The organism is Rhizobium sp. RCC_161_2, assembly GCF_041355235.1.
Taxonomy (GTDB): domain Bacteria; phylum Pseudomonadota; class Alphaproteobacteria; order Rhizobiales; family Rhizobiaceae; genus Rhizobium.
This window is the reverse complement of the sequence record NZ_JBFUPL010000005.1, coordinates 389,274-479,776: the sequence shown is the minus strand read 5'-3', so window position 1 is coordinate 479,776 and position 90,503 is coordinate 389,274. Positions and strand designations below refer to the sequence as shown.

Genomic DNA, 90,503 nt, shown 5'->3' with positions numbered 1-90,503 from the left:
GCGGGGTGGAGCAGCCCGGTAGCTCGTCAGGCTCATAACCTGAAGGCCGCAGGTTCAAATCCTGCCCCCGCAACCAAACTTCAAACATCCCCAGCAATACATAAACACCCGCCCCGCCAGGCTCTTGACGTCTAATGCGGTCATGATCAGGAATGTTATCCCTGACGCGAAGACTTCATCCTCGCTGCCGATGCCAGCTCCTCCTGCCTCACGACCAGAACTTCAAAGCCGAAGGGCCTCAAATCCAGCCCGTCGTCTATCATTCCAGCGCCAGAACGCAGCATTGCTCCGGTATCGGAACGAGCACTGCCTCGCTTCCCACAGCCATCGGTTCCGTCAAAGCCCCGTTGGCGACGATATCGCCGGCTGACGTCGTGCATTGATATTGGTAGGCGCGGCCCAGATAGGTTCTTGTTCCCAGACCTGCGGGCAGGCCATCGCCCTCGCGGCGAACCGCAAGGCCGTCGGCGCGGCAGGCGAGGATGAAGTCGTCGGGGATCTCTCCGTAATCGTCCTGCGAGAGTGCGATTCTGGCGCCGCCCTTGGCTTCTGCGGTCACGGCTGCGCCGCTGCGTTCGACGGCCCGCATCGTTAACAGGTTCTCGAAGCCGACAAAGCGGGCGACGAAGGCATTGGCCGGCTTCTGATAGAGGACTTCCGGCGTATCGAGCTGCATGATGCGGCCGGCATTCATGATGGCGACGCGGTCCGAGATCGAGAAGGCTTCTTCCTGATCGTGGGTCACGTAGAGCGATGTCGTGCCGTTGGCGCGCTGCAGCTGGCGGATCTCGACGCGCATGTCGATCCGGAGCTTGGCGTCGAGATTGGAGAGCGGTTCGTCGAACATCAGGAGCGGCGGCTCGATGACGAGGGCGCGGGCCAGTGCCACGCGCTGCTTCTGGCCGCCGGACAGTGCAGACGGAAGCCGATCGCCAAAGCTGGAGAGCCCGACGCGTTCCAGCATTTCCCCCGCCTTCTTTGAACGCGCCGCAGCGGCAATGCCCCGCTGCTTCAAGCCGAAGGCAACGTTTTCGAGGACGGTCAGGTGCGGGAAGAGGGCGTAGTTCTGGAACACCAGGCCGATATTGCGGGCATGCGCCGGAAGCCGTGTCAGGTCTTGATCGCCAAGACGGATCGTGCCGCTTGTCGGCTGCAGGAAACCGGCGACGAGGCGCAGCGTCGTCGTCTTGCCGCAGCCGCTGGAGCCGAGTAGCGAAACGAGTTCGCCAGCAGCGATCGAAAGCGACAGGTCCTGCAGCACGGCGGTGTTGCCGTAATGGGCGGTGATGGTCTCAATAGAAAGCGATACGGTCACGAGCGGCTACTTTGTCAGGAAGGTGAGGCCCAGCGTCGCTTCGACGATCGCCATGACGCCGACGGTGACGAGCATGAGAAGCACGGACACCGAGGCGATCGTTGGATCGAAGAACTGTTCCATATGGGCAAGGATCTGGATGGGAAGCGTGGATATGCCCGGTCCGGTCAGGAAGACCGAGACGGAGACGTCATTGATCGACGTGATGAAGGCGAGGATGAAGGCGGCGATGACGCCGGCGCGGATATTCGGCAAGACGACCGTCATGAAGGTCTTCACAGGCGGGCAGCCGAGGCTGATCGCCGCTTCTTCGATGGAGAAATCGAAGCTGGCGAGGCTGGCGCTCACCACTCGCACGGAATAGGGCAGGACAAGCAGGGCGTGCCCGATCAACAGGCTTGCGAAAATCGGCAGATCAAGACCGATGGTGATCGACTTCATCAGCGAGAAACCGAAGACGATTTCCGGCACCAGGATCGGCAGGATGAAGAGCGTCGAAAGCCAGCTTGGCAGCTCCAGCCGGTAGCGGCTGATGGCATAGGCGGCGGGAATACCCATCATCAGCGAGAGACCTGTGCCCAGAAAGGCCAGTTCGAAACTGGTGATGGCCGTCGTGAGGAATGCCTCAATCTCGAAGATGTTCCAGAACCAGCGCAGCGTCAGACCCTGCGGCGGGAAAGTCAGATAGCTGGTGTCGCTGAAGGCCGAGCCGATGATGATGACGAGCGGCGCCAATAGGAAGAAGAACACGCAGACGGTAAAGGCGATCAGCAGAGGGTGGACGCGCTGTATCATGATCACACCGCCATCGGGTTGAGGCGGCGGGCGATGCGGCTCATGATCAGGACGATACCAATCGTGACAACGACCATGATTGCGGCGATGGTCGAGGCGCCGACCCAGTCGAAGGTCACCATGGCGCGCTGGTAGAGGAATGTGCCCATCGTCATTTGCTTTTCGCCGCCGAGAAGCTGCGGGGTGGCGTAGGAGGTGAAGCTGCCGGTGAAGACCAGCACGGCACCGACGATAAGGCCGGGGGTGGCAAGCGGCAGGATGACCTGGCGGAAGGTCGCGGCTGGCGTCGCGCCGAGCGAAGTGGCAGCCTGGATCAGGTCCTGCGGAATGCCTTCGAGAACGCCGACGAGGGTGAGGATCATCAGCGGCACGAAGAGATAGACCATGGCGACGATGACCGAACCCTCTGTATAAAGCATCGAAAGCGGCTCACTGATGACGCTGACCGACAGCAGCATCGTGTTGAGGATGCCGTTCTTGCCGAGAATGATCAGCCAGGCGAAGGAGCGCACGACCACGCCGGTCAGGAGCGGAAAGACGGCGGCGATGATCATCATGCTCTTTGCCCGGCCCGGCATCTGGGCGATGACATAGGCGGCGATGAAGCCGACGAACAGGGAGATTACCGTGGTGATGAGAGCGATCTCGATCGTTCGATAGAGCACGGTGCGGCGAAAGCCGCTATTGAAGAAGGCGACATAGGGCGAGAATAGCCCCTTCGGCTCCATGAAGGTCGCGGCGATCGTGATGACCACCGGGACGACCAGGAAGAGCACGACGGCGACCATCGCCGGCGCCGTCAAACCCCATTTTGCAAGATGCTTCATCCGTTAAATTCCGCTGGGCAGGCCATTACATGCCGAAGATTTCATTCCAGCGATCGATCCAGTCCGACTGGGCGGCGTTCAGCTTGGCATAGTCGATGCGGCCGAGCTTGGCGATCATGTCGGCGCCATAGGTCCAGAGTTTCGCCTGATCCGGCGTCAGCACGACCTTGGTGGAGACCGGCGCATCGACACCCTGCTCGGCTTCCGCCTGCTGGACATCCTTCGACAGAATGAAGTTGATGAATTGATGCGCCAGCTCAACATTCTCCGAACCCTTCGGAATATTGACGGTGTTAAGCGTCGCCATGTCGCCTTCCTTGAGGCTGGCCCAGGTCATTGTCGGAACGGCGGCCTGCATCGAGGCCAGCGTGAAGTCCTGCGCCAGCGCCACCTTGGCCTCGCCGGTGGAGATCAGGTTCACCAGCTCGGAGCCGGTATTGTAGTTCTTGACGACGTTCGGCTTCAGCGCGGCGATTGCCTCGAAGGCCTTGTCGGTATCCTCATAGGCATCGGCGCCGGCGTGCTTGCCGGCTTCCAGAACCGTCAGCGGGCCGGCAGTCGTGGTGATCCCCGGCAGCGTCACGGCGGATTTCAGATCGTCGCGCCAGAGATCGCTCCAGGAGGTGATTGGCGGGTTGACCTTCGCCTTGTCGTAGACGATGCCGACGCGGCCGATTGTATAGGCCGGGCCGTAATTGCCCTGTGGCGCCTTGGCCAGATCGTAGAGGTCGGCGATGTTCGGAAGCTTGGCGCGGTCGACTTCCTGAAAGAGCCCCTGCTGGATGCCGATCTGCGAATAGCTGTCGGTCAAATAAATCACGTCGACGCCCTTCCCGCCTCGAAGCTTCAGCTTGTTGAGGCGATCGGCATTGTTGCCGGTTTCGAAGACGACATCGCAGCCACAGATCTTCTTGAAAGGCTCGATGATGTTGGCCTTCATCTTCTCGCCATTATAACCCCACCAGGAAATGGTCAGCGTCGTCGCCTGGGCGTAAGCCGGCAGCGCGACGGTCGTCGCCGCGATGAGGGCAAGGCCCGCGACGCGGGGCAGGGTGAGGCCTTTCATGGTCGAAATCCTTATCGTCAGTGAAATCGGGTGGGGTGTCTGGCTGGCGGAATACTATTTTTCGAGCATAGGCTTTACAAGCCTAACAATTGAGCAAAACGACGTTTTCTGTAAATCTTCGTCGCGCGCGGGATGAGCGGCGAGATCTCACCTATGCCCGTTTGCAAATCGCTGAGATGATTCAGCTTTTGCGCAATTTTGGCCATGCGCTTTACACATTCTGTCGTCGGTTCTACGGTCGCGCCACCGAATTTCTCGCAGGCATTCTTCCGATGGCATCCTTGCCCACAAATCTTCCCGACGATCTGCTTATCAACGCGGCCGACGAGGTGCTGATCCGACAGGATCTGACACTCACCGCGCTTGGTCGGCGTCCTGCTGACAGGTTGCTAAGGGTCGGCCGGCTTCTGGATGTCCATAGCCGCACCTGGCTTGAGGACCAGGAGATCGTGATCAAGGGACGGCGGATCGCCTATGTCGGCCCTGCCGGCAGCTACACGGGAGAGGTTGGCGAGCGTGTGTGGGAACCAAATCTCGCTGCCGTTCCCGGCTTCGGCGAGGCGCACAAGCATATTGAGAGCTCGCATCTGACCCCGGAATGGGAGGCGGCGCTGGTCATGCCGCATGGCGTCACCTGGACCTGCGAGGCAAGCCACGAGTTTTCCAACGTCAATGGTCCGCGCAATCTGGAATTCTGGCTGGAGGCGCGCCGGCGCGGATCGCCGATGAAGATCTTTCCGCTGCCCGGCTCCGCCGTGCCGCCGACCGCCTATGAATGGGGCGGGGGTCATTTCGGCTATGACGAGCAGAAGGCGTTTCTTTCCGAGAGCCTGATGGTTGCCGGTCTAGACGAGGTGATGGACTGGCCCTCGGTCAGCAATCCGGAGAATCCGGCTTACGATCGTCTCTGGGGCATGATCCGCGCTACTTTCGAGCAGCGCGGCGTTGTCGAAGGCCATGGTGCCGGACTGCGCGATCTCGCCTCGATCAATGCCTTTGCAGCTGCGGGCCTCGCTTCGGATCATGAAGGCTGGTTCCTGGAGGAGATTTGGGAGAAGCTGACCCACGGCCTTTTCATCGAGCTCCGGCCGCATTCGCTGCCCGAGGTGATCAAGGGGTTGATCAAGAAGGGCCTTTCCGACTGGTCGCAAATCGCCTTCGTAACGGATGACCGCAGCGCCTCGGATACGCTGAAGATGGGGGCGACGGATTACAATGTCCGGCTTGCCGTCGAAAACGGGCTGGCGCCGGAAATCGCCATTCAATGCGTGACGATCAACCCGGCGCGGCACATGCGGCTGACGCCCTGGGTCGGCTCGATCGCGCCCGGCCGTTTCGCCGATATCGTGCTTCTGGATGATGTCGAGACACTGTCAATCGCCAAGGTCTGGGCGGATGGCCGCCCGGCTTCGGAGGGTAAGAGCTTTGTCGGCGTCCGCCCCGAAATCGACTGGCCGGATTGGGCGACGAAGACGGTGAAGATCAACAGGACCGTTGCCCCGGAAGATTTCCGGATCGCGGCTCCTTCGAATGCGCCGACGGCAAAGGCAGCACTCTTGCGTCCCTTCCATTGGGCCGATGATTTCATCACCATGGACTTGCCGGTTGCGGATGGCGCGGTCCAACGGGACCATGACCGCAACGTCACCAAATTTGCGATCGTCGATCGCTTCTCCGGCGAGGCCAAGGTCGCCCGGATGTTCTGGCTCGGCACCGGGCCGCGCACGCCCGATACGGCGCTCGGCGCTACGCTCGGACATGACAAGCATAATATCTGGGTCGTCGGTTCCTCCGACGCGGCAATGGCGATGGTCGCCAATGCGCTCGCCGAACAGCAGGGCGGCTGGGTGCTGGTCTCCGGCGGCAAGGTCGTCGCCCGCGTTCACTATGAGGTCGGCGGCTTGATGACGGCGCGCTCGGCGCAAGAACTGGATGCGGAAATGCAGGCGCTTCATAAGGCTGGCGCCGAAATCGACTGGATGTACGAGCCCACCTTCTCGCCGCGCTGGTGGCCGGGCTTCCCGGAACGCCTCTCCTTCGCGACACTCACCTGCGCGCCCTGGCGCTGGGTTCTGGTCGCACCCTCCGAAAGGGCGCCCGAGGGCTTCGTCAATGTCGCGACCGGCGAGACGCATCCTATCGTCTGGTGATGGATATCCACTCTTTTGCAATGGAATATCCTGTGCGAAGGATTGAGTTCGGAGGCGAGCTTCAGGCCCGTTTCCGCTGTCGTTGCCGCTGATGGCTTGACGCTCGGGGACTATCCCGCAATTATCCATTTGGTTACTAACGCCGCGCCCTGAGTCGACATGTCGACCCGGAAACGCGCCTGTCGATGCACGCTCCGCCCGGTACGTGCTTATGTTCATATCGAGGAACCAAGCGGAGGAGGCTTTGGTGACCGTTGACGACACCAAAACCCCGCGAATGACGCTAGCATTCTCCACATTGGGATGCGCGGAGTTGGAACTGGATGAGGTGCTTGCCCTGGCGGCACGCCATGGCCTCGATGCGATCGAAATCCGTGCGCTTGGCGGCACGATCGATCTGTCGGCCTATTTCACCGAACGGTTCGGTACGCCGGCGGGCCTGGCCCGGGCTCTCGATCGTTCCCCCGTTGGCGTCTGCGCACTCAACACATCGCTGCGTCTTGTCGGCGCCACGCCGGAGGCGAAGGAGGCGTTCCTGCGCTATCTTCCCTGGGCGGAAGCGGCGGGCATCAAGTCGCTGCGCGTTTTCGATGGCGGAACCACCGGCGACGCAGGCGAGCTTGCCGAGGCTTTATCGACGCTGGACTGGTGGCGCGAGACGGCCCGCCGTGAGGGCTTTGCGGCCGATATGGTGGTCGAGACGCATGATGTCCTGGTGTGGCCAGAGACTATTGGCCGTTTTCTGGAGGCGGCACCCGATTGCGCCCTGATCTGGGATACCCATCACACATGGCGCAAGGGCGGGCAGGATCCGGTGGAGACCTGGAAGCAGGTGCGCCACAACACGCGCCACCTCCACGTCAAGGACAGCGTCTCGCAACCGAGCGAGAAGCTCCTCTATAGCTATGCGCTTCCGGGCACTGGCGAGTTTCCAATGGCGTCGCTGCTCTCCGTGCTCGCCGCCGATCACTATGACGGCGTCATGAGCCTGGAATGGGAGCGCCTGTGGCATACGCAGCTTCCACCGCTGGATCTGGCGCTTCAGGAGGCGCGGAAGAGAGGCTGGTGGCCACGGTCCAACCCGGACCACAGGCTTTCAAGTGGTTCTGCGCGGTAAGTTCCCGCGTCACCGCGTCTTGCTTGTCCTGCGGCCAGACCATGCGCCTGAAGCGCGAAAGGCGTTACGACGGCCAATTTCTCGGCAATTGAATCAATAACAAGGAAAACTCGCTATAATTGAATGTTTGCAAGAGTTGCTTTATTAGTGTATTAGCATAAAGTAACGCTAAATATTAAAGACGTTATCCGTCTTGGGTTGATTGTCGTTTTCAGTGCAGTATTTCCGGCTCGTTGCAGGGGAACCCCATGGGGGTTAAAGGGTGTCTGGGAGATGAAAAAGACGGATATTGGGCGCCACGAATCCAATGCTCCGCAAGCGCTTGCGTCGTTTCCAGGCGCGGGGTTTTCCTATCGAATTTCTGTGCTTTGCCGATTCTTCAGCCATCGGAGGCTTGATGTCCGCTAGGAGAAAGCAGGCTGAGGGCGACAACAACGCCATGATTTTAAAGGCGATTTCCGATGGCGGCCTGAGCTTTGCCGTGCAGAATATCCATAAGATCGAGAATATCGAGGAAATCCTCTACGCCGAGAGCCTAGCGCGCGTGACTGATGCCGAGGGCGTCGTTCACACGGCGGGCAGCTTCATGCCGCAATTGGACGACGGGTTCGATCTCGACCAGAGGATCCTGGACATGGTTCTATCCGCTCTTGCGGCGGATACGACGCTCATACTTGGCTGCAACCTGACCGCGGCCAATCTCTCCGCCTCCGATCGATTCGCCGATATCTTCGGCCGAATCACCCATAATCCCGAGCTTACATCGCGGCTCGTCGTCGAAATTACTGAAACGCATCCGCTCGTCGGCGCCGCCATCGAACGGTTGAAGATGATCCGCGCGCTCGGTTGCCGCATCGCGATCGATGATTTCGGCGTCGGCTTCGCGACGCCGGCAAACCTGCTGCAGGTCTCGGCTGATATCGTCAAGATCGATGCGTCCTTCGTTCGCGACAACAGGCCAGGTCGCGATGGACGAGACAGCCTGTATCATATGGTCGGTTTTGCTTCCTGCATCGCACCGGTGGTGGTGGTTGAGGGCATCGAGACGGAGGCGCAGTTCGAGACGGCGCGCGCCGCAGGGGCGACACATGCGCAGGGCTTCCTGCTGTCACAGCCGGCCTGGTTGCCACGGCTTCGGCAGGAGAAGAGCAAATTTAGCTTGCGAGGGGTGGAATGATGAAGCGGCCTTCCTTCGCCCGGGATTATGGTTTTTCCACCACGATGATGGCGCATGATGTCCCGGCGCGGGCGCGGCTCGACGTATTGTTCGAGGAATTGCGGGAACTGTTCTCCGGTGTCGGCAACACCTTGCCGGTTGCGCTGGTGAGCGGCGATGACCCGCATATCGCTATTCGCGCTGGATCGGGCAATATCTCCGCACGGGTGACGATCGACGCCGAAAACGGTCTTTACGTTTTTTGCGAGCTTGACCGCGCCGCCGGCATCGTTCTGGCAACAGCAAGCGAGGAGCGGCTGATCGATGAGATCGTCGCGCACCTCTCGGCCGGCGACGACGACCTTGTGCCGCGCACGATCGACAGCGCCGTCGGCATTCTCGTCGGCCAGACCATGGAGGATGTCGAGCGCAAGCTCATCCTTCAGACGCTACGCCATTGCAGCGGTAACCTCACCCACGCCGCCTTCATGCTCGGCATCTCCCTCACGACGCTCTGCCAAAAGCTGGCCATCTATTTTCCGGATACAGCCAAGGACGTTCCCCAGGGCGCAACCGGTATTGCGCGCAAGGCGGAAGAAGGGGACCGGCGATGAGCTTGGGCATTCTCAATATCAAGAACGATCGCAGCACGCAGACGAAAGTATTGGTGATGACATGACGCAATCACACGAGGCGAAGCACGCCGGACCAAACGAGATTCGGGAAACGATCATGGACGCTTTCAGCAGCAAAAGAGACCTTGCCCAACTTCAAGCGGATAGCCTGTCCGATGGCTGTGTCAGGATTGTTTCGGCCTATGTCAGCCACAACACCGTCCCTATCGGCAGTCTTTCCAAGCTGATCACGGATGTGCACGAGGCGCTGCAGGCCTTGGATGGGGCGACACCTTTGGTCGAGAGGAGCAAACCGGTGCCGGCCGTCGATCTCAAGAAATCCGTGACCAACGACTACATCATCTGCCTTGAGGACGGCAAACGCTTCAAGACGCTGAAGCGCCACTTACGCGTCCACTATGGCATGACGCCCGAGGAGTATCGTCAGAAATGGGGCCTTGCCCCGACCTATCCGATGGTGGCGCAGAATTATGCCAATCGTCGGTCGGAGCTGGCCAAGCTCTCAGGTCTTGGCGCCAACGGCAACAGGAAGGAAGCTGTCCGTTAGCGCAATTCCGGGAAAAGTGTGCCGCGGTTTTCCGTCCGGAATTGCGTTAAAATAACCGGATAGAGGGGTGAAGCGGTTCCGTGAAGCGCTGAACCGCTCTGCTGCGGGCTTTCGAAAGTCCAAACTGATTTTCGAAATGGATTGCGTGCTTTCCGTCGCATGTGACGCGGCGGCGGTCTCGATGCTGGTGGAAAGCAGTAAGGACAATGGCGCCCTGCGAGGGGCGCCATTGTCTTTTTTGCGTTGTTTCGCTGTTCAGATGCCGCCGAGGAGCGGTCGATCAGAAGACCTGACGGAGCACGATGAAGAGCGTGAAGGCAATCGCAATCGAGGCTGGCAGTGTCAGGATCCAGGCCATCAGCATGTTGCGGACGGTCGACCATTGCAGTCCGGAACCGTTGGCGGCCATGGTACCGGCGACGCCCGAGGACAGGACATGGGTGGTGGATACCGGCAGACCGAGATGATCGGCGGCACCGATCGTCAGCATGGCGACGACTTCCGCGGCGGCACCTTGACCATAAGTCAAATGGGTCTTGCCGATCTTTTCGCCAACGGTGACGACGATGCGCTTCCAGCCGACCATGGTGCCGAGGCCGAGCGCCAGCGCCACGGCGACCTTCACCCAGAGCGGGATGAACTTGGTCGCGTGGTCGACGGCGGCGTGATAGCTGGTGACGGCCTTCAGATCGTCGGCGCTCATCGGCAGCAGCTTCTGCTTGTCGATCAGCTTCAGCGATTCGCCGATCAGATAGATGTCGTTACGGACGTTGCCGACCAGACCGTTCGGCAGCTTTTCGACGCTCGGATAGGCGGCGATCTCGGCGCTGGTGGCGTGAATATAGGCCTGCAACGCCGGCGTTGTCGCATCCGTCCAGGTCTTGCTCTTGACGGCATCGCTGACGGCAGCTTTCGGATCGGCAGGCGCAGCCACACCGGGCTTCACATATTTGCCGAGCACCGTCTCGACCTGTGCTGAAGCCGCCTTATAGGCCTCGAGATAGTTGATGTCGGGCGTCTTGTTGAGAGCGAAGGCGGTCGGGACGAGACCGATGAGGATGAGCATGATCAGGCCCATGCCCTTCTGGCCGTCATTCGAGCCATGGGCAAAGCTGACGCCGGTGCAGGTAAAGATCAGCAGACCGCGGATCCATGCCGGAGGCGGCGCATTGCCCTTCGGTGCTTCATAAAGCGCCTTGTTGCGGATCAGCACTTTGGAGACCAGCAACAGCAGAGCGGCTGCGCCGAAGCCGATGATCGGCGACAGCAGCAACGACATGCCGACACTGCTGGCCTGCGACCAGTCGACGCCGCTGGTGGCGGAGCCGGCGGGCGCCAGGAACTGGTTGGCAAGGCCGACGCCGATGATCGAGCCGACGAGCGTGTGCGAGCTTGATGCCGGCAGGCCGAGATACCAGGTGCCGAGGTTCCAGACGATTGCGGCGATCAGCAGCGCGAAGACCATGGCAAGACCGGAACCGGAGCCGACCTGTAGGATCAGTTCGACTGGCAAAAGCGCCAGAATGCCGAAGGCGACAGCACCGGAAGAGGTCAGCACGCCAAGGAAGTTGAAGAAGCCGGACCAGATGACCGCAAATTCAGCCGGCAGCGAGCGTGTATAGATCACCGTCGCGACCGCATTTGCCGTATCGTGGAAACCATTGACGAATTCGAAGCCGAGGGCGATCAGCAGCGCCAGGCCGAGCAGAATCCACGGAACAGTCGCGGCTTCGGCCAGATCATTGCCGAGGGCATAGCCGACATAGCCAAGGCCGCCGAGCACCACCAGACCGAAGAGCGGCAGAAACCATTTGGCGGAACCGCTCGCGCCGTGAATAGGATGATTGGCATTGCCACCCTCCGCATTGCTTGACGTGACGTCGACCATCTCAGACACTCCCTATGGCGAATAACATTTCCCCTTTAAGCGCGGTTGATGAAGCTCTCGTGACGCATTCTGACATATTCCCGCGCTGGCTGGCCGCATGACCCGCGCAACTCATCGAATGCGTGTTTCCCGCTAAGCGCTAATATATGTGGAAGTTGCCACAACCTTACGTTCAGCATCCTGATTTCGCCGCGAAAACGCCTTGTTCGGTTCAGCCGGCGTTCAGCTCCCTGGGCTTTAAATCAGCGTGTAAGGGACTTGGATAGGGGTCTATCAAGATGAGATTATCTGTATTTGCCATCGCTGCCGTGCTCGGTGGGCTGGCCGTATCTTCGGCAGAAGCAATGCCCGTTCCCGCCGTAGGGGGCATCCCCGCCGTTGCCGGGACAGTGGCCGAGGCGCCCGTCGTCAAGGTCGATTATGCCTGCGGCCGCGGCTGGCGCCTGACGCGTTGGGGCGAATGCCGACCGAGACGCTGGGGGCCGCCGCGCGGCTACGGCTACTACAGGCCGGCACCGCCGCCGCCGTGGGGCTACTATGGCCACCGCCCGCATCGTGATCGATGGGAACGCGACGGCTGGCGCGAGCGCCGCCGGGATTGGTAAAAAACCAGATACCCCGCCGTCAAGTCGCGGCGGGGTATCGTCTATTCTGTCGCAAGCGGTTTTGTCCGCAAGGCACGCGCGGCCGACCACATGCCGACCGCGACTGCCAGCAGCGCCAGCAGGATCGTCGTCAGGCTTTTGGCGTGCAAGACAATGTCCGAAAGCCTTGGGCGGATGAGATCGGCGGTATTGAAACTTTCGCCGCTGAACCGGCAAAGAATAAGCGACAGATTGTTCCTGATGAGCGTTGCGTCGATCTCCGAGACCAGATCACCGGCGGCAACCATTTCGTCCTTCATAGTTCGCATCCGTAGCAACACCGCCTTGGCGGCGGCGAGGTAGGCGTGCGAACATTCGTTGAAGGGGCTTTCCTCGTCGCTGATAGCTCCCGGCATCACGCCCCAGAGGCAATAGCTGTGCTGGATCTGCGCAAAATTCAGCACACGACGGAAGGCTTCGTCTGTATCCGTTGCCGTCACGGCAAGCGCGACGATGCGACCATAATAGGGATCGATCACCGCCATTTCGCCATGCGTCAGGCTTGGAATCGGAATGCCGGCATGGCTCCCGGACGACCCACCGCCATGGGCCGCAACCGATATCGGCAAGGCCAGCGCCATCAAGCAGATGAGCCAAAGCAGTGCGCCACCGCCCGTTAGGCGTTTCCCGCGCACAAAACCATGCGCGGGATGCGTTGAGCGTATCATCTCAGGCCCGGCGCAGAGCCGTGCGGCCGTAGCGAACCTGTGGCAGATCGCGCTCAGCCCATGCCCCAAAGGCAAGGCCGAGTGTCGCCCACAGGATGGCGTGCATCCCGAGCGACGCGATCCGGAACTGCCAGAGAACGATGGCCGAGAACTGCTCCGGCACCTCGTTGATCGGCGGCAGCAGATACTGGATCAGCGCGATGAAGACGAAATAGCCGATGCCGGCAAGGATCGCGCCGTTCCATAGGCCGTAACGCGCGACAAGCCGGCGGCCGAACCCCACCGCGACGATCATGCCGACGATGGAAGCGACGATCATGATGAAGAACAGTTCGGTCCTGGCGCCGATCGTATCGGGGTTGCCGACGGCCGGCGGATTGGCCGGATATTTAAGGTCGGGCACCAGCGAAATCGCCACGAACGCCGCGATGGCGAGCAATGCGGCCGTGCCGCGCGCGCCGAGCGGGCTGATACGGCCATAGACGAAGGCGAAGACCAGGGCAAAGAGGCCGCCGACCGCCGTTGCGTAGATCAGGCTGCCGGTGAGAAGACCGAGGCCCGCCTGCGTGGCGCGGCTGACGATTTCCGGCTCGGCTGCTTCGCCTGCGGCAAGCGCCGCCTTTTCCTCAAAGCCGATTGCCCAATCGACGAGCGGTTCGCCGAAGATGCGGGCGTAGATAAAAATTAGAATACCAGCGAGCGCTCCGACCAGCATGCCGCGGAGCAAAAGACGTCCAACCATGTTCCTGATCCCTTAGTGGCAGGGGAAACCGAGCAGATGACGGGCGTCATGCACGAATTCGTGCACATACATACCCGAGATCAGCGATGTCGCGCCTTCTTCGGCGCCGACGAAATAGATCGCCAACAGCATCAAAAGACCGGCGAAAATCGCCCAGGGCAGGATTTGGCCGAGTGGGATCGGCGTCGGGATCGCGGATGGTGCGAATGCGGTGTCAGACATTTCATTCCCTCTTCAGAAAAGCGCGTTCCATTTGCGGAAGGGTTTTTTACGGGAAGGGTCTGGCTCTCTAGGGGCGGTATCCGCCCGTCGATTACAGTGGCGCGACCGCGCCGGGATTTCACCGGCTTCCACACCCGTAAGTCTGAGTTTATATCTGGCTGCAAAGACGATTGTCAATCAACGCGCTCGCTGCCCGCCAGGGTGGTTGCGGCGTATCCGCTCCGAGGAAATCCTATATCATGAAAGCGCATCTCAGCTGGGTTTGCCACGGGCCGACCGAGGCCAACCGCAACAGCCGTTTTCCGGCCGACGAACCGCTGGAGGCCAAGGCCGCACAGCAGGCCCGTATCCTTGCCGAACAGCTCGGAACGATCGATCGGGCCTGGACCAGTCCGGCTCTCAGGGCACACCAGACTGCCGCCGCCTTGGGGCTTGACGGCGCGACCGAGCCCTCCTTCCGGGAATGTGACTACGGTCGCTGGCAGGGCAAGAGCATCGCCGACCTCAATCACAGCGACCCGGAAGCCTTGGCGCTCTGGATGCTGGACCTGGATGCGGCACCGCATGGCGGCGAATCTCTGTCCGCCGTCTTTGCGCGTGTCGGCGGCTGGATGAAGGACCATATCGGCGACAGCGGCCACACGGTTGTCGTCACGCACGCCACCGTCATTCGCGCCGCCATTCTGCACGCGCTGCAGGCACCATCATCGGCCTTCTGGTCGATCGATGTCGAGCCGCTCGGCATCGTGGAGATGACCAGCGACGGTCGTCGCTGGCAGCTTCGTTTCCCGAATGTCGCAAGATAGTAATTCCAGGAAAAGTGGGCCGGCGGCTTCCGTCCGGAATTGCTTGGAAATAATCAGTTAGAGCGCTGAAGCGCTCTAACGATCACCGGCTCGCTTTGGCCCGCTGCCGTTCGAAACGGATGAGATAGCCGGCAAGGCCCAATGTCATCAGGGCAAGTCCGTACCAGGTGATGGCATAGACCAAGTGGCTGTTATGGAAGGCGATCTGCGTCAGACCGCCGACCGGCAGGTCGCCGGGATTTTTCGTATCGTCCGCATCGATGAAATAGGGTGCGACGTTCTGTAGGCCGCGCACGTCAGCGATCGCCGTGACATCGCGCGAATACCAGCGCTCTTCCGCCGGCACGTTGGAGCGCAGCAGCGTGCCCTTCGGCTCGTTGATCCGCAGCAGGCCGGTAACGGTGGTCTCGCCGCCGAGCTCTCCGGCCGGCCGGGTGTCCGGATTGCGCTTGGCGGTCGGCACGAAGCCGCGATTGATGACGATGACGGTTCCATCCGTCTCCCGCATCGGCGTCAGCACCCAATAGCCGGGCCCGAGCACGGTCGAGGCATAGACCTGCGTTTCCTTGTCGTTGAGGAAGGTGCCGGTCGCCTGGACGCGCTTGTATTCATAGCTGGCGGCATCGATGGCGGACCATTCCGCCGGGCCGGGGGCGGTGACCGGCGGCGCATGCACGCGGGCATCGACGCGGGCGATCAGGTCGAGCTTCCAGGACAGCCGCTGCACCTGCCAGGTGCCGAGCCCGATGAGCAGGGCGGTCAACAGCAGCAGCACGATCACCCAGATGGCGAGCTTCAGCGTCGAGCGCGGTTTTTCGGAGGATGTCGGGAGGGTGTCGGTCATGGCGCTGGTCTCCATCGGAGGCGCGAAACCCGGCGCGGATCGCAAGCCGGGAAGGAGCGGCGGATGTCCCAAGGACGCCCGCCGCTTTGTCATTACGGCATGTTGCGCATCATCTCGGGCGACATGACCATCATGTTGGCATTGAGATGGTGCATGACCCAGAGCGAGCCTGAAAGCGCGATGATCACCAGAACGATGGTGAAGATCAGCGCCATCATGTTCCATCCGCCTTCGGAGCGGGTGTTCATGTGCAGGAAGTAGATCATGTGCACGATGATCTGGATCGCGCCGAGGATCATGATGATCGCTGCGGTGACGGCCGGATCCGAGAGAACCTTGCCCATGACCAGCCAGAAGGGAATGGCGGTCAGGATGACGGAGAGCACGAAGCCCGTCATGTAGCTCTTGAAGGTGCCGTGCGCGGCTTCGTGGCCACCATGATGGTCATGGCCGTGGGCGTCGCCGGAATGATGCGAATGATTGGCGTTCGAGCTCATCCGAGAACTCCCATGAGGTAGACGAAGGAAAACACGCCGATCCAGACGACGTCGAGGAAGTGCCAGAACATCGACAGGCACATCAGGCGACGCTTGTTCTCGGGGATCAGGCCGTGCTTGGTGGTCTGTACCATCAGCGTGATCAGCCAGACGATACCGACGGTGACGTGCAGGCCGTGGGTGCCGACCAGCGTGAAGAAGGCCGACAGGAAGGCGCTGCGCTGCGGGCCGGCGCCTTCGAGGATCAGGTGATAGAACTCGTAGAGTTCGAAATAGATGAAGGCGGCGCCGAACAGGCCGGTGATCGCCAGCCACATCAGCGTTCCCGACTTGTTGTCCTTCTCCATCGCCAGCATGGCGAAACCATAGGTGATGGAGGAGAGCAGCAGCATCGTCGTGTTGAGGGCGACGAGCGGCAGTTCGAACAGGTCGGCCGGCGACGGGCCGGCCGCATAGTTGTGGCCGAGCACGGCGTAGGTCGCGAAGAGGACTGCGAAGATCAGGCAGTCGCTCATGATGTAGATCCAGAAGCCCAGCATGGTGCTGCCTTCCGGATGATGTTCCTCCGTCAGATAGAAAGCGGGTGTTTCGCCGTCCATGGGAGCGTGTGCGGTTTGGGTCGTCATAGGTTTACACCTGTCCTGCGAGCTGCTTCGTACGCTCGTTCTCGGTCTTCACCACCTCCTCGGCGGGAATGTGGTAGTCGCGCTTGTAGTTGAAGGTATGACCGATCGTAATGACGATCATCGCGGCGAAGGTGATGGCGGCGAGCCACCAGATGTACCAGATCATCCCGAATGCGAAGGCGATCGAGAGAACGCCGAGGATGATGCCCGTGCCGGTATTCTTCGGCATGTGGATCGGGATGAAGCCTTCGGTCGGCCTGACGTAGCCACGGCTCTTCATGTCGTACCAGGCATCATGATCGTAGACGATCGGCGTGAAGGCGAAGTTGTAGGCCGGCGGCGGCGACGAGGTGGACCATTCCAGCGTGCGTCCGTTCCAGGGGTCGCCGGTGTGGTCGCGAAGCTCTTCGCGCTTCATGAAGCTGACGGCGATCTGGATAAGGAAGCAGGCGATGCCGATCGCGATCAATCCCGCGCCGAAAGCCGCGATGATGAACCAGATCTGAAGTGACGGGTCTTCGAACTGGCTGACGCGGCGGGTGACGCCCATCAGGCCGAGGATATAGAGCGGCATGAAGGCGAACCAAAAACCGATCTGCCAGAACCAGAAGCTCATCTTGCCCCAGAAGGGATCGAGCTTGAAGCCGAAGGCCTTCGGGAACCAGTAGTTGACGCCTGCGAACATCCCGAACAGCACGCCGCCGATGATCACGTTATGGAAGTGGGCGATCAGGAACAGCGAATTGTGCAGCACGAAGTCGGCCGGCGGAACCGCGAGCATGACGCCGGTCATGCCGCCGATGGTGAAGGTCACCATGAAGCCGACGGTCCACAGCATCGGCACGTCGTAGCGGATGCGGCCGCGATACATGGTAAAGAGCCAGTTGAACAGCTTCGCGCCCGTCGGGATCGAGATGATCATCGTCGTGATGCCGAAGAAGGAGTTGACGCTGGCGCCCGAACCCATGGTGAAGAAGTGGTGCAGCCAGACGAGGTAGGAGAGGATCATGATCACGCAGGTAGCGTACACCATCGAGGCGTAGCCGAAGAGGCGCTTGCCGCTGAAGGTGGCGACGACTTCCGAGAACACGCCGAAAGCCGGCAGGATCAGGATGTAGACTTCCGGGTGGCCCCAGATCCAGATGAGGTTGACATACATCATCGGATTGCCGCCGAGGTCGTTCGTGAAGAAGTTCGTACCGGCGTAGCGGTCGAGGGTCAGCAGCGCGAGCGTGGCGGTCAGGATCGGGAAGCTGGCGACGATCAGGATGTTGGTGCAGAGCGACGTCCAGGTGAAGACCGGCATTTTCATGAAGGTCATGCCAGGCGCGCGCATCTTGATGATGGTGGCGACCAGATTGATCCCCGAAAGCGTCGTTCCGATACCCGCGACCTGCAGGCCCCAGATGTAATAATCGACGCCGACGTCGGGACTATAGGCGATGCCGGAAAGCGGCGGATAGGCCAGCCAACCGGTCTTGGCGAATTCGCCAACGAAGAGCGAGATCATGATGACAATCGCGCCGGCCGTCGTCATCCAGAACGAGAAGTTGTTCAGGAACGGGAAGGAGACGTCGCGCGCGCCGATTTGCAGCGGCACGACGAGGTTCATCAGACCGGTGACGAAGGGCATCGCCACGAAGAAGATCATGATGACGCCGTGGGCGGTGAAGATCTGGTCGTAGTGATGCGGCGGCAGGTAACCCTCGGAACCGTTGAAGGCGAGCGCCTGCTGCAGACGCATCAGCAGTGCGTCGGAAAAGCCGCGCAGCAGCATGATCAGCGCCAGGATGACATACATGATGCCGATCTTCTTGTGATCGATGCTGGTGAACCATTCCGTCCAGAGATAGCCCCAGAGGCGGAAATAGGTGAGCGCGCCCAGAAGAGCGATGCCGCCGATCGCGACGCCGATGAAGGTCACGACGAGGATCGGCTCGTGATAGGGAATAGCGTCGAGCGTCAGCCGACCGAAGATGAATTTATAGAGGTCCGGGTTGGAAAACATGGATTGCCTCTGTCCTTATAGATGTCTTGTTACTGAGCGCACGGAGATCAATGATCCTGGTGCTGCGCCGGCTGCGAGGAACCGGTCGACGAGTCCGAAGAGGAAGCGCCGCCCATGTTCATGCCCGGCATGGAATTGTCGCCATGCTGCATGGTGTGAGCGGCGGCATCGTCGGCCTTTACCGGTGTGGCGTCGACATGATCCGTGTCGCGATTGTCGTAGATCAGCCGCTCGCGGTTTTCCTGGCTTTCCTTGCCGGCGCCGCCCTTGGCGTCGATATGCATCATTTCGCTCATGCACATCTTGCTTGGATCGGCGCACATGTTGAGGATGGCGTCGTAGAGACCCTTGTCGGCGACGTTGTAGTAGCGAACGGGCTCCCGTTCGCTCGGCTTGGCGAGTGCCAGATATTCCGAGCGGCCGAGCGTCGTGCCCTGGCTCTTGGCCTTCTCGACCCACTGGTCGAAGTCCGCCTGAGAGAGACCATGAAACTTGAAGCGCATATGCGAGAAGCCGGCGCCGCTGTAGTTGGCGGACAGGCCCTCATATTCGCCCGGATGGTTGATGACCGCATGCAGCTTCGTCTCCATGCCTGGCATGGCGTAGATCTGTCCGGCAAGCGCCGGGACGAAGAAGGAATTCATCACCGCCGAGGACGTGATCTTGAAGTTGATCGGCGTGTCGACCGGCGCGGCCAGTTCATTGACCGTGGCGATGCCGAGATCCGGATAGAAGAACAGCCATTTCCAGTCGAGCGCGACCACTTCGACGGTCAGCGGCTTGACGTTCTCGGTGATCGGCTTGTCCGCTGCGATGCGGTCGAGCGGCCGGTAGGGGTCGAGTTGGTGGGTACTGATCCAGGTTACCGCGCCGAGCGCGATAATAATGGCCAGCGGCGCCGACCAGATCACCAGTTCCAGACGGGTCGAATGATGCCATTCGGGATCATAGGGAGCGGCCGTGTTCGACTGGCGATATTTCCAGGCGAAGAACAGCGTGAGGAAGATCACCGGTATGATGATGATCAGCATCAGGACGACCGAGATGACGATGAGGTCGCGTTGCTGCACGGCGATGTCGCCGGAGGGAGCCATCACCACCATGTTGCAGCCCGAAAGCAGCAGGAATAGCGGGAGGACAAATAAGCGGCTGAAAATCTTCGATAGTCTTAGCACGTCTTAAAGCTCTTTTTGTTTCGACCCTACCGCAGCTAAAGGACGGAGGTCATGAACGATATGAGGTGTTTCGTCGCACCGCAGCAAGTTCGGGTGCAATGCGGTATTAGGCGCGGTCTCACTATCGGGAAAACCCTGATAAATCCAGAAGGTTTTCCAACGGTCCGTAGCTTTTATCGGCGCCAATATACCCGGATCGGCGAAAATGGCTACCGATTGTGGCACGTCAACCCGGCATTGCGGCAGCGAAAGTCGAATTGGCCTGATTCAACGGCTAATTTGCGAATTATTTCATGCTCGACACTTGATAAGTTCGCACGTTTGATCAACATTTTGATTGTACGCGAATTCGTGGAGGAGTTCGCGTCTCGAGAGGGAGGCTCTCACACATGGTCAGTGTTACGCATGAAGCAGTAAATGCAACATCTACAGGTTTTGAACGCGACGCCCGCAGCATGCATGCGGGGAGTGAGGTCGCACCCGGTAATATTGCCATCGGCGTGATCATCGGTCGCACGTCCGAGTTTTTCGATTTCTTCGTCTATGCCATCGCATCGGTCCTGGTTTTCCCGAAGCTGATCTTCCCCTTCGCGGATCCCCTGCATGGCACCATGCTTTCCTTCCTGATCTTTTCGCTTGCCTTTATCGCCCGCCCGATCGGTTCGTTCATCTTCATGGCGATCGACCGCGCCTATGGCCGCGGCGTCAAGCTGACGATCGCGCTGTTCCTGCTCGGCGGTTCGACGGCATCGATGAGCTTCCTGCCCGGCTATGCCGAGATCGGCGGCTACGCGATCCTTCTGCTCGCCGTCTTCCGTATCGGCCAGGGTCTGGCGCTCGGCGGCGCCTGGGATGGTCTGGCCTCATTGCTGGCGTTGAATGCACCGGCCAATCGCCGCGGTTGGTTTGCAATGATCCCGCAGCTCGGCGCACCGATCGGCTTCATGCTGGCTAGTGCGCTCTTTGCCTATTTCGTCATGAGCCTGACGACCGCCGATTTTCTGGATTGGGGCTGGCGCTATCCGTTCTTCTGCGCCTTCATGGTCAATGTCGTGGCGCTCTTCGCCCGGCTTCGTCTTGTGGCCACGCCGGAATTCGGCGCGCTGCTGGAGCGCCATGAGCTGGAGCCGGTCAGGATGACGGAGCTTCTGCGGGTGCATGGCCGCGACGTGCTGATCGGCGCCTTCGTGCCGCTGGCAAGCTTCGCGACCTTCCATCTGGTCACCGTCTTCCCGCTGAGCTGGATGACGCTCTATAGTGACCAATCGCCCGGGTCGTTCCTGCTGGTGGAATTCGTCGGCGCGATCTGTGGCATCGTTGCGATCATCTGTTCCGGCCTGCTGGCCGACCGGATCGGCCGTCGCAACCAGTTGGCTGTCGGTGCGGTGCTGATCGCTTGTTTCGCCTTCGTCGCGCCCTGGCTGCTCGATGGCGGCAACACCGGCCGCCACATCTACGTGGTTCTCGGCTTTACGCTGCTTGGCCTTTCCTTCGGCCAGGCCGCCGGCGCCAGTGCGTCCCGCTTCACCCGGAACTATCGCTATAGTGGCTCGGCTCTGACCTCGGATCTCTCCTGGCTGATCGGCGCCGGCTTTGCGCCCTTCGTGGCGCTCAGCCTCTCCAGCCAGTTCGGCTTGGTCTATACCAGCCTCTATCTGCTCTCTGGCGTTGTCTGCACGCTTGTCGCGATCTTCTTCAGCAAGACGCTGGAAACGCGCGATACCTGATCGGAGCTTCGGGATATCAAAAGGCCGCGATGCGAAAGCGTCGCGGCCTTTCGCGTGTTCCGGCTCAAGCATCCACGCTGCTGGAAAATCCGGCGAAATCTTGACTCTCCTTTCAAGCTTTTGTGATACAAACGGACGTGCGGAAACTTGAAAAGAATAGTCAGGAAAAATATAGGCTATCGCACCACCGTCAAAGACGGGGTTTTCAAGCGAGAGGACGCCCATGACTTTTTCCTTTACCCATCTTACCAGCGCGCTGGCGCTTGCCGCGGGCCTTACGGTCGCTCCGCTGATGGCAAATGCCGCCGAATCCGAAGGCATCGTCGTCTACAATGCCCAGCATGAGACGCTGACCCAGGCCTGGGCGGATGGCTTTACCAAGGAAACCGGCATCAAGGTGACGATCCGCAACGGCAGCGACATGCAGTTCGCCAACCAGATCGTCGAGGAAGGTGCCGCGTCCCCCGCCGACGTCTATCTGACGGAAAATTCTCCGGGCATGACCCTGGTCGACGCCAACAAGCTTTTTGCCCCTGTCGATGCCGAAACGCTGGCGCAGGTGCCGGAAAATTTCAAGGCGGCCGATGGTAATTGGGTCGGCGTCGCCGCCCGCTCGACGGTTTTCGCCTATGACAAGACCAAGCTGAAGGAAGCCGATCTGCCGAAGTCGCTGCTCGACCTCGCCGATCCCAAGTGGAAGGGCCGCTGGGGCGCGTCGCCGGCCGGCGCCGATTTCCAGGCGATCGTCAGCGCGCTTCTCGAGCTGAAGGGCGAGGACGCCACCAAGTCCTGGCTGAAGGCGATGAAGGAAAACGCCACCCCTTACAAGGGCAACAGCGTTGCCATGAAGGCTGTTAACGCCGGTGAAATCGAGGGTGCGGTCATCTATCACTATTACTGGTTCGGCGATCAGGCCAAGACCGGTGAAAACAGCAAGAACGTCCTCCTGCATTACTTCAAGAACCAGGATCCGGGCGCCTTCGTCAGCATTTCCGGCGGCGGTGTTCTCGCCTCCAGCCAGCACCAGAAGGAAGCCCAGGCATTCCTGAAGTGGATCACCGGCAAGGGCGGCCAGGCCGTTCTGCGCGACGGCGATTCCTATGAATATGCCGTCGGAAACGGTGCTGAATCCAATCCGAAGCTGGTGCCGATCAAGGATCTGCAGGCCCCGAAGGTCGAGCCTTCCAAGCTGAACAGCAAGAAGGTCACCGATCTGATGACGGAAGCCGGGTTGATCTAAGCTCTTGCATCACTGTCGCATGCCCTGCTAGGGGCATGCGGATGGTCTTTTGGCCAGTTCGATCCCGGCAATCGCCTTAAACGGCGGTTGCCTTCCTGTTTCAGGGCGTGAAAGGCAGCTGAGACTTGCTGCAGAAGAACACATATGCCGCGCCGGCTGGTCAGGCCGCTGCCATGCGAGTGCCTCCGCTGACGGCTGCGCCTCGCGGCCGCGTTCCGCATGCTTCCGTTATCGCTCTTGCATCCGTCGTCGCCCTTCTGAGTCTGGTGCCGCTCGGCTTCATCATCTGGATCACTGTCGACACCGGCTGGTCCCAAGTGGTCGCGCTTATCTTCCGCAACCGCGTTGGCGAGTTGCTGGTCAATACCGTTCTTCTTGAAGTCTGCACCATCCCGCTTTGCATCCTGCTTGCCGTCACGCTCGCCTGGCTGACCGAGCGCACCGATATCCCCGGCGCGCGCCTGTGGTCCTGGCTGGCGGTCGCGCCGCTTGCCGTGCCGGCTTTCGTGCACAGCTACGCCTGGGTGAGCCTCGTGCCCGGCATGCGCGGGCTGTCGAGCGGCGTGCTCGTGTCGGTGCTGGCCTATTATCCCTTCCTCTATCTGCCGGTGGCCGCAGCGCTGCGCCGCCTCGATCCGGCGATCGAGGATGCCGCCGCCTCTCTTGGCCTCAATCCCTGGCGCGTCTTCTTCCGGGCGATCCTGCCGCAGCTTCGCCTCGCCATCTGCGGCGGCTCGCTGCTGATCGGCCTGCACCTGCTGGCGGAATACGGTCTCTACGTGATGATCCGCTTCGACACGTTTTCGACCGCGATCGTCGATCAGTTCCAATCCGCTTATAACAGCCCGGCCGCCAACATGCTCGGCGGCGTTCTGGTCTTTTGCTGTCTCCTTCTGCTCGGCATCGAAGTTCTGGTGCGCGGCAATGAGCGTTATGCCCGTGTCGGCTCCGGCGCCGCCCGTCCGGCGGATCGCCGTCGTCTCGGCTGGTTCATCGTTCCGGCCGTCGTGCTTCCGGTGGTGGTGGCCGCGCTGACCCTCGGCGTGCCCTTCGTGACGCTGGCGCGCTGGCTCTATCTGGGCGGTGCCGGCATCTGGCGGATGGAGACGGTCGGCAATGCCCTGCTGCAGACCATCGGCCTGGCGATTGCCGGCGGACTGCTTGCCACCGTCGCTGCCATTCCGATGGCATGGCTCTCGGTGCGTTCGCCGGGCCGGCTGCAGCGCATCCTCGAGGCCTGCCATTATTATGTCGGCTCGCTGCCGGGTGTCGTCGTCGCCCTGGCGCTGGTGTCGATCACGGTGCGGCTGATCCTGCCGCTCTACCAGACCTTCGCAACGCTGCTGCTTGCCTATGTCCTGTTGTTCCTGCCGCGCGCCATGGTGGGCCTGCGCGCCAGCATCGCCCAAGCCCCGGTCGAGCTCGAACGCGCCGCCATGGCGCTCGGCCGCACGCCGGCCCAGGCCGTGCGGCAGATCACCATGCGCCTTGCCGCTCCCGGTTTTGCCGCTAGTGTCGCGCTGGTTGCGCTTGGGATCACCAATGAACTGACGGCAACGCTGATGCTGTCGCCGAACGGCACGGTGACGCTGGCGACGAAATTCTGGTCGCTGACCAGCGAGATCGATTATGTCTCCGCGGCGCCCTACGCCTTCATGATGGTGGTTCTGTCGCTACCGCTCACCCTTCTTCTCTATACGCAATCCAAGCGGACGGCGGGACAATGACCTTTCTGGCGATCAAGACCATCAGCAAGCGCTACGGCCCGGTATGCGCGCTCGATACTATCGACCTCACTGTCGCCCCCGGCAGCCGCACCGCCATCGTCGGCCCGTCCGGCTCCGGCAAGACGACGCTGCTGCGCATCATCGCCGGCTTCGAGACCCCGGATGCCGGTCAGGTGACGCTGGAAGGCGAAACGCTGGCGGATGGCCCGTCCGTCGTGCCCGCCCATCGTCGCGGCATCGGCATCGTCTCGCAGGATGGCGCCTTGTTTCCGCATCTGAGCGTGGCGGACAATATCAGCTTCGGCATGGAGCGCGGACGGCCGGATCGCGCCGAGCAGATCAATGCGCTGATCGACATGGTGGAGCTCGATCGCAACATGCTCGATCGCCGCCCGCATCAGCTCTCCGGCGGCCAGCAGCAGCGCGTGGCGCTTGCCCGCGCGCTTGGCCGCAAGCCGAGGCTGATGCTGCTCGATGAACCCTTTTCCGCACTCGACACGGGCCTGCGCGAAAACATGCGCAAGGCCGTCGCCCGCGTCCTGCAAATCGCCGGCATCACCACGATCCTGGTGACGCATGATCAGGCCGAGGCGCTATCCTTCGCCGATCAGGTCGCCGTTCTGCGCGACGGCAAGTTGGTGCAGGCCGGAACTCCGCAAACGCTCTACCTCCATCCTAGGGATCGCGAGACCGCGACCTTTCTCGGCGACGCCATCCTGCTGCCGGCAGACCTTGGCGATGGCTTTACCAATTGCGCGCTGGGCCGTATTCCGGCTGACACCGCCGGCCGGCAGGGCCGTGCCGACATCATGCTGCGGCCCGAACAGCTGCAACTGAGCGTCCTCGATGATGCCGGAGCGAGCGCCGCCTGCGTCGGCAAGGTTACCGACGTCGAATTCGGCGGTGCCGTCTGCACGGTGACGGTCGTGCTTTCCCAGGCCAATGGCGGCGAGACGCTGAACATCAAGAGCTCGGGCGTAGGTCTGCCCGAGGTCGGCAGCATGGTCTCCGTGATCGTCCTTGGCAAAGCGCATGTCTTCGACAAGCCTGGCGCCTGAGCTGCTTTTCGGTTGAAGCCATCGGCGCTTTAGGGAAGATAAGGTGAGGCCGCTATCATGGCCGATGCCAAAGGAACCCCCATGTCTCTTCCCGATGAGATCGCTCCCGATCTCCCCTTTCTGACATCCCTTCGCCATAACCTGCACGCTCATCCGGAATTGGGGTTCGAGGAGGAGCGCACCAGCGGCATCGTCGCGACATTGCTGGAGGAGGCGGGTATCACCGTGCATCGCGGTCTCGGCAAGACCGGCGTCGTCGGCACGCTGCAGGTCGGCAACGGCACCCGCCGCATCGGTCTTCGTGCCGACATGGATGCGCTCGCCATGCCGGAAAAGGGTAACAGGCCCTACAAATCCACCATCGCCGGCAAGATGCATGCTTGCGGTCATGACGGCCACACGACGATGCTTTTGGGCGCTGCCCGGCAACTGGCGGCAAAGCGCGGCTTTTCCGGCACCGTGCATTTCATCTTCCAGCCGGCCGAGGAAGGGCGCGGCGGGGCGAAACGCATGGTCGAGGAAGGCCTCTTCAATCTCTTCCCCTGCGATGCCGTCTACGGCCTGCACAATATGCCGGGTCTCGATATCGATGAGATGGCCGTGGTCGAGGGGCCGCAGCTTGCCTCCTCGGATAGCTGGCGCATCAGCTTTCGCGGCACCGGCACTCATGGCGCCAAGCCGCATCTCGGCAAGGACCCGATCACGGCGGCGGCGACGTTCCTCTCCTCATTGCAGACCATTATCGGCCGCGTCGTCGACCCGCTGCAGCCGGCCGTCGTCAGTGCCTGCTCGGTACAGGCGGGCGACCCCAAGGCGCTGAACGTCATTCCCGACACGGTCGAGATCGGCGGCACGGCACGGGCCTATACGCCGGAAGTCCGCGATCAGCTCGAACAGGAGATCGGCCGGCTGGCGCATGGCACCGCGGCGATGTACGGCATCGCGGTCGACTACCAGTTCGAACGCCGCATCTCGCCGGTCGTCAACAATCCGGATGCGACGGCGCGAGCGCTGAAGGCGGCAAAAAGCGTGTTCGGCGAGAAGATCGTCACCCGCTTCCCGCCCTCCACCGCCGGCGACGATTTCGCCTTCTTCGGCCAGAATGCTCCCGGCTGCTACGTCTGGCTCGGCAACGGCCCCGCAATCGACGGCGCCCTGCATCACAACACGGCTTATGATTTCAACGATGATGCAATTGCATCCGGCGTGGCGTTCTGGACGACGTTGGTGGAGCAGGAGTTGGGGTGAGGATCGCTTTTTCCTCAACGAAGCTCCAGAACTATAATTGTGTCCGTTTGCGTCTCTACAGAAAGATTTAGATAGAGTGTGATAGTTAAGGAATATTATCTATGGCGTCCGAAGCGTTAGCGTATAACTAGCGCTATTTAAGTATAGAATAAAAACGTATTGCAATTATATATATTTAATTTATTATTATGTGGATGGAGTGGTAAGTTTAAGCACAATGTGACGTTGGCAGCAAAGGGAGGATTTATGCGAAATCAACTCTTCAGCGCAATTGTGTTGATGGTCTTTTCCTTTTCTGGAGACGCGATGGCTCAGGAAAACGGCCCGACGATCATTCCAGAGCAACTCCAAAAGCTTGCTTTGAAGTTTCCCATAACCGAGCGCTTGAAAATCGATTGGAATGAGGCCGCGCCTGAGGATGTTGGGCGATACCTAGGATTTCTGGCAGCTGTCAACGAAGTAGCGCTCACAGTTGCAAAGAGCCATGATAGGAAAGAGCCGAGTGAAGTGGACTTTCTTGCAGCTCTGTCGATTGAGTGCATTTGGCCAAACCACAAACCGCCGCTAGTGGAAGCATCATGGCCGCTTCAAGAGCCCGCATTTTATAATGCAGCTGTGCGAGAGACTATTCGGGCAGCAGTAGGGCCAGTCGCAAGAGAGCTTCCTGATCGTATCGAAAAGCTCGGACAGGATTTGTACGCTTCATCAGGCGGTGAGCTTCCGACACAACCGGATCGTTACTACAAGGACATCTTTGATATCAAAAAATTGACCGGAGGGAAGTAGATGTGGGATTGTGTCGCTAGCACACTCCTGTTCTTAGCGAAGTGGCCGATCTTAGATCTAGCGTTAGGAATCCTTTGGATTAGAAGTGTATGGGTGGCGTGGAAGGGTTACCAACAGCCTAACCAAAAGGATGAGGTGGACGAGCGAAGCTTAGGGGCGACCGTTATCCTCGCGCATCTTAATGGAACGCTCACAAGTGCTTCGATCATTGCAGCTGGGGTTGGTGCATTTGTCGCACTCACGCCAGATAAGCTTAGTATCTTTGCCTTGGCGCATCTGAAGCTGGCAGCTATTTTCGCGGTGGCCGCTTTGGGAAGTACGGTGTACACGATGGCCATCCTGCCAACGCGCGCACCAAACACAAATTTTGTTCGTTCCAAGGAAGTCGCCCTTTTTAGTACTATACCACTTATATGCGTTACTCTTGCTGGCGCCCGCTTCGTGCTTGCAATTTGCGCGTACCTAAATTGACGTATGATCAATTGGGAATCTAAGTGCGATAGCAGCGTATCCAACTCATGGTGAAATATGATGATATCAATATCGCTTTAGGTCGGAAGCGGTCTCTCATGTAATCCGTCTGCTGTTTGCTTCCGGCATTTTGCGCTTTCCAATTCCCGCTAAAAATGGCTGGTAGCATTCGCTGCTATATGACGACACATTGTCTCTTGCCGCTCAAGGCCGCACACTTTGCTCTGTGCTCCCGCATGCGCCTATCGGATACCTTCTCTGTACGGGAAAAGGTAACTTCAGCCCAGCACTGCCGTCTCCAACACCCGTCCCGTCACCACATCGGCAATTCCACGATCCGTCTGGTGCGGGCCGATATTGCAGGCGAGTGTCGCGCCGAAACAGGCCTTGAAGACGAGATAGGGCGGCTGCCAGTCGACGATCGTTTCAATTGCCTCGCGAAGGGCGCTGAAAGTCAGGGCTGTCTTTTCAAGCGGCGCATCGCTCACCAGGCCGGAAAGCGGCAGCGGTAGCACGATCTGGACTTTGCCGTCGCTGGCCACTGCCAGGCCGCCGCCGGTTGCGATGACGGCGTTGGCGGCGAGCGTCATGTCCGTGACATTGCCGCCGAAGACCGTGAGATTGTGGCTATCATGCGAGACGGTGGTGCAGAAGGCGCCGCGCCATTCGCCCCAACCGGTGAGGAAGCCAATGCGCGGGCGTCCATCCGCCTTGCCGTGGCGATGGGCGACGGCGATCATGGTGGTCCCGGCCGGCGCCACGACATATCCGTCCGCCACCTCGGCTTCGATTTCGCCCCATTGCGTGAAGCGCGGCCGGTCGATCGTCGCAAGCCGCACGCGGTTGCCGCTGGCTGGTACGCGGAAATCATCTTCGCTGAGCGGTGCAAGTTTGACCGAATTCTGTAGTGGCGCCGTATCGAGATGCGCGACCGTGCCGGCGATCCTGCCAGCCTCGGCGACGAGCTCGCCGTTGGCAATCACTTGCTTTGCCTTGAACGCCCGGAGATCTTCGAACAGCACGATGTCGGCGCGGCGGCCGGCGGCGATCAAGCCGAGGTCGTTGCGGCCGAGCCGCATGGCGGCGTTGAGCGTTGCCGCCCGCAGCGCCCATTCCGGCTTCAACCCGTCGCGCACCAGCCGGCGAACGACATCATCGAGGCCGCCGTTGACATGCAGTTCGTCGGGGAAGACGTCGTCGGTGCAGAGCGTCACCGTCTGCGGCAGGAAGCCGAGATCGTTGATGACCTCGACGAATTGTTTCAGCAGATGGTCATGCGAGCCGCGCAGCTCGATGGTCAGGCCGGCGGAGAGCTTGGCGAGGAAATCGGCGTTGGAGGTAAGCTCGTGGTCGGAGGAGATGCCGGCCGCCATGAAGGCGCTGAGATCGGCGCCTTCGAGACCGCGAGCATGGCCGCAGACAAGCTTGCCGGATTGCAGCCCGGCATTGACGATGGCGCTGGCACGCGGATCGCCGTCGATGACGCCGCGCATGGTCATGACCTCGGCAACACCCCCGATCTCGGGCCAGGCCAGCATCTCGGCCATGGCGGAGGCATCGAAATCGGCGCCCGCCAGCTCCAGGCCGGGGGCGGAGGGAACGCAGGATGGCGCCAGTGGGATCACCCGCAGTGCCAGCGGCCGGGTCGCCTCGACCGCCCAGCGCACGCCATCGAGGCCATGCACATTGCCGAACTCATGCGGATCCCAGACGATGGTCGTAACCCCGCGTGGCAACACTGCCTCTGCATAGAGGGCCGGCGTCACCATCGAGCTTTCGATATGCATATGTGTGTCGATCAGGCCGGGTGAGAGGAAGCAGCTCGAGGCATTGATCGTCTCTGTCGCATCGGTGCGGCTGCCCGGCGCATGCACGCTTGCGATCAGCGGCCCGACAATGCCGATATCGGCGGCGCGGATCTGGCCAGTCACCATGTCGACCAGGCGGCCACCCACAATCAGCAGATCGAAAGGCGCATCGCCGCGCGCTGCAGCGACCGCACGGGCGCGTAGCTCGGGCGCGTTGAGGTCGCCGGGCTCGAGGGAATGCTGGATCATCGGCGTGCCTCGTTGATCATGGCGTCGAATATGATGGCGCGAGCCCTGTCGGCATCGATCTCGGCGGCGAAATGGGCGTTGAATTCCGCATGCGATGCGCGCGTCTCGACGACGGTGCGCCCGCGTGTGTGCTGCCCCCACAGCTCGGCATCGATCCGGGCATGCTGGAGCCTGGCGATATCAGGGGCGACGAAGATGGCGGCGGCGGTCGGATCGTAGATCGCCATGGCCGGTCGGCCGCGGCTGATGGCAATGTTGACGTAGCCGCCGAGGAGATCGGCAAGCATTTCGGCATTCTTGCCACCGGCCTGACGCACCCGCTCGACATCGTCGGGCCGCGCCAGCACCTTTCGGCAAATGTCGAGATCGATCATCTGAAGCGGCAGGCCGTGCGCCAGCACGATAGCAAGTGCTTCCGGATCGGCATAGGCATTGAATTCGGCCGAGGCTGTGTGGTTGCCCGAGGTCACGCCGCCACCCATCCATGTCAGCTCGTCGATGCGGGCGGCAAGGTCGGGACGGGCGAGCGCCAGCGCGGCGATATTGGTGAGCGGCCCGAGCGCCAGAATGCGCTTCGGCCCCGAGCCGTCCGCAAGCCAGTCGCAGAGGGCGGCAAAGGCATCGCTGGACGGAAGCTCATCCGCCGGCGGCAGGACTTTGCCCGTGGTCGGTATGCCGCTTGACCCGAGAATGCTTTGCGCCGTTTCCAACTTGCAAAGCACCGGAAGTTCCCGGCCGGTATGGATGCGGAACGTCCAGCCGAAGGCGGCTACGGCGCTGGCAGCATTGGCACGCACCTGCTTAAGCGGCGCATTGCCGCTCACCAGCGAAACGCCGTCGATCGCGAGGCTCGAATGCGCAACCACCAGAATGGCGGCGATATCGTCGAAGCCCATGTCGGTATCGATCCAGATCCCCATGGCTATGCCTGTCTGTCGAATTGAAAAAGGGGGAGGGGTGCCAACGAGGGGACGCGCGATCGGGACCGCGCGCCGCCGTTCACTAGCTCAAGCGAGCGCGTCGAGGATGCGGATCCAGGAGCGGATACCCTTATGATAGGACCGCAGCTCGTATTTCTCGTTCGGCGAATGGATGCGGTCGTCCGCAAGGCCAAAGCCAACCATCAGGGATTCCATGCCGAGCATCTTCTGGAAGTCGCCGACGATCGGGATCGAGCCGCCCATGCCGATGACGATAGCTGGCTTCGGCCACTCGTTGGAAAGGGCGTTCTTCGCCTTGGTCAGTACCGGCGAATCGTAGGACAGGTGGATGGCCGGCGAAGCGCCATGCTCCTGGAACTCCACCGAGCAGTCAGCCGGCACCTTTGAGCGGACATAGGCGCGGAAACTGTCGCGGATCGCTGCCGGGTTCTGCTGCCCGACGAGGCGGAAGGAAACCTTCGCCGAGGCCTTGGCGGCAATTACCGTCTTGAAGCCGGCGCCGGTATAGCCGCCCCAGATGCCATTGACCTCCGCCGTGGGACGCGCCCAGGTCAGCTCCAGCACGGAACGGCCCTTTTCTCCCGCCGGGATCGACAGGCCGACATCGCCGAGAAAATCCTGCGCCGAGCGGCCGAGCGTTTCCCAGGAGGCCTTGATATTGGCGGGAGTCTCCTCCACGCCGTCGTAGAAGCCGGGAAGCGTGATGCGCCCGGTCTCGTCATGCAGGCCGGCAAGGATATCGGAGAGGATATGGATCGGATTGGCAGCCGCACCGCCGTAGAGGCCGGAATGCAGGTCGCGGTCGGCGGCATTGATGGTAACCTCCTCGCCGACCAGACCGCGCAGGGCGGCCGCGATTGCCGGGGTGTCGCCGTCCCACATGCCGGTATCGCAAACCAGCGCATAGTCCGCCTTCAACTCGGCCGCATTGGCTTCGAGGAAAGGCTTCAGCGACGGAGAACCGGACTCCTCTTCACCCTCGAACAGGATGGTGATGCGGACCGGCAGCCCACCCTTGATCTCCTTGTAGGCGCGAACGGCCTCGACGAAGGTCATCAACTGGCCCTTGTCATCGGAGGTGCCGCGCCCAACCAGGATCTTCCGGCCGTCGCCCATGTCCTTGATGGCGGGGGCGAAGGGATCGCTCTCCCAAAGTTCGATCGGATCGACCGGCTGCACGTCGTAGTGACCGTAGAACAGCACATGCGGCGCATCGGCGCTGGCAGCGTCGTGGTGGGCAACGACCATCGGGTGGCCTGATGTGTCGCGCACCGATGCCGTAAAGCCGAGCTTGGTCAGATAGGCGGTGAGCCATTCCGCCGCCTTGCGGCACTCCGGCTTGAAGGCGGGATCGGTCGAGATGGACTGGATGCGCAGCAGTTCGAACAGATTGTCGAGGCTGGATGGAAGGTTCTGATCCGCGCGGTCGAGAACGGGCGATACATCGGTCATATCCGACTCCTTACATGAAAATTGCTGGGACGATAGACCAAAGCCCGGCTGGTTTCGAGGCGGGAAATCCGAAAAATTCCGGCGTTTCGTCGCTGCCCCGGAGGACCATCTAAATATGCTTGGCGTTTTCGAGAATGCGTTTGACATATTCGAGCAGCAGCTCGCGCTCGAAGGTGCGGAAGCCCCGAAACATGTCCCTGTCCGCCGCGATCGCCGCCTCGACGGCTTCGGTCTGCATGGCGGCGGCCTTGCCGGTCAGGAAGATCAGCTGCGCGCGCTTGTCGGATGGGTGCGGCCGGCGTTCCACCAGCCCATCGCGCTCCATGCGTGATAGCGTATTGGCCATCGTCGCCTGCTCGATGTCGACGCGCTCCAGCAATTGCTTCTGCGTCAGCCCGTCTTCGGTCCACAGTTCGAGCAGGATGGGGAACTGACCTGGGGAAAAGCCGAGCCGTGCCGCGCGTTGTTGTAACGAGCGGGAGAATCCCTTTGCCATCTGATTGGCAAGGTAGGCCGCGGAGTCGGTCCGGTTGAATCCCATGATTGCAAGTATGCCAGTATTCGGTGCCAAAACAATCGGCAATTCGCGGGCGGACCTGCCCGGGAATCGGGCAGATTGCAACGCTATTTCGATCCGGTTTCGGCAGACGGCGCGAATGGGTCAAACAGAAAAGCCGCCATGGCCTGGAGGGGCGCCATGGCGGCTCTGAAAAAGAGGACAAAGGCCCGGAGAGGGGGATAGGCCTTTGTCCAAGTCTGACATGGCGGGGGACAGGCCGGGTGTCAGACCCTCGGCGTAATCAATCGCCGGTGAATATGAAATGTGGCTCCGAATGTGGTTTTTCAAGGGATTTCGCAGATTGGAATGATTAAAACTTAGTAACGTTTCAGTGAGAGATTTGGCCCGTTCGCGCGCCGCCAGACGGAACTTTATATGGACGTTGGAAGTGCGCCACGCTATCCATGCTTCCATGAAAAAAGGTGATCATCTCTTCCTCGTCGACGGTTCCGGATTCATTTTCCGGGCCTTCCATGCCCTGCCGCCGCTGACGCGCAAGTCCGATGGAGTGCCGGTCGGCGCCGTCTCCGGTTTCTGCAACATGCTGTGGAAGCTTTTGACCTCGGCGCGCGATACGTCGGTCGGTGTGACGCCGACGCATTTCGCCGTTATCTTCGACTATTCCTCGAAGACATTCCGCAAGGATATCTACGACGCCTACAAGGCGAACCGCTCGGCGCCGCCGGAAGAGCTGATTCCGCAATTCGGGCTCATCCGCCAGGCGACCCGCGCCTTCAACCTGCCCTGCATCGAGACCGATGGCTTCGAGGCCGACGACATCATCGCCACCTATGCCCGCCAGGCAGAGGCGACCGGTGCCGACGTCACCATCATCTCCTCCGACAAGGACCTGATGCAGCTCGTCACCCCCATGGTCCACATGTATGACAGCATGAAGGACAAGCAGATCGGCATTCCCGACGTCATCGAGAAATGGGGCGTGCCGCCGGAAAAGATGATCGACCTGCAGGCCCTGACGGGCGATTCGGTCGACAACGTGCCCGGCATTCCCGGTATCGGCCCGAAGACGGCGGCGCAGCTTCTGGAGACGTTCGGCGATCTCGATACGCTGCTCGCCCGCGCCGGCGAGATCAAGCAGGAGAAGCGCCGCGAAAACATCATTGCCAATGCCGATCTCGCCCGTATTTCCCGGCAGCTGGTGACGCTCAGGACCGACGTGCCGCTGGAACTGCCGCTCGACGAGCTGGTGCTCGAGCCGCAGAACGGCCCGAAGCTGGTCGGTTTCCTGAAGGCGATGGAATTCACCTCGCTGACGCGCCGTGTTGCGGACGCCTGTGACTGCGATCCGGCGGCGATCGAGCCGTCCGACGTCAAGGTCGAGTGGGGCAATACCGCCCATGGCCCGGATCTCGATGTCGGAGACAATGTCGAGCTCGTCGCCGGCGGCACGGTCGCTGCCGAGGGTGCTTCCGTTCCGGCGCCGGCGGTCAAGCCGCGCCTGGCCGTCGAGGGGCTGACCGAACCAGCCGACCTCACCAAGGCCCGCGCGGCAAGCTTCGCCACCGCACCGATCGACCATTCGAAATATGTCACCATCCGCGATGTCGTCACCCTCGAGCAGTGGATCGCCGATGCGCGCGAAACCGGCATCGTCGCCTTCGACACAGAGACGACGTCGCTCGATGTCATGCAGGCCGAAATCGTCGGCTTTTCACTGGCGATTGCCGATAACAAGAATGATCCATCCGGCGCCTCCATTCGCGCCGCCTATGTTCCGCTCAACCACAAGAACGGCGTCGGCGATCTGCTCGGCGGCGGCCTTGCCGACAATCAGATCCCGCTGCGCGATGCCCTGCCGCGGCTGAAGGCGCTGCTCGAGGACACCTCCGTCCTCAAGATCGCGCAGAACCTGAAATATGACTACCTGCTGATGAAGCGTTACGGCATCGAGACCAAGGCTTTCGACGACACGATGCTGCTGTCCTACGTACTCGATGGTGGCGCCAACGCTACGCACGGCATGGACAGTCTGTCGGAGCGCTGGCTCGGCCATAAGCCGATTGCCTACAAGGACGTTGCCGGCAGTGGCAAGTCCAACATCACCTTCGACCTCGTCGATATCGACCGCGCCACGGCCTATGCCGCCGAGGACGCCGATGTGACGCTGCGCCTCTGGCTGGTGCTGAAGCCACGGCTGGCCGCCGAAAAGCTCGCAACCGTCTATGAGCGCCTGGAGCGGCCGCTGGTGCCGGTACTTGCCCATATGGAAGAGCGCGGCATCACCATCGACCGGCAGATCCTGTCGCGTCTCTCCGGCGAGCTGGCACAGGGCGCCGCGCGGCTGGAGGACGAGATCTATACGCTGGCCGGCGAGCGCTTCAACATCGGCTCGCCCAAGCAGCTCGGCGACATCCTCTTCGGCAAGATGGGCCTTGCCGGGGGTAGCAAGACCAAGACCGGGCAATGGTCGACCTCGGCGCAGGTGCTGGAAGACCTAGCGGCTGCCGGCTTCGAGCTGCCGCGCAAGATCGTCGACTGGCGCCAGCTCACCAAGCTGAAATCCACCTATACCGACGCACTGCCAGGCTACGTCCACCCGGAGACCAAGCGCGTCCACACCTCCTATTCACTGGCCTCGACCACGACCGGGCGCCTGTCCTCCTCCGAGCCGAACCTGCAGAACATTCCGGTCCGCACCGCCGAAGGCCGCAAGATCCGCACGGCCTTCATCTCGACGCCCGGCCACAAGCTGATCTCGGCCGACTACAGCCAGATCGAACTGCGTGTGCTGGCGCATGTCGCCAATATTCCGCAGCTCGAGCAGGCTTTTGCCGATGGTGTCGACATTCACGCCATGACGGCGTCGGAAATGTTCGGCGTGCCGATCGAGGGCATGCCGAGCGAGGTGCGCCGCCGCGCCAAGGCGATCAACTTCGGCATCATCTACGGCATCTCCGCCTTCGGCCTTGCCAATCAGCTCTCAATCGAGCGCTCGGAAGCCGGTGACTATATCAAGCGATATTTCGAGCGCTTCCCCGGCATCCGAGACTACATGGAAAGCACGAAGGCGACGGCGCGTGACAAGGGCTACGTCGAAACCATCTTCGGCCGCCGCGTCCATTTTCCGGAAATTAAGTCGTCCAATCCTTCCGTGCGCGCCTTCAACGAACGCGCTTCAATCAACGCGCCGATCCAGGGCTCGGCCGCCGACGTCATCCGCCGTGCGATGATCAAGATGGAGCCGGCGCTGTCGGATGCCGGTCTCGGCGAGCGCGTCCGAATGCTGTTGCAGGTGCACGACGAACTGATCTTCGAAGTCGAGGACGCCGATGTCGAGCGCTCGACGCCGGTCATCGTCTCGGTCATGGAAAATGCCGCCATGCCGGCGGTGAACATGTCCGTGCCACTGAAGGTCGATGCGCGGGCGGCGAACAATTGGGATGAGGCGCATTGAGGTTGCCGACCGAGGTAACGAGGAGATCAGTCCTCATGGTGAGGTGACCCCCTCATCCGACCCTTCGGGCCACCTTCTCCCCGAGGGGAGAAGGGAAAACGGAGCGTCCGGCAAATCCCTACCTTCTCTCCGTCGGAGAGAAGGACGCGCGAAGCGCAGGTTGAGGGGGCGATGCACCGTGAGTTTGCTTCTGCAGGTGCGGCACAAACCGACTTTATCTTGCGATCAGCGCTTCCAGCTCCGCGACAATCACACGGCCCGCCTCTTCCAGCGTGCCGCTATTGTCGATGTCGGCGACATCGTAGCTGCCCTGAACGGTGAGCGATCCGCGCTCCAGCCGTTTCAGCACGTCCTCGCGGCTTTCTCGGCCGCGCGCTATCAGCCGCTCCGCCAATACTTCGCGCCGCGCCGTGATGTTGATGACCTTCAGCCTCGGAAATGCCGCCTGGAAACGGTGGAGCACCGAGCGCGAGCCGTTGGCGATGACGAGGTGGCCGTTGGCGAGTTCATCCTCGACATCACTGGGAATGCCGTATTTCAGGCCGTGCGCCTCCCAGGAGACGGCGAAGGCGCCGTCCTGTTCCATGGCGTCGAAATCGACGTCAGAGACGCTTCTGTGGTCTTCGTTACCAGCATCGCCATCGCGGGTGATGACGCGACGGACGAAATGAATGTCAGGCCGGCCGGCGAAATGCCGGGCGGCGAGATTCATCAACGTATCCTTGCCGGCGCCACTCGGGCCAACGACCACGACCATGATGCCGGCCGTGTGTGCCGAGAGGTCCTTAGTCGGCTCTGTCCTGGCGTCGAGCGTCATGCCACACGCCGTCCTTCCCGCCAGACCGAGCGCGTCACCGGCACGCCATGATCGCGGCGGACGCGCACGAGATCGGCGCGCAGGCCCTCGGCGATGCGGCCACGATCGTTGAGGCTGACAGTCTTTGCCGGCGTTGCGGTGACCATGGCGATGGCCTGCGACAGCGAGATGCTTTCGACCTCGTCGGCCAGGATGAAGGGTGCATGCAGCAGGCTGAGCGGCACGTAATCGGAGGAGAGCACGTCGAGGACGCCAAGCTCGGCGAGATCGCGGGCGGCGATGTTGCCGGAATGCGACTTGCCGCGCACGATGTTCGGCGCGCCCATCAGCACGCTCATGCCGGCCCCATGCGATGCCTTGGCGGCGTCGACGCTGGTCGGGAATTCCGCCAGCCGCACGCCGTAATTGATCGCCTCGTCGACATGAGCAAGCGTCGCGTCGTCATGGCTGGCGATGGTGATGCCGCGCTCATTGCAGACCTTCGAAATGGCGTCGCGGTGCGGGGTCGCGTATTTGGCCGATTCTGCCTGGCGCTTGGCGACAAAAATGGCAAAGGCCTCGTCGCTCAGGCCGCGCTTCTTCTGGTAGTAGAAGATGTACTGGTCCATGGTCTGGAACTGGCGTTGGCCGGGCGCGTGGTCCATCAGCGAGACCAGGCGGACATAGGGATCCTTCTCGAAATCCTGGAAGTGATCGAGAACGTTGTCCGAGGAGACCTCGCAGCGCAGGTGGATCAGGTGGTCGGCGCGCAGCCGGTCTTCGTTTTGCGCCGCCTGGATGGCGTCGGCCATGTCGCGCATCTCGCCCTTTTCGAAACCGCCGTCTTCGTCGGAGCCCATGCGCAGGCAGTCGAATACGGTGGTGATGCCCGAGGTGACGATCTGGGCGTCATGCGCCTGGATGGCGGCCGTCTTGTTCCAGCGCACGCCGGGGCGTGGTGAATAATGGGCTTCCAGATGGTCCGTATGCAGCTCGACCAGACCGGGGATCAGATAATCGCCCTCGAAATCCTCGCCGATACCGGACCTGCCGTCGGAAATATCGGCGATCCGCCCGTCGCGGATCAGCACGGAGCCCTCAAGGATCTTGTCTTCGAGGACGATGCGGGCATTGGAGAGGACGGTTTCTTTGGTCATGTCAGGTCTTTCACTTTTGGGCGTCGGCAAGCGGCAGCCAGGAACGGACGGTAAAGGGTGCGCCGCGCTCTTCTTCGACGAAGACGGCGAGGCCGGAAATATCGAGCGGCTTGCCGGTATGGTCGGCGAAACGATCGCTGAGCAGGTCATGGATGCTGGCCTGTTGCTCGGCCGCGACCTTGCCGGTCAGTGTCATATGAAAGCGGAACTCGTCGTTCACGTAAGGATAGCCCCAGCGCAGCAGGTTTGCACGCTCCGCCTCGCTCAACCCTTCCGGCTTGCGCCGCGCGATATCGACTTCGGAAAGCGCGGCGCGGAACGGCTCGAAGGTCTTGACCACCTGGGCGGCAAAATCCTGAAGCGGCTGATAGACCTCGGCTGGAACGAGCGCGAAGAACTGGCCGAGTTGGCCAAGCACGAGCTCGGGAATGGCAAAGGCCGGCGTGCGCGCGGCGAAATCGGCTGCCACATCGAGAAGATCGCGCTCCGTGACCGAGCTTGCCAGCGCGAAGGGCGCCTTCAGCGTGGCGTGAAAGCCGTAGCGGCGCGGATCGGCGGTGACCTCGGCATGGTTCTCGGGCACGACGCCGATCGCCTTGTCGGAAAAGATCTCGTTCGAAAAGGCATCACGGCCGAGCCAGCGGGCGGCAAGCGCCGTCAGAGGATCGGCTTTTGGCGGCGTAAAATAGAGAGCGTAGCGCAAGGCTATATTCCTTGGAAAAATCGGCTGCGCGAGACACTGTTGGGTGATTTGCGCCAAACCGCAAGAGAGGCGAGACGGTATCGAATCGAATCCGGCTAAACCCGGCGCAACCGATCTTATCCTGCCCGGGCTTCCGCTAAAGGATTCCCGTGACAAAATGATGATGCGATACGGTTTTTTGTTGTCTTTTTTACCTGTTTTGCGTGCCCATCAGGCGTGCCCGCAGCGCGCTGGAGGCGGCGTCGAACAGGAAGACGACAATCAGGATCAACAATACCATATAGGCGACGTTTTCCCAGTTGGCGTTGGTACGCATGGCTTCCCAGAGCTTCAGGCCGATGCCGCCGGCGCCGACCGCGCCGATGATGGTGGCACCACGCACGTTCGATTCCCATTGATAGAGCGTCTGGCTGACGATCACCGGGACGATCTGCGGCATGATGCCGTAGCGATGCACGAGGATGGTCGACGAGCCGGTGGACTTCACGCCTTCGCGCGGCTTGTTGTCGATATTCTCGAGCCCCTCGGAGTAGAGCTTGCCGAGCGTGCCGGTCTCGGTGAGGAAAATCGCGCCGCTGCCGGCGAGCGGTCCGGGGCCAAAGGCGCGGGTCAGGAACAGCGCCCAGATCAGCATGTCGACCGAGCGCAGGAAGTCGAAGAAGCGCTTCAGCACCTGATTGAGCAGCCGGTTCGGCGTGATATTGCGCGCCGCCACGAAGGCCAGCGGAAAGGCGGCGAGCGAGCCGAGCAGCGTGCCGAGGAAGGCCATGACGATGGTCTGGAACAGCTTGGACCAGACATCGCCATGCTGCCAGGCCGTATTGTTCCAGACATTGTCGAAGGCGAGTGAAAGGTTCGATTGAGCGGGGTTCAGCCGGGGACCGGAGATGATCAGGCCGATGACTTCGCCCGCCGGTTTGTCGAAGAAGGGCGAATGCGTGTCGAAGACGAAATTCGCCCAGCCGATGAAGCGCTTGCGGATCTTCACGCGATCCGTGGAGATGCTGACATTGCCGGCGAAACCCATATCCGCGAGGATATTGTCGTCATAGACCGTCATCCAGGTGGGAACCGGCTCCGAGCCGATCACCTTCGGCACGTCGCCGGTGATGTCGATCGGGATAGTGACGCCATGTGCCGTCAGGATCGCCTGTGTCTTGGTGACCGTCACGGTGCGGCTAGTGCCGCTGATCGAGACTGTCAGGCTGCCATCGGGGTTGTTTGTCACCCAGTCCGGGTGGGGATTATCGCCCAGCGGCGAAAAGCGCGGATATTTGATGCTGATCGTGTCGCCGGAAATGCGGAATTCCGGCTGCACGTCGTAGCTGACCCATTCGCTCAGATAGATGCCGACGCGCTCCCAATGGGCTTCAGCGATGACTTTCGGCAGGTCGAAGAACCAGACGGCGTAGAAGCCGTAGAGGATCACGCCGATGAAGATCATCAGGGCGCCGAAGCGCTGGCGGAAGGATCGGCGCAGGATCTCCGGGTAGCGTGCTTCGATATCCTGCATGCGGCTAGCGTCGATAACGGACATGGGCGACCTCAATGCTGCAGAAGGAAAGCATGTTCGCCGACGAGACGGCGACGGAGCCATGCGGAAAACTGATCGACGGCGATGATGGTGATGAAGAGCAGCAGCACAAGCGCCACCGTCTTGGCGCCGAAGCCGCGAGAGATCGACAGTTTCAGCTCCTCGCCGATGCCGCCGCCGCCGACGGCGCCGATGATGGTCGAGGCGCGGACGTTGATTTCCAGGCGCAGCAGCGCATAGGACATGAAATTCGGCATCACCTGCGGCAAAGCGCCGAAGCGGACGCGCTCCGTCCAACTGGCGCCGACTGCTTTCATGCCCTCGTCCGGCTTCATGTCGATGTTTTCGACGACTTCGTAGAAGAGCTTGCCGAGCGCGCCGATCGTGTGCAGGCCGACGGCGATGATGGCGGCGATCGGGCCGATCGACAGGATCGCCGAAAACAGCCCGGCAATGACGATCTCGGGGAAGGCGCGCAGGAATTCCATGACGCGCTTCGTCACCAGCCGCACCGGATTGGACGGCGACATGTTGCGGGCGGCAAAGAAGCTGAGAGGCAGGGCGACGACGAAGCCGATGATGGTCGACACCAGTGCCACGTTGATCGTGATGATCATCAGCTCGAAATATTCGGGAATGTAGAAATCGCCCCAGACATAGACGCGACCGAGCGGGAAATTGAACTCCTCGCCGCCAACGCCGTTTGCGCCGTTGGGGCTTGGAAGATCGAAGAGCGCGCGATAGACGTCGGCCCAATCCTTGGGGATCAGCCAGCTCAGGAAATCGAAGAGATGCGGCAGGCGGTCGAAGAAATGGCCGGCATTGCTCTCGTCAGCGAAGCGGACGGAACTGACGAAGGCGATGATCAGGATCGCGAGCCCGAACCCGGTATAGAGACGGCGCCGGGCCACCATGCGGCTCCAGGCATCGCCGATCTCCTTGGCGCTGTGGGGCGCGCTCTGCATCTGTGGCTGGGCATCGGCAATCGTCATGAAAAAATACCGCCTTGAAAAATAGCAAAGAGGCGGCCGTTGCCGGCCGCCCCGCAGTCAGGACGAAGATCAGCCGCCGATGGCAGCTTTGCGAACTTCGATAACGGCGTTGTAGAAGTCCGGCTTCACCTTGACGTAACCCTTGAAGGCGCCGCCTTCGATTGCCGAGAAGCACTTGGCGTCGGCCGTCGGGAGCTTCAGGAAGAAGTCGGTCAGCTTGGTCTGCCACTCGCTGCCGAGCGCATTGCGGACGACGAGCGGGCCGTTCGGGATCAGCGGCGAACGCCAGACTTCGACGAGCTTGTTCGGGTCGACGGCGCCCTTGTCGACTTCCTTGCGGAAGGTACCGGAGGTGTAGCCGTCCTTGAAATCACCGAGGCCCGAGGAATCGTCCACGGCAACATCGACCTTGCCGTCATAGGCGGCGAGCAGGTTGTTTTCGTGGCCGCCGTTGAACTGGGTCGAGGCGAAGAACTTGTCGTTCGGCATGCCCGTGTCCTTGGGGATCTGCGTCAGCGGAACGAGATAGCCCGAGGTGGAGTCGGGATCGGCGTAGCCGAGCTTCTTGCCCTTGGCATCCTTGATGGTCTTGATACCGGACGACTTGAGGGCGAGACCGATCGAGTAGTAGCCGGTCGAGCCGTCTTCCTGCTGCGTGGTCAGGATCGGAGTGACGGCCTTCGGGTCCTTGATGGCGACGGCTGCGTAGCCGGAAGCGCCGAGTTCGGCGAAGTCGAGCGTGCCGCCGAGCAGGCCCTGGATAACGCCGTCATAATCGGCGGCCGGGAAAAGCGATACCTTCTCGAAGCCGAATTCCTTCTTCAGGTGATCGGAGAGGCAGGCATAGTTGCGCAGGCGGTCGGTTTCGTTTTCACCACCGAGAATACCAACGCGGAATTCCTTGAGGTCCTGAGCGGCAGCGCCGCCAGCAAGCGCAAGAAGCGCCGTGGCTGCAAGAAGGGTCTTCTTCAACATGGGTTCGTCTCCTGGTTAACCGGTGTGTCCCCGGATGTCTTCGGTCTGAAAGAAATGCGCCCTTGACGCGGGCTTTCGATCGCGGCCGGCTCCCCCTCAGGGACCGGCCAGTGCCAGCGGTTGCGGGCCGGCGGATGCATGTGCCGCGGCTTGCGCGGCCGGATCGGGAATGTTGATGGCGGTCGACGTCATCGTCTCGTCGACACCGGCGCCATCCTTGTCGGTGCCGTAGATTTCCTTGACGGCTGCGGCCGTCAGGTCGGACGGCTTGCCGTCGAATACGACACGGCCGGCGGCCATGCCGACGATGCGTTCGCAATAGTTGCGGGCCGTATCCAGCGTGTGCAGGTTGGTGATGACGGTGATGCCTTCGCGCTCGTTGATGTCGCGCAAAGCGTCCATGACGATCTTGGCGTTGAGCGGATCGAGCGAGGCGATCGGCTCGTCGGCCAGCATCATCTTCGGCTGCTGCATCAGCGCGCGGCAGATGGCGACGCGCTGCTGCTGGCCGCCCGACAGCGTGCCGGCCATCTGCAATGCCGTCTGCTCGATGCCGAGGCGCTCCAGCGCCGCGATCGCTTCGATGCGCTCTTCGCGGGTGAAGACCGAGAGAAGGCTCATGACGGTCGAGCGCTGGTTGAGGCGGCCGAGCATGACGTTGGTCAGGACGTCGAGGCGCGGGACCAGGTTGAACTGCTGGAAGATCATGGCGCAGTCGCGCTGCCAGTTGCGCAGCGCCCGGCCGCTCAGCTTGGAAACCTCGGTGCCGGCGAAATGGATCGAGCCGGAAGTCGGGTCGGCGAGGCGGTTGATCATGCGCAGCAGCGTGGACTTGCCGGCGCCCGAGCGGCCAATGACACCAACCATCTGTCCTTGCGGAATGTCCAGCGTCACGGAATCGACAGCGAGCTTGTTTCCGAAACGGCGCGAGACATTCTTGAGCTCGAACATGAAGCTTTCCCTTTCGCCGCTGCTTTGGTCCGCAGCTAGCATTGACGTCGCGCTACTAACTATGAACAGGCGCAGGTGCCTTGCCTCGAAACCGAATTTCGAGCGGCTGTGCGCCAAGTATAGGCAACGCATTATCGCCGCTTCATGAAGCTCCGATGTCAGTTTTGTGTAAGTGTTGTTACAATCCCCCGCTATTGGTGCGGCGGGATGATTCAGTCGAAACGCTTAGTTGCTTTCGGTGTCAAATAAACCCGTCGGCAGACCATCCATGCTGCGGACGTTCTTTTCTCGCCGGTATTCCTCGATACCATCGGGACCCTTGGCCTTGGCCCACTGATCGAGGCTCGGCCTTTCGCCTTCATAGGAAAAGAGCGGCACGCCGAAGCCGCAGGAGGTCTGGACGAGGTCGATATCCAGCCAGACGATCTGGCGGGCACCGAGCGGTTCTTCGCCGGCATAATATGTATGCAGCAATTTCCGGTATTCAGCCGATGTCCTGTGAATGATCCGGCCGCGCCCATAGAGGCGCAGGATCATCGGCGGCCCCGCGACGGCGCAGAACATGATGGTCAGCCGCCCGTCGGCCTTCATATGCGCCGAGGTCTCGTTGCCGCTGCCGGTGCGGTCGAGATAGATGGCGGTGTTGGGCGAGATGATGCGCAGGCACAGCGTCTCGCGGGGCGAAACGTTGACGCGGGATTCCGCGGTCGCCGACGCCGTGAAGAAGATATGCTGCCGGGCAATGAAATCGCGCAGCCGGTCATCGATGCTTTCGAACTGCTTTGCCATGAAGGCGTCTCCCTCGACTATCTGGTCTCAAAGGGTCGCCAGACGCTGGATCCTTAGTCGGCCGGCGCAAGCCCCGTATCGGCGAAAAACGTCCTCATGCGCCGTAGCGGATCAAAAAATCCTCGGCGGAAAGGGCGCGGAAGTCGGTCAGCGCCGTGCGCAGAGTGGCGTGATCCCAGTCCCACCAGGCAAGCTTGTCCATCTGCGCGCCGATCTCGGCGGTGAAACGCTCGCGGATGAGCTTGGCCGGCACGCCACCGACGATCGTATAGGGGGCCACATCCTTGGAAACGACGGCACCGGCGCCGATGACGGCACCATTGCCGACCGTGACGCCCGGCAGGATGGTGGCGCCGTGGCCGATCCAGACGTCATGACCGATCACGACGCGGTTCTCGCGCCGCCAGGTGAAGAAATCCGTCTCCATATCGGCATCCGGCCAATAATCTGCCGCGCGATAGGTGAAGTGATGCAGCGTCGCCCGCCATGTCGGATGGTTGGTGGCGTTGATGCGGACGCTGGCGGCGATGTTGACGAACTTGCCGATCGTCGCGCACCAGACGGCGCCGTCCTGCATGATATAGGAATAATCGCCAATCTCGACCTCGTCGAGGCGGCAACGCTCCGAGACCTCGGTATAGCGGCCGAAGGTCGAGTTCTTGATCGTTGCTGTCGGGTTGATGAAGGGCGTTTCGCCCAATTGACGGCTCATGCGGCGGACTTTCTGGGCGAGAAGCGGGAGACGTCGAGAATCCGGCTACCGACCGCTTCGCGCACTTCCTCGTCGTGGAAGATGCCGAGCAGGGCGACGCCGGCCCTTTTCTTCTCCTCGATCATCGAGACCACCACGGCACGGTTCCGGGCGTCGAGGGAGGCGGTCGGTTCGTCGAGCAGCAGGATGGCGTGGTCGGTGATGAAGCCGCGGGCGATATTGACGCGCTGCTGCTCGCCGCCGGAGAAGGTGGCGGGCGGCAATTGCCAAAGCTCTTGCGGTAGATTGAGCTGGGCGAGCAGGTCGCCAGCCTTTTGCCGCGCATCCGCCAGCGCCACGCCGCGCGCCAGAAGCGGCTCGGCAACAACGTCGATGGCGGCCACGCGCGGCACGGTGCGCAGGAACTGGCTGACATAGCCGAGCGTATGGCGGCGAACCTCGAGAACGGTGCGTGGATCGGCGGTGGCAAGATCGATGATCTTGTCCTTTTGCGTTATCAGGATCTGGCCGGCGTCAACGGCATAGTTGCCGTAGATCATCTTCAAGAGCGAGCTCTTGCCGATGCCGGAGGGGCCGCCGAGCACGACGCATTCGCCGGCTGCGACCGAGAAGGAGACATCGGCGACGACAGGCAGGCGAATGCCGTCGCGCAGATGCATGGTGAAGCTCTTGAAGACTTCGGAAACGACGAGGGGGGTTGCCATGGTTTTTCCTCAGACCTGCAGGATCGAAGAGACGAGCAGCTGCGTGTAGGGTTCGCGCGGATCGTCGAGCACGCGGTCGGTCAGACCGTGCTCGATGACGTAGCCGTCCTTCATCACCATCATGCGGTGCGACAGCAGGCGGGCGACGGCAAGATCGTGGGTGACGATGATCGCCGACAGGCCGAGATCGTTGACGAGGCCGCGCACGAGGTCGAGCAGGCGCGCCTGCACGGAGACGTCGAGGCCGCCGGTCGGCTCGTCCATGAACACCAGGCGCGGGCCGGTCACCAGATTGCGGGCGATCTGCAGACGCTGGCGCATGCCGCCAGAGAAGGCGCGCGGCTGGTCGTCGATACGGTCGGCGTCGATTTCGACGCGTTCCAGCCAATCGACCGCCGTGGCGCGGATGTTGCCGTAATGACGGTTGCCGATCGCCATCAGCCGCTCGCCGACATTGGCGCCGGCCGAGACCGTCATGCGCAACCCGTCGGCGGGGTTCTGATGGACGAAGCCCCAGTCGGTCCGCATCAGAAAGCGGCGCTCGGCCTCGTTCATGCGGAAGAGGTCGCGATAGGTCTCGTCGCGCATGTGGTATTCGACGCTGCCGGTGGTCGGCAGCAGCCGCGTCGAGATGCAGTTGAGCAGGGTGGTCTTGCCCGAGCCGCTTTCGCCGACGATGGCCAGCACTTCGCCGGGCCAGAGATCGAAGGAGACGTCACGGCATCCGATGCGGCTGCCGTAGAATTTCGAGATGTCCTTGACCTTGAGGAGTGGTGTGTCGCTCATTCGGCGGCCTCCTGATTGGGTGCCTGCCCATTTGGGGCAAGCATGGTGCCGACATGGCCGTGGGCGCGGCGGTCTTCACAGAAATCGGTGTCGGAGCAGACGAACATCCGTCCGCCCTTGTCGTCGAGGATCACTTCGTCGAGATAGACCTGCTCGGCGCCGCAGAGCGCGCAGGGCTTGTCGAAGCGCTGTACTTCAAAGGGGTGATCCTCAAAGTCGAGGCTGACCACCTCGGTATAGGGCGGCACCGCATAGATGCGCTTCTCGCGGCCGGCGCCGAAGAGCTGCAGCGCATCCGACAGGTGCATTTTCGGATTGTCGAATTTCGGCGTCGGCGATGGGTCCATCACGTAGCGGCCGGCGACCTTCACCGGATAGGCGTAGGTGGTGGCGATGCGGCCGTTGCGGGCGATGTCCTCGTAGAGTTTTACATGCATGAGGCCGTATTCCTCGAGCGCATGCATCTTGCGGGTCTCGGTCTCGCGCGGTTCCAGGAAGCGTAAGGGTTCCGGGATCGGCACCTGGTAGACCAGCACCTGATTAGGGCCGAGCTTGGCTTCCGGGATGCGGTGGCGCGTCTGGATGATCGTCGCCTCTTCCGTACGGGTGGTGACCGCGACATTGGCCACCTTCTGGAAGAAGGCGCGGATGGAGACGGCGTTGGTGGTGTCGTCGGCGCCCTGGTCGATGACCTTCAGGACATCGTCCGGCCCGATGATCGCCGCGGTGAGCTGCACGCCGCCGGTGCCCCAGCCATAGGGCATCGGCATTTCGCGCGAGGCGAAGGGCACCTGATAGCCGGGAATGGCGATCGCCTTCAGGATGGCGCGGCGGATCATCCGCTTGGTCTGTTCGTCGAGATAGGCGAAGTTGTAGGTGGCGAGATCGGTCATTCGGCTGCCTCCGTCAGGGGATCCTTGACGCCGTCGCGGGCGGCCTCGAAGTCGCGGCGCATGCGGCGCACCAGGTCGAGCTCGGCCTGGAAGTCGACATAGTGCGGCAGCTTCAGATGTTCGACGAAGCCGGTCGCCTGCACGTTGTCGGAATGGGAGATGACGAATTCCTCGTCCTGGGCGGGGGCGACGATATCCTCGCCGAGTTCGTCGGCGCGCAACGCCCGGTCGACCAGCGACATCGCCATGGCCTTGCGCTCGCTCTGGCCGAAGACAAGGCCGTAGCCGCGCGTGAATTGTGGCGGCGCCTTGGCCGAACCCTTGAACTGGTTGACCATCTGGCACTCGGTCACCTGGATGCTGCCGAGCGAGACGGCGAAACCGAGTTCCGGCACGTCGAGTTCGACCTCGACTTCTCCGATGCGGATTTCGCCGGTGAAGGGATGATTGCGGCCGTAGCCACGCTGGGTGGAATAGCCAAGCGCCAGAAGAAAACCCTCATCGCCACGGGCGAGCGCCTGCAGGCGCAGGTCGCGGGTCATCGGGAATTCCATCGGCTCGCGCGTCAGGTCGCCAGTTTCGTGATCGATCGGCATCTCGCCATCGCCCTCGATCAACCCTTCCTCGGCCAGGATTTCGGAGACGCGCATGACGCGACCCTCTTCCGCCGATCGCTGCATCGGCTCGTCCACCGGCTCGTCGGTGAGCAGGCTCGGGTCGAGCAGGCGGTGGGTATAATCGAAGGTAGGGCCGAGAAGCTGGCCGCCCGGCAGGTCCTTGTAGGTGGCGGAGATACGGCGCTCGATCTTCATCGCCGCCGTATCCAGTGGCTGGGAATAGCCGAAGCGCGGCAGCGTCGTGCGGTAGGCGCGCAGCAGGAAGATCGCCTCGATCATATCACCGCGCGACTGGCGCACGGCAAGTGCTGCTAGCGTCCGGTCATAAAGCGAGGCTTCGGCCATGACGCGGTCGACCGCAAGCGCAAGCTGCGCGACGATCTGGTCGATGCCGAGAGCCGGCAGCGAACGGTCGCCGCGGCGACGATCGGCGAGCAGCCGGTGGGCATTGGCGATGGCGGCTTCGCCGCCTTTTACGGCAACATACATGCGTCAGATCTCCGTCGCGATGATCTTGGTGGTGCGCGGCAGGCAAAGGAATTGCCGTCCGGCCGTCAGAACGAGGTCGGCGCCGCGCGGGAAGAGGGCGCGATTGTCGTTCCAGAAGCGCAGGAACGTGTCCGGCAGGCCGACCGGCGCGATCATGTTGATGTCGGCAATGCCGGGTCCGGAGAGCGCCAGTTCCTTGCCGCCCTCGAGGCTCGCAATTTCCAGCACGATGGTCGTCGAGCGGTCGGGATATTCCTGGGTGCCTATGTCGAATTGGTTGAGGGAAGCGAGCAGCACGCCGGCTTCGACGAAGGCAAAGCGGGCCTCGAGCTTTTCCGAGGTCACCGGCGCGCCGGTGTGGAAGCCGAGCCATTCCGGCATGGTCGAGCGTGCAAGACCGCCCGAAAGCCAGACCGGCGTATCATGGTCGCAAAGGGTGAGCGCAATGGCGCCGGCGGCGATGCCGAGCAGTGCGGGCGGCGCAATGTCCGAGACGACCGTCTGCAGGGTTCCCGGCCGCGCCATCGCGTCCATCATCATCTTGAAGACGCTCTGCGCGTCGAAGACCGGGTTGGTAAAGCCGCCGGTCAGGGCGTCGTTGTCGGGTATGCTGGAGATAGTGGAAAGGGTCATCAGTCTTCTCCGCGGACCATGGTGAAGAAATCGACGCGGGTAGCGGCCGTCTCTTCGGCTCGTTGCCGATCCCGTCCGGCGATCCGCTCGGTGATCGGCAGCAGGATTGCCTTCTCGACGAAATCCTTGGTGGCCGGCTGGTGCCAGAGCGCGTCGAAGATCGCCGCCAGCCGGACCTTCTCGCGGTCGGTGCCGAGCGCATGTGCGTGGCCGACCGTGCCGGAGGCGAGCCTAATGGTGGCGCGGGTTACCGTGACCTCGCCGAGATTGAAGGGGGCGCCGCCGCCGCCGATCCGCCCGCGCACCATGACGAGACCGGTTTCCGGCCCGCGCACCGGCTGGATAACCGGCTTCTCGGACAGTGCTTCCCAGGCCGCATCGAACTCGTCGCGTTCGGCCCGCGCCAGAAGATCCGCCGTGCGCTTGCGTTCCCGGCGCTCCTGCGCGGCCGCCTCTTGCCTCTGTGCTGAATTCATCGCGTCTTCCTCAAAATGTCTATTGATATAGACAACCATACAAGGTATGTTTTATATCTATTGAGGCGACGTGACAAGCGTATGACAGGGCAAGCGGGAAATATGGCGGGGCAGAAGGTACAGAGACAGACGGGCGTGGCGCTCTGGCGGCAGATCGCCGACCGGATTCGCGCGTCGATCAATCAGGGCGATTTCGACGAAACCGGCATGGTGCCGCCGGAAACGGCGCTGGCGCTGCAATTCGGCGTCAACCGGCATACGGTGCGAAGCGCGCTGGCCGCTTTGGGGCAGGAAGGCATCGTTCGCGCCGTGCAGGGGCGGGGCACCCTGATCGAGCGCAAGGAGCGGCTGAATTTCCCGATCTCGAAACGGACGCGGTTTTCTCAAGGGATCGGTGACCAAGTCCGGGAGTCCAGCAGCATGCTGGTGGCGAGTAGCAATGAAATCGCCGATGCCGAGGTGGCCCGCTGGCTGAAGCTGGAACCTGGTACAAGTGTCGTCCGACTGGAAACGCTTGGTCGGGCCGACCGTCGCCCGGTGTCACGCGCCACGAGCTGGTTCCCTGCCGATCGTTTTGCCGACATTGCCGAGATCTACAAGGCCACCGGTTCGATCACCAAGGCGTTCCGCGAACTTGGCGTCGCCGATTATGTGCGTGTCGTCACGGAGATCACCGCCACTCATGCGGAGGAAGGCGATCTCACCGACCTCGAACTTTCTCCCGGCGCCATCGTCATGAACACGAGGGCATTGAACGCCGATCTCGACGGCGTGCTGGTGCAATATTCGATCTCACGCTTTGCTGCGGATCGGGTGCGGTTTACGATCGAGAATTGATCATAAAAAAACCGGGGAGAACAAATCTCCCCGGCTCATTGATTGCAAGGCTAAAAGCGCGCTCAATGCGCGCCGGACATATCGCCGAGCACTTCCTTGGAAGCGACGGTGGAGTCGGCGTTGAGCTTGTAGACCATCGGCACGCCGGTCGCGAGGTTAAGCGCCAGGATCTGTTCCTTGGTCAGGCGGTCGAGCACCATGACCAGCGAGCGCAGCGAGTTGCCGTGGGCGGCGACGAGCACCTTCTGGCCGGCGAGCACGCGCGGCAGGATTTCGGTGAGATAATAGGGCCAGACGCGGGCGCCGGTGTCGCGCAGGCTTTCGCCGCCGGGCGGGGGCACGTCGTAGGAACGGCGCCAGATATGCACCTGTTCCTCGCCCCACTTGGCGCGGGCGTCGTCCTTGTTGAGGCCGGAGAGATCGCCATAGTCGCGCTCGTTCAGCGCCTGATCCTTGATCGTTTCCAGGCCGGGCTGACCGACTTCATCAAGGATGATCTTCAGCGTGTGCTGGGCGCGGGTGAGCACCGAGGTGAAGGCGACGTCGTATTTGATGCCGTAATCGGCGAGCGCCTTGCCGCCGGTCTTGGCTTCTTCAACGCCCTGCGCCGTCAGGTCGGGATCCTTCCAGCCGGTAAAGAGATTCTTCAAATTCCAGTCGCTCTGGCCATGGCGAACGAGGACGAGAGTACCGCTCATGAAATATTCCTCCTTGAAAGGATCGTATCAACGTGTGGAAAGCCCGAGGACATCGAGCATGGAATAAAGGCCGGGCTTCTTGTCGCGTGCCCAGAGAGCCGCTTGAAGCGCGCCGCGGGCAAACAATGACCGGTCGCCCGCACTATGGGACAACGTCAACCGCTCGCCTTCGCCGGCAAAAATAACCGAGTGATCGCCGATGACGGCACCGCCGCGCAGCGTGGCAAAGCCGATTGAACCAGCTGGACGCGGGCCGGTATAGCCGTCGCGCACGCGCACGGAATGATCGTCAAGATCGATGCCACGCCCTTTGGCAGCGGCTTCACCCAGCAGCAGAGCGGTGCCTGATGGCGCGTCGACTTTGTGCTTATGGTGCATTTCCAGAACTTCGATATCCCAGTCGGCCGGCGGAAGCGCCCGCGCGGCCTGCTCGACAAGGACGCTCAGAAGGTTGATGCCGAGGCCCATATTGCCCGACTTGACGATGCGGGCATGGCGGGCAGCGGCCTTGAACCTGGTCTCGTCTTCCGCCGAGCAGCCGGTCGTGCCGATGATGTGGACGATGCGCGCCTGAGCGGCGAGGTCTGCGAAGGTGACACTGGTTGCCGGCGTGGTAAAATCGATGACGCCTTCGGCATGCAGGAAGGCTGACAGCGGGTCATCGGTGACGGGAATGCCGATCGGCCCCAGCCCGGCGATCTCGCCGGCATCCTTGCCGATGAAGGCGGAGCCTGGGCGCGCGACGGCGGCGTGAAGGGTGACACCTTCGGTGGCGTGGATGAGGCGGATCAGGGCCTGCCCCATGCGGCCTGCCGCGCCCACCACCACCAGCTTCATCGCATCGTCGCTCATGTCGTCTCTATCGTCTTATTTGCGGGAATTGCCGGAAACGGCCGGCCGCTGAAGGTTGTTGAGGCGAGCGTAAAGGCCATTGTCGGCCTCCGCAAGCGTCTCGTGGTTGCCCTCTTCGACGACGCGCCCATTCTGCATGACAATGATCTTCTCGGCCCGGACGACCGTCGACAGACGATGAGCGATGACGACGACCGTGCGGCCGCTCATGGCTTCGTCCAGCGCCTTCTGCACGGCCGCTTCCGACTCCGTATCGAGCGCCGACGTGGCTTCGTCGAGCAGCAGGATCGGCGCGTTGCGCACCAGCGCGCGGGCAATCGACAGGCGCTGCCGCTGGCCGCCGGAAAGCGTCACGCCGTTTTCGCCGACCGGCGTGTCGTAGCCCTGCGCTTGCGCCATGATGAAGTCATGGGCGTAAGCGTGCCGGGCTGCTTCCTCGATGTCGTCATTCGTCGCATCAGGGCGACCATAACGGATATTGTCGCGGATCGTGCCTTCAAAGAGGTAGGGCTGCTGCGAGACATAGGCGAGATGTTGGCGCAGCGACTGCTTGGTGATGTGGCTGATATCCTGTCCGTCGATCAGGATGCTGCCGGCCTTCGGGTCGTAGAAGCGCGGAATGAGATTGATGACGGTGGATTTGCCGGCGCCGGAAGGGCCGACCAGTGCCGTCGTCTGTCCACCTTCGGCAACGAAGCTGACATCGTCCAGAACCGTGTCGTCACCATAGGCGAAGTGGACGCCGCGAAATTCGATGCGGGCCTCGGTGACGACCAGCGGCTTGGCATCCGGCAAATCGCGCTGACGCGGCTCCATGTCGAGCAGTTCGTAGATCATCCGCGCGTTGACGACGGCGCGCTCGAGCTGCACCTGCAGCTTGGCAAGGCGGCGAGCCGGGTCGTAGGCCAGAAGCAGCGAAGTGACGAAAGAGAAGAAGGCGCCCGGAGGAACGTCGTGATAGATCGAGCGGTAGGCGGCATAGGCCAGTACGCTCGCGACCGCGAAACCGGCGAAACTTTCCGTCAGGGGTCCGTTGCGCTCCGACAGTCGGGCAATACGATTTTGCCGGTGTTCGGCTGCGGTGATCAGCTTGTTGATCTTGCGATCCAGCTGCTCTTCCATCGTGAAGGCCTTGACGATGGAGATGCCCTGGATCGTCTCCTGCATCGCGCCCAGAACGTGGCTGTTCAAATTGACTGCCTCGCGCGTCGCCGAGCGAAGGCGCTTGGAGACATAGCGCAGGGCATAGAGCAGCGGCGGTGCCGCGATAAAGACGGCAAGGCTCAGCATCGGATCCTGCACCACCATGACGCCGAGCAGGGCGACAAAGGTCAGAAGGTCGCGTGCTGTCGAAGTGATCGTCAGGTTCATGACGTCGCGGATACCGGAGACGTTCTGGCTGACGCGCGCGGCGATCTGTGCCGACCGCGCCTCGTTGAAGAAGCCGACCGACAAGGTCATCAGATGCGCGTAGAGCCGGCGCTGGTAGCGCGCGATGATGTTATTGCCGATCTTGCTGAGGATGACCGACTGGAAATAGCCCGCGAAACCGCGCATCACGAAAGCGACGAAGATCGCGGAGCAGACGAGCCAGACGATATCGGCCCGGCGCTCGACGAAGGCCTGGTTGATGATCGTCTTCATGATGTAGGCGATGAATGCGGTCGAAAGCGCCACCAGGATCAGGCAAACGATGGCAATCGAATAACCCCAGAGGTGCTCACGGCCATTTTCGGCAATGATGCGCTTCAGGATACCGCTGATGGTCTCACTGTCGACGCTATTGTTTTTGGTATCGGGCGATTTCAAAAATCGGCTTCCTGTCTCAAACCAAGCGAGCCGCACATGGCACATGCTTTCGCGGCTCTATAAAGAGTTAGGACGGCTTTGGCTAGAGATGGCCTGCCGCACTGGTTAAGGGGCAAGCCATGGAGCCAAGATCATTATAAGGGAAGGAAGCCCCTTCAAAAAGGCTGCCTGCGGCCCTGATCGGATCAACGCCGCCAGCGCCGTCCGTCCGTTGCCAGGCCGAAACTGGCCGGTGCGCGGGCATAGGCCGTGAGTCCTGAGAGTGCGGCCAGCGGATGGGTGACCACATGCGTCGGGATCGATTTCAAGAGCGCGGTATGCGGCGCCTTGTCTTCGAAGGCGGCGCGGAATTCCGGCTTCTGCAGCGCCGGCAGGATCTTTTGCGAGATGCCGCCGGTGATATAGACGCCACCCCGCGCCATGAAGACCAGCGCGATATCGCCGGCGACGCGACCGAGATAGGTGACGAATAGCGTCAGGGTCTCTTCGGCCTGAATGTTGGTTTCAGCGAGCGCTTGCGCCGTGATATCGGCCGGTTCCTTGAGGCTAGGCTCGATGCCGTCGGTCTTGCAGATCGCATGGTAGAGGTTCTGCAGGCCGCGGCCGCAGAGGACCTGCTCGGCGGAAATGCGGCCCTCGATCGTTTCCAGATGCGGCCAGATCTGCAGGTCACGCTCGCTGCGCGGCCCAAGATCGATATGGCCGCCTTCGCCCGGTACCGGGATCCAGGCATGCTGGGCATGAACGAGGCCGGCGACGCCGAGGCCGGTGCCCGGGCCGAGCACGGCGCGCGAGGCGACCATGCCTTCCGATATCTCGCCGATGGTCGCGCGGTGCTCTTCGGAAATACCGGCGATCGCCAGTGCCTGCGCCTCGAAATCATTGATGATCAGCACATCTTCCATGCCGAGATTGGAGATCATCGTCTTCGGGCGGATCACCCAGTCGCAATTGGTCAGCGGAATCTCGTCGCCGCGCACCGGGCCCGCCATGGCGAGGATCGCCGAGCGCGGCCGCACCGCCGACTTGGAAAGCGCTTCCTCGATCGCGTCGTCGATCGTCTTGAAATTGGCGGTTTGCACGATCGGAAAATGCGCCGGCTCGGAATGGGCATCGACGACAATGGAGAAACGCGCATTGGTTCCGCCGATATCGCCGATCAGGATCGGAAAGGGCAGGGGGGCTTCACTGTGATTGAGCTCGGGCATGGACAGGTCCGTGTCTGCCGCCTGAAGGCGGATTAATGGTTCAGTGTCTTGATCAGGCGTTCTGCGGTGGCTTCGTTAAGGGCCATCGGAATGTCGTAGAGAACGGCAAGCCGAGTCAACGCCTTGACATCGACATCGTGCGGCATGGGGGTGAGCGGGTCGATGAAGAAGACGAGCATGTCGATATCGCCGGTGGCGATCATCGCGCCGATCTGCTGGTCGCCACCGAGCGGGCCGCTTTTCAGGCGGGTGACCTTCAGGTTGGGGCAGGCGTCGAGGACGCGGCCGCCGGTCGTGCCGGTGGCGACGATATGCCAATCGGCAAGCACATCCTGGTTGCGGCGTGCAAACTCCGCCATTGCATCCTTCTTCTGATCATGCGCGATCAGCGCGATGCATTTGCCGCCGGCCATGAAATTCCCACTCCGTCCCGGATTTTTAATCGATTTATCCGCCTTCTATACCAAGAGGCCGGCCTTTGAAAGACCGGCCTATGTCGCATCGACCTCGGTGCCGTCACTGCTGTGGAATGCTGCCGGGCGGCGTGTTGCCCGTGCCGCTGCTCGAAACCGGCAGCGTGCCGGTTGCCGTCGTCGGGGCCGCCGCCTTGATGCCATAGGTGGCGGCGCGGGCCGAGGGAATCGAGGGGGCGTCCAGCACCGCCTGGCAGGCCTTGGGCAGATCGGACACCATGACCTCGCGGGGCTTTACCGGCGGCTTGGTGCTGGGCTTCGGCTTGGCCCACGGTTCGGGACCGAGCCACCAGGCAAGCGTCTTGTCGCAGCCGTCGCCGGCGGCAACCGGGGCCTGCGGCGTGCAGCCGACCGAGCCCGCCGGGCAGCTCAAGCGGATATGGAAATGCGAGTCGTGACCATATTCCGGGCGCAGCTTGCCGAGATTGGTGCGATCGCCGGTCCAGCTGTCGCACATTTTCTTCTTGATCGCCGGATTGACGAAGATGCGCTGCACTTCGGGATAGCTGGCGGCGCGCATCAACAGGCGCGCATGCGCCGGTGTCCAGACCCTGTCGTTGATGGTCAGGAATTTGTCCTTCGCCAGCATCGAGGTGAAAGGCAGGCTTTCGCGCTCGGCCGCCGTCAACGTCCGCGACGGCATCGGCGTCAGCCAGACGTCGGCGTCGAGGCCGATTTGATGCGAGGCATGGCCGTTGAACATCGGCCCGCCGCGCGGCTGTGCCATGTCACCTACCAGCAAGCCCGGCCAGCCGTCATATTTCGCCGCGTCGCGCGACAGGCGTTCGAGGAGCCCAACCATTTCCGGCCGGCCCCAGCGGCGGTTGCGCGACAGGCGCATGGCCTGCCAGGTCGGTCCATCGGTCGGCAGCGCCACGGCGCCGGAGAGGCAGCCCTTGGCATAAAAGCCGATGGATTGCGGCGGTCCTGCCGTCGGCAGCGCCACGCCGCCGAAGATCGCCTTGGCGCTGCCGGGCGTTGGGCCGGCCTGCTGGGCCAGCGCATCGCCGGTAACGAGGCTAGCACCGATCGTGGTGGCAAGCGCTAGTTTGCTGACGGTACTGATGGTTCGAACCAGGAGGGAAATCATATGGTTCCTTGAGATGCTGCCGGCGTTGGCCGAAGTGATTTGCAACGAAATCTATCGCATAACCCTGAAAATCGGAATCGATTTTCCGGCTGCCTATGTCTCCCGTCTTCATTCCGTCGCTGACGGCCGGCGGCAACCTCCCCCTGGAAATCATGGGGTTTCCTTGGCGGGCTGGTTGACAGTGCCGGCATAGTCTGCGGAAAGTCCGACAGTCACAATGACCATGGTCTCGATCATCTGTCGCACGAGCTGGGGAGTGCGCGGAGGGTTGGGAACGGAGCCTGGTCTCGGGTCGGTTGAGATGAGCGTGATGGTAGCTTGGGGATTGTAAAGGAGAGTAATGGGTGGGGACAAATAGCGGACAACCCGCGGAGAAATCGACCGGCGAGCCGCAAATGCGGGCACCCAAACGCCGGCGCGGTCATGATCGTGTGGCGGTACTTCTGGAGGCGGCCGCGGCGGTCTTCGTTGAGAAGGGTTATGACGCCGCGACGATGACGGAGATCGCCGCAACGGCGCATTCGTCGATCGGTTCGCTCTATCAATTCTTTCCGACCAAGCCGCTGCTTGCCGAAGCGCTGCATATCGATCGGCTGGAGCGGCTGAAGGCGGTGTTTCAGGACATCGCGGAAAAAAGCCGCGGCCTTTCGGCGGCCGATAGCGGCGAGGCGATCTTCGACCGGCTTGCCGCCTTCATCGAGACGTTTCCCGAATATCCGGTGCTTGCCGCGCGCCGGGATATTCCGAGGGATCGCAAGCTGCGCTCGCGGGCGGAGGTGAAGGAACTGATTTCCTCTATCCTGCGGCGCGCCGAGCCACCGGTCACCGACGACGTCGCCCTGATTTCGGCGATCATTCTCGAATTGATCCGCATCGCCGTCGTCGCCGCCAATGAGCCGGAGGCGGTCGAGGATCGGCGCCTTATCCGCGAATTGCGCCTGATGCTGCGCAAGCGCCTAGAGGAAGCCACCGCAAAAGCCTGATTTCATCGGGCACGTATCGGCGGCCTCGCGAAGAGGTAAGCAATTCCGTCCTGTTTTTTGCCCTCATTTGCCTTATGCTTGATTCCATTCAAATCATCAGGGGATCATGAATGGCATTGTCGCGGTTGAAAGCAGGCTTGGTTGTTTCTCTTTTCTGCCTGCTGGCCTTGCCGGCACCATCCAACGCCGACGAGCCACAATTCCGCATCGGCACGGCCATTCTCGGCGATCTGAAATACCAACCCGGCTTCAAGCATTTCGACTACGTCAATCCGGATGCACCGAAGGGCGGGGAGCTGAAGCTGTCGAGCAGCGGCACGTTCGATACGTTCAATCCGCTCTTGTTCAAGGGCAATCCAGCCGACGGAACGGAACTGGTCTACGATACACTGCTGAAGAAGGCGGATGACGAGGCCAATTCTTCCTACGGCCTGCTCGCCGAGGGTGTTTCCTATCCCGATGACGTTTCGAGCACCACCTTCCGGCTGCGCGCTGAGGCGAAGTGGGCCGACGGCACGCCGGTTACGCCCGAGGACGTCATCTTCAGCTTCGAGAAAGTCAAGGAACTCAATCCACAGGCGGCCAGCTACTACGGGCATGTCGTGAGCGCCGAAAAGACCGGTGATCGCGACGTTACCTTCCACTTCGATGAAAAGGGCAACCGTGAGATGCCCTCGATCCTGGGCCAGCTTACCATCGTGCCGAAACATTGGTGGGAAGCAAAAGGCCCCGACGGCAAGCCGCGCGACATCACACGCACGACGCTCGAGCCGATCATGGGGTCCGGTCCCTACAGGATTGCATCCGTCCAGCCGGGCGCTTCGATCCGCTACGAACTGCGTGACGATTATTGGGGCAAAAACATACCGGTCAACGTCGGCGAGCACAATTTCGGCGCCATAAACTATGTCTATTTTTCCGATTATGACGTCGCGTTCGAAGCGTTTCGAAGCGGCGTCATTGATTACTGGCAGGACAATTCGACAAGCCATTGGGTGACCGGCTACGATTTCCCGGCCGCCAAGGACGGCCGCATCAAGCGCGACGAGCTGCCCAACACGCTGCGTTCTGTCGGCATCATGCAGGCTCTGGTTCCCAACATGCGCCGCGCGCAGTTCAAGGACGAGCGCGTCCGCGAGGCGCTGAACTATGTTTACGATTTCGAGGAACTGAACCGAACCCTTTCCTTCGGGAAGTTGACGCGCGTCGACAGCTTCTTTTTCGGCACGAAATTCGCCTCCTCGGGCCTTCCGCAAGGGGAGGAACTCAATGTTCTGAATAGCGTCAAGGACAAGGTGCCTGCGGATGTCTTTACCGCGCCCTATGCCAATCCCGTCGGTGGCGATCCGCAGAAGGCGCGCGACAATCTTCGCAAGGCCATTGGTTTGTTCAAGGAGGCTGGCTGGATTCTCAAGGGCAACAAGATGGTGAACGCGCAGAGCGGCCAGCCATTTTCGCTGGAACTCCTGCTGAACAATCCTTCGCTGGAAAGATCGGTGTTGCCTTATGTACAGAACCTGAAGCGTATCGGCATTGATGCCAGCGTCAGGACGGTCGATCCCTCGCAATACGTCAACCGCATTCGCAGCTTCGATTATGATATGATCTGGGTTGTCTGGGCGGAGACGCTGAACCCCGGCAACGAGCAGGCCGATTTCTGGGGCTCCGCCTCTGCCGGACGCCAAGGGTCCCGCAATTACGCTGGTATAGCCGACCCGGGCATCGACGCGCTCATCCAGAAGGTGATTTTCGCAAAGGACGTGCCGGAAAAGGAAGCGACAGTCAGGGCGCTCGACCGTGTGCTGCTTGCTCACCACTATGTCCTGCCGACCTTCTACGGAACGACGACCAGAATCGCCTATTGGGACAAATTCGATCATCCGTCGGCGCTGCCCTATTATTCCATTGGCTTCCCCGATCTCTGGTGGTCGAAAAGCGCGGCAAAATGAGCGGCTCTTGCAATGGCGGGCAGGCTGGGCTCCAAATGCCCCATGCCGATTCGGCGGTTTAGACCTGAAATGAATGACGACGCCGGGCTTTACGCGGCGGAAGGGAAAATGAATTGATCGACGGATGGATTAGGGCCAGGGCAGGCATGTTCCTCGCTGGGGGAGTGACGGGCTGATGGGTGCCTATATCCTCAGGCGTCTGCTGCTGATGATCCCGACCATTGTCGGCATCATGGCGATCTCCTTCACCATCGTGCAGTTCGCGCCCGGCGGTCCCGTCGAGCAGATGATCGCGCAACTGACCGGCCAGGCCGACAATGCCAGTGGCCGTCTCTCCGGCGGCGGAGATATGCTGGCCCAGCAAGCGACCGACGATAGCGGCTCGAAATATCGCGGCGCGCAGGGGCTCGATCCGGAGCTGATCGCCAAGCTCAACAAGCAGTTCGGCTTCGACAAGCCGCCGCTCGAGCGTTTCGGGCAGATGATGTGGAATTATATCCGCTTCGATTTCGGCGAGAGCTTCTTCCGCAATACCTCGGTGATCGATCTGATTGGGCAAAAGCTGCCGGTGTCGATCTCGCTCGGTATCTGGATCCTGATCTTTTCCTATGCCATCTCGATCCCGCTCGGCATCCGCAAGGCGATCCAGGATGGATCGACCTTCGATGTCTGGACCTCCGGCGTCATCATCGTCGGCTATGCGGTCCCAAGCTTCCTCTTCGGCATCATGTTGATCGTTCTTTTCGCCGGCGGCTCTTTCTTCGACTGGTTTCCGCTGCGCGGCCTCGTCTCGGACAATTTCGCCGATCTCAACTGGTGGCAGAAGATCCTCGATTATCTCTGGCATCTTGTTCTGCCGCTGATCTCGCTGTCGCTTGCCGCCTTCGCCACCACGACGCTGCTCACCAAGAATTCCTTCATCGAGGAAATCAAGAAGCAATATGTCATCACCGCCCGCGCCAAGGGGTTGAGCGAGCACCGCGTGCTCTACGGCCATGTCTTCCGCAACGCCATGCTGATCGTCATCGCCGGCTTTCCCGGCGCCTTCATCTCCGCCTTCTTCACCGGTTCGCTGCTGATCGAGAATATCTTCTCGCTCGATGGCCTCGGCCGCCTCAGCTATCTCTCCGTCGTCCAGCGTGACTATCCGATCGTCTTCGCGACGCTCTTCATCTTCTCGCTGCTCGGCCTGTTCGTCAGCCTGATCTCGGACCTGATCTACACCTGGATCGACCCGCGCATCGATTTCGAGCGGAGGGACGTCTGATGGACGCAGCGAGCAGTGTACCAGCGGCAACGGTCAAGCCGCCACGCAAGGGTCTCTTCTCCCCGACCAACATTCGCCGCTGGCAGAATTTCAAGGCGAACCGCCGTGGCTACTGGTCCCTCTGGCTGTTCCTGATCCTGTTCTTCTTCAGCCTCGGGGCGGAATTCATCGCCAATGACCGGCCGATCCTCGTCTCCTACAAGGGCGAGATCCTGGTGCCGGTTCTGATCGATTACCCCGAGGAGAAGTTCGGCGGCTTCCTGGCGCAGACGGATTATCGCTCCGGGGATATCGAGGACGAGATCAACGCCCATGGCTGGATGATCTGGCCGCCGATCCACTATTCCTACCAGACCGCCAATTCCAACCTTCCGCAGGGCATATCGGCCCCGACCGCGCCCTTCTGGTTGATGAGCAAGGAGCAGCGCTGCTCCGGCTACGCCCAGGGCGTCAATGACCCGAACTGCACCTGGAGCAATCTCAACTGGCTCGGCACGGACGACCAGGCGCGCGATGTCTTTGCGCGCATGATCTACGGCTTCCGCATTTCGGTGCTGTTCGGTCTGGCGCTGACCATCTGCTCGGCCGTCGTCGGCGTCGCCGCCGGCGCCGTCCAGGGCTATTTCGGCGGCTGGACGGACCTTCTCTTGCAGCGTTTCATCGAGATCTGGTCGTCGATGCCGGTGCTCTATATCCTGCTGATCATCGCCTCGGTGCTGCCGCCCGGTTTCTTCATCCTGCTCGGCATATTGCTGCTGTTTTCCTGGGTGGGTCTCGTCGGCGTCGTGCGCGCCGAATTCCTGCGGGCGCGCAATTTCGAATATGTGCGCGCCGCCCGCGCGCTCGGCGTCAACAATATCACCATCATGTATCGCCACCTGCTGCCGAACGCCATGGTCGCGACCCTGACCTTCGTGCCCTTCATCCTTTCCGGCTCGATCACCACCCTGACCTCGCTGGATTTCCTGGGGTTTGGCATGCCTCCCGGCTCACCGTCGCTGGGTGAGATGATCGCCCAGGGCAAGTCCAACCTGCAGGCCCCGTGGCTCGGCCTCTCCGCCTTCTTCACCATGTCGATCATGCTGTCGCTGTTGATTTTCGTCGGCGAAGCCGTGCGTGATGCGTTCGATCCGAGGAAGACGTTCCGATGAGCGACAATTCGACCCCATTGCTGTCCGTCCGCAATTTGTCCGTCGCCTTTCATCAAGGCGGGCGTACCTCGACCGCCGTCGACGGCATCTCGTTTGATATCCACAAGGGCGAAGTGCTGGCGCTGGTCGGCGAATCCGGCTCCGGCAAGTCGGTAACGGCCAATTCGATCCTGAAGCTCTTGCCCTATCCGTCCGCCAGCCACCCCTCGGGCGAAATCCTGTTCAAGGGCAAGGACCTCTTGAAGGCATCGGACAATGAGTTGCGCGCGGTGCGCGGCAACGACATCACCATGATCTTCCAAGAGCCGATGACCTCGCTCAATCCGCTCCATTCGATCGAAAAGCAGATCACGGAAATCCTGGCGCTGCATCAGGGCGTCGTCGGCCAGCCGGCCCGTCGCCGCACGCTGGAGCTTCTGAACCAGGTCGGTATCCGCGAGCCGGAAAAGCGCCTGAAGGCCTATCCGCATGAGCTGTCAGGCGGCCAGCGTCAGCGCGTGATGATCGCCATGGCGCTCGCCAACCGGCCGGAGCTGCTGATCGCCGACGAGCCGACCACGGCGCTCGACGTGACGGTGCAGGCACAGATCCTCGAACTTCTGCGCGATCTCAAGGGCGTACACGGCATGTCGATGCTGTTCATCACCCATGATCTCGGCATCGTCCGCAAATTCGCCGACCGCGTCTGCGTCATGACCAAGGGCCATATCGTCGAAGCAGGTACGGTCGAAGAGGTCTTCACCAACCCGCAGCACGACTATACCCGCCACCTGCTGGCCGCCGAGCCGCGCGGCGAGCCGCCGCTCAGCGACACCAGCAAGCCCGTGGTCATGGAAGGCTCCGACATCAAGGTCTGGTTCCCGATCAAGGCCGGGCTGATGCGCAAGGTGGTCGACCATGTGAAGGCGGTCGACGGCATCGATCTGAAACTTCGGGCCGGCCAGACGCTCGGCGTCGTCGGCGAGAGCGGTTCCGGCAAGACGACGCTCGGCCTAGCGCTTGCCCGGCTGATCTCATCGAAGGGCCGCATTGCCTTCGTCGGCAAGGATATCGCCGGCTATTCCTTCAAGGAGATGCGTCCGCTGCGCAGCCAGCTGCAGGTCGTCTTCCAGGACCCTTACGGCTCGCTCAGTCCGCGCATGTCGGTCGGCGACATCATCGCCGAGGGGCTGAAGGTTCATGAAGCATCCCTGTCGGCTGAAGAGCGTGATCGGCGCGTCTGCTGGGCGCTGGAAGAGGTGGGTCTCGATCCCCTGACCCGCTGGCGTTTCCCGCATGAATTCTCCGGCGGCCAGCGCCAGCGCATCGCCATTGCCCGCGCCATGGTGCTGAAGCCGCGCTTCGTCATGCTGGACGAACCGACATCGGCGCTCGACATGAGCGTGCAGGCCCAGGTGGTCGACCTGCTGCGCGACCTGCAGCAGCGCCATGACCTCGCCTACCTCTTCATCAGCCACGACCTGAAAGTGGTGAAGGCGCTCGCTAACGACCTGATCGTCATGCGCTTCGGCAAGGTGGTTGAGCAGGGGCCGTCGGCGGACGTTTTCCGTGCGCCGCAAGAGGATTACACCAAGGCGCTCCTCGCCGCCGCTTTCAACATCGAGGCGGTGCCGACCGCCGCCATCCAGCAATAGAGAAAAAGCCATGCCGGCCAAAAGTCCCATTCTTGTCGATCTCAAGTTCAATCCGGAGAGCGTCGCCAAGGCCCTCAAAAGCTTCTTTGCCGATCGCGGCAGCATCAATCTTGCCGATCCCGCCACCAAGGGCGTCGATCTGAGCCATGTCGACTATGCGCTTCTGTGGAAGCCGGATGCGGATCTCTATCAGCGCGCGCCCAATCTCAAGATCATCTTCTCCGGCGGCGCCGGGGTCGATTCCCTGATCACCGCCGCCACCCCGACCGATATTCCCATCGTCCGATTCGTTGATCGCAGCCTGACGGTACGCATGTCGGAATGGGTCGTGCTGCAATGCCTGATGCATCTGCGCGATGTTGCCGGTCACTTCCGGCACCAGCGCAAGCGGGTCTGGGGTCGTCCGGCGGGGCTTGAGGCACGCGATGTCACCGTCGGTGTCATGGGTCTCGGCGTTCTCGGTCTCGATGCCGCTGCCAAACTCAAGGTCATGGGCTTCGATGTCATCGGCTGGTCGCGTCAGAAAAAGCAGATCGAGGGCATGGAAACCTTCGACGCCGGCGAACTCGATGCCTTTCTCGCAAGAACGGATATTCTCGTCGGCCTGCTGCCGCTGACACCGGAGACGACGGGGCTCTACAATGCCTCGCTGTTTTCGAAGCTTCGTCGCGATGGTGCCCTGGGCAAGCCGGTATTCATCAATGCCGGGCGCGGCAAGAGCCAGGTCCAGGCCGATATCGTCTCGGCGATCGAGGCCGGCATCCTCGGCGGCGCGTCGCTCGATGTCTTCGAGGTCGAGCCACTGCCGGCTGACGACCCGCTCTGGGGCCTGGAGAACGTCGTCATTACCCCGCACGATGCGGCGGTCTCGGAAGAATACTCGCTGATGCGGCATGTCGAGGAGCAGATCGCCCGTTTCGAAGGCGGCGAGCCGCTGCAATATCTGGTGGATCGCAGCCTCGGCTATTGATCGAGATTGCCGCAGCCGAAAATTTGGGCATGCGTTGCCGGCAAAGGCAGTCGCGTGTCCAAATGATTATCAATTTTGCTTCAGTGACTGGACTTTCCCTCAACTTTTTTTGATAAGACTAGAACTGTATCCGCCTGCCGGCCTGTTTGGCCGTGGCGAGAGGTGGGCGCAGGGAGACGGGCAGGAACGACATGACGAAGACCGATATTGCCGCCCGGGTCTATAACCATACCTGGAAGCTCGATCCGATCGTCCGCAGTCTGATCGATACGGATTTCTATAAGCTCTTGATGCTGCAGATGATCTGGAAGCTCTATCCGGATGTCGACGCCACTTTCTCGCTGATCAACCGCACCAAGAGCGTTCGGCTCGCCGAGGTGATCGACGAGAAGGAATTGCGTGAACAGCTTGATCACGCCCGCACGCTCCGGCTTTCGAAGAAGGAAATGATCTGGCTGGCGGGTAACAGTTTTTACGGCCGCGCCCAGATCTTCGAGCCGGAATTCCTCACTTGGCTGTCGAATTTCCAACTTCCGGAATACGAGCTGTCCAAGCGCGATGGCCAGTATGTTCTCGACTTCCACGGCTCGTGGAAGGAAACGACCATGTGGGAAATTCCCGCACTCGCCATCATCAACGAGCTTCGCTCGCGCACGGCGCTGAAGGCGCTCGGTCCTTTCACGCTCGATGTCCTTTATGCGCGCGCCAAGGCGAAGATGTGGGGAAAGGTCGAACGTCTCCGAGAATTGCCGGGCCTGCGCATTTCCGATTTCGGCACGCGCCGCCGTCATAGCTTCCTGTGGCAGCGCTGGTGCGTCGAGGCACTGAAGGAAGGTGTGCCCCACGCTTTCACCGGCACGAGCAACGTCCTTCTCGCCATGGATTCCGATCTCGAAGCTGTGGGCACCAATGCACACGAGTTGCCGATGGTGGCAGCGGCCCTCGCCAAGACCGACGAGGAACTCGGCAAGGCGCCCTACAAAGTGCTGCGCGACTGGAACCGCCTTTATGGCGGCAACCTGCTGGTGGTCCTGCCCGATGCCTTCGGCACGGCCTCCTTCCTGCGCAACGCGCCGGAATGGGTGGCCGACTGGACCGGCTTCCGTCCGGACAGCGCGCCGCCGATCGAAGGCGGCGAGAAGATCATCGACTGGTGGAAGAAGATGGGCCGCGATCCGCGCCAGAAGCTTCTGATCTTCTCCGATGGCCTCGACGTCGATGCGATCATCGCCACCTATAAGCATTTCGAGGGCCGGGTACGCATGGGCTTCGGCTGGGGCACCAACCTCACCAACGATTTTGCCGGCTGCGCGCCCACCGAGATACATGGCCTCAACCCGATCTCGATCGTCTGCAAGGTCATCGAAGCCAACGGCCGCCCGGCCGTCAAGCTCTCCGATAATCCGCAGAAGGCGACCGGCGAACCGGCCGAGGTCGAACGCTACCTGAAATTCTTCGGCGCCGAGGATCGGGTCGATCATGAGGTGCTGGTGTAAAATACCTTATTTTGGATCGGACACCTGACAGCTTTGCCGATTGTTGCAAAGATAAAGCGCGACTGCTTCGATTGAAGGATCAGCTATGGCACTAAATCACTGTGGCTACGGATTGCTGTTGTGCCTTGTCCTCTCGCTGCCCGCCCACGCACAGTCGGACGAAGGAGCCGCCGCATTCGCAAAGCATGACTATAGGGCAGCTCTGCTGAATTGGCGGCCACGAGCAGAGCAGGGTGACGCAACTGCTCAGTATGGCCTTGGGCGTCTGTATTTCTTTGGATTAGGAGTGCAGCCGGACTTTGAGCGGGCCGTTTTCTGGTTTCGCAAGGCGGCTGATCAAAACAACCCCTATGCAGAACGCCGCCTCGGTCTCGCTTATTCACTTGGTCATGATGAGGTCGCCCCGGACGCCGAACAGGCTGATATCTGGTATCAGAAGGCGATAAGTGGCTTCAGTAAGGCGGCCGATGGCGGCGATGTCATGGCTCAATATTTGCTTGGCAGTATGTATTCTGAAGGCAAGGGTACAGAGCCGGATGTCGTGAAGGGGAACTTCTGGTTTCAAAAAGCGATGGCGAATTTTCGCGAGGCGGCAGAGCAGGGGAAACCCTCGGCCCAATACTGGTTCGGCGAGATGTATTTTAGCGGCCAAGGTGTGAGCCGAGAGGTGGATCAGGCAATCGTCTGGTTCTCGAAGGCCGCAGAGCAAGGCGATCTAGATGCGCAACTCCAGCTTGGCGAAATCTACACCTATGCGCAATATGACCACAGGGATAGCGACCTGGCCATTAAGTGGCTTACGAAGGCTGCAGAGCAAGGTGACCCAGGGGCACAGAGACGTCTTGGTGTTGCTTATGCGGAGCGTGCACATCCCAATGATGCGATGATGGCGGCTTACTGGTTTCGCAAGGAAGCAGATACAAACGCTTCATATGCGGTTACAGACGGTTCTTCCGAAGCAGTTAAGCCAACAAACGTCCCGTCTTCTTCCCAAAATTGAATTTTGTAAGAAAGCGTCCGTCCAAATTGCCATTTGTTTGAACACGTTGGCACTTATCTGCCGAGCAAAGATACCGCCTACTGCATCGTCCGTCCCACCCGCTTGAACAACGACCATTTGCCGTTCTCCCAGCGATATTGATCCGGCGAAATAACATAGGGCACGTCGCTGAGATCGGCGCTGATCAGCTCGAGGAGCTGTAGCCCCTGGGTATCGTTCTCGTGGGTAAAGAAGACCTTGTCGCGGGAGAGGAAGGCGGCGATCGGTGCTGCGCCGCCGGATTGGTCCTGCACCTGCGCCCAGAATTTCGGCAGGAAGGCGACGCTGGATTCGAACTGGCCGTCGATCTCGACATATTGGAACTGGCTGCGCTTAGCGATCTGCACGCCGGTCTTCGACAGGAACTTGTAGAGATTGTCCTGTGCCGTTTCCGCCAGTTCCCCGGCGTCCATGCCCCAATGGTCCAGCGTGCTGGTCATCACGTAGCTGACCGTCGTTTCGCCGTTGACCACGAACAGCCTGACCAGATCCTCGGCTTCGTCGAGATAGACGAATTGCGGCGGCTCGCGTTCGTTCCGAACTGCCTGCATCATCTGACGCCGCGCCACGTCGACGAAGCTGCGCGACTTCAGCACCGGCAGAACCTTGCCGAGATCGCCCGCGCCATCGGCCGCTTCCGTCATGTTGAGATAATGGAGCAAGGCCTGGGCGCGCGCCTGGCCCTGCTTCTCGCGTAGCGCCAGCAGCGCATTGTTCAGGAATTTCGTCATCGTGTTGCCGTTGCGGTTATGCATCGTCAGACTGCCGGCGCCTGGATCATAGTCCACTTTGAGCACGTCACCGAAAAATGGCAGGCGCTCTTGCAGGTAGGCGGCAAAGCGCGCCTCGGTTTGCAACGCCTCGTCGGGTATATTGAGATCGAGGCTTTTGATCGCCGGCTTGCTATCGGGCTGCGGTTGGAGCGGGGTAGGCTGCTCGACGCGTGCCTCCGTCCGTCCGGCCCCACCGAAGAGCTTTTTCAGGAAATTGAACACGCTGATATCCCCAAGCACCGGACGGTATCCTCGCAAAGCCTAACGTGCCGCCGGCCTGCGCGCAATGCCGATGCCGGTTGCTTGCAGCACAAGTGTAAGTGCCTGCTTGTGCGCGCAAAAAAGGCGTATAGTCTGCAAATGGGTCGGTCAGGCCGGGTGCGGAAGGGCAGCGCATATGGGTATTGTCGGGGGTCGCGGCCGGTCGGTCGGGGTATTGTTTTCATGTCTGTTTGGGCTCGCCATGCCCATGATGGCCTTCGCGCAAAGTGCCGCCACGACGCCGGCGCCCGCGGCGCCACCACCGGAGAAGGTCCGCGAACTCATCCAGTTGATGAACGAGCCCGACGTCAAGCAATGGCTTGCGGCGCAAGTGAACACGACGCCCTCGACGACCGCCGCTCCCGCAAGCGATCCCGGCATGGGCGGTGGCCAGATGTCGGAACTGTCGGATACGCTCGGCCATACCCGCCGGCATCTGGAAACGGTATCCGGCGCGGTGATGACGCTTCCCTCCGAGGTGATGGCGGCATCTGAGAAGCTTGAGGCCGAGGGCGAGGCAGCCGGCCGGCTGCGTATCGGCATCCAGGCGCTGGTGCTGTTTTTCCTTGGCCTTGTTGCCGAATGGGTGGTCGGGCGCTTGATCAACGCCAAGCATACGCAGCGGACAAAAGAGGCGGCCGGTGTCGAAACCGAGCTGCAGGCCGCTCGCTTCCAGTTCATGGGCGGCGTGGTGCCAGCCATCGTTCACGGCCTGGCGACACTGATCCCGCTTCTCGTCTTCGACTGGCCGCCGATCATCCAAAGTTTCGCGATCGCCTGCGTCATCGCCTTTGTTTCCATGCGGTTGGCCATTTCGATCGGCAAATTGCTGATGGAGCTGATCGCGATGCGCCGGGCAAGCGATGTTATGGACGAGGACGGCGGCGTCGCGCGCATTGCGGAGCGGCGGCGGGTGGCGACCTATTGGTATCGGCGCAGCGCCCTGTTTGTCATCTATTTCTCCTGCGGTTGGGCGGTGATGCAGGCGATCGTGCCGCTCGGCTTTTCCAATGGCGCCCGCTATCTCGTCGGCTACACACTCGGCATCGGCCTGTTCCTGATCGCCGTGGAGGCCGTCTGGTCGCGGCCGTCGCAGCCTGGCAAGCCTGGCAGAACGGCGATCTCCTGGCTTCTGACGGTCTATTTCGCGGCACTATGGTGCCTTTGGGTGACCGGCTTCAACGGTCTGCTCTGGGTTGGCATCTATACCATTCTGCTGCCGCGGGCGCTCTCGGTGTCGTCGCGGGCGGTGGAGGCATTGCACGATGCGGCCGGTGGTATTTTCGGCGCCGGCAGTCTTGCGGCCGTGTTTCTCGACCGCGGTGTTCGCGCCCTGATCATCGCGTTTGCCGCCTTCTGGCTCGGCCGGATGCTGGGCGTCGAGGCGGATATGATGATGCGGACGCCTGAATCCGGCATCGATCGTGTTGCCCGTGGTATTCTCGGCGGCATCGTCGTCCTGCTCGCCGCAGACCTGATCTGGCATCTGGCGAAGACCTATATCGACGGCAAGCTGATGCAGGCGCTGCCGCTCGTCAGCGATTCCGAGGAGCTGAGGGCCAGCCGCGCGCGGCTGCAGACGCTGCTGCCGATCTTCCGCAATATCCTCGCGGTCGTCATCGTCATCATCGCCATCATGATGGTGCTGTCGGGGCTGGGCATTCAGATCGGACCTCTGATCGCCGGCGCCGGTGTCGTCGGCGTTGCCGTCGGCTTCGGTGCGCAGACCATCGTCAAGGATGTCATCAGCGGCATGTTCTATCTCTGGGACGATGCCTTTCGCGTCGGCGAATATATCGAAAGCGGCAACCACAAGGGCGTGGTGGAATCCTTCAGCCTGCGTTCGGTCAAGCTGCGCCACCAGCGCGGTCCGCTGGCGACTGTGCCCTTCGGCTCGCTCGGGGCGGTCAACAACATGAACCGCGACTGGGCGATCGATAAGATCATCGTCAAGGTCACCTACGATACCGATCTGGTGAAGATGAAGCGGATCATCAAGGATATCGGCCAGCGCCTGCTGGATGATGAGGAGCTTGCCCCCAACATCATCCAGACACTGAAGATGAAGGGTGTCGAGCAGTTCGGCGATTTCGCGATCGAGATCCGGCTGGCGTTCACCGCCAAGCCCAACGAACTCTCCGCCATCCGCCGCAGCGCCTTGGCGATGATCAAGCAGGCCTTCGACGAAAACGGCATCCAGTTCGCCTTCCCGACGGTGCAGGTGGCGGGCGACAGGGACGCCTCTGCCGCCGCAGCCCGGCAGTTGATGGAGATGCGGGCGACGAACATCGAACAGCAGGCTGGCTAGGATCCGTAGGTCAGAAATTTTCCTTATACGGGCGCAGGTCGATTTCCTGGGTCCAGGCGGAAGGGTGCTGGCGATGGATATGCCAGTAGGTCTCGGCGATGGCGTCGATGTTGAGCAGGCTGTCGGTTTGTACCTCCGGGCGCCTCAACCGCAATCTGTCGCCGTCGATGCCGCCATCGATGATGGTGTGGGCGACATGCAGGCCGAGCGGTCCGAATTCGCGCGCCATGCTCTGGCTGATCATTCGCAAGCCGGCCTTGGCGGCGGCGAATTGCGCGTAACCGGCCTTGCCGCGCAGGCTGGCCGAAGCGCCGGTGAAGATCACCGTGCCACGTCCAAGGGGAGCGAGATGCCGGGCGGCCTCGCGTCCGACAAGGAAGCCGCCGAAGCAGCAGATGCGCCAGAATTCCTCGAACTCGGCGGCGGTGACGTCGCGAAAACCGATCGGCCGGTTGATGCCGGCGTTGAAGACGATGAAGTCGGGCGGGTCGATCTCATTTCGCGGCGCAAACGCATGGTCGAACAGCCGCGTCACGGCGGCTTCGTCGGTCGCATCGGTCTCGATCGCCTCGGCGCTGCCGCCGGAAGCATTGATGCCGTCGGCGACCTTGACGATCTTGTCCATGGTCCGGCCGGCGATGACGACGTGATAGCCCTTGTCGGCCAGCAGCCGACATAGCGCCGCGCCAAGCCCTTGTTCGGCTCCCACACCCACGATGACGGCGCTTGGCGTGCTCATTCCGCTGCCTCCCTGGTCTCGAGTGTCGGGTAGTCCGTATAGCCCTCGGTGCCGCCGCCATAGAAGGTCGGACGATGATAGGGATTGAGGGGTGCGCCTCGGCGAATACGCTCCGGCAGATCCGGGTTGGCGATAAACAGGCGGCCGAAGGCTATGGCGTCGGCATGACCCGCGGCAAGGGCCGCCTCAGCGGTTTCCGGCTTGAAATTGCCGGCGGCGATCAGCGTTCCCGACCAGGCCGGGCGGAAGAGTTCGGCGGCCGAGGGCACGTTCTTGTGGTCGACTTCGGCCTGGCCGGCGCCGCTGGCACGCGGCTCGATCAGGTGCAGATAGGCGAGGTGCAGCCGGTCGAGCTCACGGATGACATGGCCGTAGAGCCTGAGCGGATCGTCCTCGCCGCTGTCATTGGCAATGCCGAAGGGCGAGAGGCGGACGCCGACGCGATTGGAACCCCAGACCTTGGAAACCGCTTCGACCACGTCGAGCAGCAGTCGCGCGCGGTTCTCGATCGAGCCGCCATATTGGTCGGTGCGCTGGTTCGAGCGCGCCTGCAGGAACTGTTCGATCAGATAGCCGTTGGCGCCGTGGATTTCGACGCCGTCAAAACCGGCCTGCTTCGCATTGGCCGCCGCCTGGGCGTAGACGTCGATCAACAGCGGCATCAGGTCGATATCGATCGCCTGCGGCGTCTCGAAGGGCACGCGGTCAAACGAGGCCGTGAAGGCCTGACCGGATGCGGCAATCGCGGACGGCGCGATCGGCACTGCGCCGCCGGGCTGATGCGACGAATGGGAGATGCGGCCGACATGCCAGAGTTGCAGGAATATCCGGCCGCCCTTGGCATGAACCGCGTCGGTCACTGCCTTCCAGCCGATGATCTGCTCCAGCGTATGGATGCCTGGTGTTGCCGGCATGCCCTGTCCGCTCGGAGAAATCTGCGAGCCCTCGGAAATGATCAGCCCGCCCTCGGAGGCGCGCTGCGCGTAGTACTCGACGTTCATCGGAGAGGGGACGTTGCCCGGTTGGCTCGCCCGCATGCGCGTCAACGGCGCCATGACGACGCGATGCGCCAGTTCGTAAGGACCGACGGACAACGGCGAAAATAAAGTAGCTGTCATGCAAATCACCTGCCTGGAGCGAATTTTGCTCGCCGGGGCGGAAGGGCCGGTCACCGGCGAATCGGTCTCGGGAGTGTGTGAATAAGATGATGATCATCATTTATTCCAACAATCGGACGTGCGCAACCAAATCTCGTTCACTCCCGATGCGCAAGTCATATTTCCGCAACCGCCAAGCGTGGAGACTTCAGGCCTGACGGGTGCTCGCCGTAATCTTGGTGAGGAAAGCCAGCATCGCGCCATTGAACTGCGCCGGGCGCTGCAATGGCGCGAAATGGCTGACACCGGGCAGCAGGATCAGCTCCGCGCCGGGAATGCTGCGGGCGAGATGGTCGGCATGCTCGCGCTTGATGAATTCGTCATGCTCGCTGTGCACGATCGCGACGGGCACGTCGATCTCGGCAAGATCGGCGGCGGAATAATTTGGCTGCGTCCGCTGCATCAGGCCGACCGCCTCGACGAAGTCGTCGAACTGATCCGGCGTCGCAGACAGGGCGGCGTAATCCTTGACGTGCCGGGAAAAACAGCGGTCGACGATCGGCGTGAGCACGAATTCCTTCGTACCGCTCGGGTCCATGTTGCAGGCAAAAAACAAGACGCCGGCGATGCGCGCCGGATGGGTCCTGGCGAGGATCAGGCCGGTGCATGCCCCGTCGCTCCACCCGACGACAGCGGCTTTGTCGATGTTGAGCCTGTCCATCACCGCCAGCACGTCGGACGCCATCAGTTCGTAGGTGTAAGGCCGCTCATCGCGCGTGCTGCGGCCATGGCCTCGACTGTCGATGATCACCGCCTGATAGCCGGCCTCCATCAGCGCCGGTACCTGATGGCCCCAGTTGCCGCTGTTTCCGAGACCGCCATGCAGCAGGATGACCGGCTGACCCTCCCCATAGGCCGCATACCAGATGCTGGCCCCGTCGTGCCCAACATAGCCCTGGATATCCGTGGTCGGCAGTGTGGCGGCACCATCGGCTGCGAATATCTCCAGATTATCGTCCTGGAATTCCATACTCATCTCTCCTCCCGCGATGAGATCCTCTCGGCAGTAGCATAACCGAAATCCAGGCCGGGTCATCTATCGAGCCAAGCCGGCCGAACAGCTCACTATGGCGTTACAAACCGCCGCAGCGCATCCGCCAATTCGCTTGTCCCACGGCGGATCTCGCCGGCATCACGCTCGGCATCTATTCGGCCGGCATTATGCGCCTCGTAGAGTTCGGTCACCAGCCGGGTATAGCTCTCGGAAAGGCAGCCGCGGGTCAGGATCGCTTCCCATTGCGACCGTGGCAGTTCCCGGGCGACGACGGGACGGGCAACCAGGGAGGTGATGACGGCCGCAACATCGTTTGGCGTATATCGCCGCGGCCCCTCGGCATGGACAATCCGCAGCCGCGCTCCATCGTCTTCCAGAAGCAGATCGGCGGCAATCGTGCCGACGTCGAAGGCGGAGACGGTCGGGAACAATTTCGTCAGCGGATGATGAAAACTAGGCAGCTGGCCGGTCTCGACCGCTACTCGCGTCACCCGCGACCAATTCTCCATATGCTCCGCCGACCGCAGGAAAATAGTGCGGGAGCGCAGCTTTCGCAGGCGAGCCTCCAAGGCGTTGAAGAGCAACGTGATGCCGGTGCCCGACTTCACTTCGGCACCATAATCGGAGATGGCGAGCACCAATTCCGGATTTGCCTTGTCCAGAGCCTCGCCCATCGTCTCGATCAGCCGCAGCATCTCCGCACGCGCATCAGCTGCCCTGATATCGATAGGGCAGATGACCTGGACGGCGCGCGCGCCGTCGATTGCCTCGGTCAAAGCACCGACATCGGCGATGTCAGCGATGGCGACCTCGCAGCCCAGATCGGCAAACTCCTGAGATCTCGAGCGATCGCGCAGGATCGCACGGACCGGCGCGCCTCTCTCTCGCAAGGCGGCAATTGTCGTGCGGCCGATTTTCCCGGTAGCGCCCAGAATAGCGAACATGATGGTTCCTCCTGTGTGTCATCCCAAGAGGCTTATCCGTCCATGCGGCTCCCTTCGCGCATGTTCGGATGACGAATTGCGAGATCGGATGAAAATCGAAATTACTGACGCGTGCGGGCTATCATGCCGGGCGTGATGCCGAGGATACGCCGCATCCAGTGCGCCATATGGCTCTGATGGGTAAAACCCGTCTCGAGCGCTACCTGGCTCAACGGCATGTCTTCGTACAGAAGCATCAGCCTGGCGCGTTCTACCCGGCGCGTCAGCACATACCGGTGCATGGGCATGCCGAATGTGGCCCGAAATAATGGCTTCAGATGGGATAGGCTGAGCCCGGAGACCGCAGCCAGGTCGGCAAGCGACAGGGATTGATCGATATGGTCTTCGATGAAGTCCACGAGACGACGCCTTTGCAGGGCGCTGAGCGACCTCACCGTTGCGGGTTTCTCCCCTCCAGACTGGTTCCCGTTTTCCACCAGGCGGATCGCAAGCGCCAAGGCGAGCGTCTCGGCATAGAGCCTGTCGGAAGGTACGCTTGCCTCGAGTTCCGTCTTGATCGCCCAGGCGATCGACTCGATCCGGGCGTCGCGAAGCTGAAACTTCGGAGCGAGGGAAACCGTTTCCGGATTGCGTCCCATTGCCGTGGCCGCAGTGCTGAGGAGCTCGGGTCCGATGCTCAATCGCAAAATGGTGCAATCGGCATCATCCTCCCACCAGCCTTCCAACCCTGCCGGCACGACGTCGATGTCGCCATGTTTCTGAATGCGGCGAGAGTGCCGCCCGTCGCACTGGCAATGCGCACTCACGGCGCGTCCGAAATGAATGCCGAGCCGGTGCGATGGCAAACCGGGAACATAGGTGCGACCGGCGCGGATGTGCAGCAATTCCGCATCCAAGCTAGCCCAGCCAAGATGTCGGCTCGAAAGGAGGAGGTTTGCCGCATTGTTCTTCGGGAGGCTGGTGTTACCGAATTGATCCATGAATTCGCCCTTTCATAGAGGACGTCGTTGATGTGCGCCGATCATACACCTTTGTCGATCGGGTTCGAGATCGGGCGCCGGAAGTCCGTCCGGATGACTTTAGCCTCTCAGGAAATCGGAGGGGCTGGCGGCAGTGGCGTCTCGATCAGAAAAGCTTGCGATAGACGACGAATCCGGAGCGCTCGGCCACCTGGTCGTAAAGCTTCATCGCCGTGAGGTTGGTTTCATGCGTCTGCCAATAGACGCGGGCAGCGCCAGCCTCGCCCGCCCGCTCGTAGACTTCGCCTATCAGAGCCTTGCCCACGCCTTTTCCCCGTGCGGCCTCGAGCGTGAACAGGTCCTGCAGGTAGCAGCTCGGTTCGATCGCGGTGGTGCTGCGATGGAAAAGGTAATGCGTGAGGCCGACAAGCTGCCCCTCGCTTTCGGCGACAAGAGCATGCATCGGCTCGTAAGCGTCGAAGAAGCGTGCCCAGGTCATCTGCGTGATCTCGGGCGCAAGGGCAGTCGCGCCCGAGCGACCGTAAAACGCGTTGTAGCCTTCCCATAGGAGAAGCCACTGGTCGAAGTCCTTGCGGGTGACTGGGCGGATCATGGGTAAGTTGGACATTCCTGCGCCTTGTCGTTTTGAACGGAGCGATGTGTCCTGACTATTGATCCTTAGCCGGACATTGGCAAGGGACCCGGCTTTAGCCGCGAGGCAGGATGGCCGCGTTGGACAGGGCTGATGTAGTAGGTGCTTGCGCGCCCATCCGTGCGGCGGGCGTTCGAGCAGGAAGGCCTGTCCTAGCGGGCATCGGTCGATGCCAGATGCTCGAAAAGGTCTCGCGCCGGCGCCGTCAATTCTTCCGTGGAGCGGATGCAGACCGACAGCCGGCGCGTCGCCCAGTCATCGGCAAGGCGGATGGCCGTGATTTTGGCGGATCTGCCACCGCGTCGCGCCGCCGTCTCGGGAACGATGCCAAGGCCGACACCCTCCGCCGCCATCTGGCAGATGCTCTCGAAGGTGCGCAGGCGAACCCGTGTCTTCAGCTTGACGCCCATCCTCGCCGCCTGTGCGTCGATGTGATCCTGCAGAGCACCGCCTGAGAGACCGACGAAATGGTGGTGCAGGATATCGGCAAAGGTGACGCGTTTCTGGTCCGCCAGCGCGTGATCGCGGGGCATGACCACCACCAGCCGGTCGATGGCGAAGGGGCGCAGTTCCAGGCCGCTGGTGTCGACCGCATCCGAGAGAATGCCGATCTCCGCCAGCCCGGCCGCGACGGCCTTGGCGATCTCGATGCTCTGCCGCTCCTTGAGTTCGATGTCGATCTGCGGATGCGCCTTCATCCAGGGCGCGAGCCGTTCGGGCAGGAATTCGGTGATCGTGGCGGTGTTTGCCGCCAGCCGAAGTGTGGCGCGTAGGCCGCTGGCATGTTCGCCGAGTTCGCCATGCATCTGTGCCATCTGCCGCTGGATCAGGCGGGCATGGTGCGCCAGTGCCTCGCCGGCCGGCGTCGGCCAGACGCCACGACGACCGCGCTCGAGCAGCCTAACCTCGCCCGTAGTTTCCATGTCGCGCAGGCGCTCGCTGGCGGCCGCCAGGGAAAGTCCGACATCCGCCGCCCCATGGGTGATGCTGCCGGCATCCACCACGGCAAGGAAAAGGCGAAGATCGGTCAGGTCGAAGCGCATAACGGTCAGCATAACAGAGATCCAGCCTTCGGAACAGCCGAAGCCTGGTTGCGGATCATCCGCATTGCGCCCGTCGCCAGATCCCCTATGTCAGCGGCATGATGGATCATTCGCTATTGCTCGTCGTCGCGATCGCCGCGACCTTCTTTGCCGCGGGCATCATCAAGGGCGTGACCGGCATGGGGCTGCCGACGGTCGCCATGGGTGTGCTCGGCGCGCTGATCTCGCCGCTTGCCGCCGCCGGCTTGCTGATCGCCCCATCCTTCGTGACCAATGTCTGGCAGCTCTTCGCCGGCCCGAAATTCGGAGCGCTCCTGCGCAGGCTGTGGCCGATGATGCTGGCGATTGTCGTCGGCACTGTGGTGGGTTCATCGCTGCTGACCAGCGGCGACACTATGCTGACGACGGCAGCACTTGGCGCTGCGCTGGTGATCTATGCCGCCTATACGCTCATTGCCCGCCAGCTCCGCGTGCCGGCGCGGCTGGAGCCGTGGCTGTCGCCTCTTGTCGGTGCAGCGACCGGCATTGTCACGGGCGGTACCGGCGTCTTCGTCATCCCGGCCGTGCCCTATCTTCAGGCGCTTGGTCTTGAAAAAGACGATCTGGTGCAGGCGCTCGGCCTGTCCTTCACCATCTCCACCATGGCGCTTGCGGCCGGGCTTGCCTGGCGCGGCGCTTTCCAGCTCGACAATCTCGCCATGTCGGCGCTGGCGATCCTGCCGGCGCTTGCCGGCATGTGGGCCGGGCAGCTTATTCGCAACCGGGTCAGCCCGGCCACATTTAGACTATGGTTCCTGATCTGCCTGCTTCTTCTTGGTGCCGAAATGCTCGCAAGGCCGTTTCTCTAAACGCGGTATCGGCCCAACATTATGAGAGAGCCCGGGTTGCGTTTGCCGGCATGATCCGCAGCGTCAGTCCCCAGAAAGCGAGGGCGAGGGCGCTGATGCCGGTGCCGAGCAGGCAGACGCCAAGCCAGCCGGCATGGGCATAGGCGAGCGTCGACATGGACGAACCCAGCGCGCTGCCGATGGAGTAGAAGACCATATAGCCCGCCGTCAGCCGGCTCTGCGCGTCGGGCCGCACGCGGTAGATCATCGCCTGGTTGGTCACATGCACGGCCTGAAGGCCGAAGTCGATGACGACAACGCCGATGACCAGCCAGAGGACCGAATGCGGCAGCAGGGAAATCGGCCCCCAGGCCAGCAGCATCAGTGCGAGAGAGATACCCGTGGTGCGCTGCCCCAATCCCCGATCCGTCCACTGTCCGGCCCTGGTCGCGCCCAGCGCTCCGGCCACGCCGGCAAGCCCGAACAGGCCGATTGCCGTGTGCGACAGCGAGAAGGGCGGCGCGCTCAGCGGCAGGACGAGCGGTGTCAGCAGTGTCGTGATATTGGCGAAGATCAGCATGCAGATGATGCCGCGAATAAGAAGGGCGGGCTCGGTGATGAGCAGCCCGAATAGCGAGCCGATCAGGCGCGGATAGGACATTGTCGCCGGGCGCGCTTCCTGCCGGGGCAGGGCCTTCCAGAGCAGCGCGACGATGACGAGCGTCGCTGCCGCCGAAGCGAGATAGACCGTCCGCCAGCCCGAGAGATCGGTGAGCGTGCCGGCGACGGTGCGGGCAAGCAGAATGCCGAGCACGATCCCGCTGGTGACGACCCCGACGATATGGCCGCGTTCGGCTGGTGGGGCGAGGCTCGCCGCATAGGCGACAAAGGCTTGCGTCACCACCGCCAGCAGCCCCATGACCGCCATCGCCACCAGCAACATGTTTCCGCTGGAGGCGAAGCCGATGGCGACGAGTGCCGCGACGGAAAGCAGCGATTGCGCGATTACCAGCCGGCGCCGGTCGATAAGGTCGCCGATCGGAACCAGCAGGATCAGCCCCAATCCATAGCCGACCTGGGTTGCCCCGACGATCAGCCCTGCATGAGCGCGAGACAGGCCGAGATCGTCGGCCATAACGTCAAGCATCGGATGCGCGAAATAGGCATTGGCCACCGCCAGCCCGCTCGCCACCGCGAAAAGCAGCATGATCGCGCGCGGCAGCGGCGGTGTTTTGCGCGGCTCTTCGCGGCTGGGCGCCCTCTGCTCCGTCTTGTCGGAGATTATTTTCGTCTTGGCAACATCGGCGTCCAGCACCGCATCATCATCGGATCGCATCCTGGCTCCTCCATTGATTTGGTTTTATAATGAAACCATTTGATCAATAGTAGATCGGTTTTATAATGCAACTATTATCTGTCGAAGGAAGACGCATGGTCGGGCGAAAGAGCCTCAGCGGAAATTACTGCCCAAGTGCGCGATCGCTGGATGTGATCGGCGACTGGTGGTCGCTGCTTATCGTCCGCGACGCCTTCGACGGGCTGACGCGCTTCGGCGAATTCCATAGGAGTCTCGGCATCGCCAAAAATATCCTGGCCCAGCGGCTGCGCACGCTGGTCGAGCGCGGTATTCTCACATCGGTTCCAGCCCTTAATGGCGGCGCGCATCAGGAATATCACCTGACCGACATGGGCCGGGATCTCTTCCCGGTCATGGTGGCGCTGAGGCAATGGGGAGAGCGCTATCTCTTCGAGCCGGGCGAGCCGCATTCGAAGCTCGTCGAACGCGATACCGGCCGGCCCATCCGCCTTGATGTCCGAACGGATGACGGCAACGCGATCACCGCCGACAAGGCGCTCATTCTCAAGGTGCCCGTCACGGACGAGGATTGACAGGTCAATCCGCCAGCCGACTTTTGGCTCTGACGTATTCTTATTCGTCGGCTTCCGTGCGCGCTTATGAAGTCCACAAAAGCCCGTCAGCTCACGCCCGCAAAGCTTCCCGACAGTGTCAGGTCGGGAAAATAGCCCTCCGGCTTGTATCCGACCGTCTTCCCGCCTGTCAGACCTCCCTGGATTTCCGACCCGAAGAAGGAATAGGGGAATGTCGGCGGCGGGACGCTCACCTCGTCGAGGCGGCGGCGCAGTTCGGGCGGGATCTCGAACTCCACGGCTGCGAGATTGTCCTTGAGCTGGTCCAGCCTGGTGGCGCCGAGAATGACCGAGGCGACGCCCGGCTGCGTCATCACCCAGTTCACGGCCACCTGCGCCATGCTGCGGCCAAGCGCGGCTGACACTTTTTCGAGCTCGGCGACGATCGCCCAGTTCCGCTCGGTGAATTTCTGGAAGCCGGGATTGCTTGTGCCGCGTACCGTCTCAAGCCGTCCACTGACCTGCTCGCTGGAATCGGACCGGTATTTTCCGCTCAAAAAACCGCTTGCCAACGGGCTCCACACCATGATGCCGGTACCATAGCGGGTGCCGAAGGGGATGAATTCCTGCTCGATATTGCGCTCCGCCAGCGAGTATTCCATCTGCAGCGTCGAAACTGGTTCATAGCCCCGGTGCTCGGCCACGGCCTGCGCGCGGCTGGCATACCATGCCGGCACGTCCGAAAGGCCGCCGTGCCGCACTTTCCCGGAGCGGACGAGATCGTCGAGCGTGCGCATGACCTCTTCGGGCGGCGTCAGCCGGTCCCAGCAATGCAGCAAATAGAGGTCGATATGATCGGTGTTCAGCCGCTTCAGCGAACCCTCAACCGCGCGCAAAATGTTCTTGCGGCCATTGCCGGCCGTGTTCGGATTGTTGCCGGCGATATTCATGCTGAACTTGGTCGCGATCACGGCCTCGTCACGTAGGCCGCGCTCAGTGATGAATTCGCCCAGCCACGCTTCCGATGTCCCGCCCGTATAGGCGTCGGCCGTGTCGAAGAAATTGCCCCCAGCCTCGACATAGGCGTCGAACATGGCGCGCGCCGTGTCCTTATCCGCGCCCCAGCCCCATTCCGTGCCGAACGTCATGGTGCCGAGCGCAAGCTGCGGCACCTTCAGGCCGCTATTGCCGAGTGTGTAATAGGTCATGCCCATGGGTTTGATCCTCGCTTATTGATCTTGTGCGCTTGGCAGGTTCTCCTGCGTCGCAGTTCGTCATGGTAGGATGCGCAGAAAGCGTCTATTCGATAAGATCGTTTATTCCGCATGCGGTATGCGATATGATGCATGAATGGATCGTGATCTGCTTGCCCATTTGCCGGTTATCGTTGCCGTGGCGCGACGCGGTGGCTTTGCCGCCGCTGCCGCCGAACTCGGCATGAGCCCATCGGCGGTCAGCCATGCCGTGCGGCTGGTGGAGGAGCGGCTGGGACAGCCGCTATTTGCACGCACGACCCGCAGCGTTGCGCTGACGGATGCGGGCAAGAGCCTGATCGGGACGCTGGCTCCGGCCCTGCAGGATATTCACGAGCGAATGGAGCGCATCCGGGCGGTCAAGGGACGGCCCAGCGGCCTGCTCCGGATCAATGCCGCGAGGATCAGCCTGCCGCTTGCAGTCACCCCAATCGTCGCCGCGATGGCGGAGCGCTATCCCGATGTCGAGGTTGAGATATTCTCCGATGAGCGTCTGACCGATATCGTCTCCGAAGGCTTCGATGCCGGCATCCGCATCGGCGAGATGATCGCGCAGGACATGGTGGCGGTGCGGCTGACGCCGCCGTTCCGCTCCATCGTGGTTGCATCGCCGGGCTATATCGGCAGCCACGGTCGCCCGATGAATCTCACGGATCTTTCGCAGCACAATTGCATCGGTTACCGGCTCATTCGCTCCGGCGGGCTCTACCAGTGGGACCTAGTGCAGGACGGCCGGGATGTCGCCGTGGCGGTACGAGGTTCGGCGATCGTCACGGAATCGCACTCGGCCGTCGAACTGGCACTTGCCGGGGTCGGCCTCGCCTATGTGTTCGAACCTCTGGTAAAGGCCGATATCGCCGCCGGCAGGCTTATTCAGGTGCTGGATCCCTACGCCGTCACCGAAGACGGTCTCTTCCTCTATTTTCCGCGCCGCGCCGAACTGGCGCCGAAGCTCAGGGCTTTTATCGATACCGCGCGGAACGTCGGCCACGCTATCAGCGAATCTTAGACATGGCCCGAGCACAGGCTGTCTGATGTTGGTCTCAGGAAATAAATAGCCGTAGAGATGGCGGGCCGCGCCCGACGAAGATGAGCACTACGAGATCGTCATAACCCTTTGATGATCATGCAGATACTCCGTACCTTGCGGCTATCGCGGGGCTTTGGCGGCATTTGGGTAGCTATCGGCGGCCATTTCGGACCATTGCGCGGCATTTTCGTTCGCCCACTGATTGCCCTTATGCAGTCGCTCCACGCGGCGGTTTTTGGATCTGGCCACCATTTTTGGAAGGGATTTGTGCGTTCGCTGCTATGCAGGTCGGGATGTGTCCGCCCGACCGCAGTTATCTTGGCAGGGGAATGACGTTGCGCCTCCCGCTGCCCCGAGAGGATGGTGAACTGGGAAGTCCCGCGCCACGGCTCGCCATTTCGCGATGACCGCCGGCTCCGTTGAACATTCTGGAGCCAACAGCATGGAAGCTGACGGCCGCCTAATTGATCATTTGATTGTCGATCGACTGCCTGAGCCTGCGAACGTCGCGGACGGGCGGAGCCCCGAATTGCCGCAGATATTCGCGGCTGAACTGAGAGGCGCTTTCATAGCCGACCGCATAGGCGACATCGGAGGCACTATGGTCGCCGGCGAGCAGCAACTGGCGCGCCTCCTGAAGGCGTATCTGCTTCTGATACTGGATCGGGCTCAATCCAGTCAGCGCGACGAAGTGGCGATGCAGGCTGGCTCGGCTCATGCCAGCAGCTTCGCACAGAGCCTCGATCCGCAGCCGCGTATTACCGCGGTCGCGAATCCATTCGACCGCGCGGCGGATGCCGCCGATCGCGCCTTCCGGGCGGGCGATGTGGCGCAACAGTCGCCCCTGCGGGCCCTGCAGGAGACGATAAAGCAATTCGCGTTCCGCCATCGGCGCGAGCGCCGGGATGTCCGCCGGCGTGTCGAGCAACGCCAGCAGTCGCAGCAGCGTGTCGCGCAACGGCGGCGTCATCGGATTGATCGCGATACCGCTGCCTGGAGATTCTGCGTCGCGCACTGCCGGCATCGTCGATGCGACGTCGGCGAGAAGTGCCGGATCGAGGACCAGCGAAACCGACACATAAGGACTGCCGTTGTCAGCGTCATGGATCTGGCCGCTCAAAGGCAAATCGAGTGCACTGACCAGATACTGAGACGCGTCGTAGCGCAGCAGGTCGTCGTGGATGACTACCTCTTTTGATCCCTGCAGAATGAAGCAGATCATCGAGCGGTAGAGACACGGTGACGTTCCCGAGGTTGCCTGTCCTCCTACGCCGATTTCCAAGCGTGGGATCGGCGTCAGGGTCATTCCGGTCCGCCCGTGGCGGAGCGCGATATCGCGAAGGGGATTTAGGTTGTCAGTCATGACGAGGAGTATGACATCAATTTTCACGCATGCAAAGACCCTGAGACAATTAGGCAAGCAATTGAGAGCATTAGGCGGGGTGTCGGACACAGCGATCGCCTATTTGACTGGCAGCGAACGCGACGCCTCAGCGGCGTGCCGTCCGGAAAATCCAAATCACAAGGAACGTAGCCATGTCTCAGAAGATCGCACTCATTACCGGCGCCAGCCGCGGCCTCGGTCGCAGCATGGCGCTGCACCTCGCCCGTCGCGGCGTCGGCATCGTGGGCACCTATCGCCAGGGCGCGGCGGAAGCCGATGCGCTGGTAAGCGAGATCGAGGCGCTGGGCGGCACAGCGGCGATGCTCGCGCTCGACGTCACCAAGGTGGCGAGCTTTCCGGCCTTCGCCGCATCCTTCGCCGAGACGCTCCGGAGCCGCTTCGGCAGCGACCGGTTCGACTATCTGGTCAACAACGCAGGTGCGGTCGTCCACGTGCAGGTCGCTGACGCCAGCGAGGAACAGTTCGATATGATGATCGACATGCACCTGCGCGGACCGGTGTTCCTGACGCAGGCATTGCTACCGGTTCTCGCCGATGGCGGACGCATCCTCAACGTCTCGTCGGGCTTCACGCGCACGTCGATGGCCAGCTTCGGCCTTTATGCGGCGGCCAAGGCGGGGCTCGAGACGCTGACCCGGTTCATGGCGCTGGAACTCGGCGCGCGGCAGATCCGCGTCAACGCCATCGCGCCCGGCGCCATCGCCACCGATTTCGGCGGTGGCCGGGTCCGCGATGATGAACAGGCTCATGCCTTCGTCGCGAGCAAGATCGCGCTAGGCCGCGTCGGCGAGCCCGACGATATCGGTGGCGCGGTCGCGGCAATCCTGTCCGACGATTTCGGCTGGGCCAACGGCACGACGTTCGACGTGTCGGGCGGCCAGTCGCTCTGATCTCTGTTCCAGCACATCGAGACACCATCATGACCGAGCAAAACCTCACTCTCGTCAGCCACCCGCTGTGCCCATTCGTCCAGCGTGCCGCGATCGTCCTCCTCGAAAAGGGGGTGGCGTTCGACCGGGTCAACGTCGATCTATTGGCCAAGCCCGACTGGTTCCTGGCCTTGTCGCCGACCGGCAAGGTGCCGGTGCTGAAGGTGCGCCAGCTGAACGGTGAGGAGGCGATCCTCTTCGAAAGCGTGGTTATCTGCGAATATCTGAACGAGACGCAGGGTGGCGCGGCGATGTACCCCGACGATGCATTGCTGCGTGCACGGCATCGCGCCTGGATCGAATTCGCCACCCAGACCTTTACGGAGGGCTGGCAGTTCCTCCACGCCAAGGACATGGCGACCGCCGACGCCAAGCGGGCCGCCTTCCGTGATCGGCTGAGCAAGATCGAGGCCGAACTGGGCGACGGCCCGTATTTCGCCGGGGCGGACTTTGGTCTGGTCGATGCGGTCTACGCACCGCTGTTTCGCTATTTCGGGATCATCGATCCGGAAGTGGCGGACCCGATCTTTGCTGGCCTGCCACGTGTGACGGCGTGGCGCGCGGCACTTGCCGAGCGATCCAGCGTCAAGAACGCCGTGATCGACAACTATCCCGACCTGTTTCGCGACCACCTGCGCCAGCAAGGCGCGATGATCGCGGCTTAACAACCAGAATTCCAAGGAGTGATATCATGACCGACCCATCCAATAGCGCGATGATCCTGATCGAATATGTCAACGATTGGCTCTCCCCGACTGGCGGCATTTATCCGGTGTTTCAGGACCGGGAGCAGGTCGACATCGCGATCGCCAATTCGAAGATCATCCTCGAAGAGGCCCGCCGTCGCGGCCTGCACGTGATCCACGCAGCGCTGAAGTTCGAGCCGACCTTCAAGGTGCTGGGCGAGGCCAAGTACGGCCTGCGCAAGATGACGCGCGACCATGGCGCGTTCCTGGGCGAGCAGGCCGATTTCTTCCCCGGCTTCGAGCCGGCGGAAGGCGAGCATGTCGTTCGCGAGCGCGCCGGCGGCAGCAGCGTCTTCGTCGGAACCACGCTCGACGGCTACCTGCGCAACAATGGCATCTTCGACATCTACCTCGCCGGCTTCTCGCTGCGCCAGTGCGTCGAGTCTTCGATGCGCAACGCGCACGACCTCGGCTACAATACCAACGTCATCTACGACGCGTCGGCCGGCTATACCCGCAAGCAACAGGACGACTTCGTGGCCGAGATCGCACCCTTCTACGCCAACGCTATCACCACGCAGGAATTCGTGGCGAAGGCATAATCCGTCGCTGGACCCGGCCCGGTTATGGGCCGGGCTTCCGTCGGCTATAGATGCGGGGTGATACCATGATCGGGATGATGGTCGAACTCACAATCGCGCCGGGTAGCGCCGACGCATTCGAACGCGCCTTCGCCGTTCAGGCCGCGGGCGTGCGCGCCAATGAACCGGGTAACCGCCTGTACGAATTGTTCAAGTCGCGCACTCTTGCCGACAGCTATACGCTGATCGAAATCTACGAGGACGAGGCCGCACTCGCGGCGCACCGGACATCGTCGCACAGGGCGGCCAATCGACCGCTGACCGCGCGATTCCTCGCCGCACCAACTGTCATGCACGTGTTCACGGCTGTGCCGTACGCCCTGTGACCGACCGACGGTCGGGTTATAGCGTGCTCACGGCGGTACGCTACGGCGCACGGTGATCGGCGGCAATATCGGGCTATGGAGGGCAACCGGCGGGGATGGCGGACAAGGTGGGATTCGAACCCACGGTACGCTTTCACGCACACACGCGTTCCAGGCGTGCGCCTTAAACCACTCGGCCACCTGTCCATCTGCACTTTCGCATCCGATGAAGGAGCTATTGTGGGAACGGCGCGATATATACCGATGAATTTTCTGGGATCAACCCAAATCTGACAGTTTTTTGACTTCTTGGCAGAAAACTACACACTTCTCCTCCATTGCACTTGTCTCATTCTCAACTTATCTAAGGAGAAGGACGGAAAAAGAATGCAACCGGCCAAGTGTGTACGGCCGAGAATATTGAGTATCGGGAGGAGTTCATGCGTTTCCTGTTGCGTTTCGCGAGCCTTGTCGCGCTGGTCGTTGCCGTGGTTGCGGGAACAATCGACTCCATCCAGTCGGTCGCCGCCTCTGCCGTGGTCATGACGCCGATGGGGGATGCCTGGAAGGATGTCAGCCCGTCTTCGCTTGCCACCGTCCAGTCGCTGATCTCCTATTATATTCATCCGCGTCTCTATGACCTCGCCATGCAATGGCTGTTGTTCCAGCCGGCTTTCGCGGTCTTCCTGGTACTCTCGCTGCTTCTGTGGATGGTTGCCTATAAGAGGCCGCCGGTGGCGGGCCGTTTCAGCGTCTAGGTGCGCTGGCGATCTCCTTAAAAAACTGTGCCGGCTATGCAATTTGGCGGCACCCGAAGGAAGATCTGTGAGGCTGTTATTGCCCTCCATCGCCGCTTGGTTGGCTAATAAAATCGCAGTCCGAGAGTGAAATTGTTCAAAAATCAGCCCCTTTGAGCGGGTTTTTGGCAATTCCCACAAATCTTTACCAACTGAAAAATTTCTGGTGAATTTTTCGTGCAGCCATGCAAGGATGCGCGCCAGCTTGGCCTCGGGGGAGGCCGGCGGTTCCGCAGACATGTCCGGTCAACGGGCTTGCGGGAGGACCCAACAAGATAGAAACAACAGGGCTGCAACTCATGAAAAAATCCCTTTTGACGCTTTTCGCCTTGGCTGCCATGTCGGCAACGGCGCTTGCGGCCGACATCAAGCCGGCGATCGTCTACGGCACCGGCGGCAAGTTCGACAAATCCTTCAACGAAGCGGCCTATAGCGGCGCCGAAAAGTTCAAGAAGGAAACCGGCATCGCCTATCGCGACTTCGAGCCGACCGGCGACACCCAGGGCGAACAGGCTCTGCGCAACTTTGCCAGCAAGGGTTTCAACCCGGTCATCGCCGTTTCCTTCGCCTGGACCTCGGCTCTTCAGAAGGTTGCAGCCGAATATCCGAAGACCCAGTTCGTTCTAATCGACGACAGTCTTGATCTGCCGAACGTCCGCTCCGTCAAATTCAAGGAAAATGAGGGCTCGTACCTCGCCGGCGTCATGGCCGCCCTGTCTTCGAAGACCGGCAAGATCGGCTTCGTCGGCGGCATGGACATTCCGCTGATCCGCAAGTTCGAATGTGGCTACGAGCAGGGCGCCCGCGCCGCCAACGCGAAGATCGAAGTCTTCCAGAACATGACCGGCACGACCGGCGCTGCCTGGAACGACCCCGTTCGCGGCGGCGAGCTCACCAAGAACCAGATCGACCAGGGTGCGGACGTCGTCTACGCGGCTGCTGGCGCGACCGGCCTCGGCGTGCTGCAGACGGCTGCCGACAACAAGAAGCTTTCCGTCGGCGTCGATAGCAACCAGAACTACCTGCATCCGGGTTCGGTTCTGACCTCCGTCGTCAAGCGCGTCGACCTCGCCGTCTATAACGCCTTCACCGACGCCAAGGCCGGCAAGTTCACGCCCGGCACGCAGGAACTCGGCCTCAAGGAAGAGGGCGTCGGCGTCGCCATGGACGACAACAACAAGCCGCTCGTCACGCCTGAAATCAAGGCTGCCGTCGACAAGGCGACCGCCGACATTATTTCCGGCACGGTCAAGGTGCACGATTACACAACCGACAACGCCTGCCCGAAGAGCTGATATGAAATTAGGGCGTATGACGGCATCAAAACGTCATACGCCCTTTTCTTATCCGGAATTCTGATTTCTGGAGCCGTGTAGTGAGCCAATTGCCTGCCATCGAACTTGTGGGCATCGACAAGAAGTTCGGTGCCGTCCATGCCAATAAAGACATCAACCTGACCGTTTCCAAGGGCTCGATCCACGGGATCATCGGTGAGAACGGTGCCGGGAAGTCGACTCTGATGTCGATCATCTACGGCTTCTATCAGGCCGACAGCGGCGAGATCCGCATCAACGGCAATTCCATCGCCATCCGGGACAGTCAGGCGGCTATCGCTGCCGGCATCGGCATGGTGCACCAGCATTTCATGCTGGTCGATAATTTCTCCGTGCTGGAAAACGTCATGCTTGGTGCCGAAGGCGGAGCCCTTCTGGCCAAGGGCGTTGCTGCGGCTCGCGCCGAGCTCGGCAGGCTGGAGACGGATTACGGCCTGGACGTCGATCCCGACGCCTTGATCGAAGAGCTTCCCGTCGGCCAGCAGCAACGCGTCGAAATCCTGAAGGCCATGTATCGCGGCGCCGAGATCCTCATTCTCGATGAGCCGACCGGCGTCTTGACGCCGGCCGAAGCCGACAATCTGTTCCGGATCCTGCGCGTGCTGCGCGACCAGGGCAAGACGATCCTCCTCATCACCCATAAGCTGCGCGAGATTATGGCGATCACCGATACGGTGTCGGTCATGCGCCGCGGCGAGATGGTCGCCACCCGCAAGACGGCCGAGACCACCGTCGAAGAGTTGGCCGAGCTGATGGTTGGCCGCCGCGTGCTGCTGCGCGTCGAAAAAGGCACCGCCCATCCAGGCGATGTCCTGCTCTCCGTGCGCAATCTGACCGTCAAGGATGGCCGTGGCGTCACCATGGTCGACAATGTCTCCTTCGACGTGCGCGCCGGCGAGATCGTCGGCATTGCCGGCGTTGCCGGCAACGGCCAGTCGGAACTGCTGGAAGCGATTGCCGGTATCCGCAAGCCGACTTCTGGAGAGATCTGTCTCTATGGCAAGCCGATCGGCACCGCCGACCCGGCGGCCCTGCGCGCCCTTGGCCTCGCCCATATCCCGGAAGACCGCCACCACATGGGTCTTGTCCTCAAGTTCGAGGAATATGAGAATTCGATGCTCGGCTATCACCGTGACGTCAAATATGGCAGGGCCGGCATGCTCGACCTCGACGCCATGCGCAAGGATGCCATGGAGAAGATCGAGAAATACGATATTCGCCCGCCGAACGCCCGGCTGAAAACTGCCAATTTCTCCGGCGGCAACCAGCAGAAGATCGTCGTCGCCCGCGAAATCGAGCGCGACCCGAAGGCCCTGCTGATCGGCCAGCCGACGCGCGGCGTCGATATCGGCGCCATCGAATTCATTCATCGCCGCATCATCGAGATGCGTGACGCTGGCAAGGCGATCCTGCTGGTCTCGGTGGAGCTGGATGAGATCCGGGCGCTGTCGGACCGCATCCTCGTCATGTTTGCCGGCCATGTCGTCGGCGAAAAAACGGCTGACGCCGGTGAACAGACACTCGGCCTGATGATGGCCGGAATTGCCGCGTGAGGCCTTGATGAGTACCGCTTCCGTTCCGCTCCCCAATTGGATCAACTACGGCCTGATCCCGATCCTCAACCTGATCGTCGCCTTTCTGATTTCCGGCCTTGTCGTCTGGTTGATCGGCGAGAGCCCGCTCGATGCGTTGAACCTGCTGTTGCAGGGCGCGCTCGGCAGCGGCGAGGGCATCGGTTTCACGCTCTATTATGCCACGAGCTTCATTTTCACCGGCCTGTCCGTGGCGGTCGCCATCCATGCCGGCCTGTTCAACATCGGTTCGGAAGGTCAGGCCTATGTCGGCGGCCTCGGCTGCGCCCTGGTGGCGCTGACACTCGACAAATATGTGCCCTGGTATGTGACGATGCCCTTCGCGGTCATTGGTGCTGCCATCTTCGGTGCGCTGTGGGCCCTCATTCCGGCTTGGCTGCAGGCCAAGCGCGGCAGCCACGTGGTCATCACCACCATCATGTTCAACTTCATCGCCTCGGCGATGATGAACTTCATTCTGGTGCATGTGCTGATCGTGCCGGGCAAGATGGCGCCGGAAACTCGCACCTTCCTCGAGGGCGGCCAGCTTCCGAAGCTCGACTGGCTGATGAGCATCTTCAACTCGACCATCGGTGCGGCACCGCTCAACGTGTCCTTCCTGATCGCGCTGGTCATGTGCTTCCTCGTCTGGGTGCTCGTCTGGCGCACCAAGCTCGGCTATGAAATGCGCACGCTGGGCCTAAGCCCGACGGCGGCCGTCTATGCGGGCATTCCCTATGCCCGCACCGTCGTGATCGCCATGCTGATATCAGGTGGTCTCGCCGGCATGATGGCGCTCAATCCGGTCATGGGTGCCTCGGCCCGCCTGCAGGTCGAATTCGTGCTTGGCGCCGGTTTCGTCGGCATCGCCGTGTCGCTGATGGGCCGCAACCATCCCTTCGGCATCATCCTGGCGGCGATCCTGTTCGGCATTCTCTACCAGGGCGGCGACGC

85 protein-coding genes, 1 tRNA gene and 1 riboswitch (1 of these 87 only partly in view) are annotated in these 90,503 nt (G+C 61.6%); of the genes, 36 read left to right on the top strand and 50 right to left on the bottom strand.

The features are described from left to right. Positions 1–259: 259 nt before the first annotated feature. Genes AB6803_RS16820 through AB6803_RS16805 form a run of 4 tightly spaced genes read right to left on the bottom strand, consistent with a single transcriptional unit; the run spans position 260 to position 4,003 of the window. The gene (locus AB6803_RS16820) at positions 260–1,315 is read right to left on the bottom strand and encodes an ABC transporter ATP-binding protein (RefSeq protein WP_371109942.1); all 1,056 of its coding nucleotides are present in this window, start codon (positions 1,313–1,315) and stop codon (positions 260–262) included. Positions 1,316–1,321: 6 nt separating this feature from the next. Continuing rightward, on the bottom strand, positions 1,322–2,113 hold the full coding sequence (locus AB6803_RS16815; RefSeq protein ID WP_371109963.1) for an ABC transporter permease: 792 nt from the start codon (positions 2,111–2,113) through the stop codon (positions 1,322–1,324). Further along, positions 2,113–2,937, bottom strand: coding sequence for an ABC transporter permease (locus tag AB6803_RS16810; protein WP_371109941.1), 825 nt, complete (start codon positions 2,935–2,937; stop codon positions 2,113–2,115). Before AB6803_RS16810 ends, AB6803_RS16815 begins: the two co-directional genes overlap by 1 nt. Before the next feature lie 25 nt (positions 2,938–2,962). Further along, positions 2,963–4,003, bottom strand: a complete 1,041-nt coding sequence (locus tag AB6803_RS16805; protein ID WP_371109940.1) for a PotD/PotF family extracellular solute-binding protein — start codon at positions 4,001–4,003, stop codon at positions 2,963–2,965. A gap of 272 nt (positions 4,004–4,275) precedes the next feature. Here AB6803_RS16805 and AB6803_RS16800 point away from each other — a divergent pair, with 272 nt between their 5' ends. The 5 genes from AB6803_RS16800 (at position 4,276) to AB6803_RS16780 (ending at position 9,608) form a co-directional block, all read left to right on the top strand. Continuing rightward, positions 4,276–6,153, top strand: a complete 1,878-nt coding sequence (locus AB6803_RS16800) for an adenine deaminase (RefSeq protein WP_371109939.1) — start codon at positions 4,276–4,278, stop codon at positions 6,151–6,153. Between the two features lie 247 nt (positions 6,154–6,400). Beyond that, positions 6,401–7,270: a sugar phosphate isomerase/epimerase family protein gene (locus AB6803_RS16795; RefSeq protein ID WP_371109938.1), complete on the top strand. Its 870-nt coding sequence runs from the start codon at positions 6,401–6,403 to the stop codon at positions 7,268–7,270. A gap of 397 nt (positions 7,271–7,667) precedes the next feature. Next, on the top strand, positions 7,668–8,447 hold the full coding sequence (locus tag AB6803_RS16790; RefSeq protein WP_371109937.1) for an EAL domain-containing protein: 780 nt from the start codon (positions 7,668–7,670) through the stop codon (positions 8,445–8,447). Beyond that, positions 8,444–9,040 (top strand): helix-turn-helix domain-containing protein, encoded by a 597-nt coding sequence (locus AB6803_RS16785; protein WP_371109936.1) that lies wholly within the window; start codon positions 8,444–8,446, stop codon positions 9,038–9,040. Before AB6803_RS16790 ends, AB6803_RS16785 begins: the two co-directional genes overlap by 4 nt. Positions 9,041–9,158: 118 nt before the next feature. Beyond that, the gene (locus AB6803_RS16780; protein WP_371109935.1) at positions 9,159–9,608 is read left to right on the top strand and encodes a MucR family transcriptional regulator; all 450 of its coding nucleotides are present in this window, start codon (positions 9,159–9,161) and stop codon (positions 9,606–9,608) included. Positions 9,609–9,888: 280 nt separating this feature from the next. Here AB6803_RS16780 and AB6803_RS16775 read toward each other — a convergent pair whose 3' ends face one another. Beyond that, on the bottom strand, positions 9,889–11,496 hold the full coding sequence (locus AB6803_RS16775; RefSeq protein WP_371109934.1) for an inorganic phosphate transporter: 1,608 nt from the start codon (positions 11,494–11,496) through the stop codon (positions 9,889–9,891). A 278-nt stretch (positions 11,497–11,774) separates the two neighbouring features. On the opposite strand from AB6803_RS16775, the gene AB6803_RS16770 reads away from it, so the two are divergent. Next, on the top strand, positions 11,775–12,101 hold the full coding sequence (locus AB6803_RS16770; protein WP_371109933.1) for a GCG_CRPN prefix-to-repeats domain-containing protein: 327 nt from the start codon (positions 11,775–11,777) through the stop codon (positions 12,099–12,101). A 41-nt stretch (positions 12,102–12,142) separates the two neighbouring features. Here the strand turns inward: AB6803_RS16770 and AB6803_RS16765 are convergent, their stop codons facing one another. From AB6803_RS16765 to AB6803_RS16755, 3 genes are read right to left on the bottom strand one after another with little or no spacing between them, the layout of a single operon-like run. Continuing rightward, a complete protein-coding gene (locus AB6803_RS16765; RefSeq protein ID WP_371109932.1) occupies positions 12,143–12,808 on the bottom strand; it encodes a hypothetical protein in 666 nt (221 codons plus the stop codon). A gap of 1 nt (position 12,809) precedes the next feature. Beyond that, the gene (locus AB6803_RS16760; protein WP_371109931.1) at positions 12,810–13,550 is read right to left on the bottom strand and encodes a CbtA family protein; all 741 of its coding nucleotides are present in this window, start codon (positions 13,548–13,550) and stop codon (positions 12,810–12,812) included. A gap of 12 nt (positions 13,551–13,562) precedes the next feature. Continuing rightward, positions 13,563–13,772: a CbtB-domain containing protein gene (locus tag AB6803_RS16755; RefSeq protein ID WP_007703100.1), complete on the bottom strand. Its 210-nt coding sequence runs from the start codon at positions 13,770–13,772 to the stop codon at positions 13,563–13,565. Between the two features lie 57 nt (positions 13,773–13,829). Further along, a riboswitch (cobalamin riboswitch) is annotated at positions 13,830–13,902 on the bottom strand. Positions 13,903–14,011: 109 nt separating this feature from the next. Between AB6803_RS16755 and AB6803_RS16750 the strand changes: the two genes are divergently transcribed. After that, the gene (locus AB6803_RS16750; RefSeq protein ID WP_371109930.1) at positions 14,012–14,578 is read left to right on the top strand and encodes a histidine phosphatase family protein; all 567 of its coding nucleotides are present in this window, start codon (positions 14,012–14,014) and stop codon (positions 14,576–14,578) included. 82 nt (positions 14,579–14,660) lie between these two features. Here AB6803_RS16750 and AB6803_RS16745 read toward each other — a convergent pair whose 3' ends face one another. The 5 genes from AB6803_RS16745 to cyoA form a co-directional block, all read right to left on the bottom strand. Beyond that, positions 14,661–15,422, bottom strand: coding sequence for an SURF1 family protein (locus AB6803_RS16745; protein WP_371109929.1), 762 nt, complete (start codon positions 15,420–15,422; stop codon positions 14,661–14,663). Between the two features lie 92 nt (positions 15,423–15,514). Further along, complete coding sequence (cyoD, locus tag AB6803_RS16740; RefSeq protein ID WP_371109928.1) at positions 15,515–15,919, bottom strand: cytochrome o ubiquinol oxidase subunit IV; 405 nt, start codon at positions 15,917–15,919, stop codon at positions 15,515–15,517. Beyond that, entirely contained in the window at positions 15,916–16,545 is a 630-nt protein-coding gene (cyoC, locus tag AB6803_RS16735) for a cytochrome o ubiquinol oxidase subunit III (RefSeq protein WP_371109927.1), read from the bottom strand. The genes cyoD and cyoC overlap by 4 nt, the downstream gene beginning before the upstream one ends. Positions 16,546–16,549: 4 nt before the next feature. Beyond that, positions 16,550–18,553, bottom strand: a complete 2,004-nt coding sequence (gene cyoB / locus AB6803_RS16730) for a cytochrome o ubiquinol oxidase subunit I (protein WP_371109926.1) — start codon at positions 18,551–18,553, stop codon at positions 16,550–16,552. A gap of 47 nt (positions 18,554–18,600) precedes the next feature. Further along, complete coding sequence (gene cyoA / locus AB6803_RS16725; protein WP_371109925.1) at positions 18,601–19,728, bottom strand: ubiquinol oxidase subunit II; 1,128 nt, start codon at positions 19,726–19,728, stop codon at positions 18,601–18,603. Positions 19,729–20,117: 389 nt separating this feature from the next. Between cyoA and AB6803_RS16720 the strand changes: the two genes are divergently transcribed. From AB6803_RS16720 to AB6803_RS16690, 7 genes are all read left to right on the top strand, one after another. Next, positions 20,118–21,455: an MFS transporter gene (locus AB6803_RS16720; RefSeq protein WP_371109924.1), complete on the top strand. Its 1,338-nt coding sequence runs from the start codon at positions 20,118–20,120 to the stop codon at positions 21,453–21,455. 223 nt (positions 21,456–21,678) lie between these two features. Beyond that, positions 21,679–22,695 (top strand): iron ABC transporter substrate-binding protein, encoded by a 1,017-nt coding sequence (locus tag AB6803_RS16715; protein WP_371109923.1) that lies wholly within the window; start codon positions 21,679–21,681, stop codon positions 22,693–22,695. A 173-nt stretch (positions 22,696–22,868) separates the two neighbouring features. Next, complete coding sequence (locus AB6803_RS16710) at positions 22,869–24,422, top strand: ABC transporter permease (RefSeq protein WP_371109962.1); 1,554 nt, start codon at positions 22,869–22,871, stop codon at positions 24,420–24,422. Next, the gene (locus AB6803_RS16705) at positions 24,419–25,480 is read left to right on the top strand and encodes an ABC transporter ATP-binding protein (RefSeq protein ID WP_371109922.1); all 1,062 of its coding nucleotides are present in this window, start codon (positions 24,419–24,421) and stop codon (positions 25,478–25,480) included. Before AB6803_RS16710 ends, AB6803_RS16705 begins: the two co-directional genes overlap by 4 nt. A gap of 81 nt (positions 25,481–25,561) precedes the next feature. Further along, on the top strand, positions 25,562–26,728 hold the full coding sequence (locus AB6803_RS16700; RefSeq protein WP_371109921.1) for a M20 aminoacylase family protein: 1,167 nt from the start codon (positions 25,562–25,564) through the stop codon (positions 26,726–26,728). A 246-nt stretch (positions 26,729–26,974) separates the two neighbouring features. Further along, positions 26,975–27,514 carry a hypothetical protein gene (locus AB6803_RS16695; RefSeq protein WP_371109920.1) on the top strand — a complete coding sequence of 180 codons (540 nt, stop codon included), beginning with the start codon at positions 26,975–26,977 and terminating at the stop codon, positions 27,512–27,514. Positions 27,515–27,607: 93 nt separating this feature from the next. Then, positions 27,608–27,985, top strand: a complete 378-nt coding sequence (locus AB6803_RS16690; RefSeq protein ID WP_371109919.1) for a hypothetical protein — start codon at positions 27,608–27,610, stop codon at positions 27,983–27,985. Between the two features lie 278 nt (positions 27,986–28,263). On the opposite strand, the gene AB6803_RS16685 is transcribed toward AB6803_RS16690, so the two are convergent. From AB6803_RS16685 to AB6803_RS16670, 4 genes are all read right to left on the bottom strand, one after another. Beyond that, positions 28,264–30,042: an adenine deaminase gene (locus AB6803_RS16685; protein WP_371109918.1), complete on the bottom strand. Its 1,779-nt coding sequence runs from the start codon at positions 30,040–30,042 to the stop codon at positions 28,264–28,266. After that, positions 30,039–30,962: a nucleoside hydrolase gene (locus tag AB6803_RS16680; protein WP_371109917.1), complete on the bottom strand. Its 924-nt coding sequence runs from the start codon at positions 30,960–30,962 to the stop codon at positions 30,039–30,041. The genes AB6803_RS16685 and AB6803_RS16680 overlap by 4 nt, the downstream gene beginning before the upstream one ends. Before the next feature lie 87 nt (positions 30,963–31,049). Next, on the bottom strand, positions 31,050–32,435 hold the full coding sequence (locus AB6803_RS16675) for a M20/M25/M40 family metallo-hydrolase (protein ID WP_371109916.1): 1,386 nt from the start codon (positions 32,433–32,435) through the stop codon (positions 31,050–31,052). 109 nt (positions 32,436–32,544) lie between these two features. Continuing rightward, positions 32,545–32,976 (bottom strand): MarR family winged helix-turn-helix transcriptional regulator, encoded by a 432-nt coding sequence (locus AB6803_RS16670; RefSeq protein WP_371109915.1) that lies wholly within the window; start codon positions 32,974–32,976, stop codon positions 32,545–32,547. 430 nt (positions 32,977–33,406) lie between these two features. On the opposite strand from AB6803_RS16670, the gene polA reads away from it, so the two are divergent. Next, a complete protein-coding gene (gene polA / locus AB6803_RS16665) occupies positions 33,407–36,409 on the top strand; it encodes a DNA polymerase I (RefSeq protein WP_371109914.1) in 3,003 nt (1,000 codons plus the stop codon). Positions 36,410–36,623: 214 nt separating this feature from the next. Here the strand turns inward: polA and phnN are convergent, their stop codons facing one another. From phnN to phnG, 15 genes are all read right to left on the bottom strand, one after another. After that, the gene (gene phnN, locus AB6803_RS16660) at positions 36,624–37,226 is read right to left on the bottom strand and encodes a phosphonate metabolism protein/1,5-bisphosphokinase (PRPP-forming) PhnN (protein WP_371109913.1); all 603 of its coding nucleotides are present in this window, start codon (positions 37,224–37,226) and stop codon (positions 36,624–36,626) included. Next, complete coding sequence (locus AB6803_RS16655; RefSeq protein ID WP_371109912.1) at positions 37,223–38,362, bottom strand: alpha-D-ribose 1-methylphosphonate 5-triphosphate diphosphatase; 1,140 nt, start codon at positions 38,360–38,362, stop codon at positions 37,223–37,225. The genes phnN and AB6803_RS16655 overlap by 4 nt, the downstream gene beginning before the upstream one ends. Before the next feature lie 10 nt (positions 38,363–38,372). Further along, positions 38,373–39,065, bottom strand: a complete 693-nt coding sequence (locus AB6803_RS16650; RefSeq protein WP_371109911.1) for a DUF1045 domain-containing protein — start codon at positions 39,063–39,065, stop codon at positions 38,373–38,375. A 190-nt stretch (positions 39,066–39,255) separates the two neighbouring features. Continuing rightward, positions 39,256–40,602, bottom strand: a complete 1,347-nt coding sequence (gene phnE, locus AB6803_RS16645) for a phosphonate ABC transporter, permease protein PhnE (RefSeq protein WP_371109910.1) — start codon at positions 40,600–40,602, stop codon at positions 39,256–39,258. A gap of 8 nt (positions 40,603–40,610) precedes the next feature. Beyond that, positions 40,611–41,591 carry a phosphonate ABC transporter, permease protein PhnE gene (gene phnE / locus AB6803_RS16640; RefSeq protein ID WP_371109909.1) on the bottom strand — a complete coding sequence of 327 codons (981 nt, stop codon included), beginning with the start codon at positions 41,589–41,591 and terminating at the stop codon, positions 40,611–40,613. Between the two features lie 69 nt (positions 41,592–41,660). Beyond that, a complete protein-coding gene (gene phnD / locus AB6803_RS16635; protein WP_371109908.1) occupies positions 41,661–42,566 on the bottom strand; it encodes a phosphonate ABC transporter substrate-binding protein in 906 nt (301 codons plus the stop codon). A gap of 96 nt (positions 42,567–42,662) precedes the next feature. After that, positions 42,663–43,517, bottom strand: a complete 855-nt coding sequence (gene phnC, locus AB6803_RS16630; protein ID WP_371109907.1) for a phosphonate ABC transporter ATP-binding protein — start codon at positions 43,515–43,517, stop codon at positions 42,663–42,665. A gap of 225 nt (positions 43,518–43,742) precedes the next feature. Then, entirely contained in the window at positions 43,743–44,306 is a 564-nt protein-coding gene (locus AB6803_RS16625) for a pyridoxamine 5'-phosphate oxidase family protein (protein ID WP_371109906.1), read from the bottom strand. Positions 44,307–44,400: 94 nt separating this feature from the next. Beyond that, a complete protein-coding gene (locus AB6803_RS16620) occupies positions 44,401–45,018 on the bottom strand; it encodes a DapH/DapD/GlmU-related protein (protein ID WP_371109905.1) in 618 nt (205 codons plus the stop codon). Beyond that, on the bottom strand, positions 45,015–45,722 hold the full coding sequence (gene phnL, locus AB6803_RS16615; protein WP_371109904.1) for a phosphonate C-P lyase system protein PhnL: 708 nt from the start codon (positions 45,720–45,722) through the stop codon (positions 45,015–45,017). The genes AB6803_RS16620 and phnL overlap by 4 nt, the downstream gene beginning before the upstream one ends. 9 nt (positions 45,723–45,731) lie before the next feature. Continuing rightward, positions 45,732–46,508, bottom strand: a complete 777-nt coding sequence (gene phnK, locus AB6803_RS16610) for a phosphonate C-P lyase system protein PhnK (RefSeq protein WP_007703004.1) — start codon at positions 46,506–46,508, stop codon at positions 45,732–45,734. Further along, positions 46,505–47,401 carry an alpha-D-ribose 1-methylphosphonate 5-phosphate C-P-lyase PhnJ gene (locus tag AB6803_RS16605; RefSeq protein ID WP_371109903.1) on the bottom strand — a complete coding sequence of 299 codons (897 nt, stop codon included), beginning with the start codon at positions 47,399–47,401 and terminating at the stop codon, positions 46,505–46,507. Before AB6803_RS16605 ends, phnK begins: the two co-directional genes overlap by 4 nt. Beyond that, complete coding sequence (locus AB6803_RS16600; RefSeq protein ID WP_371109902.1) at positions 47,398–48,507, bottom strand: carbon-phosphorus lyase complex subunit PhnI; 1,110 nt, start codon at positions 48,505–48,507, stop codon at positions 47,398–47,400. The genes AB6803_RS16605 and AB6803_RS16600 overlap by 4 nt, the downstream gene beginning before the upstream one ends. Before the next feature lie 3 nt (positions 48,508–48,510). Next, positions 48,511–49,140, bottom strand: a complete 630-nt coding sequence (phnH, locus tag AB6803_RS16595) for a phosphonate C-P lyase system protein PhnH (protein WP_371109901.1) — start codon at positions 49,138–49,140, stop codon at positions 48,511–48,513. Continuing rightward, positions 49,140–49,616, bottom strand: a complete 477-nt coding sequence (gene phnG / locus AB6803_RS16590) for a phosphonate C-P lyase system protein PhnG (RefSeq protein ID WP_371109900.1) — start codon at positions 49,614–49,616, stop codon at positions 49,140–49,142. Before phnG ends, phnH begins: the two co-directional genes overlap by 1 nt. Positions 49,617–49,718: 102 nt before the next feature. Here phnG and phnF point away from each other — a divergent pair, with 102 nt between their 5' ends. Further along, the gene (gene phnF / locus AB6803_RS16585; RefSeq protein WP_371109899.1) at positions 49,719–50,453 is read left to right on the top strand and encodes a phosphonate metabolism transcriptional regulator PhnF; all 735 of its coding nucleotides are present in this window, start codon (positions 49,719–49,721) and stop codon (positions 50,451–50,453) included. 62 nt (positions 50,454–50,515) lie between these two features. On the opposite strand, the gene AB6803_RS16580 is transcribed toward phnF, so the two are convergent. The 6 genes from AB6803_RS16580 to mepA form a co-directional block, all read right to left on the bottom strand. Continuing rightward, positions 50,516–51,151, bottom strand: coding sequence for a 2,3-bisphosphoglycerate-dependent phosphoglycerate mutase (locus AB6803_RS16580; RefSeq protein WP_371109898.1), 636 nt, complete (start codon positions 51,149–51,151; stop codon positions 50,516–50,518). A gap of 27 nt (positions 51,152–51,178) precedes the next feature. After that, entirely contained in the window at positions 51,179–52,003 is an 825-nt protein-coding gene (dapB, locus tag AB6803_RS16575) for a 4-hydroxy-tetrahydrodipicolinate reductase (RefSeq protein ID WP_371109897.1), read from the bottom strand. A 15-nt stretch (positions 52,004–52,018) separates the two neighbouring features. Continuing rightward, the gene (locus AB6803_RS16570) at positions 52,019–53,812 is read right to left on the bottom strand and encodes an ABC transporter ATP-binding protein (RefSeq protein WP_371109896.1); all 1,794 of its coding nucleotides are present in this window, start codon (positions 53,810–53,812) and stop codon (positions 52,019–52,021) included. A 185-nt stretch (positions 53,813–53,997) separates the two neighbouring features. Beyond that, positions 53,998–55,020, bottom strand: coding sequence for a glucokinase (locus AB6803_RS16565; protein WP_371109895.1), 1,023 nt, complete (start codon positions 55,018–55,020; stop codon positions 53,998–54,000). A gap of 32 nt (positions 55,021–55,052) precedes the next feature. Further along, positions 55,053–55,433 (bottom strand): methylglyoxal synthase, encoded by a 381-nt coding sequence (locus AB6803_RS16560; protein ID WP_371109894.1) that lies wholly within the window; start codon positions 55,431–55,433, stop codon positions 55,053–55,055. 103 nt (positions 55,434–55,536) lie between these two features. Further along, a complete protein-coding gene (gene mepA / locus AB6803_RS16555) occupies positions 55,537–56,583 on the bottom strand; it encodes a penicillin-insensitive murein endopeptidase (RefSeq protein ID WP_371109893.1) in 1,047 nt (348 codons plus the stop codon). A 395-nt stretch (positions 56,584–56,978) separates the two neighbouring features. Between mepA and AB6803_RS16550 the strand changes: the two genes are divergently transcribed. From AB6803_RS16550 to AB6803_RS16515, 8 genes are all read left to right on the top strand, one after another. Continuing rightward, positions 56,979–57,566, top strand: a complete 588-nt coding sequence (locus AB6803_RS16550; RefSeq protein WP_371109961.1) for a TetR/AcrR family transcriptional regulator — start codon at positions 56,979–56,981, stop codon at positions 57,564–57,566. Positions 57,567–57,676: 110 nt separating this feature from the next. Then, positions 57,677–59,515, top strand: a complete 1,839-nt coding sequence (locus AB6803_RS16545; RefSeq protein ID WP_371109892.1) for an extracellular solute-binding protein — start codon at positions 57,677–57,679, stop codon at positions 59,513–59,515. Between the two features lie 175 nt (positions 59,516–59,690). Continuing rightward, positions 59,691–60,782: a microcin C ABC transporter permease YejB gene (locus AB6803_RS16540; protein ID WP_371109891.1), complete on the top strand. Its 1,092-nt coding sequence runs from the start codon at positions 59,691–59,693 to the stop codon at positions 60,780–60,782. Then, positions 60,782–61,933 (top strand): ABC transporter permease, encoded by a 1,152-nt coding sequence (locus tag AB6803_RS16535; RefSeq protein ID WP_371109890.1) that lies wholly within the window; start codon positions 60,782–60,784, stop codon positions 61,931–61,933. The genes AB6803_RS16540 and AB6803_RS16535 overlap by 1 nt, the downstream gene beginning before the upstream one ends. Further along, positions 61,930–63,567, top strand: a complete 1,638-nt coding sequence (locus tag AB6803_RS16530; protein WP_371109889.1) for an ABC transporter ATP-binding protein — start codon at positions 61,930–61,932, stop codon at positions 63,565–63,567. Before AB6803_RS16535 ends, AB6803_RS16530 begins: the two co-directional genes overlap by 4 nt. A 10-nt stretch (positions 63,568–63,577) precedes the next feature. Further along, positions 63,578–64,537, top strand: coding sequence for a 2-hydroxyacid dehydrogenase (locus tag AB6803_RS16525; RefSeq protein WP_371109888.1), 960 nt, complete (start codon positions 63,578–63,580; stop codon positions 64,535–64,537). A 191-nt stretch (positions 64,538–64,728) separates the two neighbouring features. Continuing rightward, positions 64,729–66,033: a nicotinate phosphoribosyltransferase gene (gene pncB / locus AB6803_RS16520; RefSeq protein ID WP_371109887.1), complete on the top strand. Its 1,305-nt coding sequence runs from the start codon at positions 64,729–64,731 to the stop codon at positions 66,031–66,033. An 85-nt stretch (positions 66,034–66,118) separates the two neighbouring features. Then, positions 66,119–67,033 (top strand): tetratricopeptide repeat protein, encoded by a 915-nt coding sequence (locus AB6803_RS16515; protein ID WP_371109886.1) that lies wholly within the window; start codon positions 66,119–66,121, stop codon positions 67,031–67,033. Between the two features lie 77 nt (positions 67,034–67,110). Here the strand turns inward: AB6803_RS16515 and AB6803_RS16510 are convergent, their stop codons facing one another. After that, positions 67,111–68,085, bottom strand: coding sequence for a hypothetical protein (locus AB6803_RS16510; protein ID WP_371109885.1), 975 nt, complete (start codon positions 68,083–68,085; stop codon positions 67,111–67,113). A gap of 157 nt (positions 68,086–68,242) precedes the next feature. Here AB6803_RS16510 and AB6803_RS16505 point away from each other — a divergent pair, with 157 nt between their 5' ends. Then, a complete protein-coding gene (locus tag AB6803_RS16505; protein ID WP_371109884.1) occupies positions 68,243–70,414 on the top strand; it encodes a mechanosensitive ion channel family protein in 2,172 nt (723 codons plus the stop codon). A 10-nt stretch (positions 70,415–70,424) separates the two neighbouring features. Here AB6803_RS16505 and AB6803_RS16500 read toward each other — a convergent pair whose 3' ends face one another. From AB6803_RS16500 to AB6803_RS16470, 7 genes are all read right to left on the bottom strand, one after another. Then, a complete protein-coding gene (locus AB6803_RS16500; protein WP_371109883.1) occupies positions 70,425–71,153 on the bottom strand; it encodes an SDR family NAD(P)-dependent oxidoreductase in 729 nt (242 codons plus the stop codon). After that, positions 71,150–72,271, bottom strand: a complete 1,122-nt coding sequence (locus AB6803_RS16495) for an alkene reductase (RefSeq protein ID WP_371109882.1) — start codon at positions 72,269–72,271, stop codon at positions 71,150–71,152. The genes AB6803_RS16500 and AB6803_RS16495 overlap by 4 nt, the downstream gene beginning before the upstream one ends. Before the next feature lie 187 nt (positions 72,272–72,458). Then, entirely contained in the window at positions 72,459–73,280 is an 822-nt protein-coding gene (locus AB6803_RS16490; RefSeq protein WP_371109960.1) for an alpha/beta fold hydrolase, read from the bottom strand. A gap of 95 nt (positions 73,281–73,375) precedes the next feature. Further along, complete coding sequence (locus AB6803_RS16485) at positions 73,376–74,248, bottom strand: NAD(P)H-binding protein (RefSeq protein ID WP_371109881.1); 873 nt, start codon at positions 74,246–74,248, stop codon at positions 73,376–73,378. Positions 74,249–74,349: 101 nt separating this feature from the next. Then, entirely contained in the window at positions 74,350–75,228 is an 879-nt protein-coding gene (locus AB6803_RS16480) for a helix-turn-helix domain-containing protein (protein WP_371109880.1), read from the bottom strand. A gap of 145 nt (positions 75,229–75,373) precedes the next feature. Continuing rightward, positions 75,374–75,835 (bottom strand): N-acetyltransferase family protein, encoded by a 462-nt coding sequence (locus tag AB6803_RS16475; RefSeq protein ID WP_371109879.1) that lies wholly within the window; start codon positions 75,833–75,835, stop codon positions 75,374–75,376. A 176-nt stretch (positions 75,836–76,011) separates the two neighbouring features. Continuing rightward, positions 76,012–76,902, bottom strand: a complete 891-nt coding sequence (locus tag AB6803_RS16470; RefSeq protein WP_371109959.1) for a LysR family transcriptional regulator — start codon at positions 76,900–76,902, stop codon at positions 76,012–76,014. A gap of 98 nt (positions 76,903–77,000) precedes the next feature. On the opposite strand from AB6803_RS16470, the gene AB6803_RS16465 reads away from it, so the two are divergent. Next, positions 77,001–77,750: a sulfite exporter TauE/SafE family protein gene (locus AB6803_RS16465; protein WP_371109878.1), complete on the top strand. Its 750-nt coding sequence runs from the start codon at positions 77,001–77,003 to the stop codon at positions 77,748–77,750. A 19-nt stretch (positions 77,751–77,769) separates the two neighbouring features. Here the strand turns inward: AB6803_RS16465 and AB6803_RS16460 are convergent, their stop codons facing one another. After that, positions 77,770–79,065 carry an MFS transporter gene (locus AB6803_RS16460; RefSeq protein WP_371109877.1) on the bottom strand — a complete coding sequence of 432 codons (1,296 nt, stop codon included), beginning with the start codon at positions 79,063–79,065 and terminating at the stop codon, positions 77,770–77,772. Between the two features lie 95 nt (positions 79,066–79,160). Between AB6803_RS16460 and AB6803_RS16455 the strand changes: the two genes are divergently transcribed. Then, positions 79,161–79,619, top strand: coding sequence for a winged helix-turn-helix transcriptional regulator (locus AB6803_RS16455; RefSeq protein WP_371109876.1), 459 nt, complete (start codon positions 79,161–79,163; stop codon positions 79,617–79,619). Between the two features lie 86 nt (positions 79,620–79,705). Here AB6803_RS16455 and AB6803_RS16450 read toward each other — a convergent pair whose 3' ends face one another. After that, positions 79,706–80,812, bottom strand: a complete 1,107-nt coding sequence (locus AB6803_RS16450) for an aldo/keto reductase (protein ID WP_371109875.1) — start codon at positions 80,810–80,812, stop codon at positions 79,706–79,708. A gap of 136 nt (positions 80,813–80,948) precedes the next feature. Here AB6803_RS16450 and AB6803_RS16445 point away from each other — a divergent pair, with 136 nt between their 5' ends. Further along, positions 80,949–81,860 carry a LysR family transcriptional regulator gene (locus AB6803_RS16445; protein ID WP_371109874.1) on the top strand — a complete coding sequence of 304 codons (912 nt, stop codon included), beginning with the start codon at positions 80,949–80,951 and terminating at the stop codon, positions 81,858–81,860. A gap of 481 nt (positions 81,861–82,341) precedes the next feature. Here the strand turns inward: AB6803_RS16445 and AB6803_RS16440 are convergent, their stop codons facing one another. Then, positions 82,342–83,244 (bottom strand): AraC family transcriptional regulator, encoded by a 903-nt coding sequence (locus AB6803_RS16440; RefSeq protein WP_174059784.1) that lies wholly within the window; start codon positions 83,242–83,244, stop codon positions 82,342–82,344. A gap of 173 nt (positions 83,245–83,417) precedes the next feature. On the opposite strand from AB6803_RS16440, the gene AB6803_RS16435 reads away from it, so the two are divergent. The 4 genes from AB6803_RS16435 (at position 83,418) to AB6803_RS16420 (ending at position 85,868) form a co-directional block, all read left to right on the top strand. Next, positions 83,418–84,176 carry an SDR family NAD(P)-dependent oxidoreductase gene (locus AB6803_RS16435; protein WP_174059771.1) on the top strand — a complete coding sequence of 253 codons (759 nt, stop codon included), beginning with the start codon at positions 83,418–83,420 and terminating at the stop codon, positions 84,174–84,176. Positions 84,177–84,205: 29 nt separating this feature from the next. Then, positions 84,206–84,880, top strand: a complete 675-nt coding sequence (locus tag AB6803_RS16430; RefSeq protein ID WP_371109873.1) for a glutathione S-transferase family protein — start codon at positions 84,206–84,208, stop codon at positions 84,878–84,880. Positions 84,881–84,906: 26 nt separating this feature from the next. Further along, entirely contained in the window at positions 84,907–85,503 is a 597-nt protein-coding gene (locus tag AB6803_RS16425; RefSeq protein WP_371109872.1) for an isochorismatase family cysteine hydrolase, read from the top strand. 65 nt (positions 85,504–85,568) lie between these two features. Further along, positions 85,569–85,868: a putative quinol monooxygenase gene (locus tag AB6803_RS16420; RefSeq protein WP_371109871.1), complete on the top strand. Its 300-nt coding sequence runs from the start codon at positions 85,569–85,571 to the stop codon at positions 85,866–85,868. A 96-nt stretch (positions 85,869–85,964) separates the two neighbouring features. On the opposite strand, the gene AB6803_RS16415 is transcribed toward AB6803_RS16420, so the two are convergent. Beyond that, a tRNA-Ser gene (locus tag AB6803_RS16415) sits at positions 85,965–86,054 on the bottom strand. 233 nt (positions 86,055–86,287) lie between these two features. On the opposite strand from AB6803_RS16415, the gene AB6803_RS16410 reads away from it, so the two are divergent. The 4 genes from AB6803_RS16410 to AB6803_RS16395 all read left to right on the top strand — a co-directional run. Continuing rightward, positions 86,288–86,605, top strand: a complete 318-nt coding sequence (locus tag AB6803_RS16410) for a hypothetical protein (protein ID WP_371109870.1) — start codon at positions 86,288–86,290, stop codon at positions 86,603–86,605. 338 nt (positions 86,606–86,943) lie between these two features. Next, positions 86,944–87,939: a BMP family protein gene (locus AB6803_RS16405; protein ID WP_371109869.1), complete on the top strand. Its 996-nt coding sequence runs from the start codon at positions 86,944–86,946 to the stop codon at positions 87,937–87,939. Positions 87,940–88,019: 80 nt separating this feature from the next. Then, positions 88,020–89,531 (top strand): ABC transporter ATP-binding protein, encoded by a 1,512-nt coding sequence (locus tag AB6803_RS16400; RefSeq protein ID WP_371109868.1) that lies wholly within the window; start codon positions 88,020–88,022, stop codon positions 89,529–89,531. Between the two features lie 7 nt (positions 89,532–89,538). Continuing rightward, positions 89,539–90,503 carry the 5' portion of an ABC transporter permease gene (locus AB6803_RS16395; RefSeq protein WP_371109867.1) on the top strand. 139 nt of this gene lie beyond the right edge of the window, so 965 of the gene's 1,104 nt are visible here — the first part of the coding sequence; the start codon lies at positions 89,539–89,541; the stop codon falls past the right edge of the window.

What these genes read in the sequence shown, in the direction of transcription:
- AB6803_RS16810 (WP_371109941.1), bottom strand. Translation starts at nt 2,937, where the DNA reads ATGAAGCATCTTGCAAAATGGGGTTTGACGGCGCCGGCGATGGTCGCC.
- AB6803_RS16805 (WP_371109940.1), bottom strand. Translation starts at nt 4,003, where the DNA reads ATGAAAGGCCTCACCCTGCCCCGCGTCGCGGGCCTTGCCCTCATCGCG.
- AB6803_RS16800 (WP_371109939.1), top strand. Translation starts at nt 4,276, where the DNA reads ATGGCATCCTTGCCCACAAATCTTCCCGACGATCTGCTTATCAACGCG.
- AB6803_RS16790 (WP_371109937.1), top strand. Translation starts at nt 7,668, where the DNA reads ATGTCCGCTAGGAGAAAGCAGGCTGAGGGCGACAACAACGCCATGATT.
- AB6803_RS16785 (WP_371109936.1), top strand. Translation starts at nt 8,444, where the DNA reads ATGATGAAGCGGCCTTCCTTCGCCCGGGATTATGGTTTTTCCACCACG.
- AB6803_RS16780 (WP_371109935.1), top strand. Translation starts at nt 9,159, where the DNA reads ATGGACGCTTTCAGCAGCAAAAGAGACCTTGCCCAACTTCAAGCGGAT.
- AB6803_RS16775 (WP_371109934.1), bottom strand. Translation starts at nt 11,496, where the DNA reads ATGGTCGACGTCACGTCAAGCAATGCGGAGGGTGGCAATGCCAATCAT.
- AB6803_RS16770 (WP_371109933.1), top strand. Translation starts at nt 11,775, where the DNA reads ATGAGATTATCTGTATTTGCCATCGCTGCCGTGCTCGGTGGGCTGGCC.
- AB6803_RS16765 (WP_371109932.1), bottom strand. Translation starts at nt 12,808, where the DNA reads ATGATACGCTCAACGCATCCCGCGCATGGTTTTGTGCGCGGGAAACGC.
- AB6803_RS16760 (WP_371109931.1), bottom strand. Translation starts at nt 13,550, where the DNA reads ATGGTTGGACGTCTTTTGCTCCGCGGCATGCTGGTCGGAGCGCTCGCT.
- AB6803_RS16755 (WP_007703100.1), bottom strand. Translation starts at nt 13,772, where the DNA reads ATGTCTGACACCGCATTCGCACCATCCGCGATCCCGACGCCGATCCCA.
- AB6803_RS16750 (WP_371109930.1), top strand. Translation starts at nt 14,012, where the DNA reads ATGAAAGCGCATCTCAGCTGGGTTTGCCACGGGCCGACCGAGGCCAAC.
- AB6803_RS16745 (WP_371109929.1), bottom strand. Translation starts at nt 15,422, where the DNA reads ATGACCGACACCCTCCCGACATCCTCCGAAAAACCGCGCTCGACGCTG.
- cyoD (WP_371109928.1), bottom strand. Translation starts at nt 15,919, where the DNA reads ATGAGCTCGAACGCCAATCATTCGCATCATTCCGGCGACGCCCACGGC.
- cyoC (WP_371109927.1), bottom strand. Translation starts at nt 16,545, where the DNA reads ATGACGACCCAAACCGCACACGCTCCCATGGACGGCGAAACACCCGCT.
- cyoB (WP_371109926.1), bottom strand. Translation starts at nt 18,553, where the DNA reads ATGTTTTCCAACCCGGACCTCTATAAATTCATCTTCGGTCGGCTGACG.
- AB6803_RS16720 (WP_371109924.1), top strand. Translation starts at nt 20,118, where the DNA reads ATGGTCAGTGTTACGCATGAAGCAGTAAATGCAACATCTACAGGTTTT.
- AB6803_RS16715 (WP_371109923.1), top strand. Translation starts at nt 21,679, where the DNA reads ATGACTTTTTCCTTTACCCATCTTACCAGCGCGCTGGCGCTTGCCGCG.
- AB6803_RS16710 (WP_371109962.1), top strand. Translation starts at nt 22,869, where the DNA reads ATGCGAGTGCCTCCGCTGACGGCTGCGCCTCGCGGCCGCGTTCCGCAT.
- AB6803_RS16705 (WP_371109922.1), top strand. Translation starts at nt 24,419, where the DNA reads ATGACCTTTCTGGCGATCAAGACCATCAGCAAGCGCTACGGCCCGGTA.
- AB6803_RS16700 (WP_371109921.1), top strand. Translation starts at nt 25,562, where the DNA reads ATGTCTCTTCCCGATGAGATCGCTCCCGATCTCCCCTTTCTGACATCC.
- AB6803_RS16695 (WP_371109920.1), top strand. Translation starts at nt 26,975, where the DNA reads ATGCGAAATCAACTCTTCAGCGCAATTGTGTTGATGGTCTTTTCCTTT.
- AB6803_RS16685 (WP_371109918.1), bottom strand. Translation starts at nt 30,042, where the DNA reads ATGATCCAGCATTCCCTCGAGCCCGGCGACCTCAACGCGCCCGAGCTA.
- AB6803_RS16680 (WP_371109917.1), bottom strand. Translation starts at nt 30,962, where the DNA reads ATGGGGATCTGGATCGATACCGACATGGGCTTCGACGATATCGCCGCC.
- AB6803_RS16675 (WP_371109916.1), bottom strand. Translation starts at nt 32,435, where the DNA reads ATGACCGATGTATCGCCCGTTCTCGACCGCGCGGATCAGAACCTTCCA.
- AB6803_RS16670 (WP_371109915.1), bottom strand. Translation starts at nt 32,976, where the DNA reads ATGGGATTCAACCGGACCGACTCCGCGGCCTACCTTGCCAATCAGATG.
- polA (WP_371109914.1), top strand. Translation starts at nt 33,407, where the DNA reads ATGAAAAAAGGTGATCATCTCTTCCTCGTCGACGGTTCCGGATTCATT.
- phnN (WP_371109913.1), bottom strand. Translation starts at nt 37,226, where the DNA reads ATGACGCTCGACGCCAGGACAGAGCCGACTAAGGACCTCTCGGCACAC.
- AB6803_RS16655 (WP_371109912.1), bottom strand. Translation starts at nt 38,362, where the DNA reads ATGACCAAAGAAACCGTCCTCTCCAATGCCCGCATCGTCCTCGAAGAC.
- phnE (WP_371109910.1), bottom strand. Translation starts at nt 40,602, where the DNA reads ATGTCCGTTATCGACGCTAGCCGCATGCAGGATATCGAAGCACGCTAC.
- phnE (WP_371109909.1), bottom strand. Translation starts at nt 41,591, where the DNA reads ATGACGATTGCCGATGCCCAGCCACAGATGCAGAGCGCGCCCCACAGC.
- phnD (WP_371109908.1), bottom strand. Translation starts at nt 42,566, where the DNA reads ATGTTGAAGAAGACCCTTCTTGCAGCCACGGCGCTTCTTGCGCTTGCT.
- phnC (WP_371109907.1), bottom strand. Translation starts at nt 43,517, where the DNA reads ATGTTCGAGCTCAAGAATGTCTCGCGCCGTTTCGGAAACAAGCTCGCT.
- AB6803_RS16625 (WP_371109906.1), bottom strand. Translation starts at nt 44,306, where the DNA reads ATGGCAAAGCAGTTCGAAAGCATCGATGACCGGCTGCGCGATTTCATT.
- AB6803_RS16620 (WP_371109905.1), bottom strand. Translation starts at nt 45,018, where the DNA reads ATGAGCCGTCAATTGGGCGAAACGCCCTTCATCAACCCGACAGCAACG.
- phnL (WP_371109904.1), bottom strand. Translation starts at nt 45,722, where the DNA reads ATGGCAACCCCCCTCGTCGTTTCCGAAGTCTTCAAGAGCTTCACCATG.
- phnK (WP_007703004.1), bottom strand. Translation starts at nt 46,508, where the DNA reads ATGAGCGACACACCACTCCTCAAGGTCAAGGACATCTCGAAATTCTAC.
- AB6803_RS16605 (WP_371109903.1), bottom strand. Translation starts at nt 47,401, where the DNA reads ATGACCGATCTCGCCACCTACAACTTCGCCTATCTCGACGAACAGACC.
- AB6803_RS16600 (WP_371109902.1), bottom strand. Translation starts at nt 48,507, where the DNA reads ATGTATGTTGCCGTAAAAGGCGGCGAAGCCGCCATCGCCAATGCCCAC.
- phnH (WP_371109901.1), bottom strand. Translation starts at nt 49,140, where the DNA reads ATGACCCTTTCCACTATCTCCAGCATACCCGACAACGACGCCCTGACC.
- phnG (WP_371109900.1), bottom strand. Translation starts at nt 49,616, where the DNA reads ATGAATTCAGCACAGAGGCAAGAGGCGGCCGCGCAGGAGCGCCGGGAA.
- phnF (WP_371109899.1), top strand. Translation starts at nt 49,719, where the DNA reads ATGGCGGGGCAGAAGGTACAGAGACAGACGGGCGTGGCGCTCTGGCGG.
- AB6803_RS16580 (WP_371109898.1), bottom strand. Translation starts at nt 51,151, where the DNA reads ATGAGCGGTACTCTCGTCCTCGTTCGCCATGGCCAGAGCGACTGGAAT.
- dapB (WP_371109897.1), bottom strand. Translation starts at nt 52,003, where the DNA reads ATGAGCGACGATGCGATGAAGCTGGTGGTGGTGGGCGCGGCAGGCCGC.
- AB6803_RS16565 (WP_371109895.1), bottom strand. Translation starts at nt 55,020, where the DNA reads ATGCCCGAGCTCAATCACAGTGAAGCCCCCCTGCCCTTTCCGATCCTG.
- AB6803_RS16560 (WP_371109894.1), bottom strand. Translation starts at nt 55,433, where the DNA reads ATGGCCGGCGGCAAATGCATCGCGCTGATCGCGCATGATCAGAAGAAG.
- mepA (WP_371109893.1), bottom strand. Translation starts at nt 56,583, where the DNA reads ATGATTTCCCTCCTGGTTCGAACCATCAGTACCGTCAGCAAACTAGCG.
- AB6803_RS16550 (WP_371109961.1), top strand. Translation starts at nt 56,979, where the DNA reads ATGCGGGCACCCAAACGCCGGCGCGGTCATGATCGTGTGGCGGTACTT.
- AB6803_RS16545 (WP_371109892.1), top strand. Translation starts at nt 57,677, where the DNA reads ATGGCATTGTCGCGGTTGAAAGCAGGCTTGGTTGTTTCTCTTTTCTGC.
- AB6803_RS16540 (WP_371109891.1), top strand. Translation starts at nt 59,691, where the DNA reads ATGGGTGCCTATATCCTCAGGCGTCTGCTGCTGATGATCCCGACCATT.
- AB6803_RS16535 (WP_371109890.1), top strand. Translation starts at nt 60,782, where the DNA reads ATGGACGCAGCGAGCAGTGTACCAGCGGCAACGGTCAAGCCGCCACGC.
- AB6803_RS16530 (WP_371109889.1), top strand. Translation starts at nt 61,930, where the DNA reads ATGAGCGACAATTCGACCCCATTGCTGTCCGTCCGCAATTTGTCCGTC.
- AB6803_RS16525 (WP_371109888.1), top strand. Translation starts at nt 63,578, where the DNA reads ATGCCGGCCAAAAGTCCCATTCTTGTCGATCTCAAGTTCAATCCGGAG.
- pncB (WP_371109887.1), top strand. Translation starts at nt 64,729, where the DNA reads ATGACGAAGACCGATATTGCCGCCCGGGTCTATAACCATACCTGGAAG.
- AB6803_RS16515 (WP_371109886.1), top strand. Translation starts at nt 66,119, where the DNA reads ATGGCACTAAATCACTGTGGCTACGGATTGCTGTTGTGCCTTGTCCTC.
- AB6803_RS16505 (WP_371109884.1), top strand. Translation starts at nt 68,243, where the DNA reads ATGGGTATTGTCGGGGGTCGCGGCCGGTCGGTCGGGGTATTGTTTTCA.
- AB6803_RS16500 (WP_371109883.1), bottom strand. Translation starts at nt 71,153, where the DNA reads ATGAGCACGCCAAGCGCCGTCATCGTGGGTGTGGGAGCCGAACAAGGG.
- AB6803_RS16495 (WP_371109882.1), bottom strand. Translation starts at nt 72,271, where the DNA reads ATGACAGCTACTTTATTTTCGCCGTTGTCCGTCGGTCCTTACGAACTG.
- AB6803_RS16490 (WP_371109960.1), bottom strand. Translation starts at nt 73,280, where the DNA reads ATGGAATTCCAGGACGATAATCTGGAGATATTCGCAGCCGATGGTGCC.
- AB6803_RS16485 (WP_371109881.1), bottom strand. Translation starts at nt 74,248, where the DNA reads ATGTTCGCTATTCTGGGCGCTACCGGGAAAATCGGCCGCACGACAATT.
- AB6803_RS16480 (WP_371109880.1), bottom strand. Translation starts at nt 75,228, where the DNA reads ATGGATCAATTCGGTAACACCAGCCTCCCGAAGAACAATGCGGCAAAC.
- AB6803_RS16475 (WP_371109879.1), bottom strand. Translation starts at nt 75,835, where the DNA reads ATGTCCAACTTACCCATGATCCGCCCAGTCACCCGCAAGGACTTCGAC.
- AB6803_RS16470 (WP_371109959.1), bottom strand. Translation starts at nt 76,902, where the DNA reads ATGCGCTTCGACCTGACCGATCTTCGCCTTTTCCTTGCCGTGGTGGAT.
- AB6803_RS16465 (WP_371109878.1), top strand. Translation starts at nt 77,001, where the DNA reads ATGATGGATCATTCGCTATTGCTCGTCGTCGCGATCGCCGCGACCTTC.
- AB6803_RS16460 (WP_371109877.1), bottom strand. Translation starts at nt 79,065, where the DNA reads ATGCGATCCGATGATGATGCGGTGCTGGACGCCGATGTTGCCAAGACG.
- AB6803_RS16455 (WP_371109876.1), top strand. Translation starts at nt 79,161, where the DNA reads ATGGTCGGGCGAAAGAGCCTCAGCGGAAATTACTGCCCAAGTGCGCGA.
- AB6803_RS16450 (WP_371109875.1), bottom strand. Translation starts at nt 80,812, where the DNA reads ATGGGCATGACCTATTACACACTCGGCAATAGCGGCCTGAAGGTGCCG.
- AB6803_RS16445 (WP_371109874.1), top strand. Translation starts at nt 80,949, where the DNA reads ATGGATCGTGATCTGCTTGCCCATTTGCCGGTTATCGTTGCCGTGGCG.
- AB6803_RS16440 (WP_174059784.1), bottom strand. Translation starts at nt 83,244, where the DNA reads ATGACTGACAACCTAAATCCCCTTCGCGATATCGCGCTCCGCCACGGG.
- AB6803_RS16435 (WP_174059771.1), top strand. Translation starts at nt 83,418, where the DNA reads ATGTCTCAGAAGATCGCACTCATTACCGGCGCCAGCCGCGGCCTCGGT.
- AB6803_RS16430 (WP_371109873.1), top strand. Translation starts at nt 84,206, where the DNA reads ATGACCGAGCAAAACCTCACTCTCGTCAGCCACCCGCTGTGCCCATTC.
- AB6803_RS16425 (WP_371109872.1), top strand. Translation starts at nt 84,907, where the DNA reads ATGACCGACCCATCCAATAGCGCGATGATCCTGATCGAATATGTCAAC.
- AB6803_RS16420 (WP_371109871.1), top strand. Translation starts at nt 85,569, where the DNA reads ATGATCGGGATGATGGTCGAACTCACAATCGCGCCGGGTAGCGCCGAC.
- AB6803_RS16410 (WP_371109870.1), top strand. Translation starts at nt 86,288, where the DNA reads ATGCGTTTCCTGTTGCGTTTCGCGAGCCTTGTCGCGCTGGTCGTTGCC.
- AB6803_RS16405 (WP_371109869.1), top strand. Translation starts at nt 86,944, where the DNA reads ATGAAAAAATCCCTTTTGACGCTTTTCGCCTTGGCTGCCATGTCGGCA.